This window comes from Rhodococcoides fascians NBRC 12155 = LMG 3623 (genome assembly GCF_001894785.1).
Classification (GTDB): domain Bacteria; phylum Actinomycetota; class Actinomycetes; order Mycobacteriales; family Mycobacteriaceae; genus Rhodococcoides; species Rhodococcoides fascians.
This window is the reverse complement of the sequence record NZ_BCWW01000003.1, coordinates 168725-284067: the sequence shown is the minus strand read 5'-3', so window position 1 is coordinate 284067 and position 115343 is coordinate 168725. Positions and strand designations below refer to the sequence as shown.

106 protein-coding genes (2 of these 106 running past the window's edge) are annotated in these 115343 nt (G+C 65.0%); 54 read left to right on the top strand and 52 right to left on the bottom strand.

Translation table 11 applies throughout. The features are described from left to right. The 5 genes from RFA01S_RS09150 to RFA01S_RS09130 all read right to left on the bottom strand — a co-directional run. Positions 1-689, bottom strand: partial view of a PfkB family carbohydrate kinase gene (locus RFA01S_RS09150; RefSeq protein WP_032407219.1) — the 5' portion only. The gene continues 238 nt to the left of window position 1, outside the view; the window shows 689 of its 927 coding nt (coding positions 1-689); the start codon lies at positions 687-689; its stop codon lies off the left edge, out of view. Then, the gene (locus RFA01S_RS09145; RefSeq protein WP_027495729.1) at positions 667-1449 is read right to left on the bottom strand and encodes an ATP-binding cassette domain-containing protein; all 783 of its coding nucleotides are present in this window, start codon (positions 1447-1449) and stop codon (positions 667-669) included. Before RFA01S_RS09145 ends, RFA01S_RS09150 begins: the two co-directional genes overlap by 23 nt. Further along, positions 1446-2435 (bottom strand): ABC transporter permease, encoded by a 990-nt coding sequence (locus tag RFA01S_RS09140; RefSeq protein ID WP_027495728.1) that lies wholly within the window; start codon positions 2433-2435, stop codon positions 1446-1448. The genes RFA01S_RS09145 and RFA01S_RS09140 overlap by 4 nt, the downstream gene beginning before the upstream one ends. 34 nt (positions 2436-2469) lie before the next feature. Beyond that, complete coding sequence (locus RFA01S_RS09135) at positions 2470-3468, bottom strand: substrate-binding domain-containing protein (RefSeq protein WP_027495727.1); 999 nt, start codon at positions 3466-3468, stop codon at positions 2470-2472. A gap of 552 nt (positions 3469-4020) precedes the next feature. Next, a complete protein-coding gene (locus RFA01S_RS09130; protein WP_027495725.1) occupies positions 4021-5013 on the bottom strand; it encodes a YihY/virulence factor BrkB family protein in 993 nt (330 codons plus the stop codon). 151 nt (positions 5014-5164) lie between these two features. On the opposite strand from RFA01S_RS09130, the gene RFA01S_RS09125 reads away from it, so the two are divergent. Further along, positions 5165-5335: a CsbD family protein gene (locus RFA01S_RS09125; protein ID WP_027495724.1), complete on the top strand. Its 171-nt coding sequence runs from the start codon at positions 5165-5167 to the stop codon at positions 5333-5335. Positions 5336-5555: 220 nt separating this feature from the next. Next, positions 5556-6275, top strand: a complete 720-nt coding sequence (locus RFA01S_RS09120) for a GAF and ANTAR domain-containing protein (protein ID WP_032407220.1) — start codon at positions 5556-5558, stop codon at positions 6273-6275. Between the two features lie 12 nt (positions 6276-6287). Here RFA01S_RS09120 and RFA01S_RS09115 read toward each other — a convergent pair whose 3' ends face one another. From RFA01S_RS09115 to RFA01S_RS09105, 3 genes are all read right to left on the bottom strand, one after another. Next, positions 6288-7091: a DNA-formamidopyrimidine glycosylase family protein gene (locus RFA01S_RS09115; RefSeq protein WP_032407221.1), complete on the bottom strand. Its 804-nt coding sequence runs from the start codon at positions 7089-7091 to the stop codon at positions 6288-6290. A 70-nt stretch (positions 7092-7161) separates the two neighbouring features. Next, positions 7162-8604, bottom strand: a complete 1443-nt coding sequence (locus tag RFA01S_RS09110; RefSeq protein WP_032407222.1) for a PepSY-associated TM helix domain-containing protein — start codon at positions 8602-8604, stop codon at positions 7162-7164. Positions 8605-8750: 146 nt separating this feature from the next. Next, positions 8751-9281, bottom strand: coding sequence for a hypothetical protein (locus RFA01S_RS09105; protein ID WP_072692075.1), 531 nt, complete (start codon positions 9279-9281; stop codon positions 8751-8753). Between the two features lie 144 nt (positions 9282-9425). On the opposite strand from RFA01S_RS09105, the gene RFA01S_RS09100 reads away from it, so the two are divergent. Together RFA01S_RS09100 and RFA01S_RS09095 are read left to right on the top strand one after the other, a co-directional pair. Next, on the top strand, positions 9426-9686 hold the full coding sequence (locus RFA01S_RS09100; RefSeq protein WP_139278424.1) for a hypothetical protein: 261 nt from the start codon (positions 9426-9428) through the stop codon (positions 9684-9686). 48 nt (positions 9687-9734) lie between these two features. Continuing rightward, positions 9735-10889 carry a hypothetical protein gene (locus RFA01S_RS09095; protein WP_080735663.1) on the top strand — a complete coding sequence of 385 codons (1155 nt, stop codon included), beginning with the start codon at positions 9735-9737 and terminating at the stop codon, positions 10887-10889. Here the strand turns inward: RFA01S_RS09095 and RFA01S_RS09090 are convergent. From RFA01S_RS09090 to RFA01S_RS09080, 3 genes are all read right to left on the bottom strand, one after another. Then, positions 10859-11599, bottom strand: a complete 741-nt coding sequence (locus RFA01S_RS09090) for a YoaK family protein (protein WP_238325104.1) — start codon at positions 11597-11599, stop codon at positions 10859-10861. The genes RFA01S_RS09095 and RFA01S_RS09090 overlap by 31 nt on opposite strands. After that, positions 11596-13182 (bottom strand): gamma-glutamyltransferase family protein, encoded by a 1587-nt coding sequence (locus RFA01S_RS09085; protein WP_032407223.1) that lies wholly within the window; start codon positions 13180-13182, stop codon positions 11596-11598. The genes RFA01S_RS09090 and RFA01S_RS09085 overlap by 4 nt, the downstream gene beginning before the upstream one ends. Positions 13183-13291: 109 nt before the next feature. Continuing rightward, positions 13292-14770 (bottom strand): peptide MFS transporter, encoded by a 1479-nt coding sequence (locus RFA01S_RS09080; protein ID WP_052060686.1) that lies wholly within the window; start codon positions 14768-14770, stop codon positions 13292-13294. 205 nt (positions 14771-14975) lie between these two features. Here RFA01S_RS09080 and RFA01S_RS09075 point away from each other — a divergent pair, with 205 nt between their 5' ends. The 3 genes from RFA01S_RS09075 (at position 14976) to RFA01S_RS09065 (ending at position 18366) form a co-directional block, all read left to right on the top strand. Continuing rightward, the gene (locus RFA01S_RS09075; RefSeq protein WP_032407224.1) at positions 14976-15695 is read left to right on the top strand and encodes a FadR/GntR family transcriptional regulator; all 720 of its coding nucleotides are present in this window, start codon (positions 14976-14978) and stop codon (positions 15693-15695) included. A gap of 153 nt (positions 15696-15848) precedes the next feature. Further along, entirely contained in the window at positions 15849-17210 is a 1362-nt protein-coding gene (locus RFA01S_RS09070; RefSeq protein ID WP_032407225.1) for a flavin monoamine oxidase family protein, read from the top strand. A gap of 115 nt (positions 17211-17325) precedes the next feature. Further along, positions 17326-18366, top strand: a complete 1041-nt coding sequence (locus RFA01S_RS09065; RefSeq protein WP_032407226.1) for an agmatine deiminase family protein — start codon at positions 17326-17328, stop codon at positions 18364-18366. Here the strand turns inward: RFA01S_RS09065 and RFA01S_RS09060 are convergent. From RFA01S_RS09060 to couN, 4 genes are read right to left on the bottom strand one after another with little or no spacing between them, the layout of a single operon-like run. Continuing rightward, positions 18354-19877, bottom strand: a complete 1524-nt coding sequence (locus RFA01S_RS09060; RefSeq protein ID WP_032407227.1) for an acyl-CoA synthetase — start codon at positions 19875-19877, stop codon at positions 18354-18356. The genes RFA01S_RS09065 and RFA01S_RS09060 overlap by 13 nt on opposite strands. A 30-nt stretch (positions 19878-19907) precedes the next feature. After that, complete coding sequence (gene couM, locus RFA01S_RS09055; protein WP_032366817.1) at positions 19908-20369, bottom strand: p-hydroxycinnamoyl-CoA hydratase; 462 nt, start codon at positions 20367-20369, stop codon at positions 19908-19910. Beyond that, a complete protein-coding gene (couO, locus tag RFA01S_RS09050) occupies positions 20366-21271 on the bottom strand; it encodes a 4-hydroxyphenyl-beta-ketoacyl-CoA hydrolase (protein ID WP_032407228.1) in 906 nt (301 codons plus the stop codon). Before couO ends, couM begins: the two co-directional genes overlap by 4 nt. Then, positions 21268-22176: a 4-hydroxyphenyl-beta-hydroxyacyl-CoA dehydrogenase gene (gene couN, locus RFA01S_RS09045; protein WP_032407229.1), complete on the bottom strand. Its 909-nt coding sequence runs from the start codon at positions 22174-22176 to the stop codon at positions 21268-21270. Before couN ends, couO begins: the two co-directional genes overlap by 4 nt. A gap of 101 nt (positions 22177-22277) precedes the next feature. Between couN and RFA01S_RS09040 the strand changes: the two genes are divergently transcribed. Continuing rightward, positions 22278-22709 (top strand): MarR family winged helix-turn-helix transcriptional regulator, encoded by a 432-nt coding sequence (locus RFA01S_RS09040; protein WP_032369146.1) that lies wholly within the window; start codon positions 22278-22280, stop codon positions 22707-22709. Positions 22710-22743: 34 nt separating this feature from the next. On the opposite strand, the gene RFA01S_RS09035 is transcribed toward RFA01S_RS09040, so the two are convergent. Both RFA01S_RS09035 and RFA01S_RS09030 read right to left on the bottom strand, forming a co-directional pair. After that, entirely contained in the window at positions 22744-24333 is a 1590-nt protein-coding gene (locus RFA01S_RS09035) for an amidohydrolase (protein WP_032407420.1), read from the bottom strand. Beyond that, positions 24326-25846 (bottom strand): APC family permease, encoded by a 1521-nt coding sequence (locus RFA01S_RS09030; protein WP_052053451.1) that lies wholly within the window; start codon positions 25844-25846, stop codon positions 24326-24328. The genes RFA01S_RS09035 and RFA01S_RS09030 overlap by 8 nt, the downstream gene beginning before the upstream one ends. Before the next feature lie 96 nt (positions 25847-25942). Here RFA01S_RS09030 and RFA01S_RS09025 point away from each other — a divergent pair, with 96 nt between their 5' ends. Beyond that, positions 25943-26554 (top strand): TetR/AcrR family transcriptional regulator, encoded by a 612-nt coding sequence (locus RFA01S_RS09025; RefSeq protein WP_032366821.1) that lies wholly within the window; start codon positions 25943-25945, stop codon positions 26552-26554. A gap of 22 nt (positions 26555-26576) precedes the next feature. Here RFA01S_RS09025 and RFA01S_RS09020 read toward each other — a convergent pair whose 3' ends face one another. Next, positions 26577-27032 (bottom strand): MarR family winged helix-turn-helix transcriptional regulator, encoded by a 456-nt coding sequence (locus tag RFA01S_RS09020; RefSeq protein ID WP_032381570.1) that lies wholly within the window; start codon positions 27030-27032, stop codon positions 26577-26579. A 160-nt stretch (positions 27033-27192) separates the two neighbouring features. On the opposite strand from RFA01S_RS09020, the gene RFA01S_RS09015 reads away from it, so the two are divergent. From RFA01S_RS09015 to RFA01S_RS08985, 7 genes are all read left to right on the top strand, one after another. Beyond that, the gene (locus RFA01S_RS09015) at positions 27193-28689 is read left to right on the top strand and encodes an aldehyde dehydrogenase family protein (protein WP_032407230.1); all 1497 of its coding nucleotides are present in this window, start codon (positions 27193-27195) and stop codon (positions 28687-28689) included. A gap of 52 nt (positions 28690-28741) precedes the next feature. Continuing rightward, positions 28742-29845, top strand: coding sequence for an NAD(P)-dependent alcohol dehydrogenase (locus tag RFA01S_RS09010; protein WP_032407231.1), 1104 nt, complete (start codon positions 28742-28744; stop codon positions 29843-29845). 133 nt (positions 29846-29978) lie between these two features. Beyond that, positions 29979-31049, top strand: a complete 1071-nt coding sequence (locus RFA01S_RS09005; protein ID WP_032369149.1) for a Rieske 2Fe-2S domain-containing protein — start codon at positions 29979-29981, stop codon at positions 31047-31049. Beyond that, a complete protein-coding gene (locus tag RFA01S_RS09000; protein ID WP_032391878.1) occupies positions 31046-31291 on the top strand; it encodes a hypothetical protein in 246 nt (81 codons plus the stop codon). The genes RFA01S_RS09005 and RFA01S_RS09000 overlap by 4 nt, the downstream gene beginning before the upstream one ends. Next, positions 31288-32250 carry a PDR/VanB family oxidoreductase gene (locus tag RFA01S_RS08995; RefSeq protein ID WP_032391877.1) on the top strand — a complete coding sequence of 321 codons (963 nt, stop codon included), beginning with the start codon at positions 31288-31290 and terminating at the stop codon, positions 32248-32250. Before RFA01S_RS09000 ends, RFA01S_RS08995 begins: the two co-directional genes overlap by 4 nt. 58 nt (positions 32251-32308) lie before the next feature. After that, complete coding sequence (locus RFA01S_RS08990; RefSeq protein ID WP_032386433.1) at positions 32309-33088, top strand: IclR family transcriptional regulator; 780 nt, start codon at positions 32309-32311, stop codon at positions 33086-33088. Positions 33089-33137: 49 nt separating this feature from the next. Continuing rightward, positions 33138-34670 (top strand): protein adenylyltransferase SelO, encoded by a 1533-nt coding sequence (locus tag RFA01S_RS08985; RefSeq protein WP_032407232.1) that lies wholly within the window; start codon positions 33138-33140, stop codon positions 34668-34670. A gap of 69 nt (positions 34671-34739) precedes the next feature. Here the strand turns inward: RFA01S_RS08985 and RFA01S_RS08980 are convergent, their stop codons facing one another. After that, entirely contained in the window at positions 34740-35651 is a 912-nt protein-coding gene (locus tag RFA01S_RS08980) for a manganese catalase (RefSeq protein WP_032369153.1), read from the bottom strand. Positions 35652-35880: 229 nt separating this feature from the next. Then, positions 35881-36294: a hypothetical protein gene (locus RFA01S_RS08975; protein ID WP_072692057.1), complete on the bottom strand. Its 414-nt coding sequence runs from the start codon at positions 36292-36294 to the stop codon at positions 35881-35883. A gap of 290 nt (positions 36295-36584) precedes the next feature. Between RFA01S_RS08975 and RFA01S_RS08970 the strand changes: the two genes are divergently transcribed. The 3 genes from RFA01S_RS08970 (at position 36585) to RFA01S_RS08960 (ending at position 38558) form a co-directional block, all read left to right on the top strand. Further along, positions 36585-37415, top strand: a complete 831-nt coding sequence (locus RFA01S_RS08970; protein WP_052060688.1) for a GAF and ANTAR domain-containing protein — start codon at positions 36585-36587, stop codon at positions 37413-37415. Positions 37416-37547: 132 nt separating this feature from the next. Continuing rightward, the gene (locus tag RFA01S_RS08965) at positions 37548-38009 is read left to right on the top strand and encodes an STAS domain-containing protein (RefSeq protein ID WP_052060689.1); all 462 of its coding nucleotides are present in this window, start codon (positions 37548-37550) and stop codon (positions 38007-38009) included. Between the two features lie 51 nt (positions 38010-38060). Further along, positions 38061-38558: a DUF6328 family protein gene (locus RFA01S_RS08960; protein WP_032369156.1), complete on the top strand. Its 498-nt coding sequence runs from the start codon at positions 38061-38063 to the stop codon at positions 38556-38558. A gap of 18 nt (positions 38559-38576) precedes the next feature. Here RFA01S_RS08960 and nadE read toward each other — a convergent pair whose 3' ends face one another. Next, positions 38577-39449, bottom strand: a complete 873-nt coding sequence (gene nadE / locus RFA01S_RS08955) for an NAD(+) synthase (protein WP_032407234.1) — start codon at positions 39447-39449, stop codon at positions 38577-38579. Between the two features lie 52 nt (positions 39450-39501). Next, positions 39502-40011: a CinA family protein gene (locus RFA01S_RS08950; RefSeq protein WP_032407235.1), complete on the bottom strand. Its 510-nt coding sequence runs from the start codon at positions 40009-40011 to the stop codon at positions 39502-39504. Between the two features lie 287 nt (positions 40012-40298). On the opposite strand from RFA01S_RS08950, the gene RFA01S_RS08945 reads away from it, so the two are divergent. Beyond that, positions 40299-40583 carry a DUF3263 domain-containing protein gene (locus RFA01S_RS08945; RefSeq protein ID WP_048317425.1) on the top strand — a complete coding sequence of 95 codons (285 nt, stop codon included), beginning with the start codon at positions 40299-40301 and terminating at the stop codon, positions 40581-40583. A gap of 11 nt (positions 40584-40594) precedes the next feature. Here the strand turns inward: RFA01S_RS08945 and katG are convergent, their stop codons facing one another. From katG to RFA01S_RS08925, 4 genes are all read right to left on the bottom strand, one after another. Then, complete coding sequence (katG, locus tag RFA01S_RS08940; protein ID WP_032407236.1) at positions 40595-42820, bottom strand: catalase/peroxidase HPI; 2226 nt, start codon at positions 42818-42820, stop codon at positions 40595-40597. Beyond that, positions 42817-43290, bottom strand: a complete 474-nt coding sequence (locus RFA01S_RS08935; RefSeq protein ID WP_045842162.1) for a Fur family transcriptional regulator — start codon at positions 43288-43290, stop codon at positions 42817-42819. Before RFA01S_RS08935 ends, katG begins: the two co-directional genes overlap by 4 nt. Positions 43291-43396: 106 nt before the next feature. Continuing rightward, complete coding sequence (locus tag RFA01S_RS08930; RefSeq protein WP_072692056.1) at positions 43397-44536, bottom strand: carboxylate-amine ligase; 1140 nt, start codon at positions 44534-44536, stop codon at positions 43397-43399. Positions 44537-44618: 82 nt separating this feature from the next. Then, positions 44619-45098, bottom strand: coding sequence for an STAS domain-containing protein (locus RFA01S_RS08925; RefSeq protein WP_052060691.1), 480 nt, complete (start codon positions 45096-45098; stop codon positions 44619-44621). 549 nt (positions 45099-45647) lie between these two features. Here RFA01S_RS08925 and RFA01S_RS08920 point away from each other — a divergent pair. Continuing rightward, on the top strand, positions 45648-46883 hold the full coding sequence (locus RFA01S_RS08920; RefSeq protein ID WP_162182885.1) for a glycosyltransferase: 1236 nt from the start codon (positions 45648-45650) through the stop codon (positions 46881-46883). 13 nt (positions 46884-46896) lie between these two features. On the opposite strand, the gene RFA01S_RS08915 is transcribed toward RFA01S_RS08920, so the two are convergent. Next, the gene (locus tag RFA01S_RS08915) at positions 46897-47598 is read right to left on the bottom strand and encodes a GAF and ANTAR domain-containing protein (protein ID WP_255283972.1); all 702 of its coding nucleotides are present in this window, start codon (positions 47596-47598) and stop codon (positions 46897-46899) included. Between the two features lie 123 nt (positions 47599-47721). Between RFA01S_RS08915 and RFA01S_RS27710 the strand changes: the two genes are divergently transcribed. Continuing rightward, positions 47722-47871 carry a hypothetical protein gene (locus RFA01S_RS27710; RefSeq protein ID WP_167328339.1) on the top strand — a complete coding sequence of 50 codons (150 nt, stop codon included), beginning with the start codon at positions 47722-47724 and terminating at the stop codon, positions 47869-47871. Between the two features lies 1 nt (position 47872). Here RFA01S_RS27710 and RFA01S_RS08910 read toward each other — a convergent pair whose 3' ends face one another. Next, positions 47873-48298: a nitroreductase/quinone reductase family protein gene (locus RFA01S_RS08910; protein ID WP_032407238.1), complete on the bottom strand. Its 426-nt coding sequence runs from the start codon at positions 48296-48298 to the stop codon at positions 47873-47875. 60 nt (positions 48299-48358) lie between these two features. After that, on the bottom strand, positions 48359-49033 hold the full coding sequence (locus RFA01S_RS08905) for a GntR family transcriptional regulator (protein ID WP_032369161.1): 675 nt from the start codon (positions 49031-49033) through the stop codon (positions 48359-48361). Positions 49034-49132: 99 nt separating this feature from the next. Between RFA01S_RS08905 and RFA01S_RS08900 the strand changes: the two genes are divergently transcribed. Beyond that, complete coding sequence (locus RFA01S_RS08900; protein ID WP_032407239.1) at positions 49133-50137, top strand: 1-aminocyclopropane-1-carboxylate deaminase; 1005 nt, start codon at positions 49133-49135, stop codon at positions 50135-50137. A gap of 108 nt (positions 50138-50245) precedes the next feature. After that, positions 50246-51235: an Lrp/AsnC family transcriptional regulator gene (locus tag RFA01S_RS08895; RefSeq protein WP_032407240.1), complete on the top strand. Its 990-nt coding sequence runs from the start codon at positions 50246-50248 to the stop codon at positions 51233-51235. Between the two features lie 27 nt (positions 51236-51262). Here RFA01S_RS08895 and RFA01S_RS08890 read toward each other — a convergent pair whose 3' ends face one another. After that, entirely contained in the window at positions 51263-52837 is a 1575-nt protein-coding gene (locus RFA01S_RS08890; protein ID WP_027495699.1) for an AbgT family transporter, read from the bottom strand. A gap of 251 nt (positions 52838-53088) precedes the next feature. Between RFA01S_RS08890 and RFA01S_RS08885 the strand changes: the two genes are divergently transcribed. After that, entirely contained in the window at positions 53089-54513 is a 1425-nt protein-coding gene (locus RFA01S_RS08885) for an amidase (RefSeq protein ID WP_032391866.1), read from the top strand. A gap of 19 nt (positions 54514-54532) precedes the next feature. Here the strand turns inward: RFA01S_RS08885 and RFA01S_RS08880 are convergent, their stop codons facing one another. After that, positions 54533-55108 carry a TetR/AcrR family transcriptional regulator gene (locus RFA01S_RS08880; RefSeq protein ID WP_032381506.1) on the bottom strand — a complete coding sequence of 192 codons (576 nt, stop codon included), beginning with the start codon at positions 55106-55108 and terminating at the stop codon, positions 54533-54535. Positions 55109-55187: 79 nt separating this feature from the next. Here RFA01S_RS08880 and RFA01S_RS08875 point away from each other — a divergent pair, with 79 nt between their 5' ends. Further along, positions 55188-55793, top strand: a complete 606-nt coding sequence (locus RFA01S_RS08875; RefSeq protein ID WP_032407241.1) for an NAD(P)H-dependent oxidoreductase — start codon at positions 55188-55190, stop codon at positions 55791-55793. A gap of 29 nt (positions 55794-55822) precedes the next feature. On the opposite strand, the gene RFA01S_RS08870 is transcribed toward RFA01S_RS08875, so the two are convergent. Then, the gene (locus RFA01S_RS08870) at positions 55823-57001 is read right to left on the bottom strand and encodes an acyl-CoA dehydrogenase family protein (RefSeq protein WP_032386445.1); all 1179 of its coding nucleotides are present in this window, start codon (positions 56999-57001) and stop codon (positions 55823-55825) included. Positions 57002-57138: 137 nt separating this feature from the next. On the opposite strand from RFA01S_RS08870, the gene wrbA reads away from it, so the two are divergent. Continuing rightward, on the top strand, positions 57139-57738 hold the full coding sequence (gene wrbA / locus RFA01S_RS08865) for an NAD(P)H:quinone oxidoreductase (RefSeq protein WP_027495694.1): 600 nt from the start codon (positions 57139-57141) through the stop codon (positions 57736-57738). Between the two features lie 233 nt (positions 57739-57971). Next, positions 57972-60182, top strand: a complete 2211-nt coding sequence (locus tag RFA01S_RS08860) for a sensor domain-containing protein (RefSeq protein WP_032407242.1) — start codon at positions 57972-57974, stop codon at positions 60180-60182. Positions 60183-60206: 24 nt separating this feature from the next. Here RFA01S_RS08860 and RFA01S_RS08855 read toward each other — a convergent pair whose 3' ends face one another. Next, complete coding sequence (locus RFA01S_RS08855) at positions 60207-60830, bottom strand: TetR/AcrR family transcriptional regulator (RefSeq protein ID WP_027495692.1); 624 nt, start codon at positions 60828-60830, stop codon at positions 60207-60209. Positions 60831-60935: 105 nt separating this feature from the next. On the opposite strand from RFA01S_RS08855, the gene RFA01S_RS08850 reads away from it, so the two are divergent. The 5 genes from RFA01S_RS08850 to RFA01S_RS08830 all read left to right on the top strand — a co-directional run bounded on the left by RFA01S_RS08850 (position 60936) and on the right by RFA01S_RS08830 (position 69737). Next, positions 60936-62960: an amidase gene (locus RFA01S_RS08850; protein ID WP_032407243.1), complete on the top strand. Its 2025-nt coding sequence runs from the start codon at positions 60936-60938 to the stop codon at positions 62958-62960. Positions 62961-62962: 2 nt separating this feature from the next. Further along, on the top strand, positions 62963-64204 hold the full coding sequence (locus RFA01S_RS08845) for an MFS transporter (RefSeq protein ID WP_032407244.1): 1242 nt from the start codon (positions 62963-62965) through the stop codon (positions 64202-64204). Continuing rightward, entirely contained in the window at positions 64201-65862 is a 1662-nt protein-coding gene (locus tag RFA01S_RS08840) for an amidohydrolase (protein ID WP_072692055.1), read from the top strand. Before RFA01S_RS08845 ends, RFA01S_RS08840 begins: the two co-directional genes overlap by 4 nt. After that, entirely contained in the window at positions 65855-68740 is a 2886-nt protein-coding gene (locus RFA01S_RS08835) for an aminotransferase (protein ID WP_032407245.1), read from the top strand. The genes RFA01S_RS08840 and RFA01S_RS08835 overlap by 8 nt, the downstream gene beginning before the upstream one ends. A gap of 67 nt (positions 68741-68807) precedes the next feature. Beyond that, positions 68808-69737 carry an aldo/keto reductase gene (locus RFA01S_RS08830; RefSeq protein ID WP_032407246.1) on the top strand — a complete coding sequence of 310 codons (930 nt, stop codon included), beginning with the start codon at positions 68808-68810 and terminating at the stop codon, positions 69735-69737. Positions 69738-69812: 75 nt separating this feature from the next. Here RFA01S_RS08830 and RFA01S_RS08825 read toward each other — a convergent pair whose 3' ends face one another. After that, complete coding sequence (locus RFA01S_RS08825) at positions 69813-70673, bottom strand: methyltransferase domain-containing protein (RefSeq protein WP_032407247.1); 861 nt, start codon at positions 70671-70673, stop codon at positions 69813-69815. Positions 70674-70736: 63 nt separating this feature from the next. Between RFA01S_RS08825 and RFA01S_RS08820 the strand changes: the two genes are divergently transcribed. From RFA01S_RS08820 to RFA01S_RS08810, 3 genes are read left to right on the top strand one after another with little or no spacing between them, the layout of a single operon-like run. Then, positions 70737-71549, top strand: a complete 813-nt coding sequence (locus tag RFA01S_RS08820) for a class I SAM-dependent methyltransferase (protein WP_027495686.1) — start codon at positions 70737-70739, stop codon at positions 71547-71549. Then, positions 71540-72526 (top strand): phytanoyl-CoA dioxygenase family protein, encoded by a 987-nt coding sequence (locus RFA01S_RS08815; protein ID WP_052060693.1) that lies wholly within the window; start codon positions 71540-71542, stop codon positions 72524-72526. Before RFA01S_RS08820 ends, RFA01S_RS08815 begins: the two co-directional genes overlap by 10 nt. A 54-nt stretch (positions 72527-72580) precedes the next feature. Next, entirely contained in the window at positions 72581-73897 is a 1317-nt protein-coding gene (locus RFA01S_RS08810; RefSeq protein WP_072692073.1) for an esterase/lipase family protein, read from the top strand. 34 nt (positions 73898-73931) lie between these two features. Here RFA01S_RS08810 and RFA01S_RS08805 read toward each other — a convergent pair whose 3' ends face one another. Further along, complete coding sequence (locus RFA01S_RS08805) at positions 73932-74708, bottom strand: SGNH/GDSL hydrolase family protein (protein ID WP_032407429.1); 777 nt, start codon at positions 74706-74708, stop codon at positions 73932-73934. A 93-nt stretch (positions 74709-74801) separates the two neighbouring features. Between RFA01S_RS08805 and RFA01S_RS08800 the strand changes: the two genes are divergently transcribed. Together RFA01S_RS08800 and RFA01S_RS08795 are read left to right on the top strand one after the other, a co-directional pair. After that, on the top strand, positions 74802-75362 hold the full coding sequence (locus RFA01S_RS08800; RefSeq protein ID WP_032407248.1) for a PadR family transcriptional regulator: 561 nt from the start codon (positions 74802-74804) through the stop codon (positions 75360-75362). Positions 75363-75455: 93 nt separating this feature from the next. Further along, a complete protein-coding gene (locus RFA01S_RS08795; RefSeq protein ID WP_032407249.1) occupies positions 75456-75866 on the top strand; it encodes a nuclear transport factor 2 family protein in 411 nt (136 codons plus the stop codon). A 523-nt stretch (positions 75867-76389) separates the two neighbouring features. Here the strand turns inward: RFA01S_RS08795 and RFA01S_RS08790 are convergent. After that, entirely contained in the window at positions 76390-77139 is a 750-nt protein-coding gene (locus RFA01S_RS08790; RefSeq protein WP_032369176.1) for a FadR/GntR family transcriptional regulator, read from the bottom strand. 115 nt (positions 77140-77254) lie between these two features. Between RFA01S_RS08790 and RFA01S_RS08785 the strand changes: the two genes are divergently transcribed. Genes RFA01S_RS08785 through RFA01S_RS08770 form a run of 4 tightly spaced genes read left to right on the top strand, consistent with a single transcriptional unit; the run spans position 77255 to position 81941 of the window. Beyond that, positions 77255-78886: an AMP-binding protein gene (locus tag RFA01S_RS08785; RefSeq protein WP_032407250.1), complete on the top strand. Its 1632-nt coding sequence runs from the start codon at positions 77255-77257 to the stop codon at positions 78884-78886. A gap of 8 nt (positions 78887-78894) precedes the next feature. Beyond that, on the top strand, positions 78895-79692 hold the full coding sequence (locus tag RFA01S_RS08780; protein WP_052053443.1) for an enoyl-CoA hydratase-related protein: 798 nt from the start codon (positions 78895-78897) through the stop codon (positions 79690-79692). Then, positions 79689-80879 (top strand): acyl-CoA dehydrogenase family protein, encoded by a 1191-nt coding sequence (locus RFA01S_RS08775; protein ID WP_032391854.1) that lies wholly within the window; start codon positions 79689-79691, stop codon positions 80877-80879. The genes RFA01S_RS08780 and RFA01S_RS08775 overlap by 4 nt, the downstream gene beginning before the upstream one ends. A 9-nt stretch (positions 80880-80888) precedes the next feature. After that, entirely contained in the window at positions 80889-81941 is a 1053-nt protein-coding gene (locus RFA01S_RS08770; protein WP_032391853.1) for an acyl-CoA dehydrogenase family protein, read from the top strand. Between the two features lie 17 nt (positions 81942-81958). Here RFA01S_RS08770 and RFA01S_RS08765 read toward each other — a convergent pair whose 3' ends face one another. Next, positions 81959-85342 (bottom strand): pyruvate carboxylase, encoded by a 3384-nt coding sequence (locus RFA01S_RS08765; RefSeq protein WP_032407251.1) that lies wholly within the window; start codon positions 85340-85342, stop codon positions 81959-81961. Positions 85343-85573: 231 nt separating this feature from the next. Between RFA01S_RS08765 and RFA01S_RS08760 the strand changes: the two genes are divergently transcribed. The 3 genes from RFA01S_RS08760 to RFA01S_RS08750 all read left to right on the top strand — a co-directional run bounded on the left by RFA01S_RS08760 (position 85574) and on the right by RFA01S_RS08750 (position 89101). Continuing rightward, on the top strand, positions 85574-87313 hold the full coding sequence (locus RFA01S_RS08760) for a PEP-utilizing enzyme (protein ID WP_032381492.1): 1740 nt from the start codon (positions 85574-85576) through the stop codon (positions 87311-87313). Beyond that, complete coding sequence (locus RFA01S_RS08755) at positions 87310-88254, top strand: TIGR03619 family F420-dependent LLM class oxidoreductase (RefSeq protein ID WP_032391851.1); 945 nt, start codon at positions 87310-87312, stop codon at positions 88252-88254. The genes RFA01S_RS08760 and RFA01S_RS08755 overlap by 4 nt, the downstream gene beginning before the upstream one ends. Before the next feature lie 79 nt (positions 88255-88333). After that, positions 88334-89101: an SDR family NAD(P)-dependent oxidoreductase gene (locus tag RFA01S_RS08750; protein ID WP_032381561.1), complete on the top strand. Its 768-nt coding sequence runs from the start codon at positions 88334-88336 to the stop codon at positions 89099-89101. On the opposite strand, the gene RFA01S_RS08745 is transcribed toward RFA01S_RS08750, so the two are convergent. The 5 genes from RFA01S_RS08745 to RFA01S_RS08725 are packed head-to-tail and all read right to left on the bottom strand — an operon-like array spanning position 89098 to position 94759. Further along, a complete protein-coding gene (locus RFA01S_RS08745) occupies positions 89098-90186 on the bottom strand; it encodes a zinc-dependent alcohol dehydrogenase (RefSeq protein ID WP_230591691.1) in 1089 nt (362 codons plus the stop codon). The genes RFA01S_RS08750 and RFA01S_RS08745 overlap by 4 nt on opposite strands. Then, the gene (locus RFA01S_RS08740; protein ID WP_032381490.1) at positions 90183-91025 is read right to left on the bottom strand and encodes a sugar phosphate isomerase/epimerase family protein; all 843 of its coding nucleotides are present in this window, start codon (positions 91023-91025) and stop codon (positions 90183-90185) included. Before RFA01S_RS08740 ends, RFA01S_RS08745 begins: the two co-directional genes overlap by 4 nt. Before the next feature lie 6 nt (positions 91026-91031). Continuing rightward, the gene (locus RFA01S_RS08735) at positions 91032-92156 is read right to left on the bottom strand and encodes a sugar ABC transporter substrate-binding protein (protein ID WP_032369185.1); all 1125 of its coding nucleotides are present in this window, start codon (positions 92154-92156) and stop codon (positions 91032-91034) included. Between the two features lie 19 nt (positions 92157-92175). Then, positions 92176-93204, bottom strand: a complete 1029-nt coding sequence (locus RFA01S_RS08730) for an ABC transporter permease (protein WP_052053442.1) — start codon at positions 93202-93204, stop codon at positions 92176-92178. 10 nt (positions 93205-93214) lie between these two features. Further along, entirely contained in the window at positions 93215-94759 is a 1545-nt protein-coding gene (locus tag RFA01S_RS08725) for a sugar ABC transporter ATP-binding protein (RefSeq protein ID WP_032381489.1), read from the bottom strand. 227 nt (positions 94760-94986) lie between these two features. Here RFA01S_RS08725 and RFA01S_RS08715 point away from each other — a divergent pair, with 227 nt between their 5' ends. Beyond that, a complete protein-coding gene (locus RFA01S_RS08715) occupies positions 94987-95475 on the top strand; it encodes a VOC family protein (RefSeq protein ID WP_032407252.1) in 489 nt (162 codons plus the stop codon). Positions 95476-95496: 21 nt separating this feature from the next. On the opposite strand, the gene RFA01S_RS08710 is transcribed toward RFA01S_RS08715, so the two are convergent. Together RFA01S_RS08710 and RFA01S_RS08705 are read right to left on the bottom strand one after the other, a co-directional pair. Beyond that, positions 95497-95970, bottom strand: coding sequence for a nuclear transport factor 2 family protein (locus RFA01S_RS08710; RefSeq protein ID WP_032369188.1), 474 nt, complete (start codon positions 95968-95970; stop codon positions 95497-95499). Between the two features lies 1 nt (position 95971). Next, a complete protein-coding gene (locus tag RFA01S_RS08705; RefSeq protein ID WP_032369189.1) occupies positions 95972-97414 on the bottom strand; it encodes an aldehyde dehydrogenase family protein in 1443 nt (480 codons plus the stop codon). A gap of 242 nt (positions 97415-97656) precedes the next feature. On the opposite strand from RFA01S_RS08705, the gene RFA01S_RS08700 reads away from it, so the two are divergent. From RFA01S_RS08700 to RFA01S_RS08690, 3 genes are read left to right on the top strand one after another with little or no spacing between them, the layout of a single operon-like run. Continuing rightward, positions 97657-98283, top strand: coding sequence for a hypothetical protein (locus RFA01S_RS08700; RefSeq protein ID WP_032407253.1), 627 nt, complete (start codon positions 97657-97659; stop codon positions 98281-98283). A gap of 41 nt (positions 98284-98324) precedes the next feature. Further along, a complete protein-coding gene (locus RFA01S_RS08695) occupies positions 98325-100823 on the top strand; it encodes a putative PEP-binding protein (RefSeq protein ID WP_230598285.1) in 2499 nt (832 codons plus the stop codon). Then, the gene (locus RFA01S_RS08690; RefSeq protein ID WP_238325106.1) at positions 100820-101905 is read left to right on the top strand and encodes an acyl-CoA dehydrogenase family protein; all 1086 of its coding nucleotides are present in this window, start codon (positions 100820-100822) and stop codon (positions 101903-101905) included. The genes RFA01S_RS08695 and RFA01S_RS08690 overlap by 4 nt, the downstream gene beginning before the upstream one ends. 6 nt (positions 101906-101911) lie before the next feature. Here RFA01S_RS08690 and RFA01S_RS08685 read toward each other — a convergent pair whose 3' ends face one another. Genes RFA01S_RS08685 through RFA01S_RS08660 form a run of 6 tightly spaced genes read right to left on the bottom strand, consistent with a single transcriptional unit; the run spans position 101912 to position 108267 of the window. Then, a complete protein-coding gene (locus RFA01S_RS08685; RefSeq protein WP_032407254.1) occupies positions 101912-103162 on the bottom strand; it encodes an acyl-CoA dehydrogenase family protein in 1251 nt (416 codons plus the stop codon). Positions 103163-103175: 13 nt separating this feature from the next. Continuing rightward, positions 103176-104330, bottom strand: coding sequence for a thiolase family protein (locus tag RFA01S_RS08680; RefSeq protein WP_032407255.1), 1155 nt, complete (start codon positions 104328-104330; stop codon positions 103176-103178). After that, positions 104327-104707, bottom strand: coding sequence for a Zn-ribbon domain-containing OB-fold protein (locus tag RFA01S_RS08675; protein ID WP_032407256.1), 381 nt, complete (start codon positions 104705-104707; stop codon positions 104327-104329). The genes RFA01S_RS08680 and RFA01S_RS08675 overlap by 4 nt, the downstream gene beginning before the upstream one ends. Positions 104708-104712: 5 nt before the next feature. Next, a complete protein-coding gene (locus RFA01S_RS08670) occupies positions 104713-106176 on the bottom strand; it encodes a dihydrolipoamide acetyltransferase family protein (protein WP_032369195.1) in 1464 nt (487 codons plus the stop codon). 3 nt (positions 106177-106179) lie between these two features. Then, on the bottom strand, positions 106180-107217 hold the full coding sequence (locus RFA01S_RS08665) for an alpha-ketoacid dehydrogenase subunit beta (RefSeq protein ID WP_032381482.1): 1038 nt from the start codon (positions 107215-107217) through the stop codon (positions 106180-106182). A gap of 21 nt (positions 107218-107238) precedes the next feature. After that, positions 107239-108267: a thiamine pyrophosphate-dependent dehydrogenase E1 component subunit alpha gene (locus tag RFA01S_RS08660; protein WP_230591693.1), complete on the bottom strand. Its 1029-nt coding sequence runs from the start codon at positions 108265-108267 to the stop codon at positions 107239-107241. A 161-nt stretch (positions 108268-108428) separates the two neighbouring features. Between RFA01S_RS08660 and RFA01S_RS08655 the strand changes: the two genes are divergently transcribed. The 3 genes from RFA01S_RS08655 to RFA01S_RS08645 are packed head-to-tail and all read left to right on the top strand — an operon-like array spanning position 108429 to position 111208. Next, positions 108429-109973 (top strand): AMP-binding protein, encoded by a 1545-nt coding sequence (locus RFA01S_RS08655; protein ID WP_052053440.1) that lies wholly within the window; start codon positions 108429-108431, stop codon positions 109971-109973. A gap of 39 nt (positions 109974-110012) precedes the next feature. Continuing rightward, complete coding sequence (locus tag RFA01S_RS08650; protein ID WP_032407257.1) at positions 110013-110612, top strand: histidine phosphatase family protein; 600 nt, start codon at positions 110013-110015, stop codon at positions 110610-110612. Continuing rightward, a complete protein-coding gene (locus tag RFA01S_RS08645) occupies positions 110609-111208 on the top strand; it encodes a histidine phosphatase family protein (protein WP_032369198.1) in 600 nt (199 codons plus the stop codon). The genes RFA01S_RS08650 and RFA01S_RS08645 overlap by 4 nt, the downstream gene beginning before the upstream one ends. Positions 111209-111212: 4 nt before the next feature. Here the strand turns inward: RFA01S_RS08645 and RFA01S_RS08640 are convergent, their stop codons facing one another. Both RFA01S_RS08640 and RFA01S_RS08635 read right to left on the bottom strand, forming a co-directional pair. Next, complete coding sequence (locus tag RFA01S_RS08640) at positions 111213-112226, bottom strand: NADP-dependent oxidoreductase (RefSeq protein ID WP_238325107.1); 1014 nt, start codon at positions 112224-112226, stop codon at positions 111213-111215. Continuing rightward, on the bottom strand, positions 112223-113947 hold the full coding sequence (locus RFA01S_RS08635) for a PEP-utilizing enzyme (RefSeq protein ID WP_032407258.1): 1725 nt from the start codon (positions 113945-113947) through the stop codon (positions 112223-112225). The genes RFA01S_RS08640 and RFA01S_RS08635 overlap by 4 nt, the downstream gene beginning before the upstream one ends. Positions 113948-114107: 160 nt before the next feature. On the opposite strand from RFA01S_RS08635, the gene RFA01S_RS08630 reads away from it, so the two are divergent. Together RFA01S_RS08630 and RFA01S_RS08625 are read left to right on the top strand one after the other, a co-directional pair. Continuing rightward, positions 114108-114884, top strand: coding sequence for an SDR family NAD(P)-dependent oxidoreductase (locus RFA01S_RS08630; protein WP_032407259.1), 777 nt, complete (start codon positions 114108-114110; stop codon positions 114882-114884). Between the two features lie 94 nt (positions 114885-114978). Further along, positions 114979-115343, top strand: the 5' end (the start) of a protein-coding gene (locus RFA01S_RS08625; RefSeq protein WP_032407260.1) for a maleylpyruvate isomerase family mycothiol-dependent enzyme. Its footprint extends 430 nt past the window's final position; only the first 365 of its 795 coding nucleotides appear in the window; the start codon lies at positions 114979-114981; the stop codon falls past the right edge of the window.

Genomic DNA, 115343 nt, shown 5'->3' with positions numbered 1-115343 from the left:
CAGAATTCGACGGGCTCTCCGCCGTGGGTGGTGACGACCGTGCGTACGCCCGAGCGCACCAACGTCGCTGCGGTGGCAGCTGTGTCCGACGCTCCTGGCGTGCGAAAGTCCGCTGAGCACACCATGTCCGTGACGAACGGAATCAGCTCGCCCATCACGGGTTTCCAGCGTCCGGCGTCGACGACCGACGTGGTATCCCGCGCCGCCGCATGTTCCACGGCGGCGCGGGCGATCAGGGGGTGGTGGCCGTCGACGAGTACGACGTCGGCACCGGCGAGCACGGCATCGAGATCGTTCGGCGGCGCGGCGTCGGAGTGCACGGCGTCGGCCGAGACGACCGACCGGTCTCCCGTCGACTCGATCACCGTCACGGCCGAGACGGGTACTGCTCTCACGGTGCCCGCGATCGAGTCGATCACGCGCACATCGCATTCCGCAAGTTCTGCCTTGATCAAGGCAGCCACCGGATCGTCCCCGAGCGCAGTGACGAGAACGGCCGTACCACCCAGTGCGGCGAACGTGACGGCGGCGTTGGCGGCAGGACCGCCGGCCGCAACGAACTGCGCGTTCGAGGTGATCTTCTGGTTCGACGCCGGCGGCGACGACACTCGATGAATCACATCGAGTGTCGCCAGCCCGACGAAAACGCCGACCGGACGAGACGCATCAGAGGCCGGCGCGTTCCTCATCGGTCGGCTCCTCCGCGCCGGTCATGAGCGCGACGACCTCGGACATGGTGCGCTTCTTCGGATCCACGACGCCTGCGCGTTTGCCGAGGCGGTGGATGTGGATGCGGTCGGCGACCTCGAACACGTGCGGCATGTCGTGACTGATGAGCACCACGGGTATCCCACGGTCGCGAATCGTTCGGATCAGGTCGATCACCATGCCCGATTCCCGCACGCCCAGAGCTGCGGTCGGCTCGTCCATGATGATCACCCCGCGGCCGAATGCCGCTGCTCGAGCCACTGCGACGCCCTGACGCTGCCCACCGGACAACGTCTCGACGGCCTGGTTGACCGACTTGATGCCGATCTTGAGGTCCTGCAGATGCTTCGACGACTCGTCGCGCATTCTCGGCATGTCCAATCGCCGAAAGATGCTGCCGCTGATGCCTTTGCGCTTGATCTCGCGTCCGAGGTAGACATTCGAGGCGATGTCGAGCGCAGGAATGACGGCCAGGTCCTGATAGACCGTCTCGATCCCGGCCGCCCGGGCATCGCGGGTGTTCTTGAACGACACCGGCGAGCCGTTCATCAGGATCTCTCCCGAATCCGGAATGACAGCTCCGGCCAAAGCCTTGATGAGACTGGACTTTCCGGCACCGTTGTCGCCGATCACTGCCAGTACCTCACCGGCCCGCAGCTCGAAATCCGCGCCGTTGATGGCCGTCACGCTGCCGTAGGTCTTGACCAGACCACGTGCTTCCAGAGCGAGGGGGGCAGTCACTGTGACCTCCTGCGTGCGAATTGATCGACGGCCACCGCGACGATGACGAGAATGCCGGTCGCGACGTTCTGGTACAGGCTGTCGACGCCGGCCTGGGTGAGCCCGTTGCGCAGCACCCCGACGATCAGAGTTCCGATGAGAGTCCCGATGACGGTGCCGCGGCCACCGAACAGGCTGGTTCCACCGATGACGACCGCGGTGATCGTTTCGAGGTTGGCGTTCTGATAGGCGTTCGGGTCGGCATTGGGGATTCGTCCGAGCGCTGCCCATGCCGCGATCGCGGCGATGACACCGGTGACGATGTAGACCGAGAACAGCACGCGACCGGACTTGATGCCGGAGCGATCCGAGGCCTGCGGGCTACCACCTACCGCGTATATGTGCCTGCCCCAGGATGTTTGGGACAATGCGTACCACATCACGGCGTACACGAGCAGCATCACCACCACGCCGTAGGTGGTGGAAAAACTGCCGATTTTGAACGAGGTACCCAGCAGCGTCAGCGGTCCGCTCGGAACCTGGTAGGTCTCGGAGCCGGCCAGCAACCTGGTGGCTGCCTGGATCGCGGTGAACGTGCCGAGTGTGACGATGAACGGTGGCAGTCGCAGCATCGTCACCAAACCGCCGTTGATCGCGCCGAACGCCACGCACACGGCCAGTGTCGAGCCGAGCGCCACCACCGGGCCGTTGGCACCAGCGGTCTGCGCCATGACGATGGTGCCCATCACGGCCACCGCGCCGATCGACAGATCGATACCGGAGGTGAGGATGATGAGCGTCTGGCCGACGGCCAGAATGCCGACCACCACGGACTGCTGCAGAATCAGAGAAACGTTCTGCGGGTTGAGAAACGAGCTCGAAATCGAGCTGAACACGATGATGGCGATGACGAGCGCGGCCATGGGCCCGAGCAGCGGTTCACGCAGGATGGTTCCCACGTTGAACCGGCTCGGAGCCTTGGGAGGCGCGGCAGTATCGGTGCTCACGAATCAGTTCCTGGTCCTCGACGGATTTCTGCGATCAGCCCCAGCAATTCGCTTCGCCCCATGCGGTGTCCTGGGATTCGATTCCGGCAACAGGCTTGTCGGTGACCAGCTGAGAACCGGTGTCGTTGAAGCCACTGGGCTTGGTGCCATCCTGGGCGAACTTGACCACAGCGTCGACGCCCTGCTCGGCCATCTTCGCCGGGAACTGCAGCACCGTCGCACCGATGATGCCGGACTTGACGTTCGCGATACCGGTGCAGCTACCGTCGATCGAGCCGATGGTGATCTGATCGGCGCGGCCTGCGGACTGAATCGCCTGGTAGGCACCCGCCGCGGCGGGCTCGTTGATCGTGTAGAGCGCATTGACACCCGGAGCGCGCTGCAGCAGGTTCTCCATGGCCGTCTGCGCCTTGGTCTGGTCGCCGTTGGTGTTTTCCTGGCCGACGATCTCGGGAGAGCTGTCGGTCAAGCCCATTCCTTCGAGGAAGCCGTCGTGACGGAACGTGTCGACGGTGCCGCCCGCGGTGCCGTCGAGCATGATGACCTGGGGCGCAGTGGTTCCCAACGTGCCCTTGACCCATTCGCCCTGGCTCACGCCTGCCGCCTTGTTGTCGGTGGCGAACGTCGCGTCCACCGCGTCCTCGGGATCGGTGGCCGTGTCGAGGGCGATGACGACGACGCCTGCGTCGCGTGCCTTCTTGATCGCGTCGAGGACTCCGGTGGAGGAGTTCGGGGTGATCAGAATGCCTTTGACACCCTGGCCGACCAAGTTCTCGATCGCCGCGACCTGACCCTCGTTGTCACCGTCGAATGCACCTGCGAGAGCGACCAATTCGGCTCCACTGGAGTCCGCCTTGGCCTGAGCTGCCTCACGAAGCTTCACGAAGTACGGATTGGAATCCGTCTTGGTGATGAGTCCGACCTTGACGCTGTCCGAATCCGAACCGCTGCATGCAGTCAGTCCGAGTACGAGGGAACCGGCCATCAACGCCGTTCCGATCGTCAGCGTGGTCTTCCGACGGTGATTGAACATCTGGACTCCCTTGTCCTCGCTACGCAGGTCGCGTCGCTCGATTGCAGGAGCGTACGACCAATACAAGCGCTTGCGCATGCGCTTTCGCGAAATAAATCCGAAAAATGTTCCGACCGGCCGGCGTCAGCTCGCCATCACGCCGCTCAGCCCCGGTTCCCGCAAACGCGCGCGCGTTTGCCATCCGCGCGCGGAATAGTGCCCAATCGCCCCGCTATTCCGCGCGCATCCAACGAATGCGCGCGCATTTGCGGAGCCGATCAGTCGCCGCCCCGGTCTCCGCCGCCCCGGTCCTGCGCCGCCCCGGTCCCCCACCGCCCCGGTCCTCGCAAACGCGCGCGCGTTTGCCATCCGCGCGCGAAATAGTGCCCGATCGCCCAGCTATTCCGCGCGCACCCAACGAATGCGCGCGCGTTTGCCCACGCCGATCAGTCCCCGCCCCGGCCCCGCCGCCCCGGTCCTCGCAAACGCGCGCGCGTTTGCGGAGCCGATCAGTCCCCGCCCCAGTTCCCGCCGCTCCCGTTCTCGCAAACGCGCGCGCGTTTGCGGAGCTGATCAGTCGCCTCGCGTGCTCGACGAGTCCTCGTCCACCACCGAATTCGGCTCGTCGTACGTGACGGTGATGTCTTGGAATCCTTTGTTACGCTGCGCTTCTGCCTGGCCGGTGTAGGAGTTCTTGTCACCCTCGGTGAGTTCGACGTTGTCGGTGAACGGCGTCAGCAGAGCCCGGGGATGCAGGTGGTCGACGCGCACGGCGTTGATCTCGATGCACAGCACGATCAGCACCGACGCGACGTACAGGAAACCGAGCAGACCGAGGACGATGGCGAAGATGCCGTTGCTTGCACTCGCGTTGCCCACGACGTAGCGGATGTAGATGCCGCCGAACGATTGCAGCGCCTGCCAGACGACGGCCGCGATCGCCGCGCCGGGGAGCACGTCGCGCACGCTCAGGTCCCGCGCGGTGCCGATTCGGAAGGCCGCGGTGAAGACGGCGGCGTTGACCACCACCGCTCCGACGAGTGCGAGCGCACCACCGGCGAACCCGAACACGCCCGAGGACGCGACGCCGTTCAGCACCGTCAGTCCGATGATCGCGGTGCCGACAGTGCTGAGCAGCAACAATCCGCGCAGCCGACCCTTGATGGGGTCCGGTTGCTCGTTGCGCGGCACCGACCACGCGGTGTTCATCGCGTACTGCACGGCCAGCGACACTCCGAGTCCGCCGTACAGCGACCCGACGACGCCGATGACGATGGCTGTCGTGCCACCACTGAGGCGATCCGGTTGACCGAGCTGGTCACCGATGACCGGGATCTGACTCATCGCCGAGTCGATGATGCGGGTCTGCAGCTCCGGGTCTCCGGCCAGCACGATTCCCAGCAGCGTGGTGAACAGCAGCAGAAGGGGAAACAGCGACAGAAACGAGTAGTAGGCGATCAATGCCGCGAGGTAGCCGCCCCGGTCGTCCATGAATTTGTAGAGCACCGCCAGCGGGAAACCTGCCGAGGGGTGCCTGCGCTGGAAGTTGTCCACCTTCGCGACCATCATCGGTCGAATGTAGCCAGCGACGAGCCTGCGGAAACGTCGAAGCTCCGGCTTTCGGTGTGACCCAGCTCTCACGATCAGGACGTGCGCTTCGTCGGTCGAGCTCCGACCAACCCTTCGAGAACAACCCGAACCGAGAAAGGAACTCGCCATGAGCTTCATCGACAAGGCCAAGAACGCAGCAGAGGACGCCATCGGCAAGGCGAAGGAAGTTGTCGGCGACGCAACCAACAACAAGGACCTCGAGGCAGAGGGCAAGAAGGACCAGGGTTCGGCCGGCGTCAAGAAGGTCGGCGAGAACATCAAGGACACCTTCAAGTAGGACGCAGTGCCCCGGAAGGGTCGTCGATCGAATGATCGGCGGCCCTTCATGCATCCCGCGACGCCGCGCCGCGATACTCACCGGACCACCGCATCGCGAACCGTATAAAATCCATTGATCCGGCCTCGAGGTCGGGACAGGGCGTCCAGAAGCAGGCGCACGATCGAGGATCTCGCCGACGCGACGACGTCGACGGTCCACGCGCGAGAGGATCGTGTGAATGACTGATTCACCGGCCGAGCAAGACACGTCTCGAACGTCCGAAGCACTGTCGCTCGCGCAGTTCGCTCGATCGCTGCGCGACACTCATCGGTCGATGCCGCAGACGTTGAGTGAGATTCTCCGAATGGCGATTCGGCTCATTCCGGGCGCAACCACCGGATGCATCACCACGGTGAACAAGGGTGAGCGCACAGTCGTCGCATCGACGGACCCGATCGCCGAGAAGCTGTGTCGGTTGCAGTACGAACTCGACGAAGGTCCGATTCCCACCGAGGTCCGACACCTCGACGTCGTCGTGTCCTACGATCTGGCAACCGAACCGCGATGGCCGCAGTTCGCTGCGATGGCCATCGCGGCCGGTTTCAAGTCGCTCTCGGCCTTTCAGCTCTACAGCAACGCCGATGACCTCGGGGCCCTGGTGTTGTACAGCGACGTCACCGGAGCGTTCGACGCCGATGCGGTAGCAATCGGCGAGGCCTTGTCTGCGCATGCTGCCATCGCAATGCTCAGTGCCCGCGACACCGAGCAATTCCGGACCGGCTTGGCCAGCCGGGACATCATCGGCCAGGCAAAAGGCATGATCATGGAACGCTACGACCTCGACGCAGTACAGGCGTTCGACCTACTGGCGAAACTGTCGCAGCAACAGAACCTTCCCCTGCACACCGTCGCTCGCGATCTCGTCGACGCCGACCACCCGACGAACTCGACGTTCTGACCCCGCCCGCGGTCAACGCCCTGGCTCCGGTTGGCAGTGCGGACACCACCATGTTCGACGTCGATCGGGGTCGTTCGGCACGTCGGCCTCGACACGAATGACGGTCGCGCACCGCAGACACGGTTTACCGGCCCGACCGGCAACCCAGTGAGTCCGGCCGCGACGGGTGTCGCCGGTGGTGACCTGCATGGCCCCGGGGGTGCTCGCCGAATACCGCATCGCCCGCTCGAGCAGAGTCACCAATTTCTCCGCGTCGACGCCTGCCGACGGAGCCCAGGGCCACAGCCCACGCAGAAAACACAGTTCGTTCGCCCATAGATTCCCGGGTCCCGCGATGACCCGCTGGTCCAGGAGGGTCGAGACGATCGGCCGAGACCCCTGCGCGAGGATGTTCGATGCCGCACGATCGGTGTCGAACTCGGCGTGTAATGGGTCCGGTCCCAGATGCGCGACCAGCGCATTCATCGAGGCCGTGTACCCGTAGTCGACGACCGGCAACAGGATTCCGTACGCGGTCGGCCCGTCCACCGCGGCCAGCCGCACGCGGACGTCGGGCTGCACCCGCCGCGGTATCGAGCGGCCGGCTCGCACCACCGTCCACGATCCCGTCATGCGGAGGTGGGTGTGCAGCGTGGTGTCGTCGTCGAAATCGGTGAACAGATGCTTGCCGTGCGTCCGGTGCGCGACGACGGTTCGCCCGGCGAGATTCTCGACGGCGTGTGCGGGCACGTTCAGTCGCCCTGCCCGTAGCGTGACGCCGTCCAGCGCTCGCCGCAATCGCGCGGCGAGCGCATGGACGGTGTCACCTTCGGGCATGGTCTCCGAGTATCCCGAGGGCGGCAGAAACAATCGGACCGACCGGCGAGAGCGCGTCGTCCTCCTCGCGTCAGTGCGCGGGCCGCCTGACGTATCCGACCATGAAGTCGACCGCCAGGAAGGCGACCAGGCTGAGCCCCAACAAGGGCAGGAACCAGCCGACGGCCACGGCAGCCGTGGCGAGGAGCACCGCAAAGATCGGCGAGATGCGGCGCAGTCCCCCACGCAGAGGCGGCCGGCCTGCGGTGAGTCCAGCGCTCTTCGTGGGGCGACGCTTCCACCACATCATGTAGCCGCGCACGATGACCGATGCCAAGGCGAGCGAAAGCCCAACCAGGGCAATCTGATTGGCCACGCCGAACAGGGTCCCCATGTGCAACTGAATTCCCCAGGCCGCCAGCTTGGCTGCCACCGGCCAATCGGCGAAGTATTGGGTGTCGATCACCGCGCCGGTGCTGCCGTCGATCGAGATCGAGTTGTTCGACATCACCCAGGGCTGACGGGTTTCGGCGACGACGAACGCCACGTCGTCCGACGCCGGGATCGATGCCTCCACCGCACCGTCGATGCCGTTCGCTGCGGCAGTATCGATCACCGAATCGATGCGGCCGATATTGCTGTCTGTCGCCGACGCATCGGCCGACATGTCCATCGAATGCCCACCGTGGCCCGAGTGATCCCCCGAGTGATCCCCCATGGTCGCCGTGTCGGAGGAACCGATGGTCGTGGCGACGGCAGGGGTCGTCCAGCTCAATGCCGCACGGAGGTCGGTGACGTTCGCGCCCGCGTAGGTGGACCACGTGAGTCCGGTGGCGGAGAGGAAGACCAGACCTACAGCGATCCAGATACCGGCTACGCCATGCCAGTTCAAGGATCGGTTGCGGCCCTTCGATTCACGATCGAAGGTGAGCAGTGTCGCCCGGTCTCGGTTGCGTCGGTAGCGATCGATCCACAGGTACAGGCCGCCGAGCGCGATCACCCACAACCACGATGCGGCCAGTTCGCTGTAGATCCGGCCCGGTTCACCGAGGTGCAGGTGTCGGTGCAATTCCGAGATCCACGTTCTGACCGGCAAGGCGCTCGAGGAGCCGTAGACGGCAAGTTCACCCACCGGCGACGCCGTGGCGGGATCGACGAAGACGGCCAGTCGTCGCGATTCGCCGAGGGTCGGATCGGTGAACAGCACTCGGGTGGTGTCGCCGATTTCGGCGGCGGGTCGCACGGCCGACACGGTCAGATCCGGCCTCTCGGCCTGAGCGGCTCGAATCTGTTGGGCGACCGGGACAGCCGGTCCGGTGGAGTCGACGTGCAGATAGTCGCGGTAGACGAGTTGTTCGATGGTCGGGGCGACGGCGTAGAGGCCGCCGCTGACGGTGGCGATCAGGATGAACGGTGCGATGAGTATGCCCGCGTAGAAGTGCAGACGAAGAATCAGCGGACGCCAGCTGCGCGGGCCGGACGGACGGGTGGGCGGGGAAGGATCGGCGACGCGTTCCTTTTCCGGTGTAGACATGAGAGCTCGTTTCGTGAAAGCAGGGGTGGGCGCGCGCCGTGGGCACGGGTCGACTCGATGTCGAGCGAATCGTGCTGTGCGCGTGAAAAAATTGCCGCAGCTCTGCTCGCCCCCGCGGTGCAGGAGCGGTAGGTGGGAGGCTGCGGTCAGTACGACGCGGCAGGCGGTCCGCGGTTCCCGGAGCCCGAGAGATCGAGGAGCCGGTGGACGCCGGGTGTGCGATACAGCGGAAGCGGGGCGGCACTCTGCGAGTCGTCGACGACGAGAATTGCCAGTATCGGGAGTATTCGACGAACAACGGTGGCTGCGTGCGAGATCCCACGCTCGGCCCCGTGCACGATCACCGCGCCGACGACGATCGCGATCGCGTGGGCCGCAAGCATCTGCTGCGTCAGCACCGAACCGTGGTGATCGCCGTCGACGATCGTCAGCAGCACGTGTCCGATCGTCTGCGCAGCGGCCAGCGTCGCCATCAGCTGCAGGCGAGGCGCGATGACGATCGGCACTGAGCCTGCGGCGTAACCGAGTCCCGCGCACACCAGTGCCAACAGGACGATCGCGGCGTCGGAGGGGAACATACCTCCGCCGAATGCGTGCGCGGTGGCGGTGATCGTTGCCGTCAGAGCGCCGACGGCAGACCCGCGCAGGGCTGCGGATCCGTCCGGGGTCGCGGGCACGAACAGCAGACTACTACCCGTTTCGGCAGAGGCACTGGCGTCTCGCCTATGTCGCATGGTTTGTGCGCGAAAACCGATCCAGCGGTCTTTTTCGAGTCCGTTATGGTGATCGCGAGTATCACGCCACGTTCAGAGAGGATTGCCGTGCCGGACAGTTCGGATGTGGCTCAGGCCCGTGTGTTCGCCAACATGCTCGCGGCCGAAATTGCGTCGACATCGAGCCGAATCGAGGTCTCCGAGAACTACGCCCACAAGGCCTTCCGGGTGGGCGACCCCCGCAGCGCGAAGTGGCACACCGACGAGGCCCGCGCTCAGAAGCAGGCGCTCTACGAATTGCACCGCCAACTGGACGCACTGCACAGCCGCTTCCAGATCTCGAAGGGTGAACCCGAACCCGTGTGCTGACGTCCGGCTCGGTGTGTGAGGGCGCCTGGTCCGGGGTACCGCGACAAGATGGTTTTCGACAAGACAGACAACGGCTCGGGGGCCGAAAGCGAAGGACAACGAACGATCACGATCGGGTTGGTGGCCGACGAGGGATTCGCGTCGACGATAGCGGCCGCCATCGAACAGGAACTTCCGCCCACCATCACGATCGACGGAACCGATGCCCGACTGGACACGGCCCGGCCCGCAGTCACGCTGCCTCCCACCGAGGCAGGTTCTGCGCCGTTGGGTCAGTGGCTGGAGGCCATTCAGGCCACCAACACATTCGACCTGGCGCTCTGCATCTCCGAGGTTCCGCGACGCGTCGGGGCCAGCCCGGTCGTCGCCGAATTGCGTGACGGTTCGACCGGTGCTTTGTACGTACCCTCGTTCGGCACCATAGGAGTACGGCGTCGCGCTGTGGCGGTGGCCATCGCCATCGTGCACGATCTCCTCCGCAGCGATACTGCCTCGCGGCCACACCTGCGACGGTCGATGTCCAAGTGGGCTCCGGGCCCCGACCCCGACGGTGGCGGAGAGCGAATCCTGCTCACTCCCGGCATGTTCGGCCGAACACGCATGATCATGGGCATGATTCGCTGCAATCGGCCGTGGCGTCTCGTCCCCGCACTGTCGAGCGTGCTCGCGGCCGCGAGCGCCGCGTCGGCGTTCGGTGTGTTCTACGCGAGCATCTGGCAGATGGCGGCCTCGATGACTCCTGCCCGGCTCACACTGATCGGCGTCGCCGCCATCGTGGCCATCACGGTGTGGCTGATCTTTCCGCACGGCCTCTGGGAGCACCGACGGTTCCGCTCCTCGACCACCGATCGCTGGATCTACAACTCTGCCACCCTCGGCACCGTCGTGGCCGGCGTGCTGTGTATGTACGCAGTCCTGTTCGCGGTCGTGTTGCTCTCTGCTGCCGTGGTGATCTCGCCCGAGTTTCTCACCGCTCAGATCGGGCGAGAAGCAAACACGGCGGACTACCTGTCACTGGCCTGGTTGGCGGCGTCGTTGGGCACGGTCGCCGGAGCAGTGGGGTCGTCGGTGTCCGATCGCAGCGACATCCTCAACGCTACGTACGGCCACCGAGAGATGCTCCGGCGTCAGCACAGTGCAGAACGGTCCCGCACCGACGACGCCGGTGCGGCTCAGCCCGAAGCTCGGTCCCAGGCCCAATGACCCAGGGCCGCGACGGCGGCGGTCAGCGCGGCACCGAGCAACACCGGTATCGCGATATCCACCCGGAGTAGCAGCGCACCGATGACGGCACCGACGAACAGCACGAGGATCGCCCAGAGCCGCCGGTTGAACAGCCGACCGGGGCCCTGGCCGACGAACGACTCGCCGGCGAGCGAGGTGATGGTCGACGTGACGACGACGGTCGTCATGTCCTTGACCGCGAGGAAGCGCGCAGCGAGCGCCTGAGCCCCCATGTCGACTGCGATGACACTGGCGATCGCGATACCGAGCGGCGAGTTGCCCTGCACGTCGACCACCAGCAGCGTGACGCCTGCTGCGAGAAGTGCCAGCGTTCCCACTGCGAAGATCGCGGTGACCCGAATGTTCCATCCCGGCGCAGCCGAGCGAAGCGTCACCCCAGCCAGCGCGGCACCGAGCACGAAGGCGAACAGCGCTACCAGCGGGCCGACGATCGGGAGTCCGTCCTCACCTGCCACCCCCATACCGAGGATGACGATGTTGCCGGTCATGTTTCCGGTGAAGATGCGGTCGAGCCCGAGGTAGCCGACGGCGTCCAGCATGCCGGTCACCATCGTCAGCACCATCATCGACCACAATCGGAGATGACCGTTCACGGCCTTGTCGATGCGTTGCCCCACGCTGGGGCTTTCGGAATGTTCTTCGGCCGATACCGACTCGTCGAGACTCATGCGGTCACCCACACGCCGCCGTCACTGCGCGGGTCCGCGCCGGCACCGAGCGTTCCGTCGGATGAAACCCTGGCCACCATGGAATGACCTGCGTTACTGTCCAATTCGGTGCCATGCTTGACGGTGAACACCGTCTGCGAGATCTGTTCGACGGCGGAGTCCTCCAATGTCGGCTCGACCAGTACCGAACCGTTGGGTGTGCCGGCTTCCAATCCGCCGACGATGAATCGGGGCGCGGAGACGGTCTGCTGCGGATCGAATCCACGCAGCGCCCGCAGGATCAACTGGGTGTGAATCTGCGACTGCGCTTTGCCTCCCATGGTCGAGTGGGCGGACACCGCTCCGTCCGCCCAGTCCACGATTACCGGAACGAGCGTGTGCGCGGGCCGCTTTCCGGACTCGACGCGATTGGGCGACGCGGCATCGAGAGTGAAGAACGCAGCTCGGTTGTGCAGCACGAGTCCGGTGTCGGGCTCGAGGATCTGCGCTCCGAACGAGTGAAAGACGGACTGTATCAACGACACTGCTGTGCCGTCCTTCGCTACGACGGCGATTCCGACGGTGTCACCGCCCGGACGCGGAGACGCGGTCGATGTCTGACGTTCGGCTCCTGCCACCCGGGCTGCCGCCGCCTCGTGAAGTGCCGCGAAGCCGGCCGGGGTCAGCTGATCGTGGATATCCACAGTGGCACAGCGTGGGTCGGCGAGGTAGGTATCACGATGCTCGTCGGAATCGTAGAAGATCTCGGCCAATACCCCGGCGTCGACATCCCCCGCAGACGCACTCCCGGACAAGGCGGCACCGAGAGATCGAATCAGAGTGTAGCCCTGCGAGTTCGGTGGTGCCGTGGCCACCGAGAATCCGTCGAATTCGCGCACCAGAGGTTCTTCGACGATCGGACGATGACGTTCGAGATCCTCTCTCGATACCGGCACGTCGAGTTTCTTCAGTCCGGCGGCGAATCGGTCGGCCGTGTGACCGCGATAGAACGAACCGAGGCCGTCGGTCGCCAGGTCCGTCAGGGTCCGGGCCAACTCGGGCTGCACGACGAGGTGCCCGACGGGGATCGGCTGACCATCGACGAAGAATTTCGCGCGCAAGCCTGGATCGGTGATCAGTGCGTCACGGTCGAGCTCGATCATCTCGACGAGTCCGGGGCTGGCCGGAAACCCCTCTGTGGCAAGCGAAATTGCTGGTGCCAGTACGTTGCGTAACGGCAGCGAGCCACCGGCGTCGAGCAGAGCCGCCCACCCGGACACTGCACCCGGAACGGACACCGTCAGCGGACCGTTGATCGGCATGGTCTCGATCGTCTCGAACAGTTGGTCCACGGATGCGGCCGAACCGTATGCTCCCGATGCGTTGACACAGGTGGTGCTGCCGTCGCTCGTTCGCAGCAACGCGATGACGTCACCGCCCACACTGCACATGTGCGGGTAGACCACGGTGAGGGCCGCAGCTGCAGCGACCGCTGCATCGACGGCGTTGCCACCGGCTTCGACGATCGTGCGGGCAGCGTCGACGGCCGCGGTGTGCGGCGCGGCGATTGCCACGCCGGGTGCCGGTTGCGACTGTTCGGGCATGAATATCTCCTCGAGTGCGGCCGATCCGAGAGCAGGATCGGTCGGGGCATGTTCTGGGTTCGTCCGAAAGTGTTGCGTTGGAGCAGTGTCACGTCATGGAAGTGTCACGTCAGAGCGCTCGTGCGATGAGCGTGCGATAGGCACCGTACAGCACCGCCGCGGCGACGATCGACGCCGCCGCCGTCGCACCGAAGAACGTCAGTTCGGTTGTTGCAGAGTATTTCTGAGCGAGCAAGCCGGCCAGCGTCGATCCTCCTGCCATCGTGAGGAAGTACAGCGAGGTCATGCCGGCCTTGTGCGATGCGGGTGCGAGCTGCGCCGTGGCCGACAGGACGGACGGTACGACGGCTATCTCGCCGGCACCGAACAGCAACATCGCAACGAGAACCAGCACAACGGAATTCGTCGCCCCTGATGTGCCCGCCATTGCCGCGAACATGGCCATCGCCACCGCCAGCAGGCCGATTCCCACGACGATTTTCGTTCCGGGACTGGGCTGCCGGCTGCCCATCCGCGTCCAGACGACGGCATAGATCGGAGCGATGACAGTGGCGAAGAGACCTTCCAACGTGATCACGGTTGCCGCAGGGATCGTCAACGAGCCGACCGTCAGATCGACGCGGGTGTCCATGTACACCGCCAGGGTGGTGAACAACTGGAACAGCAACGTCCAGAACAGCAAGCTACTGAGGAACACCGGAATGTAGGCGAGCACTCGTCGATGCTCGGTGGCGTCGACTTTCCTCGAGAACAACAGCATTGCGAAGTAGGCGATGCTGGCGATCACGATGATCGCGGTCAGCACGGTTCCCAGATTGTCGAGATTCAGGAGGCCGCTGACGGCCGCGGCAACGATGACCAGGGTGACCGATCCGGCGAGAGCTGCGGCCGCGGCCCGACGCGAGCGCGGAAGCGGATTGGGTACCGTTCGGGTGGCCTCGGGCAGATGCTTGTACCCGACCACGTACTGGGCCAGGCCGATCAGCATGCCCACTGCCGCCGCGCCGAAGGCGATGTGGAAACCGGCCGAGCTCTGCAGGGCACCGGTGAGCAGCGGGCCGAGGAATGCACCGAGCGATATACCCATGTAGTACAGCGAGTATCCCGAGTCGCGTTTGGGATCATCGTTCGCATAGAGCATCCCGACCATCGCGGTGACGTTGACCTTGAGTCCGCCGGTGCCGATGACGATCAACAACAGTCCTGCGCCCATACCCACAGTCGTCGTGACCAGAGCGAGCACCACGTGGCCGAGGATGATGGAGATGGCGGAGTAGAGAACCACTGTTCGCGGCGCGACGAGCCGGTCCGCGACCCACGCTCCGACCATCTGCGCGATATAGACTGCGCCGCCGTAGGATCCGGCGATACCGACTGCCACTCCGACGTCGAGTCCGAGCCCGCCGTCGACGAGCGAGTAGTACAGGTAATACGCGAGGATCACCTGTAGGCCGTAGAAGCTGAATCGCTCCCACAACTCCGTGCCGGCCAGCGTCACGAGCCCACGCGGCTGATCACGGAACGTCGAGCCGATCGAGCCGTGATCTCCGCTCGCGTTCGGCTTGTGGAGTGTTCCGTCCGTTGTCATGCTGGTCCACCTCTGGGGTCCATGAGAATCAGTGGTTCAGGAGAATGAGTGACCGTTGTCACGATGTCTTGATTAAAACTGGTAGGACCAGACCGTCAAGGTGAAGAGTGGGATATTTACACGTCAACGGATCTTTACTGGGGAAACAGAGTGAGTCTGGTATTTTGGTAGGACCAGTTCGTAACCTGCGGGGACGGGGCTTTCCATGACAGCGTGGTCCGAGATAGACGTCGAAGCGGCGTCGGTCCCCGAGCTGCTCAGCGCCAGGATCGCGCAGCTGATCGACAGCGGTCGCGTCGAGGCGGGATCGAAGCTGCCCAGCGAACGCGCCCTGGTGACGATGCTCGGAGCGTCGCGAATCTCGATCCGCCATGCACTTCAGGATCTCGAATTGCGGGGTTATCTGACGCGCAGGCCCCGCGCCGGCCGCATCGTCGCACCACTGGAGATGCGCGCTCTGGCCGAAGGAAGCATCTTCGGAAGCATGAGCAGTGACCAACGCACCGTTCGCGAGGTGATGGATCTACGCACGGTCGTCGAACCACCCATTGCCGAGCGTGCCGCCGTCCGCCACCGCACGTCCGAGTTACATGCCTTACGCACTCCACTCGAAACGTCCGAGCGAGAGCTCGTAAATCGGCCGCCGTCTCTGCAGGTGATGCAACTCTGCGACGTGCAGTTCCATCTCGCGATCGCCGGCCTTGCCCACAACTCCATGCTCACCAGGCTCGTGACCGAGACCAACGAGTGGATGGCACCGTCGAGGCAGGCGAGTTTTCAGACCGAGCAGCGGATGCAACGCTCCGTCGATGCCCACCGCAGCATTTATCACGCTATTGCAGAACGTGATCCGGTTCGCGCCCGGAAGGCGATGCACGATCACCTCGCCGACGTGCTCGAGGCGATCACACCGCTCGCAAACTGATTTTTACCGCCGATCACACCAGCCTATTGTCCGAAACGGTGCGCGAGAATGCGCTCGATTGGCCACTTCGTCGTGTGCGGATCGGGTGGATTCCGGACAGAATCGAAGTGCTATCGGCCCGGGCCGATCGACCGCGAACAAAGGAGCTCGACAGTGCCCACCCTCGACCGTGACGTCGCTATCGTCGGGGCCGGCCCTTCCGGCCTGGCCGCAGCAACCGAGCTCCGCAAAGCAGGATTGTCCGTCGCCGTGCTGGAAGCGCGCGACCGCGTCGGAGGACGTACCTGGACGAACACCATCGACGGTGCGAGCCTCGAAATCGGCGGTCAGTGGGTCTCACCCGATCAGGAATCTCTCATCGCGCTGATCGGTGAGCTCGGCCTCGACACGTTCGACCGATACCGCGAGGGCGAGTCCGTCTACATCTCCGCCGCGGGCGAGCGGACCCGTTACTCGGGTGACTCGTTCCCCGTCGACGAGACCACCGAGAAAGAGATGGACCGACTCGTCGCACTGCTCGACGACTTGGCCGCCCAGGTCGGCCCCGAGGAGCCGTGGGCGCACCCGATGGCGCGTGAACTGGACACGATCTCGTTCGAGCAGTGGCTGATTCGTGAGTCCGACGATGCCGAGGCACGAGGAAACATCGGCATGTTCATCGCCGGTGGCATGCTCACCAAACCTGCGCACGCGTTCTCGGCACTGCAAGCAGTCTTGATGGCCGCCTCGGCGGGATCGTTCTCGCACTTGGTGGACGAGAACTTCATCCTCGACAAGCGCGTCGTCGGTGGCATGCAGCAGGTGTCGATCCGCATGGCGGCCGCCCTCGGCGACGACGTCATCCTCAACGCGCCGGTGCGAACGGTGCGGTGGAACTCCGACGGCGCAACAGCATTCGCCGACGGCGACATCGAGGTACACGCCAAGCGGGTCGTTCTCGCCGTTCCGCCGAACCTGTACTCGCGCATCTCCTACGACCCGCCGCTCCCGCGTCGCCAGCATCAGATGCACCAGCATCAGTCCCTCGGACTTGTGATCAAGGTCCATGCCGTCTACGACACCCCGTTCTGGCGCGAGGACGGATTGTCGGGAACCGGCTTCGGTGCCTCAGAGATCGTGCAGGAGGTGTACGACAACACCAACTATCAGGACAGCCGCGGAACACTGGTCGGCTTCGTGTCCGACGCCAAGGCAGACGCGATGTTCGAGCTCGACGAGCAGGAGCGCCGCGCGACGATCCTCGAATCGATCGCACATTACCTGGGGCCCAAGGCAACCGAGCCGGTCGTCTACTACGAGTCGGACTGGGGTTCGGAAGAATGGACCCGTGGTGCGTACGCGGCCAGCTTCGATCTGGGGGGTCTGCACCGCTACGGCAAGGACAGCCGCACCCCCGTCGGCCCGATTCACTTCTCCTGCTCCGACATCGCCGCGGAGGGCTACCAACACGTCGACGGCGCAATCCGCATGGGTCACCGCACCGCCGCGGACATAGTCTCGAGAATCGTTTCCTGACACCCGATCTTCGATCGCACACCGCAGACCCACACCTAGCACCGAGGACACACATGCGCACTGTCACAGAACACAACTCGCCCGCTGCTGCGGCCTCGACGCTCGGGAGGCAGTGATGACGTGGACGATGCCGGCCGAAGGTGTTCGGCACGAACGGACCTGGATGGCCTATCCGTGCGAGGGGTATTCGCTCGGTGACACGCCCGAGGAGCACCACGAGGCTCGCACCACGTGGCCCGAGGTCGCGCAGGCGGTCGCTCGATTCGAGCCGGTCACCGTCGTCGTCGACCCCGCCGAAAGCGCCGTCGCACGCACCTACCTCTCGTCCGAGAGCACATTCCCCATCGACATCCTCCAGGCACCGTTGAACGACGCCTGGATGCGCGACATCGGGCCCACGTTCGTGCTGTCCGAGGACGGCCGTGTCGGCGGCGTCGACTGGGTGTTCAACGGCTGGGGCGCGCAGGACTGGGCGCGCTGGGACAAGGACTCGAAGATCGGCGCGCTCGTCGTCGAGAAGTCCGGTGCCGAGATGATCGATTCACCGATCGTCAACGAGGGCGGCGGTATTCAGGTGGATGGACTGGGAACGGTTCTCGTCACCGAGACGGTACAACTCGATCCCGGTCGCAATCCCACGCTGTCGAAGGCCGATGTCGAGGCCGAACTTGCCCGCACGATCGGCGCCACCACGGTGATCTGGCTTCCTCGTGGACTCACCCGTGATGCGGACGAGTTCGGAACCCGAGGCCACGTCGACATCGTCGCTGCCATCCCCTCGCCCGGCGTCGTTCTGGTGCACGACCAACGCAATCCCGAACATCCCGATCACGACATCAGCAAGGCCGTGTTCGAAATCTTCGAGAACAGCACAGACGCACGCGGTGAGAAGTGGACCATCGTGAAAGTCCCGGCACCGGAGATTCTCCGCGACGAGGAGGGCTTCGTCGATTACAGCTACATCAACCACTACGTCGTCAACGACGGTGTGATCGCCTGCAGCTACAGCGATCCCGCGGACGAAGAGGCTGCTGCCATTCTGTCGGCGGCATACCCGGGCCGCACCGTCGTCACCGTCGACGCTCGGCCACTCTTCGCCCGCGGGGGCGGAATTCACTGCATCACACAGAACCAGCCACAGGCTCAGACGGACTGAGTGGACGCGGGAGCAGGTATCGAATACTGCTCCCGCAACTCGTTCTTGCGGATCTTGCCCGTCGGATTGCGTGGGATCTCGTCGACGAGGATGTAACGCTTGGGGATCTTGTACCGCGCGAGCCGGCCGCCGAGCGCGTCCGCGATGGCATCGAGGTCGACGTCTGCTCCCTCGACGACAGTGATTGCGGCAACGGCGGATTCGCCCCATTTTTCGTCCGGTACACCGAACACTGCGCAACTGTCGATGCCGGGCAGTTCGAGAAGTGCCGCTTCGACCTCGGCCGGATAGATGTTCTCTCCGCCCGAGATGATCATGTCCTTGAGCCGATCGACGATCGTGACGAATCCCTCCGCGTCGGCAATTCCGACGTCGCCGGTACGAAGCCAGCCATCGTCGAACACGTCGGCGGTCGCGTCGGGACGACCCCAGTATTCCTTCATCACGTTGGGGCCCTGGATCTGAATTTCACCGCGCTCCCCCGGTTCCACCGGCTGTGACATCGCGTCGACGATCCTGACGTCGGAGAAGGTATGGGGAACACCCGCGGTACCCATTTTTAGTTCGGCATCGACGGCAGCGAGCATCGTTGCGCCAGGACCACTTTCGGTGAGCCCGTATCCCTGACACATCTTGATCCCGCGTTCGGAATACGTACGGAGCGTGCGCGGCGGCACCGGCGCCGCGGCCACCACCACCCGGCGTAGCGACGTCAGATCCGTGTCGTCCCACGCGGGATGCGACACGAGCGAGTCCAAGATCGTCGGCACTCCGAACGTGTACGTGACCGAGCGCGATTCGACCAGATGGAGCACGCGTCCGGCATCGAACCCTTCCTCGATGACGACCGAGCCGCCCTTGAACAGGACAGGTAACGCAACCATGTCGAGCGCGGCGGTGTGAAACAGCGGAGCGCAGACCAGGGCTACCTCGTCGCTGCACAGGTCCAGATCGAGGACTGCGTTGAGAACGGCGAACAGCACGTTGTCGTGAGTCATCACGACGCCTTTGGGTTTACCGGTCGTACCGGAGGTGTACATGACGAAGCACAGATCCGCACCCTCCACCGATTCGTCGATGCGCGTCGAGGGGGCCGCCGCGATCAGCGATTCGTACTCCTCGCCGAGCGTGAGGCGACGCGTGGGGCCCTCACCGACCGCCGAGGTCGCGACGTCGTGCAAGGCCTCGGAATGCACCAACAACGACAGCCCCGAGTCCTGCACTGCGAAAGCAACTTCCGGTGCGGTCAACCGTGCGTTGAGTGGCACGAAGATCGCTCCGAGCACGCCACAGGCGAACAGTACTTCGAGGTAGGCGGGATGATTGGTGGACAACAGCCCGACCCGGTCCCCGGGGCCCACCCCCAGCTCACGTAGACCGTGCGCGAGCCGGGTGGTGCGCTCGTCCAATTGCTCGTAGGTCGAGACCTGGCCGCGGAACTCGAGTGCCGTTGCTCGCGGGCACTGCCTGGTACGTCGACGGATCCACGAACCGACGCCTTGATTACGCATCTGAAATCTGTTCCTCTCGGGTCCGTGATCTCAGTCGAACATGCGGTAGACGGCCTCGACGACGACCGCGGGGCGCTCGCTGCCTTCGAGTTCGATCGTCGCGGCGACGGTCAGCTGAGCTCCGCCCTTGGGCAGCTCCTCGTACCCCTTCAGCGTGGCGGCCAGACGAACTCGGCCACCGGCCGGGACCGGGTTGGTGAAGCGAACCTTGTTCAATCCGTAGTTGATCTTCGTGGTGACGCTGTCGACGACCAGTAGCTCGTCCCACATCGGAATGATGAGCGACAGAGTCAGATAGCCGTGCGCGATCGGACCACCGAAGGGGCTTTCGGCCTTCGCCCGTTCGGGATCGACGTGAATCCACTGATGGTCGTCGGTGGCGTCGGCGAAGGTGTCGATGCGCTGTTGCGGCACTTCGATCCACGAGCTGGTGCCCAGTTCGGTGCCTTCGAGGTTCTTCAACTCGGCGAGAGTGGCAACGCGGGTGGTCATGATGTCTCCTTGGCGGGCAGGCCGAGTGCGGCCAGTGCATTGGTCTTGAACACGAGTGGACGAATCTCGTCCTTGATGTCGAGCTCGGCGAAGTCCTTCATCCAACGATCCGGCGTCAGAACCGGAAAGTCCGAGCCGAACAACACCTTTCGCTTCAGCATGAAATTCGCCGCCCGCACCAGTTGGGGCGGAAAGTATTTCGGTGACCAACCCGACAGGTCGATGTACACGTTCGATTTGTGCGTGGCGATCGAGATCTGCGCATCCGCCCACGGCACCGCGGGGTGCGCCATGATCATCGTCAGTTGCGGGAAGTCCGCGGCGACGTCGTCGAGCAACATCGGATCCGAATAGCGCAACTTGATGCCGTGCCCGCCGGGAAGTCCGGCACCGATACCGGTTTGGCCGGTGTGAAAGAGCGCGGGTACTCCGGCTTCGGTGATGGCCTCGTAGATCGGATAGAAGCGGCGGTCGTTCGGCTCGAAGCCCTGCATGCTCGGATGGAACTTGAACCCGCGCACCCCGAACTCCTCGACGAGCCGGTGCACCCGCCGCACGGCGGCCTTACCCTGCCACGGGTCGACCGAGCCGAAGGGGATCAACACGTCGTTGTGGCGTGCCGCCCCCTCGGCGATCTCCTCCACCGAGTTCGGTGAATGTCCGGACGCCGCACCGGCATCGACGGTGAACACCACGGCGGCCATGTTGCGGGCACGGTAGTACTCGGCGATGGTGTCGATCCCTGGAGTACGGTCCTCGCCCGACTTGAAGTACTTCTCCGACGCGGTCATCAATTCGTCGTCCAGTGCGCGGTGTCCGCACCCGTCGATCTCCACATGAGTGTGCACATCGAGTGCGACGATCGAGTCGAAGTCGATGGCGCACTGGTATTTCGAGCTCATCGCGCCGGCTCGACGGGGAGATTCTCGCCGACCGACTCGAGGCTGTCCGCGAACGTCGACGGCCACGCAGCGGCGATGTTCTCGGCCGACCAGCCACCGTCGTGGTAGCTCGTGGCGATCATGTCCGGGTGCGTCCACAGCGCCAGACGATCGCCGCCGACGGCGAATGCCTGACCGGTCACGTCTGCACTCGCGTCGCTTGCCAGGAAAGAGACGATTCCTGCGGCGTCCGCGGGGGTCCCGAACCCGAGTTCACGACGGGCGAACGGCGGCAACGGATCCCCGTTACGCATGGCCTCGATGTACGGCTGCAGGAACGGAATGGTCTCGGTCATCGCCGTGGCCGCCACCGGGCACACCGCGTTCACGGTGACACCTGCACGCTGGAGTTCCATCGCCCAGGTCCGCACCATCCCGACGATCCCGGCCTTGGAACCGGAGTAGTTGGTCTGTCCGAAATTTCCGCGCTGACCGGCAGGAGAGCCGATGCACACGATCCGGCCGCCCTCACCCTGAGCGCGGAAGTGAACGGCTGCTTCGCGTGCGCAGGTGAACGTGCCGCGGAGATGAACGTTCACGACGGCATCGAAGTCGTCGTCGGTCATCTTCCACAACACCTTGTCGCGCAGGATCCCCGCGTTGGTGACCATGACGTCGAGGCGACCGAACGCCTCGACCGCGCCTGCCACCAACTTCTGTGCGGTCTCGGTGCTGCCCACCGGAGCCACGACGGCCACTGCCCGTCCACCCGCGTCGACGATCGAGGAGACAGCCGCGTCGGCTGTCGCCTGGTTCACGTCGTTGATCACGACTGCTGCACCGTGGCGCGCGAGGTCCTGGGCATACGCAAGTCCGAGCCCCTGGCCGCTTCCGGTGACGACAGCGACCTTGTTGTCGAGATTCATAGCTCTCTCCTTTTCGTGGATACCAGACTGACAAAACCATCAATAATTGAGAAAGTCAATGATTTACGTTTGCTAGAATTACCGCCGATACGAGGAGTCTCATGACCGACATCGCACCCCTGTCCGACGACATCGGATTCCTGCTGACGCGCGCGGGAACGTCGCTGACGGCCGCCGCCAAAACGGCACTGGCACCCTTCGAGCTGCGCGTACGTTCGTACTCCGTGCTGGCCCTGGCCTGCGAACATTCGGACGGACTCGGCCAGCGGCAGCTCGCGGAGGAACTGGGCTTGGACCCCAGTCAGATCGTGGCGTTGGTGGACGATCTGGAGGTCCGCGAGCTGATCACCCGACGGGTCGACCCCGGCGATCGACGAAACAAGCGCATCTACGCGACCGACGCCGGCCGCGCGCTGTGCGTGGACGCACAGCGCGCGCTCGCGGCGACCCAATCCGCCACGCTCTCAGCCCTCGGCGACCGCGGTGTCCGAGAGCTGCGGCAGTCACTGCAGTCCATCGTCCGCGCACAGTAGACCGTGCACAGTAGATCGTGCACACGTAGGCCGATCACCGTTCGTAGACAACCCTGCCACCGACGACCGTCGCGATGATCGGTAGTTCGGGAATTCGATCCGCCGGGCCCATCAGGTCGCCGCCGACTGCGGTGAAATCTGCGGGACCACCGACGACGATGGTTCCGGTTCCGTCGGTCAGACCGGCCGCCGCCGCGGCGTGGGTGGTGTACCCGTCGAGGGCTTGTCGAGCCGAAATCGCCTGCCGGGGTTGACGAGGAGGGTCGGCCGGCAGGCCTGCGGGGCGGCGTAGCCGGGCATCGGCCATCACGACTCGGGGATCGAAATGTGCTACCGGCCAATCGGATCCGAGCGCAACGGTCACACCGAGATCGAGAAGCTCGGCCACCGGCCAACCACGGTCGATACGATCGCGGCCCATGCGCCGAGACCAGTCGTCGGCCTCGTCCGCTCGGGTGTACCTGGTGCAATGGGTCGGCTGCATCGATGCGGCAATACCGGCGTCCGCGATCGTTGTCAGATCCTCGGGACAGACGGTCTCGAGGTGTTCGAGGCGATGCCGAACCCCCTTCCCGAGGGCTGCCAGCGTCCGTACGCAGTGGTGCACAGCGGCATCACCGATCGCATGAGTAGTGGTCGACACTGCACGGCGGTCGAGCTCGCGCACCACGGCCGCATACCGTTCCGGGTCGGTCCACGACGGCCGGGTACCGTCGCCGTACAGGTCCGGGTGACACAACCACGCCGTCCCACCTTCGACGGTTCCGTCCATGAACAGTTTTGCGCCCGCGTATCGCCACCGCGCCCCGGCGGTACCGTGCACCAGCGCAGCCAGTTCTGCGACCCGATCGGCAGGATGATCCGGCTGGACCCAGCCGTACACCCAGAACCGCAGTCCGGCGTCGTCCTCGTCGAGCGCCCGGATCATCTCGACGGTCCCGGGGAGGTCGTCCATGACGTGCACCCCGGTCAGCCCGACCGACGCCATCTCCTCGGTCACGGTGCGTAACAAAGACTTCGCCGCGACGACGTTCTGGGCAGGCATGACCGCCTCCACCAGATGGATGGCCGGCTCCTCGATCAGGTGACCGGTGGTCTTCCCGCCACTGTCCACCGCCACTCGGGCACCGCCGTGGTCGAAGGTCTCTCGGCCGGTCACGCCGGCAATATCGAGTGCAGCCCGATTGGCCAGCGACGAATGCGCGTCGTAGAACCGAATGAGAACAGGGGTCGTGACCGAGTCGGAGATGGCTTCGAAGCTCGGAGCTCGGCCGCCGAATACGTTGTGGTTCAGGCCCCAGCCGCGAATCCAACCGTCCGTCGGGTGCGCATCGTGCAGTACCCGACGCACGTCGTCCAGATTCTCGCACCGACTGAAATCCACGCCGAGTGACATCAACGCGCCTTGCACCACGTGCGTGTGGGCGTCGACCCATCCGGGTGTCAGAGTGCTCCCGGCCAGGTCGATGATCTTCGTTCCGGGACCACTGCACCCCAGGACGTTGTCGGTACTCCCGAGTGCGATCACTCGGTCGTCTCGAACGGCGACGGCCTGCTGCGGCTCGGCACCATCGACCTGGGTGAGCACCGTGGCGTTCATCAGAATCAGTGTCGCATCAGTCATGTCGCACTCCTCGTGCATCATCGGTAGGTAGTGCGGTCGACGGTCCGGCCTGGGTATCGGGCAGTATCTCGGAATCGATGTCGGTCGTCCCCAGCCGTGCGTACACCTGGGGGCGGCGTGCCCGGATCCACAGGGCCACTGCCGAACCCAACGCGAACACCACGACGGATCCGATGGAGGCGACGGTGTTCACCACCGGGTCGGTCGTCAGGGTGGCGATTTCGATCTTGTCGACGACGAGGTACAGAGCGATTCCGATCAGGACGAACGCGGCGATTCCAGCGAGTGCCGCGCCCCGATCCCGTGCCACTTCTCTACCGCGCAGGAAGAACACGGCAACCGAGAGAGAGGTGAGCCATTGCAGCGCAAGGATTCCCACGGTTCCCGTACTCGCCGTCCACGCAGCCAACTGCAGGACCGGATCGACGTCGGCCGCGGCGAAACACGCGATGGCCACTACGGCCGTCGCCGTCTGCGCGATGCTGGCGATGTGCGGAGACAAGTGCTTGCTGTGCACGTGGCTGAGCCGCACCGGGAAGATTCCTTCACGACCGAGCGCATAGCCGTACCGGGTGATCGCGTTGTGGAAGGCCAGCAGAGCCGCGAGTCCACTCGAGACGATCAGCACGCGCATCACATCCGTTGCCGCACTACCGACGTAGGTCTGCATGGCGGTGAAGAAGAAACCGGCAGGATCCGATGCAGCCGCGGCGACCGCGTTCTCGGCGCCGAACGCCATGACCGCAACCCAGACGATGAAGCAGTAGAAGACCGCGAGGAAAATGACCGCGGCATAGGTTGCGCGGGGGACCGTCCGGTCCGGTCGTACCGCCTCGTTGCGGAACAGGGCGGTTGCCTCGAAGCCCACGAACGCGGCGAACGACACGGCCAGTACCGCCCCCATCGATCCGGTGAAGACGTTCTCGGGATAGAACGGCTGCAGGTTCAGACCACTCGCACCGCCCTTGGCGATCACTGCGATCGCCAATACGAGCAGCACCAGCACTTCGAGAACGAGCAGCACGCCGAGGACCTTGGCCCCCACCCGAATCGATCGATATCCCAGCACGGACACGATCGCCGCAGCGACCAACGCCCACAGCCACCAGGGTAGGTCGACTCCGACGAAGTCGTTCATCGTCGCCTTGGTGACCGCTCCGAACAACCCGTAGGTGCTGATCTGCAGGAGGGTGTACCCCGCCACGGCCACCAGAGCGCTACCGAGACCGGCAACTTTGCCCAGACCCATCCGGATGTAGGAGTAGAACGCGCCGTTGTTGTGCACGTGCCGCGCCATCTTGGTGAAGCCGATGGCGAACACCGTGCTGATCAGACCGGCGCACAGGTATCCGGCGGGAGCGCCGATCCCACCGATCAGCAACGCGATCGGAGCAACGGCCACCATGACGGTGAGCGGTGCCGCTGCCGCGACGACGAAGAAGACGATGTCGCGTGAGTTGAGGCTGGAACTATCGAGGGCATTCGGCTGCCCGGAATGTTGGGGGATGGTCATGGCCGGCTCCGTGTGATTAATCCAACGATGTTTGGTTTTGACGTAACGTAGACCACAGAAGACAGTTTGGAAAGACCCCGGCGAAATGGAGTACACGTGGCAAGGCCGAAGACAGCACTACTCGATGTCGATCGCATCGTCGATGCCGCACTTCAGATCACCGACGCCACAGGCGATTTCACAGTTGCACAGCTCGCCTCCAAACTCGCCGTGCATCCATCCTCGCTGTACCACCACGTGTCCGGAAAAGACGAAGTGATCGATCGAATGCGGGCTCGAATCGGTCGCAAGATCGACAACACGGGCTTCGGAACGGGCCCGTGGGACGAGGCATTGAAGAGGTTGGCGTGGTCGTATCGAGCGGCGTTCGCCCGTCACCCCGGGTCCATTCGCTTGTTCGCGACCTCACGCATCCGCGACCGCGAATCGCTGTCCGAGTACGAGCGAATCGCCGACGGTCTGCACGATGCGGGCTTCGCTTGGCCCGAGGTACTTCCGATCATCATCGCGTTCGACAACTTCATTCTCGGCTCGGCCCTCGACATGGGCAGCGGCGGTAACCTCTACACACCCGACCCGCAGATGCACCCGGCCCTCACTGCTGCGGTGGGCGATCCCGAGGAACAGCCGAACCCCACCGACGTCGCCTTCGAGCTGGGACTGTCGGCACTGCTGACGGGCCTGCAACACCGCCTGGGCAATCGCTAACGCACCCTCCGCTCCTCGGGGCTCAGTGCGCCCCGGTGTGTCCGAGAGCCAGGCGACAACTACGGAGGAAGCCGCGGAATTCGTCTCGTTGACGCGGCGACAGATCGGCGACCATGCGGTCCTCCAGGTCACCGATCTGCGCGTCGTACTCTGCGAGCAAGCGTCGTGCTTCCTCGGTCAAGCTCGTGAGCATCCGCCGTTTGTTGGCCGGATCCGTTCGGCGAGTGACCAATCCACGCTTCTCGAGTGCGGCGATCATCTCGCCCATCGTCTGAGCCGTCACGAAGGAATTGCGTGCCAACTCCGCGGACGACAGCCCGTCGCGTCGACGTAGCACCGTCAGCGCGGTGTACTGCACGGCAGTGATGTTCATCGGCCGCAACAGCGCATCCATCTGGGCCCGCACCGCCAGCTCGACCTGCTTGATGGCGTAGAGCAGCGTCGGCTGCTCGCCTGCCGACGACGGCCTCGATGGCACGTTCACCACCTCGCTTTCCGAACTCGCGTGTGGCTGCAGCCTAATTACCGAATGCCGCCGACCGGCACCTGGATCGCCTATTGCTTTCCGCGCATGCGCGAGGTTGTATATAAGGAACCCTGTTAATCAGGTCACAGCCGGCCATCGAAGCGAGGCGTTCATGACGATCACCGACGACAGCGTCACTCTCACCCGACCCGACGTCACTCCCGGACGGCTCTTCGTCGACGGTCACTGGCGTGACGCTGCCGCAGGTGGCCGATCCGACGTACTCGATCCGTCGACGGGAGCGGTGCTCACCTCCGTGTCCGAGGCGTCCGCTGTAGACGTCGACGCAGCAGTGTCCGCAGCTCGCACCGCCTTCGACGACGGCCGCTGGTCGTCGCTGCCCGGACGCGAACGGGCACGCATTCTGCACCGAGCCGGTCAGCTCATCCGCGAACGCGCCGACGAGATCGTTGCCGTCGAAAGCGCCGATGTGGGTAAGCCGGTGTCGTTGTGCCGCCCGGTGGACGTACTGACCTCCGCGGAGCAGTACGAGTACTGCTCCGCACTGGCTCAGACGCTCGGTGGATCGCATCGCGACACTCCGCTGTCTGCGCACGCGTACACGCGCAGAGAACCGCTCGGTGTGGTCGCCGCGATCACCCCGTTCAACTTTCCGCTGATTTTGTCGAGTTCGAAGATCGCGCCTGCACTCGCCGCGGGTAACACCGTGGTCCACAAACCCAGCGAGGACACCCCGCTCAGCGCATTGCTGATGGCTGACATATTGACCGAGGCGGGCGTACCGCCAGGCGTGATCAACGTGGTCACCGGAACAGGTTCCGTTGCGGGAGAGGCACTTCTGCAGCATCCGGGAGTCGACAAGATCGCATTCACCGGGTCAACGGCTGTGGGCAGGCACGCTGCCGAGGTCGCAGGCCGCAATCTGGTACCGGTGACGATGGAACTGGGTGGCAACGCCGCGCACATCGTGTTCGAGGACGCCGACATCGACAAGGCGATCGGAGCGATCATCAAAGGGTTCGTCTTCAACTCCGGGCAGTTCTGCATGGGCGGCCCGCGCCTGCTCGTCCAGCGCTCTCGATACGAAACGGTGTTGGACATTCTGGCCCAGGCGGTTCCCGGTGTTCCCGTCGGCGACCCGTTCGATCCGGCCACGGTGGTCGGACCCATGGCCGGAGAGCGGCACGTGCACAAGGTCGAGGAGTACGTGGACATCGCCCGCCGCGACGGCGGCCGTATCGTCATCGGCGGGCACCGTCCAGACCTGTCCGGGACGCCCCTCGCCGGTGGCTCGTTCTACTCCCCCACCGTCATCGCAGACCTGCCCGCCACGTCCCGGGTCGTTCGAGAAGAGATCTTCGGACCCGTTCTGACGGTACAACCGTTCGACACCGAAGACGACGCGGTCCACCTGGCGAACAGCACCGAATACGGCCTCGCTGCCGGTCTGCAGACGACGAATGTGGCTCGCGCACATCGTGTTGCAGCACGACTGCACGCCGGCATCGTGTGGGTCAACGACTGGGCGATGCTCGACCCGGCCGTTGCCTTCGGCGGAGTCAAGAACTCGGGCTTCGGCCGTGAGTACGGCCCCGAGGGCCTCGACTCGTACACCAAGGTCAAATCCGTCGTCATCTCGCTCGACTGAATCGAAGGCTCGACCGAATCGAAGGCCTCGACCAAATCGAAAGGGCAGTGCCATGACCACAACCACAGCGGCAGTAGTCGAATCGGGCGGAGCCGCGTTCACATTGTCCCCGGTCGAACTGGGCGAACCCCGCAGCGGAGAAGTGCGCGTGCGCATCGTCGCAGCCGGCTTGTGCCACACCGATCTGGGCGTCGCCGCGGGCGGGCTGCCGTTTCCGCTTCCCGGCGTCCTCGGCCACGAGGGTGCGGGGGTCGTCGAAGCCATCGGTCCCGGAGTCACCGGCGTGCAGGAAGGTGACCACGTTCTGCTGTCGTTCACCTCGTGCGGTACCTGCGGAAACTGCCGATCCGGTCATCCCGCCTATTGCGCAACGTGGTTGCCGCTCAACCTCATCGGTGGGGCTCGCGCCGACGGCTCCAGCCCGATCACGCGCAACGGCACTGCGCTCGGTGGCCATTTCTTCGGCCAGTCGTCGTTCGCGAATCACGCGATCGTGGACGAGCGGAGCCTGGTTCGGGTCGATTCCTCCGCACCGCTGGAGATCCTGGCACCGCTGGGCTGCGGGGTGCAGACCGGAGTCGGTGCCGTGTGGAATGTGCTGCGTCCACGCCCGGGAGATACCGTCGTGGTGACCGGCGCAGGCGCAGTGGGGCTTTCGGCCATCATGGCTGCCGCTCTCACTCCCGCGGCCAAGATCATCGCGGTCGATCGGGTTGCCGAACGTCTGGAACTGGCCACCGAGTTGGGAGCGACCCACGTCGTCGACGCCACCCGCGAGGACACCGCGGCTGCGTTGGCAGAACTGACCGAGGGCTCCGGCGTCGACGGAGCCATCGAAACCACCGGGAACGTAGGGGTGCTGCGTACCGCGATCGATGCCCTGGCCCCTCGTGGAACCGCCGTCGTCGTCGGCGCTCCGCCCTTCGGCACCGAGGTCCCGGTCGACGTCAACGCCATGCTGCCGGGCCGACGCATCGTGGGGCTGACCCTCGGCGACAGCGAAACGCAGACCCTGATTCCGGTGCTGGTGGATCTTGTCGTGTCGGGTCGATTACCCCTGCAGCGCTTGATCACTCACTACCGATTCGACGACATCAACTCCGCGGTGGCGGACATGATCAGCGGTGCGTCGATCAAACCGGTCCTCCTCTTCTGACCGGGATTCCGACCGGGCTTCCGGCATCCGGAAGTCCGCTCGCACCGGCGGGGTCGCGTGCCACACACTCGATGTGACGAGCGCTGACGAGACGTCAAGCGACCGAACGACTTCTACGTGTTCAGGAGAATCGATGACGACAATTGTCCGTAACCAGTGGTATGTCGCCGCGTACAGCAGAGAAGTGGGCCGAGAGCTGTTCTCGCGCACCATTTGCAGCGAGCCCATTCTGTTGTGGCGCACCGAGTCCGGGGCTGTGACCGCAATGAGCGATCGTTGTGTGCACCGGCGGTACCCACTCTCCGCGGCCCCCAGCCACCTCGATGGCGACACCGTGGTCTGCGGGTACCACGGATTCACGTACGGCAGTGACGGCGGCTGCGTCTCCGTTCCCGGACAGAAGCGGGTGCCGAGGACGGCCAGGCTCACCACCTATCAGGTGCACGAGCAGGATTCGTTCGTCTGGGTGTGGATTGCCGACCCGGACGATCCGATCGACGGCGACATCACTCGTATTCCCCGCGCCCCGTGGATGGACTCCCCGGACTACACCGTGGTGAGCGGAATGGAGCCGATCTCGTGCAACTATCGGTTGCTCGTCGACAACCTCATGGACCTTTCGCACGAGACCTACCTGCACGGCGGTTACATCGGCACTCCCGAAGTCGCCGACACACCGATCACCACCGAGATCGACGATGATCGCAACGTCATCTACGTCTCGCGGCACATGGACGACGCCGAATGCCCGCCGTTCTACTCGACGTCCACCGGCATCGACACGCGCATCTCGCGTTGGCAGGACATCGAATACACGCCCCCGTGCCTGTACCTACTGCACAGCCGCATCGCTCCGCTCGGATCACCGCTGCCCGCGGACGACGGCTCCGACACCCACGCGTTCCACAGCGAGATCGTGTACGCGATCACTCCGGAAACCGAGACCTCGACACACGACTTCTGGGCTGTTGCTCGCGATTTCGCGATCGACGACAACGAAGTGTCCCAGTTTCTGGCCGAGAACAATCGCACAGTGGTCATGCAGGACGTGGTGGCGCTGAACATTCTTCAGCAAGCATTGGACACCGAAAAGGCCGGCTACCAGGAACTGTCGATCAACATCGATGCTGGCGGCCTCGGTGCGCGTCGGCTTCTGAGCAAGCTCCTCGAGGGCTCGCGAGCAGGTGCCGAGGTGGTGTCGTGACACCGGAACCGAATCGAATGCTGCAGGGTCCCAACGTGCTGCGCGTGGTGTGGGTTCCGGGTACCGACCGGCTGCGCGGCGTCTGCCATTGTGGCTCGTCCCGGCTCGAGGAGGATCCGGCACTGCTGTGGGAGTGGTTGCTCGCGCACCCCATCGGGCACTTCTCGACGGTCGACCCCGTCCATACCGAGTTGCCCTCGGTGCGAGGCGAACTCGTGAGTCACGTGGGGAGAGCCGAGTGACGCGAAACCTCCCCGAGTGCAACCTGGATCTGATCGTCTCGGACAAGTGCAGCGGCGCGGATGGCGTTGCCCTGCTGCAGTTGCGCAAGCCGGACGGCACAGACCTACCGAGCTGGACGCCGGGAGCTCATATCGATCTGGAGTTGACTTCCGACATCACGCGCCAGTACTCGCTGTGCGGAAGCCCGGCCGACCGCGGCACCTGGCGCATCGGTGTCCTGAAAGAACCGGCATCCCGCGGTGGTTCGCTCCATGTCCACGACACCCTTGCCGTCGGCGACACCGTCCGTGTCCGTGGACCGCGCAATCACTTCGAGTTGACCGAATCCGAGAACTATCTGTTCATCGCCGGCGGTATCGGAATCACACCCATCATCACGATGGTGGCCGAGGCCGAGCGGCGTGGGGCCGGGTGGTCGCTGGCGTACGGCGGCCGGTCCCGCGACAGTATGGCGTTCGTCGACGAGCTCGTTTCCCGCTACCCCGGCAACACGACCGTGGTCCCGCAGGACGAAAAAGGACTGCTCGATCTCGACGATCTGCTCGGGACTGCGCGCGTCGGCACGGCCGTCTACTGCTGCGGACCGGGGCCTTTGTTGGACGCCGTGACCGAACGGGCGGGGCACTGGCCCGAAGGAAGCGTGCACCTCGAGCGGTTCCGTTCCGACACACTCGATCGGCCGACACCCGATGCGTCGTTCGAAGTCGAACTCTCCGTGAGCGGACGAACCGTCACCGTGCATCCGGACGAATCGGTGCTCGACGCCGTGACGAACTCGGGAGTGCAGGTGCTCTCGTCGTGTAGAGAGGGAACGTGCGGAACCTGCGAAACAGCCGTTCTCGCCGGCACCGTCGACCATCGGGACACACTGTTGACCGAGGAGGAACGCGGTGCCAACGACACCATGATGATCTGTGTGTCCCGGTCGACGGGCTCCCGGCTCGTTCTCGAACTGTAGAGCTCGTTGTACGACATTCCACACGAATCGAAGCCCGACGAATCGAAGAAAGCACTCCATGACGGCCGAGGGCCCCGCTCGCACCGGTCCGGTGGCCGTACGCGCGCTGACACTGCTGGAGGCGTTCACGCCAGAGCATCCGACGTTGACGTTGAGCGAGCTCGCTCGACGATCGGGGTTCCCGCTCTCCACCACGCACCGGCTCGCGCTCGATCTCGTCGGGTGGGGAGCGATCGAGCGCGATGACCGGTCGGGCAGATTCCACATCGGTCTGCGACTGTGGGAGATCGCGTCACTCGCACCGCGGGGCCTGGTCCTCAGGGAAAGCGCGTTACCGGTCATGGAAGATCTCGCCCACGTCACCCAGGAGAACGTGCAGCTAGGAGTACGCGATGGTCACGAGGTCGTGTTCGTCGAGAGAATTCGCAGCCGCGACTCGGTGGCCCTGCGCACGCGCGTCGGCGGCCGTTTCGCGTTGCCGCCCACCGGAGTCGGTCTGGCGCTGCTGGCCCACGCGCCCGCCCACGTTCAGGAGGAGGTGTGCTCGGCACCGTTGACCAGATTCACCGAGCACACCATCTGCGATCCGGACATCCTGCGGCGCACGCTGGCCGATATTCGGAGAACCGGTGTCGCCGTCAGCGACAGACAGATCACCTCGGACGCCGTATCGGTCGCCGCACCGATCTTCGACCGCACTCGCACGATCCGCGCGGCCGTCTCGGTCGTCGTCGACGCCGATACCGCAGCCCCGTACATGCTCGCCCCGTTGCTGCGGGCCGCCGCCCTGAGTATCGAACGCGCACTGTCCCCGCCCGACATATCCGCGCGCTCGTAATGCGCGGAGCACGGTCGGTGATTACCCGATCTCGTGGTACCCCTGGAGTATGAGTGAATTCGCGACGGGACCGGTAGCTGCGTCCGACAACCCGCCTTCATCGGTCCCATCGTCATGGGGACTGGAGTCGACGTTGGTGGACGACGTTCCCGGCTTCACGGTGCCGTGGCAGGGCGCACCTGCACCGGATCCGCGGGTGCTGATCCTCAACGAGAACCTCGCCAGGTCACTGGGGCTCGACCCGTCGATGCTGCGCTCCGAGCAGGGCGCAGGCGTGTTGTCCGGGGCTCTCGCACCGGCCGATTCGACCCCCTCGGCGATGGCGTACGCCGGTCATCAGTTCGGCGGATTCGTGCCGTTGCTGGGCGACGGTCGAGCACTACTTGTGGGCGAGCTGCACGACGAACACGGCCGACGAGTCGATCTGCATCTCAAGGGCTCCGGTGCCACGCCGTTCTCCCGCGGCGGAGACGGGCGCGCGGTGGTGAGTGCGATGCTGCGCGAGTACCTGATCAGCGAGGCCATGCACGCTCTGCACATCCCGACCACTCGGTCGTTGGCCGTCGTCACGACGGGTGAGCAGGTGGTTCGAGAGGCAGGTCCGCAGCCCGGCGCAGTGCTGGCTCGGGTTGCCTCGAGCCACCTGCGCGTAGGTACCTTCGAGTTCGCGGCCCGCCGCGAGGGCCTCGCACACAGCCTGGCCGACTACGCCATCGCGCGTCATTATCCCGAGCTTGCCGAACTCCCGGCAGAGGGCGCGGAGAGTCGATACCTCGCATTCTTCGAGGCCGTCGTCGACAAGCAAGCGCAGTTGGTGGCGCAGTGGATGTCCGTCGGCTTCGTGCACGGCGTCATGAACACCGACAACACGACGATCTCCGGTGAGACGATCGACTACGGGCCGTGCGCGTTCATCGACGCCTACGATCCTGCAACGGTCTTCAGCTCGATCGATCACGGCGGCCGCTACGCGTACGGCAACCAACCCGCCGTCCTGGGTTGGAACCTGGCACGATTCGGCGAAACACTACTGCCGCTGGTCGATTCGGTTCCGGACCGCGCCATCAGCGCGCTGACGACGGTGTTGGACTCCTACGGTGATCGCTACCGACAGCACTACAAGAACCTGATGGCCGCCAAGCTCGGCCTCGATGCGATCGAACCGGACGGCAGTCTCCTCGACGAACTGCACGTGCTTCTGCGGGATCATCGTGCCGACTGGACCCTGACCTTCCGCGCGTTGGCGGAAAATCTGCGGGGCAACGACGTAGATTTTGCGTCACTCGTACCGCACGAGGCAGCTGCACCGTGGCTCGAACGATGGCGCGCAGCGGTGCTCGAGCGGGGCCACGACCTCCGGTCCGTCTCGGACGCCATGGACCGAGTGAACCCCGCGTACATTCCTCGAAACCACATGGTCGACGCGGCGCTGGCAGCAGCGACCGAGGGCGACCTCGCGCCCTTCGACCGCTTGTTGTCGGTCGTGACGAATCCGTTCGACGGTCGGGACGAGCTGTCGCAGTACGCCGGACCCGCGCCCGTCGACTTCAGCGCAGGGTTCCGAACGTTCTGCGGGACGTAGTCAGCTGACCGCAGCAGTTGCGACGCGATATTCGCGTCGCAACTGCTGTGCGGCACAGGGAGTTCGGGCCTACTTCTCGTCGGGATCCAGGGCGTCCTTGATCTTCCCCATGACGCCCTTCTCGGTACCCAGTGCGGCCGACGCGGGATCTCCCTTGGCCCCGTCGTACGTCGCGTACAACTTCGGATCGGGTGCAGGCGCGGATGCCTTCCCGCCCAGAGGCTGCGGATCGGCGAGGAACCCCATCTGCCGTTTGCCGTCGGGCGCAAGCCGATTCGCCCAGCCACCGGTCGAGGAGAACTCACCGTCCGAGAGGTGCCACAGATCGGTTGCGTGCTCGGATGCCTCCTCGTCGAGAAGTGCACTCGGTGCTACGACGTCCTCGAGTCCGTCGGCTTGCAGCTCTTCGATGGCAGCGAGCCACAGGTTCTGATGGTGCGTATCGCGAGCGAGATTGAACTGCAGCATGGCCTTGACGCCCGGGTCGTCGGTCATGTTGTACAGACGCGCGGTCTGCAGCCGCCCCTGCGCCTCGGCGGCAACGTTCGCACGAAAATCTGCGAGCAGGTTGCCACTGGCGATGATGTACCGACCGTTCCACGGATAGCCGTTGGAATCCGCCGGGAGCGCACCGCCGCCGGACACGATCGCCTGCTGCGGGTCCATGCCGCCCATCACTGCCGCTACCACGGGATCGGTAGCAGCGGCTTTGGTCGACTCGGTGGCCGGTGCACCTTCGAGCAGACGAGCGACCATGGTGGCCAGCATCTCCACGTGACCCATTTCTTCGGTCGCGATGTCCATGATCAGGTCCTTGTACTTGCCCTCCATGCGACAGTTCCAGCCTTGGAACAGATACTGCATGGTCACGGTCATCTCGCCGAATGCACCACCGATGAGCTCCTGAAGCTTGTGTGCGTACACAGGATCCGGCTTCTCGGGCTTGGCATCGAATTGTAGGTAGTCGGTGTGTCGGAACATAGGGATTCCAGTTCGGGTCGAAGTTCGAGCAGGTGACTCGATCCGGCTACCCGCCGAAATTCCCAGCAAACACTCTGCACTGCAAGGGTTTAGAACTCGATACACAGGTCGGGACCGCGACTTCTCCGCGCCTCGACGACGGACACCGGCGGAACATCCGGGTACACACGGCTTTCCGCAGCACCGTCCGCACGAGGGCCGCGGTGCTATCGACCTACAGGTAAGTCCCCTACAGGTAAGTCCCCTGCAGTGCGTCCACTGCAGCGACTCGAGGTCGCGAAGGCGTCGTCGCCGCGCCGACGACCCGACCGAGCGAGCCGGCACGCTCGACGTGCACACGTTCGCTGAGCCGTCGCACATTACGGTCGGCAGCGGAGGTGGCCAGGACGACGGTGAGGCGATACCCACGGCACAACAGCCGATGGGCCGCGTCGACGATGTACTTGGTTGCGGCATCACCGATCTCGGTGACACCGACCAGGTCGACCACCACCGGTCGGTCGGCGAGCACGGACCCCGCCAGGCAGTCTGCCAACAGGCGGGTATTGCCGGGGATCTCGAGTGCGCCCTGCACCGAGACGACGATGGGGCCGTCGTCTCCGCGGTCGACGGACATCGAAAACGACGAGGATTCGGGAATCATGGGCATTGACCTCCACAGATCGAAGACTGTGGCAGGGGAAGATCGTGGTTCGTACCGCAGTCGATTCTGCGGGCGTGGTCTCCACCCAATCACTTTGTAGGATACCCCGACTCGGGCCTGGATGCGACCACCCCTGCGTTCAGCGGGCCCGTTGGCGTGCGCTCGGGACAGGTGCGAATGCACCCGCGAGGCTCTGTATATTATGACCCCGTTCGGTCGAGTCGGGGCCGGGAGTTGACGAGTGGCTGCCTGCTGTCCATGCGGGGGCCCGACCGAAACGAGCCCACCAGATGAGTGACTTTTCAATCGAAGACGACCGTCTTCACGACGCACCGGACGCCTCGGGTTCGGCGTTCGCCCGGATCGGGCAATACATCCAAGCGTTGCGCCGAATCAAGGGGAAGATACTGACCGGTGCCGACGTCGATGCCGTTCTTCAAGCCGTGTGCTCCGAGGTCGCAGCCGTGGTTCCCGACGCGGATCTCGTCGGCATCACCATGCTCGACGACACCGGCCGACCGCGAACCGTGGCGTCCACCGACCCCGCTGTGCACGACATCGATTCCGACCAGTATCGCGCTGGTCAAGGCCCCTGCCTGCACGCCATCCGCAGCGGACGTATGGTTCGCGCACAGGCGCACGAGGCAGTAGCTCGCTGGCCTCGCTTCGCTGCCGCAGTGGCCGATCTGGGCGTCCACAGCTATTTGTCGGCCCCGCTGACGCCCGACGAGAACCGCCACGGGTCGCTGAACATCTACGGGACGAGTGCCGACGGCTTCGACCCACTCGACGAGGTCTCGTTGGCCCTGCTCGCCACCTCGATCGAGACCGTCATCGCGATCACCGAGCGCGCCCGGTCGGCCGAACGAGAAATCACCGGCCTGCGGACAGCGATGAAAACGAGAGCTGACATCGACCAGGCGAAAGGAATCATCATGGCGATGCGCGGAATCTCCGCCGACGACGCGTTCGCCCTGCTGTCCGAGCAGTCGCAGAACAGAAACATCAAGGTCAGCGAGATTGCGTCGGCGATGATCGAGTCGGTTGCCGAACATTCGAACTCTCGAACCGGCCTGCACGAAGAAACGAACAGTGGGTATGATTCGGACAGCGTGGTGTAGCCCCTGCCCGCAGTCGACAGCGCCGCTCGCACCGGGTTCGCCTCAATTCTGCAATCCTTGCCGGTCTCGGTTATGCCGCAGTGCGCTGTTCGACGAACATGCCACTGCACAGGGTAAGGACGGTGACCCCCTATGAAACACAACGAGTTGCTCGGGCTCGGCATCGCCGGCGAACACCATGACAACGCAATTGTTCTGCGGGTCAACGGAGAAGTGGATCTCGCGACCGCGTCCGATCTCGCCCACCACATCGAACAAGCGGTCACGGCAGCGCCTGCAGCCGTGATCGTCGATCTGTCGGGGGTGTCCTTCTTGGCCTCCGTCGGCATGAGCGTGCTCATCGCAGCTCGCCGAAAGGCATGCTGCTCAACCTCGTTGGTGGTGGTCGCATCCGGGCCGACCACGGGGCGGCCGATGCATCTGGTCGGACTCGATGCTGCGATTCCGATTTTCACCGATATCGATTCGGCCCTCGAGTCCGTCGGTTCGTCGCTGAGGAAGTCCGTAACCGGGGCATCGGGCTCGTCCGAGTCCGGTGCCGGGTGTCCAGAGTGTGCGACCGGCACGTCGACCGCGGATGTACACACTGCGTGAACCGGTCCGATTTCCACCGCCTACCCGTCGAGATCGCACTAGTCTTGGTCGATGACGACGGGTGACGAGGACGAGGACCACCGTGCGTGGAACGACAAAGCGCGCAACGAAACTCCCACTCAGCAGTTGGATCGCAATTGGTCGTCGTTGCTACAGGAACTCCGTGTCGTACAGACCGGTGTACAACTTCTGACCGGGTTCTTGTTGACCCTGCCGTTCCAGGCCCGCTTCGACGGGCTGTCCACGGCCGGCCACGTGGTCTATCTGATGACGGTGTCGGCGTCGATGCTTGCGACGATCCTGTTGGTAGCTCCCGTCAGCATGCACCGACTCCTGTTCCGGCAGCGTGCAATAGGGGTCATAGTGCGCGTCGGCAACATACTCGCCATCAGCGGTCTCGCCATGTTGGGAGTGACACTGGTGGGTGCTGCCGCCCTGACGTTCGAGATAGTGCTCGGTGTGCGCGCCGCAGCCCCCGCGGCCGCTGTCGTGGCGTCGACGGCCGTCGCGTTCTGGTTCCTACTGCCCCGGATCCACCGCCGTCGATAAAGTCTCGTCGACGGTGCCTCAGGGCCGGCAGTCGACGGCCGTGCGCCACCACCGATCGTCCGGCCCCACCGGCATGGCGCGCTTGTGCCGGGTCTTGTCGAACCAGCGCTCGATGGTGTCCACCGCATCGTCGTCGACGGGTCCGCCCTGCAGGTATGCGTCGATCTGTGCGTAGGTGACGCCGAGTGCTTGTTCGTCCGGGAGCGCGGGACGGTCGTCCTCGAGGTCGGCTGTCGGCACTTTGCGCCACGTCGATTCCGGTGCGTTCAGGTGCCGCAAGAGCTGCGCACCTTGGCTTTTGGTGAGACCGCTCAGCGGAGTGACGTCCGCGCCTCCGTCACCGTATTTGGTGAAGAAGCCCGTCACCGCCTCGGCCGCGTGATCGGTACCCACCACCAGAAGATTCTCCTGGCCGGCGATCGTGTACTGCGCGATCATGCGTTCGCGCGCCTTGATGTTGCCCCGTACGAAGTCCGCGATACGCGGAGTATCCAGCGCCGAGGCGGCCGAGCGCGCCGAGGCTGCCGAGCGCGCCGAGGCGTCGACGGCGTCGCGGATATCGACAGTGACCGTCCGGTCCGGCTCGATGAAGTCGAGTGCGACGACGGCGTCGGCTTCGTCCGCCTGAGTTCCGTACGGCAGACGCACCGCGACGAATGTGGCCTGGTTACCGAGTTCCGCGGCCTCGCGAACGGCCAGCCGAGCGAGCTTTCCGGCCAGGGTGCTGTCCTGTCCCCCGCTGATGCCGAGCACGAAACCCGCTGTGCCACTGACCCTCAGATAATCGGCGAGGAAACCGACCCGGCGGCGGATTTCCGCGTCGGGGTCGATCGACGGCCGAACGCCCAGCTCGTGCTGAATACGGCTTCGGACACTGGAATCGGTACTCATACTGCGCTCCGATCTCGTTGACGAACAGTTGTCTGCACTCCCCCGGCGTCAGCTACCCGTGGGCTCGTTTCCGCGCGTGGCGCAGCAGGGTATCGAGGGAAAACGCCATGGTCCGGGCCAGAACTTCTTCCGGTTCACCGTCGAAGTGCTTGCATTCGGTGCTCACGTCGCCACGGTCGTACACCGCTGCCCACACCGTCCCCGGTGGTTGGTCTTCCTGGCTCTGCGGCCCGGCTTCGCCGGTGACGGCGATCGTCAGATGTGCGCCGACCAGCGACGCCGTCGATCGAGCCATCGCCGTCGCGGCCTGTTCGCTGACGACCGGGCCGTCGGGGACCTCGAGCAGAGTGTGCTTCACGCTCTCGTGGTACGCGACGATTCCGCCGCGGTACCACTGCCCCGAGGACGGTGCCTTGCCGAGCATGGCCGCGAGATTTCCGGCGGTCAGCGATTCGGCGGTGCCAATCGCGATGTCGTACGTCTGTGCCAGGTCGGCAATCTTCCTACATACCGAGGAGGCGTCGGCCTCGGTCGGTAGACGCTGTTCTGCATCGGTGTCCATCACACACTCTCCGTACCTGATTCGTCGAAGGTGTTCGCCGGATTGTTTCAGCGACTGGTTCTGTGGGCGCGGGGCCGGAGGCTGCAGGGGTTGAACCTCCGGCCCCTGGCTCGACCGCACGGCCCGGGCGCGTACGCCGAGCCGTGTATCGAATTCCACGCACGACGGCAGTCCAAACACGGGGCTTACGACCGATATTCGGGTCCTTATCGCAGATACCGGACCCTTGGCACGTGTTCGCGAGCAGTGCTAATTTCGGATCGACAGTCAGTTCCAGGAGGTGTGTTATGCCGAATCGACGTACTTCTGCGGGGGCAGAGCGACCGGTAGCGTTCTACTCCGACACAGACCGCGCCATGATCGACTTCGCCCTGAGATGGGTCAATCACGGAGGCGGACCGGACGACGAAATCCGGTCCGCCTTCGCGATGTCGACTCAGGACTACTACCGCACCGTGTTGGAGATCCTCGACCGCGACCCCGGCAGCGTGTTCGGCGAGTTCGGCCTCAGCCCTGTCATGGTGACGCGAATCAAAGCCATTGCCAGAAGGCGCATCTGGCTCACCCGGTGATCGGCTCCGCGCTACCGGATGTCGAATCGATCGTTGTCTGTCAGCTTCGCCCACGCGGCCACGAAGTCGTCGACGAACTTGCCACCGTTGTCGGCCTGGGCGTACACCTCGGACAGCGCTCGCAGTTGTGAATGGGACCCGAACACCAGGTCGATCGATGTCGCTGTCCACTTCTGGCTGCCGGAGCCACGATCCGTGCCGACGTAGGTGCCGTCCTCACTCGTCGTCCACTCGGTGTCGGAGTCGAGAAGATTGACGAAGAAATCGTTGCTCAGAACTCCGGGGCGATCGGTGAACACTCCATGGCTCGAACCACCGTGGTTGGCCCCCAAGGCTCGAAGACCGCCGAGAAGAACCGTCATCTCGGGCGCAGTCAGATTCAGCATGTAGGCGCGATCGAGGAACAACACCTGCTCGGGAGTGCTCTCCCCTGCAGCCATGTAGTTGCGGAACCCGTCGGCTCGTGGCTCGAGTACCGAGAACGATTCGACGTCGGTCTGCTCCTGCGTCGCGTCGGTGCGACCCGGCCGGAACGGGACGGTCACCTCGTAACCGGCGTCGCGTGCGGCCTTCTCGACGGCCGCATTGCCGGCCAGCACGATGACGTCGGCGAGCGAGACCTTCTTGTCACCGGCCGCCGAGCCCTCGAACTTTTCGCGTATACCGTCCAAGATTGCGAGCACCTCGCGGAGGACCTCGGGTTCGTTTGCCTCCCAACTCTTCTGTGGCTCGAGCCGAACCCGAGCGCCGTTGGCACCGCCGCGGTAATCGGTGACTCGGAAGCTGCTGACCGACGACCACGCGACACCGATGAGCTGAGCGATCGTCAAGCCCGAGTCGAGGATCGCCGACTTCAACGCAGATGCGTCCGCCTCGTCGATCAGGTCACCGTGCGGCGATGGAACCGGGTCCTGCCACAGCTGAGGTTCGGGAACCCACGGCCCGAGGTACCGGGACACCGGTCCCATATCGCGGTGCAGCAACTTGTACCACGCCTTGGCGAACGCGAGCGAGAGCTCCCCGGGGTGATCCAACCACCTCCGAGTGATCCTCTCGTACGCCGGATCTGCCCGCATTGAGATGTCGGTGACGAGCATCGTGGGGGCACGGCCCGGACCGCCGAACGGATCGGGAATCGTGCCCGCACCGGCACCGTCCTTGGCAGTGAACTGCCACGCGCCGGCGGGGCTCTTCGTGAGCTCCCACTCGTATCCGTAGAGATTCTTCAGGTAGCCGTTACCCCACTGCGTCGGAGTCTCCGTCCAGACCACCTCGAGCCCGCTGGTGATCTGGTCCTCGGCCTTGCCCTTGCCGTAACCGCTCTTCCAGCCGAGGCCCTGCTGTTCGATGGGGGCACCCTCGGGTTCCGGCCCGATCTTGTCGGCCGGTCCGGCTCCGTGTGTCTTACCGAAGCTGTGTCCACCGACGATGAGTGCCGCCGTCTCCTCGTCGTTCATCGCCATCCGCGCGAAGGTTTCCCGGATGTCGTGGGCCGCGGCCACCGGATCCGGCTCTCCCTCGGGGCCTTCGGGATTGACGTAGATCAAGCCCATGGTGGTGGCACCGAGGGGCTTGGAGAGCTCCCGTTCGCCGGAGTATCGCTTGTCGGTGCCCAGCCACTGATCCTCGGGACCCCAGAAGACCTCTTCCGGTTCCCAGATGTCCTCCCGACCGAAGCCGAATCCGAACGTCTCGAACCCCATGGACTCGAGCGCCGCGTTACCGGCGAACACCAGCAGATCAGCCCACGAAATCTTGTTGCCGTACTTCTGCTTGACCGGCCACAGCAACCGACGCGCCTTGTCCAGGTTGGCGTTGTCCGGCCAACTGTTCAGTGGCGCAAAGCGTTGCGCGCCCTGACCCCCACCGCCTCGTCCGTCGAACGTGCGGTAGGTGCCGGCGGCGTGCCAGCTCATACGAATGAAGAGTCCGCCGTAGTGGCCGTAGTCGGCCGGCCACCAATCTTTCGAAGTGGTCATCACCGAGATGACGTCGGCTTTGAGCTCGTCCACGTCGAGCTTCTCGAATTCCGCTTTGTAGTCGAGCTTTTCGCCGAACGGGTTCGATTTGGAGGTATGCGCATGCAGGATGGACAGGTCCATCTGCTCCGGCCACCAGTCCTTGTTCGTCAGCGGTGCGTGCGCCTTGGGCTTCGGCGACTCGATGACCGGATTCTCGCTCTCGCTGGTGCTGGCGGTCTCGGTGGCGGAGTGGGGTGGGCGTGCGTCGGAGGTCACGAATTGTCCTTTCCGATGGGCATTGTGGATGGACGATCGCGGGCTGCGATCGATCGGTCGGATGCACAACTGGGGCACGTTCCCCAGTAGGTCACCTCGGCCTCGTCGAGGACGAAACCGTGATCTCGGGCGGGTCGTGCACACGGTGGCTCACCGGTGGCGCAGTCGGCGTCGACGATGAAACCACAGGAACGGCAGACGATGTGGTGATGATTGTCTGCCACCCTGGTTTCGTAACGTGCGGAGTGACCCGCGAGGCGGATACGACGAACCAAACCCGATGCAGTCAACGCATCGAGCACGTCGTACACGGCCTGCTTCGAGACCGTGGGCAGGGTGGCGCGCGCCAGTCGCAAGATGGTGTCGGTATCGGAATGCGGTTGTGCATCAACGATATCGAGAACCAACTCTCGGGGACGCGTCACCCTCAGTCCGGCGTCACGAAGCATGCTGGCGGAAGTGCTTGCCATGGCTTTCACGATAACCACCTTCGGTCGCATCGTCGATCGTTTCCTGGAATCGGTCGATTGTCGCGGCGCGGGCACGGCCGCCTACAGACGAGGCCGGCCACCGCGATCAACCCGCGTCCTGTGCCACCGGCGAGTTCCACTCAGCAGTAGTGAAACGGGCTGCGTGAGCAGCGACGGCGGCAGCGTCTGCATTGCGCGAGAAGATCCGGCGTTGGCGTTGCGCGCCGTTCCCGAGGTGCGTCAAACGTTCGAGAGAAGTCTGCACGCAGCGGAGGTCGCCTGTGCTGGTCAGCGCCGGTTCCACGTAGCGGACGAGCGATCGGAGCAGACTCGATGCCGACACCGGTCTCCCGGTGCTCGGATCCACTGCGACGCCGGTCAATCCATCCATGCGGGCACGGTGGTATGCCGCTGCGAGGTGATTGCCGGCCACGACGAGTGCCGGCTCGCCGCGGTCGATGGACCGAAGGGCCGTGACGACGAGACCGCGGACCAGTGCAGCGGACAACACCACCTCCTCGGCGACGGCAGGTACGTCGCCGACCCGCACCTCGACCGTCGGCTGGTGGGAGCTGGGCCGTACATCCCAGTAGAGCGATGCTTCGTCGAGAATCATCCCGGTCTCGATCATCGAGCCGACCAGGTCGTCGTACTCCGCCGTCGAACTCAGGTGAGGGGGCGGACCAGCCGTCGGCCACCTGCCCCACACCGTCGAACGCCAACTCGAGTGCCGAGTGTCGACGCCGTCGTGTATAGCGCTGTTGCACGTCAACGCCAGAAGTGTCGGGAGCCAGGGCCGCACGACATTGCATACCCCGATCGCCGTCTCCTTGTCCGGCACCTCGACATGAATGTGACCCCCACACGTGGCAACGCTCTCTGCCAGTGCGCCGTAGGTCTCGGCAAGACGCCGATAGCGGGAGCCGTCCGAGATGGGCAGGCGGCCACGATCAGCAGGCGCAACCGGCGAGACACCCGCCGCCAGTAAGTGGGCACCCTGCGCCAGGGCCACCGCCGACAGCGTGGCGCGGGTGGAGATCACGTTCTCCCGCAATTCGCGAAGACACTGCAGCGGAGGCGAATTGGCCTCCACCTGCACCTCGGTCAGCTCCGAGACGGCATCGATTCCCGCAGCTCGGGCATGCGCAACGACACCGGGGCCGACCGCCACCGGACGCAGCATGTCGATGTCGGCGAGAAAGAACTCCTCCTCCACTCCAACGGTGGGGACTGCCTCTGCACTCATCGGGCGCTGTCGCCCGGGTGATCGCCGACCCCCACCGCGAGATACACCGCGGCGACGATCGTGCACGGTGCGGAACTGCCGGTCACGCCGACCGCGCATGCGTCTCGCCTGTGCAGGAATTCGAAACCTGTTCGGATCTCGCCGGTTTCACCGCACTTCGAACGGCGTCCGCGACGCTGCGGACGCACTCCGTACCGAGGTGAGCGCCACTCGGATCGAGTTGTCGCTGCAGCTCGGGTGTACAGGCGACGATCGCGCGACACCGGTGCGCAGCGAGCCGAGAGGCAGCTGCCGAGAGGACGGGAACCACTGCGGGGTCGACGAATTCGACATCGAGCAGATCCACGACCAGCGACCGCCCGCACACGATGGCCTCCGACACGCATTCGCCTATGACCGGAATTGCCGATCTGTCGATCGACCCGATGATGCGGATGACGACCGGTCCGCCGACGAGTTCGTCCACGGACAGCGCGAATGCGCCGTCCTCGGGATTGTCCGGCCCACAGAACGACAATCGAATCGATTCCGGATCACTGTGCACCGACCGTAGAAACACCATTGCCCACCTCCACCGGCTCGCGACCGGAGACTGTCGGCTGCCTCTGACACCAGTTCTCGAGAAAACGAATCTCGGACCATCAGGTGTCGAAGAGCGCGGTCGGGCACATCTCGCAGTCGCTACTTCCTGACTACGGGGCTTCTCCTCAACCGCGTGGAAACAGTGTATACACAAATGCGCCTGGCGAAACACGCTACGCTGCTGCGATTGTCGGCGGTTGACGGTTGAACCGACCGCAATCCAGTGCCCGGAAGCCGTACCGAACACGCTCCCCGCTTCGGCCGCAAGGGACGTCGGTTCGGCCCGTTGTGAGCGTTCCAGCGATGGCAACTCCCTCGTGTGAGGTTTCGCAACGCGGCTGCACGTAATAGGGTGGTGTTCGACGCCCAGTTGCGATGACCGTTCTGGCCGCGTCTCGAGCACGCTGACTCCAAAATCGGGTCGGCATATCCCACACCCTTCACCGGTGCCGGGCTATGCGCCCGAAAGGGGCCGTGCGAACCCATCAGGGATCGAATCGATATGCACGTTGCGCTTGTCTCCGAACACGTGAGTCCGATAAATGATGCGGCCGGCATCGAGGCAGAACAATCGGCTGCCCAGCTCGATCGGCTGGCCTCGTCGCTGGCCCGCGCCGGCACCCGAGTCGATGTGTACACCAGGAAGCAGAACCCGGATCACGAGGACGAGCTGCTCACCCCCGACGGTTACCGGGTGGTCAACCTGTCTGCGGGGCCTGCTGTCCCGATGACCGAAGAGGAATCGATTCCTCACACGAGCGCGTTCGCCTCCGCGCTCCGCGATCACTTGCTCCGAACGAAACCCGATGTAGCACATGCACATTCATGGGTGTCGGGGCTGGCAACCATACTGGCCGCCGGCGCGACGGGCGTCCCCACGGTGATGTCGTTCCACGGTCTCGCCGCGACCGACCGATCCGGGCCCCCGACGGCCGGCACCGATTCGGTGGTTCCCCGGGCGGCTATGGAGAAGAAGATCGCTCGATCGGCGAGCCGCATCATCGCGTCATGTCCCGACGAGGCCGACATGTTGACGCGGATGGGCGTCGCCAGAGCCAAGGTGTCCATCGTCCCGACCGGGGTGGATCTGAGTGACTTCGATCCATCCGGACCGACCGCACCACGCAGCGGTGCCGCGTGTCGGGTGGCGACCGTCGGGTCGGATGCCGAGGTATCGACGATCATCGAACTGCTCGGAAAACTCGACGACACCGAATTGGTCGTTGTCGGCGGCGAGCCACGCGAATCCAGCGGCGTGGCGCAGCTACGCACGGTCGCCGCAGCACACGGCATGGCCGGGCGCACGGTGTTCACCGGCCCGGTCCGCCATCGCCACATGTCGTCGCTGTTGAGGTCGGCCGACGTGTTCGTCTGCCTGTCCCCGACCGAATCGGCAGGGATCGCCACCCTCGAAGCCATGGCGTGCGGACTTCCCGTCGTCGCATACGGAGTGGGCTACGCCGGAGAGTTGGTGATCGACGGGGTCACCGGCCGCTCGATCAGGCCGGGCGACCGTCGTCGCTTGGCACGAGAGCTGGCCCTGCTGCTACGCAACGAGTCCAGGCGTTTCGAGCTGGGAGTGTCCGGCTCCGACCGTGCGCAATCTCGCTTCTCGTGGGACCGCATCGCCGAGGACACTTCACGCGTCTACGAGGCAACCGCACAGACCGGGTCGACAGTGAACGCCGGGTCGACCCAGCAAGCCGGCTCGACTCACGACCATCCGGTGCCGCCGACTGCACCCTCTCGTCGGCACACGGTGTGAACAGCCGGCGAGCCTATCTGGACGAGCGTTCCTTGTTCGATTCGGAACCGAGGTCGACGAGTTCTGCGGCCAAGGTGGCCACCGGGACGTTCTGGGTTTGCGACAGCCGTGAAATCAAGTCGAACGCCTGTACCGCATCGATTCCGTACCGCTCCATCAACATGCCCTTGGCTTGGCCGATGATGTCCCGTGAAGCCAAGCCGGACTTGAATTGCTCGGTCTTGTTCGCTGCATACAACGCCACCGCAGCGTGGGTTGCGAGCACGCGACCGAGTTCCTCGTCCTCGTCGCTGAGCGCATCACTGGTCAGTGCGAACAGATTGAGCGCCCCGATGGTGTCCTCGTTGGTGTAAAGGCGGAAGGACAGGCTGCTGAGAACCCCTGCTCCCACCGCCTCCGGACCGAAACGTGGCCAGCGGGAATCGGAGCGGAAGTCGTTGCACCGCACGAACAGCTCGCTTCGTGCGGCATCGATGCACGGCCCCTCGTCGAGGCGTTCCTGCATTGCGTCCAGGCGCACCGGCAGCTCACTGGTCGCGGCGTGCGACTGGTACTTCTTCGGCCCCGCCACCACGAGAATGTCGGCGCAATCGACCGCGGGTATCAGAGATCGGGCGCTCTCCGTCACGCCCCGCAGAGTCTCGTCGAGACTGGACGGTGCGAAAAATGACCTCGTCGCTTCGGCAATCGCCTGTGTGAGGTCGCGAGCTGTCATCGATCGATCGGGTCCCATACCTGACGATGCTAGTCAACAGGAATCGACCGCTCGACGGTTGAGTCCACCGGAAGCGGGGCATGCAGAGCGCAGCAACCAACCGACCGACGATCAGGAGTGCTCATGACCATGCCGACCGATGCAGGTGCAGAGATCCCATCCGAAGGCAGCAACGACGGTCCGCGCGAAGAATCTCCCGACGAGGCTGCAGTCGGTGCTCACGTCGACGAAGAGAACGTCCCACACCCGCCCGAGGACGACACGCAGAACTGATTCACTGGGCGGTCGGGGTCAGACGGAAGATCGGAAACCGCCTGCCCTCGGCCGTTTCCGTGTATTTCGCGAATCCGTCCGATGCGTCGAGGAATTTCTGCCACTGCCGGTCCCACTCGGATTCCGGAATCTCGTCGGCGTCGACGGCAACGGTGCGAATGCCTCCGTCCCCGGGTGTCTCGATGTCGATGGCCGGATGGGCTCGCAGATTGTGCACCCACGCTGGATCTTTCGGTGACCCGGCAGCCGAGCCGACCACCAACCAGCTCTCTCCCTCCGGAATCGCCATGAGCGGGTTGAGCCGCACCGCACCGCTCTTGGCACCGATCGTGTGTAGAACGACGAGCGAATCACCGAAGCCGGCCGTGGACACGTGGCCATTGTTGCTTCGGAACTCGTCGATGATGATCTCGTTGAAGTCGGCCATGGGCCGATTATGCCGCCGATGCGGCGCGGCCACTCCGCTTTTCGCCGGCGTTCGACGGTGTCAGTTTCCCGGTATTCCGTCCTCGTGATCGACGAGCAGCGACAACGACTCCCAATTCTCCTGCACGGCAGCGGCCGCACCGTCCGCGTCACCCTCACTGCACAGCGTGATGATTCGTTCGTGTTGGGCTATCGAATCGCGGCCCACCAGCGAGGCGAATCGTAGTCGTTCGAGTCGGCGCAGGGTCGGCGTCACCTGCTCGAGAACCGTGACCACGACCTGATTCTGACTCGCTTCGACGGCCACTGCGTGGAATGCGTCGTCGCCGGCCAGCGCGAGGTCCACATCGCCTCGGGTGAATGCGGCGGCGAAATCCTTGTTGGCGCGACGCATCGCGGCGATGTCGCGCTTGTTCATCAGCGGTACAGCCGTCCGGACCGCGAGTGCATGCATCGATGCCGCGACCGCCTGCGCGTCCAACACCGCCTTGCGTTCGATGGTCGACACGATGGTCGAACGCCCGGGCTGGGTGTGTACGAGGCCCGCCAGTTCCAGCCTGGCCATGGCGTCGCGAATAGGTGTCCGCGACACCCCGAGCCACTGCTCGAGTTCGGCATCCCGCAGCCGCTCGCCGGGCGCGAAGGTGCCGTCGACGATGGCGTCGCGAATCGAGACGTAGGCGTTGTCGCGCAGCAGGGAGCGCTTGTGTTTTCCGAGCTCGACGGGGACCGGCATGCAAAATATCGTAGCCCACCGCTTTCGCTGGCGAGGTGTCCCACGTACAGTATGCGATATATTGCATCCTGCATGACACACCGATCAAAGGAGAACCACGTGGCGATCGCGGACTTCGAGCGTTATCCCCTCACCTTCGGCCCGAGCCCGATTCACCCGATGAAACGACTGAGCGCGCACCTCGGCGGGGCCAAGATCTGGGCCAAGCGAGAAGACGTCAACGCAGGATTGGCCTACGGCGGCAACAAGACCCGCAAGCTCGAATACATCGTTCCCGACGCACTCGCGCAGGGTGCCGACACATTGGTCTCGATCGGTGGCGTGCAGTCCAACCACACGCGACAGGTGGCTGCGGTCGCGGCAAAGCTCGGACTCAAAGCCGTTCTGGTGCAGGAGAAGTGGGTCGATTGGCCGGATTCGGTCAACGACAAGGTGGGCAATATCCTGCTCTCCCGCATCATGGGTGCAGATGTCCGCCTCGATCCGTCGGGCTTCGGAATCGAATTCAAGGACAGCTGGCAGAAGGCCATCGAGGACGTCGAGCGAGCGGGCGGCAAGCCCTACGCCATTCCCGCGGGCGGCTCCGACCACAAGCTCGGCGGACTCGGCTTCGCCAACTGGGCGTACGAAGTACAGAAGCAAGAAGAGGAGCTCGGCATCTTCTTCGACACGATCGTGGTGTGCAGCGTGACCGGGTCGACGCATGCCGGCATGATCGCCGGGTTCGCCGGGCAGGATCGGCCGCGTCGAGTGATCGGCATCGATGCATCCGCCAAAATCGCTCAGACCCGCGACCAGGTGGCCCGAATCGCCCGTAACACAGCAGAACTCATCGAACTGGGTCGCGATCTTCGCGACGACGAGATCACCGTCCTCGAAGGCTGGGCCGGCGACTACTACGGAATACCCGTCGACTCCACGATCGAGGCAATCAAGCTCACCGGCCGTCTCGAAGGCGTGATCATCGACCCGGTGTACGAGGGCAAGTCCATGGCCGGACTGATCGATCTGGTTCAGCAGGGCGATATCGGCAAGGACTCCACCGTTCTCTACGCGCACCTGGGTGGTCAGCCCGCCCTCAACGCGTACAGCGGAATCTTCTGAGCTGGACTTCGCGGTACCGGTGCCCGAGGATCGACAGGTGATCCTCGGGCACCGAACCTGTTTCTGCACCGGCCGACCCGATTCGGCACGACGAGCGAAGGTGTACGCATGAGGCAGCGCTCCGACGAATTGGACTCGCTGAGTTGCCGAATCACGGCGGCGCTGCAGTTCAATCCCCGGGCGTCCTGGGTCAGCATCGCCGAGGCGCTCGGTGAACCCGAACGCACCGTCACCCGACGCGGCAAGGAACTACTCGATTCCGGGGACGTGCGCGTGGTCGGCGTCATCGGCGCGACGGGCGCGGTCGTTCTGCGAGCTCGATGTCACGTCGGTATGGCACGTGCCGTGGCAGTCGGGTTGGCGCGCCGCGACGACACGATGTTCGTGTACGCCACGTCGGGGCACGAGGAATGCGTCGCCGAAGTCCTGGTCGACGATGCCCATCTGGCGGATCTGATGCTCGACGACCTACCCGGCATCACCGGGATCAGACGCATTCGGGTCGATCCCATCACGCGGGTCTATCGCTCGGTCCGCGAGTGGCGGCCGGCGATTCTCAATTCGCACCAGATCGCGGCCCTGACGCCTCCCGTACACGAGGGCTTCCAACCGGACGGCCGTGTGGGACCGGAGATCTCGACCCTGCACCGCAGCATTCTGCGCGTCCTGGCCGAGGATGCCCGGACGCCCACCTCGGACATCGCGCGCGTCGTCGGCGCTACCGAGAACACTGTCCGACGCCACATGGACACTCTGGAACAGACCAACAAATCCCGACTGCGGGTGGTCGTCGAGCCGGCGTTGCTGGGGTATTCGGCGGAAGCCCTTGCCTGGGTCAAGGTTTCGCCTCGACACCACGAAGCACTGGTCGAGCTACTGCTCGCACATTCCGAGGTTCGGTACGCGGTGGCCCTCGCGGGCTCGGACAGTCTGCTCGTCAACCTCGCGTGCCCGGACCGAATGGCGTTGCATCGCATGACAACTGCCTCGGACTGGGCCACCCTGGCCGACGCGATCTCGGTGGTGTCGATTCTGCGGGCCACCAAGCGCAGCGGCAACCGTCTGCTGGCCGCGGACTCCGCGTCGTACCTGTATTGATCCGGTACGACGCGGCAGTCACTGCGGTCAACGGATCGGTGCGCCGGGGCCGAGCGGGATGCCGAGCATGTACCAGACTGCGAACAACGCCGCCCACACGATCAGCATGCCCAGCGCGACAGGGATGGTGAACGAGGCGAGGGTACCGATGCCTGCATTCTTCTTGTAGCGCTGGATGAGTCCGAGGGTGAGCACGAAGTAGGCCGACATCGGGGTCATCGCGTTGGTGCAGGAATCGGCGATTCGGTAGACGGCCTGGGTGGTTTCGGGGTTGACGTCGATGTACATGAGCATCGGCACGAGAACCGGGGCCAGCATCGACCACATGGCCGAACCACTGGTGACGAGCAGGTTCATCACCGAGATCAGCACCAGCATCATGGCGAACACCACGAGGGGGTGTAATCCCCCGGCTTTCAGCAGTTCCGCGCCCTCGACCGCAACGACGTTGCCGATGCCGGTCCACTTGAAGTAGGCGAGGAACTGCGAAATCGCGAAGAACAGCACCAGGATCGGAGCAAGGGTCTTGATGCCGACGGCCATCGATTCCGGAATCTCACGGAGCTGCCGAAGACTGCCGGTGGTGCGTCCGTACACCCATCCGACCAGGACGAAGGCGATCGCGATGAAGAACGCGATGTTCTGCAGCACGATCGACTGCACGAACCCGCCGTCCTCACCACGCAGCGGCGACGAGGGAGGAAGCAGGGCGGCGACGACGACGGCCACGTACACCGCCAAAGCTGCTCCGGCGCGGCGCATTCCCTTCTTCTCGATCGGCTCGAGATCGAGTGCCAGCTTTTCTGCGCCGTCCTCGACGCCCTCGTCGGCATCGAGATTCATGTGCTTGGCCATCACCAACTCCACCACCAGGGTGATGAAGATCGAAATCACCAGTGACGACGCGAGACTGAAGAAGTAGTTGTCCACCGGGGTCACGCTGTAATCGGCATCGACGATCTGAGCGGCGGAGGTCGTCAACGACGACATGATGGCATCGCTGGGTGTGATCAACGGTGACGCGTTGTAGCCACCGGCGATGGCGACGAACGCCACCATCATGCCCAGTACAGGACTTCGGCCCGCTGCCTTGAACGCCATTGCCGCCAGCGGAAGGACGACGATGAATGCCGCGTCGAACATGACGTGAGACATGGTCCCGGCGAAGGCAACCGAGAACGTCACCCACTTGGCGGGCAGCTTCACGATGGTGGCGCGCAGCAGCGTGGTGAGCACACCGGAATGCTCGGCGACGGACACACCGAGGATGACGGTCACGATGATGGGGAGCGGCGCGAACCCCGCGAAGTTGTCCAGTGCCGTTCCGAAGATCATGGCTACGCCGTCACTGCTGAGCAGGCTGCGAACCATCGACACCTCACCGGTGCTGGGTAGCACCACCCCGGTGCCCAGTGCGGCGAGGATCGCGCTGACCACTGCCAGCACTGCGGCCAGAAGCCAGAACAACAGGAAGGGGTGCGGCAGTTTGTTGCCGACGCGTTCGATGCTGGACACAAGACGGAACAGTGTCTTCAGTCCCCAGGGCATTCGTGCTTCGGGCGCATCCGCAGTTGCCGGTGGACCGTCGATCTGACTGGACATGATTGACTCTCTTTCGCATACCGTCGGATTGCGACCGAGCCCCGGGCTCGGATGTCCTGCTCACTCAAGTCGGTTCACGTTGCCGATATGTTGCATGTGTGAAATTTTCGGCCGTCTGAGCGAAACCGCCAATCCAACGGCGAAAACGCTCAATGGACGACGATAGCCCGGTGGGCTCCGCGCGGTGGTGCAGTCTTGAAACAGGCTTCCGACAACAACTCCGGCCGATCCGGATCGAAGCGAGGAGTTTCATGACCGGCGACATTCAGTCACTGTCCCTGCGCGCGCTCGCGGCACACATCCGCGATCGCGAGATCTCGGCCCGCGAGGCGCTCGAGTCGCATCTGGCTCGCATCGACGACTTCAACCCTGTCGTCAACGCGATCGTGACCTTCGACATCGATGGGGCGACCGAACGTGCGAGTGCAGCAGACCGCGCAACGGTGTCCGGCGAGGCACTGCCCGTTCTGCACGGCGTCCCGATGACGCACAAGGACAATCACCTGACCGCCGGTCTGCGCACGACTTTCGGCTCGCCCATTCTGGCCGACAACATCCCCACCGAGGACTCGGGCATCATCGCCCGCCTCAAGCGCGCAGGTGTCAACACCACGGGCAAATCCAACGTTCCCGAATTCGCGGCAGGCTCACACACTTTCAATCCGCTGTTCGGTACCACCACCAATCCGTACGATCCGACTCGCAGTGCCGGCGGCAGCAGTGGCGGTGCCGCCGCCGCCATCGCCGCCGGGATACAACCGGCGGGCGACGGGTCGGACATGGGCGGGTCGCTGCGCACTCCGGGATCGTTCTGCAACCTCGTCGGATACCGGCCGTCGTTGGGCCGAATTCCGATGCTGCCCGCCAAGAACCCGTGGGCCTGGATCGCTCGGCAGGGCGTGCTCGCGCACGACATCGAGGACGTGCGCTTTCTGATGCGCGCACTCGCCGGTCCGGATTCGTCCAGCCCTCGTGGTCTCCCGCTCGACGACTCGTACCGCTCGGAGGAGGCCGGCTCGCTGCGTGGGCTGAAAGTAGCGTGGACAACGGATTTCGGTCTCGGCGTACCCGTCGACCGTGAGGTGATCGACGTCCTGAGCCGCCAACTGCACGTGTTCGAGCAACTCGGTGCCAGTGTGGACGTCGATTGCCCGGACCTGTCCGACGCGGACGAGGTGTTCCAGACGACGCGTGCCTTCGACTTCGCCACCGCCTACGGGCACCTGTTGGACGAACACCGGCATCGCATGAAGAGCGCCGTGCAGTGGAACGTCGACAAGGGAATGGCGCTCACGACACGAGACATGATCTCCGCCAACACCGCTCGCAAGAACCTCGATACCGCAGTGCGACAGTTCTTCTCGCGATACGACGTGTTGATCGCGCCTGCCGTTCAGGTACTTCCGTTCCCCGCGGACGAGGAGTACCCCGCCGTCGTCGACGGCACGCCGATGAACAATTACCTCGACTGGATGCGGGCCGCTTCGCTGATCTCGGCGACAGGCCTACCGTCGCTGTCGATGCCCGGCGGCTTCAGCTCATCCGGCCTTCCGGTTGGATTGCAGATTGTCACCGCCGATCGCGCCGATCACCTGCTGCTCCGGGTAGCGCATGCATTCGAAGCCGAGACGGCATTCCACCGTCGTGCGCCCGAATCGGCGGCCGCCACCGTCTGACAGATCCGGCGGGCCGAGTTCAGGACCTGGCGACCGCGGCGACGATCAGATCGGTCAACTCCCCGATCGCTTCGGCCGGTGTGAGTGACCCGGATACGGCACCGTGGGACAACGCGTCTGCGGCACCGAAGACGGCGGTCAGAGATGGCGTGGACATGCCGTCGGCATCGGTGAACGGACGCAGAATCTCCCGACACCGCTCGAAGTAGGCGCGCTCGGCGGTGCGCTTGACCTGTTCGAGTTCGGGCGAACCTTCGAGTGCCGCAAGCACACCCGTCAATTCCCTCCCCTGGGCCAATGTGCACCCCACGTAGGAGTCGGCAATGGCCTTCGCCCGACCGCGGACCGTCATGGGTGCCGAGTCGAGAGATTCCTCCAGCATCGCCGCCTGCCTGGCATCGAATTCGGTGAACAGAGCGGCAAGAAGTTCGGCGCGGGAGGCAAAGTGGCTGTACACCACCGGTTTCGCGACACCGGCATGCTCTGCGAGCCGTCCGAGAGTCAACGCGTCGGCCCCCTCGGCGCGTACGAGAGCCCAGGACACCTCGATCAACTGGGCGTTTCGATCGGAGCGCGACAGCCTCGTCCGTGCCATTCCGCCACCTCCTTGATTATGTACTAATAGTAACCTACTGTTGGTACATAGCCGATCTTCCCCAGCCGAAGGAACAGCCATGAACACGCTCGTCGTAGTCTCCCATCCCGACCCGCACTCTCTGACCCATCAGGTCGCTCACTCCGTAGTCGAGGCCATCCGATCCACCGGCACCACCGTGGAGACCGCAGATCTCGCCGCAGAGAGCTTCGATCCACGATTTTCGGCTGCAGATCTGAGCCTGTTTCGTGGAAACGGGAGCACACCGTCCGATGTAGCCGAGGAGCAGACACGGATCGACCGCGCCGAACACCTGGTTCTCGTCTTCCCGATGTACTGGTGGTCGATGCCGGCGCTACTGAAAGGCTGGATCGACCGCGTGTTCGTCGAGGGCTGGGCCTACGAATACGGGGACAGAGTATTCGTGAAGAAGCTGGACGGACTCACCATCCATCTGGTCGTCGTCGCCGGAGACGATGCAGACAGCTTCGAGCGCCATGGCGTCCATCAGGCCATTCGAACGCAGATCGAACGCGGCATCATCGAATACTGCGGTGCCACAGTGGGATCCACGAACTTCGTATACGGGTCGGACACCAGGAGTCGCGCGGAACTCGCTGCCGAGATCTCCTCCGTCGGTAGCGCGGTCGCAGACCGGGTCGCCGCGCAGCGCGCGCTCACCTGACCAGCAACAGCCACGCGGGACGAGGGTGGTCAGCGATTCCGCTTCTGCTCGGCACGGATCAAACCGCCGCCGACGATCAGCCGCTGAATTTCGCTGGTTCCCTCGTACAGGCGGAGAAGACGGACATCTCGATAGATTCGCTCGACGGGAACGCCGCGCATATATCCTGCGCCGCCGTGGATCTGGACCGCGAGGTCGGCAACTGTGCCGACCATCTCGGTGCAGAACAGCTTCACCGCCGACGGCGCGATCCGTCGATCGGTGTTTTCCACCCAGGCTCGGGCAGCCTCACGCACCATGGCCCGGCCTGCCATGACTCCCGTCTGCTGGTCGGCGATCATCGCCTGGACGAGTTGATGATTGCCGATGGGCTCGCCACCCTGCGTGGAAGACGCAGCGTAGGAGACGGATTCGTCCAGGGCACGCTGCGCTTGACCGACGGCGAGCGCTGCGATGTGGACGCGGCCACGCGCCAACGACGTCATCGCCGCCCGGTATCCGATGTCACCGTTGCCGCCCACCAGAGCGTCGGCGTCGACCTCGACGTCGGTGAACGTCACATCCGCGGTTCCTGCTCCCTGCTGACCCATCTTCGCGTCCTTGTCACCGACCTCGACACCCGCAGCGTCGGCGGGGACCAGAAACACCGCGATCCCGTTGCCGCTGTTCGGCTTCGGGTCCACTCGCGCGAACACGACGAACAGGTCCGCGATGGGCGCATTGGTGATGTAGCGCTTGCTTCCGCTGATGATCCAGCCAGTACCGTCCACTACTGCCGTCGTTCTCAGCCCTGCCGGGTTCGAGCCGGCACCGTCCTCGGTCAACGCGAACGACGCGACGACGTCGCCGGCCGCCATGCCGGGCAACCACGTTGCCTTCTGCTCGTCGGTGCCGAACCCGACGAGCACCTGGCCCGCGATTCCGTTGTTGGTGCCGAACATCGACCGCAACGACAGTGTGGTGTAGCCGAGCTCCATGGCAATCTCGACATCCTGAACCAAGTCCAGGCCGAGACCACCGAACTCTTGCGGAATCGCGTATCCGAACAACCCCATCTCGGCGGACTGTCTCCGGAGATCGTCGGGAATCGAATCGGCGTTCATGATCTCGAGTTCACGCGGAACCACCCGCGATCGGACGAACTGGGAGACCTGCTTCTTCACGTCCGCGAAGACGTCGTCGGGTACCTCGGCATTGCGCACGGTCATGGCACCACTATCGACGCTGCCCACGGATCGGACAACCGACAACCGCGAGTAGTTGACACAACAATCATATTGAGTACCATCGAATACAGTTGACATCGCAACTACTTCGGATGTCCACCCGACGAAAGGTCTCATCGATGACGAAGATCGCAATCATCTACTACTCCGCAACCGGCCACGGATCCACGATGGCGAACAAGCTCGCCGACGCAGCGACGGCGGCTGGAGCCGAAGTACGCGTGCGGCACATCGCGGAGACGCGCGACCCCAGCACCTTCGCCGAGAACCCCGCCTGGTCCGCCAACTACGAGGCAACCAAGGATCTTCCCGCTGCCAGCGGCGACGACATCGTCTGGGCCGATGGCGTCATCCTCGGATCTCCGACGCGTTTCGGTAGCACCGCAGCACCGTTCCAGAACTTCATGGACTCGCTCGGCGGCTACTGGGCCAAGGGTGAACTTGCGAACAAGGCATACGCCGCCTTCACCTCGAGCCAGACCGCGCACGGCGGCCAGGAGACCACGCTCATCGGTCTCTACACCTCGCTGATGCACTTCGGCGGCGTCCTGGTTCCGCCCGGATACACCGACGGACTGAAGTTCGCCGACGGCAACCCCTACGGCGTCAGCCACGTCACCGGACCCGAGAACAAGAACGAGCTGGACGACGCGACCACCGCAGCGCTGACCCACATGGCCACGCGCGTCGTCACCATCGCCGAGGCTCTGGCGAAGTAGAGGCCGGCTCTCGTCACCTCGAGAAGACCGCCCGATTCGCGTTCGCGTCCGGGTCCGCACATCGCCAGTGCGGACCCGGACGTAGTACATGCGTGATGACAAACGGCGTGTTTGTCATCTCGGGCGTGCACCGCCATGCTGTGTGCAGGGAACAGCAACTCCGCTGACTTCTGCGATCGGTCGGTGGCGTCGCCCACCGACTCGTCGCTGCGACGAGTGCGAAACGGACATCGATGAACGATCCCGGCTTCGATCCGCTCGTTCTCCGCGCCCTGTTCGACGAATCCCCCGACATGGTGGCCCTATCCGCGTTCTCCGGCAGCGTGATCGACGTCAATCCGGTCGGCCTCCACCTGGTCGGCCTGGAAGAACTACCGTCGTCAGGCCTGTTCACAGCAGATTTCTTCACCACCCGCGGGCTCGAAGTCTCCGGTGACGTCGAACATGCATTGCAGACGACCGGTCACTGGCAGGGCCGTACCGAATTACGCCACTTCGTCTCCGGCGCGGGCATTCCCGTTGCCCTGTCCACGTTCGTCGTCCGACGTTCCGGGCGAGAACCCGACCTGATTGCCACGATCGTCCGCGACCGCACCCGTGGACACCAGCGCGATCTGGACCTGCTGGCCGCGGCTGTATCGGCGGAGAGAATCGCAGTCGAGCAACGGGCACTGGCCGAATTGAGCGCACTTGCCGTCACGGCGGACTTCGATACTGTGCTGGCTGCGGCCACGAGCACGGCGGCCAAGTTGGTGGGCGTCGAGTCTGCGGCCCTGGCCCGACGTTCGGAGGACTCGACCGACCCGCTTCTGTCCGTCGACGCGATCACCCGCGCGCTCCCACACGATTTCGTGCTTTCCACCGGCGACGGGTCGTTGACCGGTTACGCCCTGGCGCGAAGGGCGATCACCGTGTGTTCCGACGTCGAATCCGAAACACGATTCGACACCTCGGCCATGGCTGCCCTGGGCTTTCGCAGCGGTGCCGCCGTTCCGATCACCATCGGTGCCGGGCTGTGGGGCGTACTGATCCTCTTCGGCCGAGAACCACATGTTTTCGGCGACGGAGACATCGCATTCGTCTCCGCAGTCGCCGGAGTGCTCTCCGCTGCACTCGAACGAGTGGAACTCGACCGCGAGCTGCGCTGGCGCAGCGCGCACGATCCCTTGACCGAACTGCCGAATCGGGCGGTGGCGTACGACGCGATCGACACTGCGCTCGCACAGGTCGCGGACACCGGCGGCCGAGTGGCCCTGCTGTTGCTCGACGTCGACGATTTCAAGATCATCAACGACAGCCTCGGCCACGACGTCGGAGACCGCGCACTCGTGCACTTCTCACGCCGCCTGGCCGCGACCGCGAGACCTGGCGATACCGTGGCCAGGCTCGGCGGCGACGAATTCCTGATGATCTGCAATCACATCGACGACGTCGCACATGCCGAACGCGTCGCCGAGTGCATCCGTTCCGCTCTCGCGGCCCCTACCGCGGAAGACGAGGGCGACGACCCGATTCCGGTGAGCGCCAGCATCGGAGTTGCGGTGTCCACTGCGGGCTCGACCCGACGCGAGCTCCTTCGATCGGCCGACCTGGCGATGTACCGCGCCAAGGACACCAGGGCCGGGCACGCCGTCTTCGACTCGAGCGACCTCTACGACGCCGACCGTGTGCGCTCCATGTCGGTGGACCTGCGCCGCGCCGTGGCCTCCGGCGACCTCACACTGGACTACCAACCCGTGATCGACGTCGAGACCGGACACATCGTTTCCGTCGAAGCTCTGGCGCGTTGGCAGCACCCGAATCTCGGTCCCATCGAACCGTCCGAATTCGTTGCCGTGGCCGAACGCACGGGTGTGGCAACGCTTCTCGACGATTGGGCCCTCACCACCGCCTGTCGACAACTCGTCGACTGGCGCGGGCTGGGCTGCGTCGGCATGCGCGTCAACATCAGCGCGCTGCAACTGCGCGACCCGGCCTTTCCCGATCGAGTGGCTGCCGCCCTGCTCACCACAGGTGCGCACGCTGACGGCGTCGTTCTCGAACTCACCGAGACGGAATGGCTCGCCGACACCGGCACGGTTGCGTCCAATTTGGCGAGACTCCACGAGATGGGAGTTGCGTTGTCACTCGACGATGTCGGGAAGGGCTACAGCAGCCTGGCCTACCTCGAACGATTTCCGGTGATCGGCAGCTTCAAGATCGACCGAACGTACATCGACGCTCTCGACACCGAGCGAGGACGAGAAGTGTTGACCGCCATCGTGTCACTGGCGAAAGCCTACGGCGTGACAGTCGTGGGCGAAGGCGTCGAAACGCAGGCGCAGCTCGACGCTCTCACCGCAGCGGGATGCAATCTGGTGCAAGGATTTCTGCTGGGTCGGCCCGCCGACGCCGAGCACACGGCACTGCTGCTGTCCCGTGACAGCGCAGCGCGACAACGCTGAGCGCGTCGAACACGGGTCTCGATCTCACCGCCGGGGGCGCGCCGATGCGACGAGCATCGCCAGACCCATCTCGAAGGCGCGGGTGGCAATGGGATCGTCGGCATCCTCGTGTTGGACGGTCTCGTAGGCCGCGGCCAACCGCGGGAAAGCCTCCTCCTGGCCGGCAGGATCGAATACGACACTCGGGCCGGACATGTCGAGGACGCTTCCGAGGATGAACGATTCGAACGCGGTCAGCAGAGGCAACACGTCCCTGCTCTCCCAGCCCACCGCCTCTGCGGCAACAGAGAAATCCTCGTACTCCGCCAACAGCACCGGGGTCGATGCGCGTGTGGTCATGAGGAGGGGAACGGCGCGGTGATGCTCCGCGAACGCCAATCGATAGGACCTCGCCCATTCGACGAGGCCCTCCTCCCAGGGCAATTCGCGTAGCGGTGCCGAGTCTATTCGGGCCGAGACCAGCGCTCGGACGTCTTCGATCATCGCCGCGCGGTCGGCGACGTGGTTGTAGAGGGAAGTAGGGTTCACGCCCAATTTCAGCGCCACGCCCCGCATGCTCGCACCGTCGGCTCCGTGGCGATCGACCAGGGCCAATGCGGTGCGGGCGATCAGGTCACGGCTGAGAATGGCGCGAGGTGGTCGTGCCATGGTCGCCTCCTCTCGGGCGGTCGTCGAGTACGGACAGCCTTGCATGTCGGGATTTTTTTCGATTCACCCGTTCCCAAAACCGACAGTGTGTGTTTTAGTTCTGTCATGACTTCTTCTTCCTTCACCGTGGTCGAGGCCGATGTCGCCGGCGTTTCCGCCGCGCTCGCCGAGGGCACTGTGACGAGCGTCGAACTGGTAGCGCGTTACCTCAATCGAATCGGGCACTACGACCGCACCGGCATCAGCCTCAACGCCGTTCCGGTACTGAACCCCGACGCGTTCGAGGAAGCCCGCGCAGCCGACCGGCGCCGGAGCGCTGGGCAGACCCTCGGCCCGATGGACGGAATCCCCTACACCGCCAAGTCCAGCTACAAGGTGCGCGGCCTCCCTGTGACGGCCGGCTCGCCCGCATTCGAGACCCTCGTCGCGACCGACGACGCCTTCGCCGTGGCCCAGCTGCGAGCGGCAGGCGCCATCTGCCTGGGCCTGACCAACATGCCGCCGATGGCAGCGGGTGGAATGCAACGCGGACTCTACGGACGCGCCGAAAGCCCCTACTTTGCAGAGTTTCTCACCTCGGCGTTCGGCTCGGGATCCTCCAACGGCTCGGGTACGGCGACAGCTGCGAGTTTCGCCGCCTTCGGGCTCGCCGAGGAAACCTGGTCCTCGGGCCGCGCACCCGCGTCGAACAATGCACTCGTCGCCTACACACCCTCTCGCGGAGTGATCTCGGTGCGGGGCAACTGGCCGTTGGTGCCCACGATGGATGTCGTTGTGCCGCATGCTCGTACGGTCGACGACCTACTACACCTACTGGACGTGGTCGTGGCCGACGACGCAGTCACCGAGGGCGACCTGTGGCGCATGCAGGAGTGGGTGACCATTCCGCCTGCCTCGGATGTTCGGCCCGCGTCCTTCGCCGAATTGCCGCCGCTGCCGCTGCAGGGACTCCGACTCGCCGTACCGCGCCTGTACGTCAACGGCGATCCCGACAGTGCGTATCCGATCCACACCCGCGATTCGGTGATGACCCTGTGGCAGACCATGCATGACGACCTGGTCGCTGCAGGCGCAGAGGTGATCGAAACCGACTTCCCCGTCGTGGAGAACTACGAAGGCCTGCACCCGAACTCGCAGACCATGGTCGACCGCGGTCTCGTTCCCGCCGAATTCCTCGAACGCGAGCTGGAAGAACTCTCGGTGTGGGCGTTCGACCGCTTCCTGGCCTCGAACGGTCAGCCCGGCCTGCGCGGCCTGGCCGAGACCGACGGGGCGCGCATCTTCCCGCATCCCAAGGGCGCGCTCCCCGATCGCTACGGCATCCTGCCGTTCGACACGGCCTACGACCTGGCGGACTACGTTCCCATGGCGAAGGCAGGGGTGACGCCGTTCGATCGCATTCCGTCGGTGGAGGCCGGCATGCGTGGATTGGAAGAGGTCCGCCGCGTCGACTTCGAGAAGTGGTTGCAGGACAACCGCTTCGACGCAGTCGTCTTTCCTGCCGTTGCCGATGTCGGCCCCGCCGACGCCGATGTCGACGTCGCGTCCGCCGATATCGCCTGGCGCAACGGAGTCTGGGTGGCCAACGGCAATCTCGTTCCCCGCCACCTCGGCATACCCACCGTCACCGTTCCCATGGGGTCGATGAGCGACACGTCGATGCCGGTCGGGTTGACCCTGGCCGGTGCTGCCTACTCCGATTCGACCCTGCTGCGTCTCGCGCGTTCCGTCGATGCCCTCGGGGCACGACGAGTGGCTCCCGCACGCACCCCGGCACTGACCGACGAGCACGTGTTCGACGGCATCGTCGGTGCCGGTGACTCGGATGCCTCCATCGCAGTGACCGACGTGCAGATTCGGCCGGGCTCCGCGGGCGACGAACTCACCTTCGCCGTCCGGATCGACGGCGGTTCCATCGACGACGTACAGGCTTTCGTCGACGGAGTGAGAGTGCCGCTCCACACGACGGGCAGCGCCGTCACCGGGACAGTGTCGATTCCGCCGGGTTCGTACGACACCCTGCACAGTGAGTGGCGGGCACCGTACGGTCCCCTCGTCGTCGCCGTCGCCCGCTGCGCAGATGGTGGTGTCGCCGGTGCCATGGCGACCACCGACGGATCGCCTCTCTGATCATGACCATTCCACTGACGCCCGACGCCACCCGGCTTCCACTGAACACTCGACGAGCGACGTCGACATTCGGTATGTCCGTACTCGGCCTGCTGACCGCAAACTTGTTGCCGTTCATGGTGATCGCACTCCAGGACTCCCTCGGCGTCAGCGTCGCCGAGGCGGGGACCATCATGACGGGCTCGCTGCTCGCCACCGCGCTGGCCTGTATCGCCGTCACCCGACTGGCCGAGGGGTCGCGGCGGATCGCGGTAGCCCGAGTCGGTCTCGTGGTGACCGCACTCGGATTCGGTGTCGCTGCGTTCCCGCTCGGTGCCACCGTCACTGTCGTCGGCGTCATCGTCGGAGGTGCGGGAGCCGGCGGCGCACTGGCCGCGAGCGGTGCAGCTCTGGCGGCACTGCGCAATCCCAACCGGATGTCGGCGGCCAACGGACTCGTCAACCGAGCCGTCGTGACCCTCGTCCTCGCGGTGATCCCGCTGGTCGGGGTCGGCCTGGGCAGTGTCTACGGATTCGTCGCGGCTCTGGCGATCGTTCTCCTGGTGACGTCGGGTTGGTTGCCCGCCGCACCCGTACTCGACTCACCCGACCCGGTGCGACGGGCTGTGGAGCCGCCGGCCTCGGTCGGCACGCGGCGCATCACAGTTGCCGGAGTGTCCCTGCTGGTGATGTACGCGGTGTGGGCGATCAGCGAGGATTCCCTCTGGGCGATCGCAGGCACCATGGGCGCAGACAATGCGCAGCTGAGCGACGCAGCACTCGGTGTGGTTCTCAGCGCATCCAGCGCAGGGGGATTCTTCGCCGCCCTCGTGCTCATCCTCCTCGGCGACCGGGTGGGCCGCGCACTTCCGATGGCGGTCCTACTGATCGTCGGTGGTGCCCTGAAACTCGGTACGTCCCTCGCCACCGATCCCACGGTGTACGGCGTGCTCCTCGTCGCGTGGAACTCGGTGTACCTGGCGGCCTTCCTGTTCTTCATCGCCACCGCGGCCGCACTGGATGCCAACGGCAGATTCTCGGGTCCCTCGCTCGGCGTGTATCTCGTGGGTACCAGTTTCGCTCCAGCGTTCGGTGGTTGGCTCGTGGAGTCGTTCGGCTACAGCACATTCGGCTGGGTCGTAGGCGTGGCCAGTTGGTTGTTGGTCGTACCGGTCGTTCTCGTCGCACGATTGTCCACCCGCGTCGAACAGGCAGAAAAACAAGCACGGCAATCGGATTCGCTACCGCAGGAGACATCTCGATGACAACCCCGACCACCCGGACCGCACTGGTGAACGGCAGGATCCTCAGTTCCTCCGGCACCCTGGAGGCCGTCGCCGACGGTACCTTGGCCGAGGCCGATCGTGTGGTGATCGACGGCGACCACATCGCCGAGGTGCACCTGCCCGGCACCACACACGCGGCGTCAGCCGACGTCACGGAGGACCTCGAAGGCCGCTTCGTCCTCCCCGGATTCGTCGACTCGCACGTACACCTGTTGTGGCTCGGCGCCGGGCTCAGCAGCGTAGCCCTCACCGACGCAGGCGATCTCGCGGAGATTCGACGCCGGCTGGTCGACGCACGAGAATCCCTCGGCTCCGAGGCGACCATGCTGCGCGGCCGCGGATGGCTCTTCGATGCCATCGACGGTGAACCCACCGCAGCCATGCTCGACGAGGTCGTCTCGGACATTCCGGTGTTCCTCGACTCCAACGACATGCACTCGATCTGGGTCAACACCGCCGCACTCGAAGCGATGGGAATCGACGCGACGACAACGGATCCGGCCGGTGGTCGAATCTCGCGTCTCCCCGACGGCTCACCCGCCGGAATGCTGTACGAGCGCGCCGCGCACGAATTGGGTTGGGCCTACCTGTCTTCGATGACCTCGAACCAGGATCGAGAGCGACACATAGGGCGTGCGCTCGACGCGTTCGCGGCCGCCGGTGTCACCTCGGTCGTCGACATGGGGATGGACGAAGACGGCTGGCGCGCGCTGTGCGGTGTCGCGCAGCGCTCGGGAGGCCGGCTACCGGTCCGTGTCTCGGCACATTGGCTCGTCGTCGATACCGGTGACGCGCAGCGCAATCTGGACCAGGTGAACCGTGTTCTCGAGCTGCGGAACGACCCGACACCGTGGCTCGAGCTCGTCGGTATCAAGCTAGTACTCGACGGTGTGATCGACGCGTGTACCGCAGCGTTGAACTACCCGTACGCCAACGGCACCAACGGAGACCTGCTGTGGAGCGCCGAGGCCCTTCTACCCGTCGTCGTCGCCGCGGATGCTGCACACCTGCGTCTGGCCATCCATGCCATCGGCGATCTGGCCAGCGACATGGCCCTCGATGTTCTCGAGGAGATGATCGACGTCAATCCGCCGTGGGATCGGCGACCGCGGCTCGAGCACCTCGAAATCGTCAGCGATCGGACACCCGACCGAATGGCTCGGCTTGGCATCACGGCATCGGTACAGCCGGTGCACTCCGACCCTGCGATCCAACCGAACTGGCGCGCCCAGTTGGGCGACGACCGCGTCGAACGCGGCTACCCGTGGACGTTGTTCACCGCTGCGGGGGCCCGCCTGGCGTTCGGCACCGATGCCCCGACCGCGCCCCACGAAGCGCTGGCGAATTTGTACATCGCCACCACGAGACGCTCGGCCACCGACCACTCGCTGCCACCGAACGAGCCACAGTTCGCGGTGCCGCTCGACGCCGCCCTACGCCACGCGACATTCGACTCCGCCGCGTCCTTCGATGCCGATTCGCGGGTCGGTCGAGTGCAACCCGGCATGTACGCCGACCTCGTCGTACTGGACGGTGACGTACTCGACGGAGGCAATCTGTTGGCTGTGTCGGTCGTGCGCACCATCGTCGGCGGCAAGACCGTGTTCGAGAAAGAGACCGAGGAAACCCATGTCTGACACCGTGTTCGACTTTTTCGCCCAGCCCGAGCTACCGACGCCGACCCTCGAGTCCGACGAGGTCCGTAGGCTGATGGACGAAAACTTCGGATTGGCATGCACCCTCACCGAACTCGGCAGCCAGCAGGACCAGAACTTCGTGGTTCGCGACATCGACAGCGGCGCCCCGGTCGGCGTCCTCAAGCTGAGCAACCCGGTGTTCAGCGAGTCCGAGATCGAGTTGCAGGACCTCGCCGCAAGCATCGTTGCCGAGCGAGAGCCGACGCTGCGTACCCCGAAGGTGGTCGTCGGCCCGCGCGGACCTATGTCCGCATGGTGGAACTCGTCGCAGGGGCGCATCCACGGCCGGGTCATCGAATTCATCTCGGGCACAACGCTGATGGGCTCGAACTATCTCTCCCCCGCCACGACCGCGCGGATGGGTGAACTCGCAGGAAAGGTGAGCGTTGCACTCTCCGATGTCGACCACCCGGCGTCGGGCCGGGTGCTGCAATGGGATCTGCGCCATGCCGATCGCGTCATCGCGACGCTGTTGCCCGACGAGCCGGACCAGGATGTCAGCGATTTCATCACCGACGTCACCGCCTCGGCCTTGCGCCAGTTGCATTCGGTGTCGGCCGACCTGCCACTTCAACTCGGTCACTTCGACATCACCGACGACAACGTTCTCGCGCCGACGGCACCCGGGTCGCTCCCCGACGCCGTCATCGACTTCGGCGATGTCAGTCGATCGTGGGCGGTCAACGAAATTGCGGTGACCTTGTCCTCGCTGCTGCACCACGACGGCTTCGCGCCGGTCGACGCACTGCCCGCCATCCGCGCCTTCCATGCCGCACGTCCGCTGAGCGAGAACGAGATCGAGGCACTGTGGCCATTGGCCACCCTGCGCGGAGTGGTCCTCGTACTCAGCGGCCGTCAGCAGGTACGCCTCGACGCCGGGAACTCGTACGCCGACTCCGCGCTGGATCGCGAGTTCCGCATCCTCACCCAAGCAGCATCGGTGCCCTGCGCCGTGATGACCGAAACCATCCGTCGGGCACTGGGTTTGGACGCCCGGCCGCGACCGACATGGCAGGGCGAACCGTTGGTCGCCGGTATGTCCGACGCCGTGACCATCGACGCGGGCACCACGTCGACCGTCAACGACGAAGGGCGCTGGCTCGACCGACACACCCTGACGGCCGCCGCGCTTGCCGCACTCGATGCAGGCGCTCCCGCCGCAGTGGTACCTGCGTGGTCTGCTCGACTCACCGGTGGACCCAGCCGCACTCCCACAGAGCCGGCCACGATCTCCACTGCGCTGACCATCTGGCTCGCCCAGGACACCACGCTCGACGTACCTGCAGACTGCTACACCACGCACACCGACGACGGCATCACCGTCACGTCCGGTGACGACGCCGTCCACTTCGTGGGCGTACCGAACTCACCGAATACCCTTGTGCTGCCGGCGCGTACACCGATCGACGTCCAGCTCACCCGATCGAACTCGGGGCCGATACCACTGCGCGTCGAGCCCTCGTACTCCCACGGTTGGTCGGTACTCGCCGGTGACCCAGCGCCGGCACTCGGGCTGCCCCCTACCGTCGTCGCCCCCGAGGACGACACCCTCGAGCGCCGCGAACGGCTGCTCGCCGAGGTCCAGGAGCACTACTACGCGGAGCCGCCCCGCATCGAGCGGGGGTGGCGTGAGTACCTGGCCGATGTCGACGGCCGGGTCTACCTCGACATGGTCAACAACGTCGCGTCCGTCGGCCATGCCCACCCGAAGGTGGTGGCGGCCGCCCATCGGCAGATGCAACTGCTGAACACCAACTCGCGCTTCAACTATCGTGCGATCACGGAATTCGCAGAACGCATCACCGCGACCCTCCCCGACGAACTCGACACCGTGTTCTTCGTCAACTCCGGTTCGGAGGCAACCGATCTCGCCATCCGGATCGCGATGGCCGCGACCGGACGTACCGATATCGTGGCCATGAAGGAGGCCTACCACGGGTGGACCTTCGCCAGCGACGCCGTCTCGACCTCGATAGCCGACAATCCCAATGCCCTTGCCACCCGGCCGGACTGGGTACACACCGTCGATGCCGCGAACTCCTACCGAGGAAAGCACCGCGGTGACGACGCCTCGAGGTACGCACCCGAGGCCGTACAGTTCATCGACGACCTGGCTGCGGCAGGCACTCTCCCCGCCGGGTTCATCTGCGAGTCCTACTACGGCAACGCCGGAGGAGTCGCACTTCCCGACGGCTACCTCCAGCAGGTCTACGCCGCCGTCCGCAAGCACGGTGGCGTCGCGATCTCCGACGAAGTGCAGGTCGGTTACGGCCGACTCGGCGAATGGTTCTGGGGCTTTCAGCAGCAGCAGGCGATTCCCGACGTCATCGCGGTCGCGAAATCCATCGGTACCGGCCAACCCGTCGGCGTCGTTGTCACGACCCGAAAGATCGCCGACCGCTATCGCACCGGTGGCTACTTCTTCTCCTCCACGGGCGGATCGCCGGTGTCGTCGATGATCGGTCTCGCCGTGCTCGACGTCATCCAACAAGAGGGGTTGCAGCAGAACGCGCGCGTCGTCGGTGGCCACCTGAAGTCTCGACTGCAGGCCCTCGCGACCGAGCACCCCATCGTGGGCACGGTGCACGGCTCGGGGTTGTATCTCGGGCTCGAATTCATCCGCGACCACACCACCCTCGAGCCCGCCACCGAGGAAACCGAGGCCATTTGCAATCGGCTCCTCGAACTGGGAGTCGTCATGCAACCCACCGGCGACCACCAGAACGTGCTCAAGATCAAACCGCCCCTGTGTGTCTCGAAGGAATCGGTCGACTACTTCGTCGACTCGTTGAACAGAGTCCTGACCACCGGCTGGTAGGCGGCAAATCGGCTCCTCGGTTTCGCGGCGAGGCTCCGAGGGCGGCAGTGATGAGAGTATTCAGGGCATGACGCAACTCGGTCTCGGACTTGCCGCACTCGGACGCCCGGAGTACCTGACCATCGGGCATTCGCGTGCGGTGGACGGGCGGTTCGACCCGGCTGCGCTCGAGCAACATTGCCACGCAGTACTGGACGCCGCCTGGGACAGTGGCATTCGGCACTTCGACGTCGCCCGCTCCTACGGTCTGGCCGAGCAGTTCCTCGGCAGCTGGTTGTCTGCCCGTCCGAACCGGCGCGAGGAACTCGTGATCGGGTCGAAGTGGGGCTACGCCTATGTCGCCGACTTCCAGCGGGGCGCGGAGGTACACGAGGTCAAGGAACACTCGGTCGCACGCCTGGCCGAACAGTGGCCGCAGACCGTGCGCGACCTCGGCGGAACGCCCGACCACTACCTGATTCACAGCGTCACCCCGGACAGCCCTGCCCTTCGCGACGCAGCCCTGCTCGACGATCTACGCGCGCTGGCAGCCGGTGGCACCCGCATCGGCATCAGCACCAGCGGGCCGCACCAGGCCGATGTCGTGCGTGCCGCGCTCGCTACCGGGGTGTTCGGCTCGGTGCAGTCGACGTGGAACCCCCTCGAACCGTCCGTCGCCCCCGCCCTGGCGGAAGCGCACCAGGCCGGCTGGTTCGTCGTCGTCAAAGAGGCGATGGCGAACGGTCGACTCGTTGCCGAGAACTCCGAACTCGCCGCGCGCGCCGACTCGGCCGGAGTCGGCCGCGACGCGCTCGCACTGGCCGTCGCCCTCGCGCAACCGTGGGCCGATGTGGTGCTGTCCGGTGCCGCCACGGTGGCGCAACTCGAACAGAACATCGCTGCGCTCTCCATCGACCGCGCCGTGATCGCGCCCGGCGACCTGAGCATTGCCGACCTGGGCATCGCCGAGTCGCCGCGGAGTTACTGGGACAACCGCTCCCGCATGGCCTGGACCTGACCTCTGTCCACCTTCCCGAATCGGCGAGGTCAACGCATCCAGGGGCGTCGAGGCGTTCAGTGGCCGTCTAGGCGTTCAGCGACGGGTCGCTCTGAATACATCGACCGGGTGTGGCACCCGAAATCCGCCAACGGCATCGGGAACCGATACCGCCGCGAGGTAGGCCCGCACCGGCTCGTGCAGCTCGGGCGTCAACCGGGCTTGCACCGCGAAGTCCAGCACGTCGTCGCTCGCGGCGGAAAGATCGACCAGCGCATCGAGAGTCACTGTGTCGTCGAGGACGATCGCGGCGTCGAGGAACGCTTTCTCGATATCTGCGCTGAACCATTGCCGATGGCCCTCCAGCGGAGGAGCGAGTACTTCGACGAGTGCGTTGAGCGCCGCCGTCGGCGCAATCGCCACCCACAGTTCGCCGCCGGGTCGCAGCAGGGCGAGCGCGGCATGCAGCGTTGCTCGTAAGTCTGCGACGTAGTACATCGAGTGCACGAACATCACGACGTCGAAAGTCTCGTCGACGGGTGCGTCGTCGAACGATGCGACGTACGCGTGGGCGTCGAGTTCGGCGGCCTCGAGCGCCGCCATCTTGGCGGCGAAGAGCTCGGTACTGCCGATCCAGGGGTCGATGCCGACGTACCGGACCGTACGGCCGGGTGCCCGCAGCACCAGGCCCGCTGCAAGCCTGGCATCGAGCGAACCGTCCCCGCAGCCCACCGACAGCACCGAAAGCGGTCCGTTCCCCATCCCGGCCAGCCGATCTGCGAAGTGCTGGACGATCAGACCGCGCTGATCGGAGAGCATCTCGAAGGCGGCATGGTGCTCGGCGTAGGACTCGGGCGGCAGGCCCGCCAGCGCCTCGGCCCCGCGCCGCATCGCCCGCAATCCGTCGATGAGCACGACGGCAGTGTCGGTCGGCGAATTCGGAGCTATGTTGGACATTGGACCGAGTCAACCATGACGCCCCGTCCGGTGCGTCGTAGTTGGCTTCCTAGGAGGAATCTCGTGAGCAGCGGAGACACAGCCGAACGCAGTCTCGAGCACTGGAGCGAGGCGGGCCGCACGGGTATGGAGGCGTTCTACGCGCTGGCCACCGAGGACTATCACCAGCTGGCGTTGGCAGCCGATTGGCCGACGCTGCTCGCCGGCCGGGCTCACGAGGGCTGGTCGCTACTCGACGTGGCTTGCGGCAGCGGTAAATTCCCCACTGCGCTCCGCCGGTACACCGACCTGTCCGCGGTACCCGAGGTCGCCTACGACCTGCTCGACCCATCCGAATTCTCGGTGGCCGAGGCACGCGGAGCTCTGGCCGCGCCTTTCGTCGCCCGGCACGATCTGGTGATGACGCTGCAGGATCTGCCCGCAGATCACGTCGGCTACGACGTCGTGTGGGCCACCCACGCGCTCTACGCCCTTCCGCCCGCGGAGTTGGATGCCGCAGCCGAAAGATTCGTGGCCGCACTGGCTCCCGGTGGTCTCGGTCTGGTCGCGCAGGCTACGGAAGCCTCCCACTACATCGCGTTCTACGATGCCTTCCGCGCCGGCGTACGCGAAGCAACGCCGTACACGACGGCCGAGCAGGTGCGCGACGCGCTGATCCGCGCGGGCGCGGACGTGCGCGATCAGCGCGTCTCGTACACCACCGGAACGTCCGATCGCGCTGTCGCCGAAGGCTTTCTGCAGCGGTGCGCCTTCGACGACTCCGTGTCCCTCGACGAGATGGAGGCGGCCCCCGTGCTAGGCGACTACCTCGCTTCGTGCCGCGACGCGTCCGGTTCCTACACCTTCTCGCACGAGGCGGCCCTGCTGTGGCTCTGAACAACCCTGCCACCAACGAGCTTCTGCCCGAACGCAATCGCGAGGGCGGTATCGACCAGGACTGGGCGGGCAACGATCAGGACTGGTGGGACTGGTACGTCACGCTGGCCGCCAACGACGCCGCACCCGCCGAACTCGTCGATGGCCCTGGACTGCCGGATGTCGAGGCCGCCACGGACGAACAAGTCGAGCACGAACTCGCCGAGCCCTACGATCTGGACCCGGCTGCCGTCGACGCATTCACGCGACACGCCTTCGTGCGGCTGCCCGCGGTGTTCTCGCCTGCCGTCGTACGTCGACTCGCCGAGCGCCTCGAGGAGTTACTGCGAGCCGAGCACGGCGACGACGTTGCGGGCCGGTTCACTGCGCTCGAGCAGATGTGGCTCCACGACGACCTGATGCGTGCCGTGGCGCTGTCACCGCGGATCGGCGGCCTCGCCGCGGCACTGCTCGACGTGCCCGGCGTTCGGCTGTACCACGACAATGCGCTGTCCAAGGAACCTGGCTGCGGACGCACACCCTGGCACCACGACGCCGAGCACTTCCCGTTGCAGACCACCGACGCCGTCACCGCCTGGATGCCGATGTCGGCCATTCCGGGCCCGATGGGTCCACTGTCGTTCGCGCGCGGACGCGACGTTCTCGGCGAAGTCGCAGACCTCAAATTCGACAAGGTCGGCACCTCCTACGACGAGGCCGTCACCCAGCGCTTCCGCACGCGCAACGTTGCGGTGGAGTCCGAGCCGTTCGCCGTCGGAGACGTATCGTTCCACTCCGCGCTGTGCTTCCACACCGCAGGCCCGAACCGGACGACACAGCCGCGTCGCGCACTGGCCACCACCTACTTCGCCGACGGCACCCGCGTCGTCGAGTCGCCGACCCTGATCAGCGGCACCTGGCGCGAATTCCTCCCCGGCATCGAGCCCGGTGGCCTCGCGAACTCCGAGCTCAACCCGGTGGTCGGCCGCCGGGACTGAGACGCCGATTCTGCGGGGCCAGCAGTTTCAGTGGACGTGCGTACACTGAATCCGGTGGGGACGAAACCTGGACCGGGGAAGAAATCTCGGCGCACACAGGAGTGGGGTGAGCTCGGCGAGCTCACACTTCGCGAGTTGGCGTCGGCTGCGGGTGGCGTTCGCGCGGTCCACTCGGCAATTGCACGACGCACGTTTGCTGCCGTGAAGCTCGGTATCGGTCCCGCCGCCCTGCCGACACAACTGATGCACGACGCGATCGCCGCCGGCACGTACGCGAGCATCGCGGCCGCCTGCACCGGCGCAGCCAAGATCGTCGGCTCCTTGACCGACGGCTCCCTGGCTGACGGCTCCCTGACCGACGGCGACGACGTGGCCGAGGACGACTCGCGGCCGTCACCGTCGCACACCAGCCGTGGCGCGCAAACCATCGCCGTTCTGAACGGTCTCATCGGCGACGACATGGAGAGAACAGCCCGGGTACTGGCCCATCCGATGTCGATTCGAGTCGACGGACGCCCTGTACCCCCGGAGTACCGAGCCTTGGCCGCCGGGTTTCCCACTGCGGGAGCGCACCTCGTGGTGTTCGTCCATGGGCTGGTCGAAACGGAATACGCATGGCGGCTCGGTGGGCGGCCCACATACGGAGAGCGGCTGGACGCCGAAGCCGGGACGACCTCGATCTTTTTGCGCTACAACACCGGACGGCGAATTGCGTCGAATGGCGTCGACCTGTCGGACTTGTTGGAGCAGCTCGTACCGGCATGGCCCGTCCGGGTACACCGGATCACGTTGGTCGGACATTCCATGGGCGGGCTGGTCTCACGCAGCGCCGCTCATCACGCCGCCGAAAGCGGTCGCCGATGGGTTGATCTGCTGACGGACGTATTCACTCTGGGGACACCACATCTGGGCGCGCCACTTGCTCACGGCGTCCACGTCGCCGCGGCCGCAATGGCACTCGTACCCGAGACCCGGCCATTCGCGAACCTACTGGCGCGTCGAAGTGCCGGTATCCGTGATCTGATCCACGGAGCGATCACCGACGAGGACGGTCATGCTCGGTACACCGACAGCTTCGATGTCGGTGCCGCCATGGACATCTCGGTTCCGGAACGGGTGCGTCATCATCACGCGTCCGCGGTCCTCACCGGAAGTCCGCGCAACCCGGTCGGAGTCTTCGTGGGTGACGGCCTGGTCCGTACCGACAGTGCCGGGGGTCGAAACAAGTTCCGCAACATCGGACTTCGCCCGGACGACGGTCTGGCGATCTACAGTGCGCACCATTTCACCCTGCTCAACGACGAGAGGGTGTACAGCTGGATGCGGCGCAGCTTGGTCGATAACACTGCAAATCTCGGCCCGGGATTCTGATTCACCAGGTCTGCTCGCTTCGGTTCGCCCGGCTCTACCCGAGTACCGAGGTCAGCTCCGGCCGCTTGGCCGTACGACTGTCCCCCGAGGAGCGTTTACGAATCCGACGAGTCAACCACGGCGCGAGGAACATTCCGGCCCAGGTGAGGTCGGCGCGAACGCGGGAGTGCAGGCGCGGTCTGGCAAGCGGTGCCAACGGAGAATTCCATGCGTCGGTGGCGCCCGGTAGACCGAGGGCGTAGGCGGCGGCCGCAGCGAGCCGCGCATGGCCCGTCTCGTTCAGATGCAGTCGGTCCCAACTCCACAGCCGTGGATCAGAGGCCACGTCGTGCTTCTCGAGGTCGATCACCACGACATCGGATTCGGCTGCGACTCTGCGAATCTCGGCGTTGAGCTCGGTCATACGCCTGGCGATGACGGTCCTTCCGGGGACCGGGTGAGCGAGGCGGGGAAACGTCATGGTGATCACTGTGCAGTCGGTCGCCCGGAGCGCGGCGAACATTGCGCCCACTTCACCTGCCACGGTCCGCGCATCGAACTGCCGACGCAAGATGTCGTTGACACCGGCAGCGACGGACGCGACCGTCGGCTTCAACGCCAAAGCGGCCGGCAACTGCTCGGCCTTGACCTGCACGGCCTTACGACCACGTACCGCGAGGTTGGCATAGACGACCCCGTCTGCGCTCTCGGCCATGTGCTCGGCGAGCCGATCGGCCCAACCACGAAATCCCGTGTCGTCGTTGCCGTCGTTCAGCCCTTCCGTCTGGCTGTCGCCCAGGGCTACGTATCGCAATTGTTTCGACTGATCCACCACGTCCACCGTTCTTTCACTCGACGTCAATATACAACAAGTTGTCTAACACCCGGACGTCCGGCCGCCGTGCGACGGGTACTGTGCTGGATCATGTCGCTACGTGATGCCGTGCTCGCCGCACTGGTCGACGGGGAGATGTCGGGTTACGACCTGTCCAAAGCGTTCGACGCAACCGTCGCCAACTTCTGGACTGCCACTCCCCAACAGCTCTACCGCGAACTCGACCGAATGGATCGAGACGAGGTGATCTCGGCGCGATTGGTCGAACAGGACGGTCGACCCAACAAACGCCTGTTCAGCCTCACCGACAAGGGACGCGCAGCGCTGCGCCAGGTGAGCCATCGGCAACCGAAGCTTCCGGCCATTCGCGACGAGCACCTGGTGGCTATCCACGCTCTCGAAGCCGGGGACCTCGAGCCGATGACCGATGCGATCCGAGAACGAATGCAGCTCTCACGAGACAAGCTGGCTCGGTACGACCGGATGGCGCACCGCCTGCTCGACGGACGTACCGAGACCGAGTTCCTGGCCACCGCCGATCGCATCGGCCCGTACCTCACCCTGATGCGGGGACGGATGTTCGAGGAGGAATCGCTTCGCTGGGGTGCCCGTGTCCTCGAAGTTCTCGACACCCGCGCTGAACGCGGATGATCCCGCCGAACACCTTTCATATTCGCAAAATTGTGTATGGTTCGGTCACCAGCCGAGGGTGTCTCAGGCCCTGGCCCCACCAGGAGATGACGCGTGCAACAGTTCCGACAGGCCGTCGAGGCCAACGATCACGACGCCATGGCCGCCACCCTGGCCGAGGACGTCGTCTTCAGCTCCCCCGTCGCATTCAAGCCGTACCACGGCAAGGAGCTGACCGCGGCGATACTGCGCGCCGTCACCCGCGTCTTCGAGGACCTTCGCTACGTGAAAACCGTCGAAGACATCGGCGGCCGTGATCACGTCCTGTTCTTCGAGACCCGTATCGACGACGTGACCGTCCACGGCTGCGACATCCTCCACCTGAATTCCGACGGCCTGATCGACAATTTCACCGTGATGGTGCGTCCGCTGTCGGCTGCGCAGGCACTCTCCAAAGCCATGGCGACAGAATTTGCCGCCGAAATGGGTTTGATGGCTTCCGCGGAGAAGCAAGACAAGCGGTGATATCGGGCTTGTGGAACGAACAGAGCCGCGCACCTCTTAGTGCGCGGCTCTGATCGGTATTGGGTGACGGTGTTCGCCAGTGCGCCTCTCGGCAGGTGGCCGCTCGTAGCGGCTGATGGTTGGTACCCGGGGCATTGGGATCGAACACCGTCGATGGAGTCAACGACGACTCAGCTCTTCGTATTCCGACCTGTGGCGATGTGGTGGGCCTGCGGTTGCGCAGCGAAGACTTGAATCCACGCCCCCAATCGGAATCGACACCTCCTCCGCGGGGTGTAAATCCCGACGAAGGGCGTAGATGCGGGCCGTCCGCTCGATCAGCTCCAAAGTTTTGGACACCTGCAGCACTTTGCCCCCAAACCTGATACGTCTGCACATCTGGGACGAGCGCACGGCGAAGATCCGTATCAGCGGTCGCATCGCGGGGAGCGTGCGCCATCGCCGCACTGAATAGCCGTCACGACGGTCTCGAAACAATGAGTGCAGATTCCGAAGGTTCGTTCTCCGGTACTGACTCCTTTGATCACATCTGCCACCGAACCGGCCTGGAAATGATCTTGGACAGCCGGCGACGGTAGTATTTCGCGGTTTCCTGGACGAACGCGCTCATGGTGTCGGCTGCCGCATCCTCGTCGCGGGCCCGCATCGCGTCGAGGACGTCCTGCTGCATCTCGATTGCGGCGAGCCGTGTGGCAATGGGGTGCTCGTTCGGCTCGGCGTCCCGCACCAGCAGCCAGAGAGTCTCCATCACGATGTTCAGGACCGGGTTTCCTGCGGCGTCGTACACGCTGCGCTGAAAGGCCGCGTTGTTGTCCTGAAAGTTGCCGTAGTCGCCTGGGTCCTCGCGCATTCGGTCCAACGCGGTCTGCATGACCCCGACCTGTTCGTCGGTGATGTTCGCCGCGGCTTCGCGCGCCACGATCGGTTCGAGCATCAGCCGAACGTCGATGACGTCGCTGATGTTGGCTCCGTCGATCTGTAGGAACAACTTCATCGTGTTGCCCAGCGATTCCAGCTTAGGGCGTTTCGCCACCGGCCCACCACCGATGCCCGATTTGATGGTGACCAGGTCACGGCTCTCCAGGAGCCGAAGCGCCTCGCGGACGGTGGTCCGTGCGACGCCGTGCTCTGCGACCATGTCCTTCTCGGTCGGCAGCCGCTGCCCCTCGATGATGCCGCCGGTCAGGATCTGGTCGGCGATGAGGTTCGCTATCTTGGCGGACATCTTGGGTGCCCGCGCGCGCGGGACGATCTCACCGTCTGTGGTCACCATGGGACAACCATAGCGTCGAGCGTGTGTGATCTAGCTTAAACCTATACATAGTTTGTGTGGTTAGTTACTGTAGTTGTTGTCAGAAAAGTATCGAACCTCGAGGTAGGGAGTAGCGATGTTGCCGACCAGGCCGCCGAGCGCCGACCTCGCGCACTCGTACCGGACCGGCGGGCAGTGGAACGACCGGCCGATCGGGTACTACCTGACGCGTGCCGCTCGCATGTACCCGGACGCCGTGGCCGTGGTCGACGGCGCGCGCCGCGTCACGTTTGCCGAGATCGATCGAGATGCGACGCGATTGGCCGCCGCCCTGCACGCCCGCGGCGTCACGTCCGACGACGTCGTGTCGTTTCAGCTCCCGAATTGCGTCGAGACAGTAGTCGTCTTTCAGGCCGTCATGAAGCTGGGTGCGGTCGCCAACCCCATCGTGCCCATCTATCGGTCCCGAGAGCTCCGTTTCATTCTCGGACAGTCACGAGCGAAGGTCGCATTCGTCCCCGCCGAGTTGCGCGGAGTCGACGTGGACGCCATGTATCGCGATCTGGCCGACGATCTGCCGGGCCTCGAATTCGTCGTGTCCTTGGCGGGGTGGGACGATCTGCTCGACCGAGTCACGGACGAGATGATCTCGGAATTGCGTTCGCGCACAGCACCTTCCGCCGACGAGGTCTGCCTGTTGCTCTACACATCCGGTACTACCGCCGACCCCAAGGGTGCCCTGCACAGCCACAACACCCTGGTCTACGAGAACTCGTCGATGATCGACTGGTTCGGACTCAACGAGACCGACGTGATCTTCAACCCGTCGCCGGTCACCCACGTCACCGGCGTCAATTGCGCCCTCGTTCTGCCGTTTCTTCTCGGTACATCCGTTGTCCTACAACAAACGTGGGATCCTGCTGTCGCGCTCGGCCACATCGTCGACGAACAGTGCAGCTTCATGATCTTTTCGACGCCGTTCCTCCGCGGACTGCTCGACGAAGCCGAGTCGGCGCAGGTTCGGACACCGTCGATCAGGTACATCGTGTGCGGCGGAGCCGACGTACCCGACACACTCACCGCGGCGGCCACGACTCGCCTTGGCACCGTCGTTCGCATGTACGGGGCCACCGAAGGTCCGTCGGTCACCACTGCCGATCGGTGGGATTCCTCGGCCGTGCGCCAGAAATCCGACGGACGCCCCATCGCACCCACCGAGGTCATCGTGTCGAACGGAGCGGGCGGCGTCGGCGAGATACTCTGGCGCGGACCGGATACGTTTCTGGGCTATCTCGACCCCACCCTCAACGATGACGCCTTCACCGACGACGGCTTCTTCAGGACCGGTGACCTCGGCCGCTTCGACAGCGACGGTGCCATTCACGTGGTGGGGAGAATCAAGGACATCATCAACCGTTCCGGGGAGAAGATCAGCGCCCACGATGTCGAGAACCAGCTCGGTGCGCACCCGTCCGTGATCGAGGTCGCCGTCGTCGTAGGACCCGATTCCCTTACGGGAGAACGGGGTTGCGCGTTCGTCGTCACTCGCGATCGCCGAGACCTCACCCTCGATGAAGTCCACCGATTCCTCGTCGACCGCGACATAGCCGTACAGAAGATTCCCGAAAGCATCTTCGTGGTGGACTCGCTACCCAAGACCGCCAGTGGCAAGGTGCAGAAATTCGCACTGCGCAACTGGACCCGCGATCGCGCCGCCGTACCGGCGCAGATGGCGGCGATGACCTTCGCCGCGTCACACGAGAGATAGAGGCTCCCATGTCTTCACAGACCGAGTCATTACAGCCTGCCGGAGTCGACCACGTTGTGGTCACCGAGCCCGAGCCCGGCATCGCAGTGGTCGAATTGGCCCGGGGCAAGGTCAACGCGATCGACACGCAGATGTATCGGGAGATCGCCACCGTCTTCGAGGCACTGTCGGACAACCAGGACGTCCGCGTGGTGGTACTGACCGGGCGCGGCCGCATATTCTGCGCCGGAAACGATCTCGGTAGTTTCCGCGTCATGGATGCGACGAGCGGCGTGGTGGACATGCGCGAGGCCAAGCGCGCGATCTTCGGAGTGCTGGACTGCGCCCTGCCCGTGATCGGCGCGATCAACGGCCCCTGCCTCGGTAGTGGATTCGGTCTCACATCGGTGTGCGATCTGGTGGTCGCCTCGGAACGGGCCACCTTCGGTCTCCCCGAAATGGGCGTCGGTGTCCTCGGCGGTGGACGCTTCACCGCTCGGATGCTGCCGCAACAAGCAATGCGTCGGATGTTCTTCACCGCCGAGGCAGTGGACGCGGCAACGTTGAAGAACTGGGGTGCTCCGATCGAAGTCGTTGCGCACGAGACGTTCATGGCCACCGCGATGTCCCGCGCACGGTCGATCGCAGCCAAGAGCCGCTATGCGCTGACCTTGGCCAAACAGTCCCTGAACGGTTGCGAGGACGTCGACATCAAACGCGGGTACGAGCTCGAGCAGTCGTACACCCTTCGCCTGTCCGAACACCCGGATTCCAAGATCGCGGTCGAGGCGCGGATCGCGGAGATGTCGGGAGGAACGAAGTCATGACGATCGACGTACAGGCATTCGCCGAGAAGTCCGAGGCGTGGCTCGCAGAGAACCTCGAACCCCGGACGAACACCACGATGTCCGACCCCAACTATGCGATCTTTCACAACCGCAGTCACGACGAGGAACGCGAGCTGATCGAGGCTGCGGCACAGTGGCAGAGCCGCCGTGTCGATGCCGGATTCGGTGCGATCACCTGGGCACCCGAATGGGGTGGCCCGGGTCTCACCGCGAGCCACGAGCGCGCGTACGTCGGGCTCGAACGGCGGTACGAAGCACCGGAGCGACACGAGACCATTCTGGTGACAGTCGAATTGGTGGCACCGACCATCCACGCTGTGGGTTCCCCCGAACAGAAGAAGACATTCGTCGAGCCCTTCCTGCGGGCCGACGAGCTCTGCTGCCAACTGTTCTCCGAACCCGGAGCAGGCTCCGACCTTGCCGGATTGTCGACCAAGGCAGTCAAGTCCGGCGGCGGCTGGCGCGTGAACGGCCAGAAGGTCTGGAGTTCGGGGGCGCAGTTCTCCAAGTGGGGTCTGCTCATCGCCCGCACAGACACAACCGTCCCGAAACACCGCGGCATGACTGCGTTCATGATGCCCATGGACGCACCCGGGGTCGACATCAGACCCATTCGGCAAATGTCCGGCGGGTCGACGTTCAACGAGGTGTTTCTCGCCGACGTCGAGTTGCCCGACTCGTCGAGGCTCGGTGACGAGGGCGACGGCTGGACCGTCGCGCTGACGACACTCGGGTTCGAGCGGAGTTCGAGCGCCGGGATCGTGAGCGCCGGCGGAAACGGCGCCGATCTTGTCCGGCTCGCCAAGAGCCTCGGTATCTCGGACGATCCGCTCGTCCGGCAACAACTGGCCGAAGTTGCTGTCTACGAACGAGCGTCGGCACTCATGGTCGCCAGGTACGCCGAGCGCGAATTGGCCGGAGCTGTTCCCGGAGTGGAGGGTTCGATCGGCAAACTGGTGTGGACTCAGAATCTCAAACGCATCGGCGACGCGGCCGCGGCATTCCTCGGGCCCCGGATCCTGGCGGACACCGGTGCACCCGACACCTTCGCGTGGACCGAACATCTTCTCGGAGCTCCCGGGTATCGAATCGCCGGCGGTTCGGACGAGATCCAGCGCAACATCATCGGCGAGCGCGGGCTCGGCTTGCCTCGCGAACCACGATAGGAGCTTGTCATGACACTCGAATTGACCGTCGAGCAACGGGATCTGCAGGCCGGCCTTCGTTCGTCCTTGGCCAGAACGACAGTCGGCGAGGACGTTCGACCGGCATTGGTGGAAATGGGCCTCACCGAAATCCCGTTCCCGGAACGGTTCGGCGGTGCCGGCTTCACTCTGAAGGACACAGCAGTGGTGATGACCGAGCTGGGTCGCTCGCTCGGCAGCGCCCCTTACCTGTCGTCGATCGTCCTGGCAGGCTTCTGTCTCCTGCATGCAGGGTCCGAACGTGCTTGCTCGCAGAGTCTTCCGGCGATCGCCGACGGTACCGAGACGGCCGCGCTGGTGGCCTCGTTCCCCTTCGCCGCGTCCTCCATCCAGGCTTCGGCGGGCAGCGGCGGCACCCTCGTGCTCGACGGCCTCCAAGACGCCGTGGTGGACGGGGCCGATGCGGATCTGCTGATCGTGGTGGCCGTGGGTCCGGACGGCACCGAGCTGGCAGTGATCGAGGGTACCGCTGAGGGAGTGGTCCGAACACCACGTGAGGCGTTGGACTTCACCAGAGGGCTGGCACGAGTCGAGTTTTCTGGAGCGGTCGCTCACCGGGCGACGGGCGACGACATCGGTGCCGGCCTCGACCGGGCACAAGCGGCCGCTATCACAGCTCTTGCGGCCGAACAGGTGGGATCGGCTCGCGCATGCCTGGACATGTCGGTGGAGTATGCAAAAACCCGTCGGCAATTCGGACGGGCGATCGGGTCGTTCCAGGCGATCAAGCATCGTCTCACGGACATGCTCATCGCGACCGAACTGGCCGAGGCGGCGGTGCTCGATGCAGCCGGGGCCGACGCGCGCAGCACTGGCGAGTTCGTCGCCGCCGCCGCGACTGCCCGAGTGCTCGCGTCCCGTGCGGCCACCTTCGCCGCCGAAGAATCGATTCAGGTCCACGGGGGAATCGGCTTCACCTGGGAACACCCCCTGCACCACTACTTTCGGCGGGCAAAGACCAGTGAGTTGCTGTTCGGCACCACCAGCGTGCACGCCGAGACGATCGCCGCCGCCCTGATCTGAGTCAGGGCGGCGGGCTGTTACGCCACCACCAACAGAAGATCTCCACCGTCGACCTGGGAGGCACGGCCGATCGGAACGCGGGTGACCGTACCGGCCTTGGTCGCGGTGATCGTCGCTTCCATCTTCATGGCCTCGATCGAGCCGACAGATTCACCTTGCGCGACCACCTCGCCCTCCTTGACCGACAGCGTCACGACACCACTGAACGGTGCGGGTATGTGACCGGGGTCGGTGCGATCGGCCTTCTCGGCAGACCGGGTGGTGGTTTCGATGCTCCGGTCACGGATCGGCACCGGACGCAGCTGTCCGTTCAGGATGCACAGAACGTTGCGGATTCCCTCGGCGTCCGGGTCGGATATGGCCTCGAGCCCGATCAGCAGTTCGACGCCCTGCTCGAGCCGAACACGGTGTTCCTCCCCCTGCCGCAAACCGTAGAAGTACTGGTTGGTCGACAGCTGTGAGGTGTCGCCGTAATCCTCGCGATGCTTCTCGAACTCCCGCGCAGGGGCCGGAAAGAGTAAGCGGTTCAGCGTGGTTCGTCGTGCACGACCGGGCACGGACAGCGTGAGCTCGTCCGCGTCGGTCAACGGAGTTGAGGGGTGCGGCTCGGCCCGGCCGGTCAGCGCCCGGCTTCGCAGCGGTTCCGGCCAACCACCCGCGGGTTCGCCGAGATCGCCGCGGAGGAAGTCGATCACCGACCCCGGAATGTCGTAACTCGATGGGTCCTCGGCAAATTCGGCGGCCGTCGCGTCGGCGCCGACCAGGGCCAGCGCGAGGTCGCCCACCACCTTCGACGACGGCGTGACCTTGACGAGTCGGCCCAGCACCCGATCCGCCCCGGCGTAGGCAGCCTCGATGTCCTCGAAACGGTGCGCGAGCCCCAGCGCGGACGCCTGTTGGCGCAGATTGGAGAGCTGACCGCCCGGGATCTCGTGGGTGTAGACGCGCCCGGTCGGCGACGGGAGGCCGGACTCGAACGGCGCGTACGTCGAACGCACTGCTGCCCAATACGGTTCGAGGTCGCAGACCGCCGCGAGATCGAGTCCTGTGGCGCGGTCGGTGTTGTCTGTTGCCGCGACGATCGCCGACAACGCGGGCTGACTCGTCGTGCCGGCCAAGGCCGCACTCGCCCCGTCGACGGCATCGACGCCGGCTTGCCACGCCGCGTAATACGTCGCCAGTTGGCCGCCGGGGGTGTCATGGGTGTGGAGGTGCACGGGTAGATCGAAGCGCGACCGCAGCGCGGAGACCAGAATCGCTGCGGCGGGCGGGCGCAGCAGGCCGGCCATGTCCTTGATGGCCAGGACATGGGCACCCGCGTCGACGATCCGTTCGGCCAGGCGCAGATAGTAGTCGAGGTCGTACAGGGTTTCGTTCGGATCGGCCAGATCGCCGGTGTAGGACATCGCTACCTCCGCGACAGCGGTCCCGGTGTCCCGGACTGCATCGATGGCCGGTTTCATCTGATCGACGTTGTTCAGAGCGTCGAAGATTCGGAAGATGTCGATTCCGGTGTCGGCGGCTTCCTGGACGAAGGCGTGCGTGACGCGGTCGGGGTATGCCGTGTACCCGACCGTGTTCCGCCCGCGGAGCAGCATCTGCAGACAGATGTTGGGCATCTCCGAGCGTAGGGCGGCGAGTCGTTCCCACGGGTCCTCGTGCAGAAACCGGAGCGCAACATCGTACGTCGCGCCGCCCCAGGCCTCCACCGAGAGCAACTGCGGGGTGAGGCGCGCAACGTGGGGTGCCACCGCGACGAGATCGCGGGTGCGCACCCTGGTCGCCAGCAGGGACTGGTGTGCGTCGCGGAAAGTGGTGTCGGTAACGGCAAGTGCGGTAGCGGATCGCAGCTCGGCTGCGAAACCGGTCGGTCCGAGAGTGATCAGCCGGTCCCTGGAACCGGCCGGAGGCGGGAACCGGGTGTCGACAGACGGAAGCTTGTCGATCGGATAGATCTGCGACGGTCGCTCGCCGTGCGGGCGGTTGACGGTGGTGTCGGCCAGGTACTGCAGAATGCGTGAGCCACGGTCGGCAGAGATGTTCTGCGTCAACAGTTCCGGATGCTCCTCGATGAAGGTCGTGGTGACCTTCCACGAGAGGAAGTCATGGTTGTCCAGCACCGCCTGCAGGAACGGAATGTTCGTCGCAACGCCGCGTACCCGGAATTCGGCGATCGCCCGTCGTGATCTCGCGGAAGCGGTCGCGAAATCACGCCCGCGGCAGGTCAACTTGACGAGCATCGAATCGAAATGTGACCCGATCTCCGACCCCACGCCGACATTGCCGTCGAGGCGCACACCCGATCCTCCTGGGGTGCGGTAGGCGGTGACGCGCCCGGTATCAGGACGGAAACCGTCGGTCGGATCCTCGGTGGTGATGCGGCACTGCATGGCGAAACCGCGGATCACGATGGACTCTTGGCTCAATCCCAGATCGGCCAGGCTTTCCCCGGACGCGATGCGCAGTTGCGAGCCCACCAGATCCACGTCGGTGATCTCCTCGGTCACCGTATGTTCGACCTGAATTCTCGGATTCATCTCTATGAACACGTAGTTCCCGCGCGGGTCGAGCAGGAATTCGACGGTGCCCGCGCACGTGTATCCGATGTGGCGGGCGAACCTGACCGCGTCTGCGCAGATACGTTCTCGCAGTTCGGGATCGAGCCCGGGTGCCGGGGCGACCTCGACTACCTTCTGATGCCGCCTCTGCAGAGAACAGTCACGCTCGAACAGATGGATGACCTCACCCGTCGCGTCGCCGAGAATCTGTACCTCGATGTGCCGGGGGTCGACCACCGCCTGTTCGAGAAACACGGTGCCGTCGCCGAACGCGGTCCTCGCCTCACGGGATGCGGCTTCGATGGCGTCGCGTAGATCTTCCGGCGCGGCCACCCGACGCATTCCGCGACCGCCACCGCCGGCGATCGCCTTGACGAAGATCGGAAACGACATCGTGACGGACGCCGCGAGCAACACGTCGGGATCCTCCGACGGAGCCGATGATGCGAGGACCGGAAGCCCTGCCGCGGCGGCTGCGGCAACAGCTCGCGACTTGTCTCCGGTGAGCTCGAGGATCTCGGCGGACGGGCCGACGAACGTGATACCTGCCGCCTTGCAGGCTGCTGCCAAGGTGGCGTTCTCCGACAGGAAGCCGTACCCCGGGTAGACCGCATCGGCACCGGCTTTGCTTGCCGCCGAGATGATCTCGTCGACCGAGAGGTAGGCGCGGACCGGGTGACCCGGCTCGCCGATCTGATACGACTCGAACGCCTTGGCGCGGTGCGCAGAGTTGCGGTCCTCGTAGGGATAGACGGCGACGGTCGAGGCACCGAGTTCGACCGCCGCACGGAATGCGCGGACGGCGATTTCTCCGCGGTTTGCGACGAGGACTTTTGCGAACACGATGTTCCTCCTGGGTAGGGGCCGACTAAAGGGCGACAGGCGGGGTGTGAGCTGAGTCTCCCACAAAACCGGGCTCGTTACTAGATTGCAAGTAAAGTTAGTACAGCGGATCCACCTCGGGAATCAGCTTCTCAAACTGCTGCGCAATATCTCTGTGCATGTTTCTATTGACCCGTTGTTTCTATAGTGTGACTTGAAATACAGTCCACGACCACGGATGAGGAGGACCCGATGAGCAGCGACCAGAATCCCGACAGCTGGATCACCGATTGGGAGTTCAGCGAGCGGTACCCGGTCTACACACGGGCGAACGCCGGTGAGGTTCTGCCCGACCCGTCGAGTCCGCTCAACGTGACCCTCGTGTGGAACAAGGGTTTGAACATCGGTTGGCGTGAGGGCTACGTCGAGCACCTCGGGACTCACCTCGCGTCCGAGATCGACGAGGAGATGCCGGAGATCATCGGCAACTTCGGCGGGTACCACTACACGAACTTCTCGATGACAGAACTCAACGGTGCCCGACTTCCCGGACTGACCGTCCCGGTCTGGAACAGCCTGTGGGTCGGCGACCATCCGGACATCCCCGAGTACGTCGAGAAGCCCGGCCACCAGAACGCCGAACTGACCGCGGGCCTGGCGGAGAAGACCGCGTGGTCGCTGACCACCGATACGTTCCCCGAGGCCGAAGAAGCCAAGCACCGTGCCGATCTCGCGCGCGCGAATCGTCCCGACGTCACGGCCATGAGTGACCAGGCGCTCGTCGATCACGCCCGCTCCTTCGTTCCGGACTTGATCTTCTGCTACGCCTATCACCCCGTCACCACCACCCTGTCGACGATGGGGCCGGCCGTGGCGGGCGCGCTGCTCGAATCCATCGGCGAGGCAGACAAGCTCGGCGATCTTCTCAGCGGCCTCGGCGGAGTCGACTCCGCGGAGCCCTCCTACGCGCTGTGGAGCATGGGCCGCCTCGTCGCCGGGTCTGCAGAACTGACCGCTCTGTTCGACGACGGCCTCGCCACGTTGCTCGAGGCCATAGACGCGAGCGGCACCCCCGACGCGAAACAGTTCCGAACGGACTTCGACGACTTCCTTTACAAGTACGGATCGCGCGCACCGAACGAATGGGACATCCGCTCGGACAGTTGGGAATCCAAGCCGGTCCTGGCGCTGCTTGCCGTCAACGGCATGCGGATGAGCCCCACCGAGAACGACCCGGAGCTCATCCGAGAGCGTAACCAGGCCAAGCGCATCGCGCTCACCGCCGAACTCGCAGCCAAGATGCCCGACGACGCCACTCGGCAGAGCTTTCTCGACGCAGCCAAGTCCATCACCAAGTTCATGCCGTGGCGTGAACGAACCAAGACCGCATGCGTGAAGGTCATGGGCGAAATGCGGACAGCTCTGTACGAGTTGGGCCATCGCATGGTGGATCGAGGAGTCATGGGCGATCACCACGACGTCACCATGTTGCTCGACGACGAGCTCGACGCGTTCGTGGCGGACCCCGAGTCGTTCGTGGACACCATTGCGGACCGGCGTGAGCAATACCTGGCACTGTTCGACCTCGAACCACCGTTCTTCCTGTTCGAGAAAATCCCGTTGTCGCAGTGGCCCAGGCGGACCGAGCACAAGGCACAGATCGCGGCGCCGGGCGACGCGCTGTCCGGTGTGGGTGGCGCACCGGGCGTGAGCCGTGGCCGTGCCCGAATCCTGCACGATCCGTACGAGGTCGGCGATCTCGCCGAAGGCGACATCATCGTTGCGCCGCAGACCGATCCGGCCTGGACGCCACTGTTCGTCTTCGCCGGCGGTGTGGTGGTCAACGTCGGTGCCACCATCACCCACTCGTCGATCGTCTGCCGCGAGCTCGGCATCCCCTGTGCCGTGTCGGTGCAGGACGCCACGTCCAGGATTCCCGACGGCGCGATGATCGAGGTCGACGGCAACACCGGAACGGTGACCGTCCTGTGAGTCTCCGTATCGGATTGAGCCTCCCCCAGCTCGGCGAACACGTCGATGTCGGTGCGGTGCGCGAGTTCGCCATCTCGGCCGAGGAACTCGGGTTCGCGAGCCTGTGGGTTCAGGAACACCTGTTCTATCCGGAAGAGAACGAATCGATCTACGGTGGTCGCCACACCACCAGCGTCCACCCGGCCTACCGCTCGGTGCTCGGTGCCACAGAACTCATGGCGTACGTGGCGGCCTGCACTCGGACGGTCACGATCGGCAGCAGCATCCTGGTCGCCGGCTACCACCGTCCCATCGAACTTGCACAGCGACTGTCCACTCTGGACATCCTTTCCGGCGGGCGTCTCGTCGCGGGCCTCGGTGCCGGCTGGTCCGACGAGGAACACGCCCAGATGGATGTCGATCCGCGTACCCGTGGTCGACGGATGAGTGAACTCGTGCACGCCGTTCAGGCGTGCTGGGGTCCTGATCCCGTGCAGTTCGACGGCGAATTCTTCACCATCCCCCGCTCCGTCGTTCGACCCAAACCCGTGCAGCAACCACATCCACCACTGTTGTCCGGTCTCCGGTCGGCAACCGGATTGGCACGCACCGCAGCACTGTTCGACATCTGGAACCCGAGCAGCGGCAGTCCCGACGCACTGCTGGACCAACTCGACACCATGGCCGGAATGCGGCCGGCCGGTCTGGATCCCGTCCGGCTGTTCCTGCGGTCCTATCTGCAGCGACCGACGGATGCCGTCGGCTCGGCCGGTCAGGGCATCGAGGGTGTCGAGAAGGACATCCGGACCGCGATCGCCGCCGGCGCGGAGCAGTTGATCGTCGAGGTCAACTTCTGGGACGACATGCGTTCACCCGCCGATTGGGCTGCGGTGCCGGCACGACTGGCCACCCTGCTCGACACCGCCGCAGAATTGACCCCGCCGAAAGCGAGTGCACTATGAAACCCGCAGTGTCCGAGAGCACCTGCCCGTCGTCGACCATCGAGGGGGCTCCCCGTCCGGTGCAGCTGGAGCAACCGTCGTGACCGCCGGTTCGGTGGCGGTCGTGACCGGCGCAGCGTCCGGAATCGGCCGTGCCGCAGTCGAAATCATCCTCGAACGTGGCGGGTCGGTGGTTGCCTTCGACACCACCCCGGAGTCGCTGGACTGGTTGGCGGGCAACGACAATGCGGTGGCCTTCGTCGGTGACGTCACCCGCTCCGCCGACAACCGCGCCGCGGTCGAACAGGCCGAGTCGTCGTTCGGACGACTCGATATCCTGGTACTCAACGCCGGAGTTGCGGCATCGGGCTCGATCGAGACACTAGACATGAACGTGTTCGACCGGTCTGTCGACGTGAACCTCCGCGCTGTCGCTCTCGGTGTGCGCGAAGCAATTCCGGCGTTCCGTCGCTCCGGAGGTGGCTCGGTCGTCATCACCGCGTCCGCAACCGCGCTGGGCGGGGAACCGAACCGGTGGCCGTACGCCGCAGCGAAAGCGGGTGCGGTCAACATGGCGCGGTCGTTCGCCCTCGACCTCGCCAACGACGGCATTCGTGTCAACGCGGTCTGCCCCGGTCCGATCAGTACCGGAATGACCAAGCGCATCGAAGAGAACACGCCCGATCGCTACGAGTCGCTCAAAAGTATGGTGCCCCTGCACCGTTGGGGCACCGCCCGCGAGGTGGGCGAGGTCATCGCCTTCCTCGCCTCTCCGCTCGCATCGTTCGTCACCGGGGCGGCGATCCCCGTCGACGGCGGCGCAACCTGCGGCAGCGGCCAAACCGTCCCGGTCCCCGCAGGCCTCTAGAGTTTCGGGTCGACCAGCACCTTGGCATGGGTGCTGGTGCCGCTGTCGAGCTCGTCGAACATGTTCACGAGCTCACCCAGACCGATCGTCCCGGTATGCAACGACTTCACGTCGATTCGGCCCTCGGCGATCAGCGTCATCGCGCCCTTGAAGTCTTCGTGCGAGTACGCCAGCGAACCGATGACCGTCAGTTCTCGGGACTGCCAATCCCCGTAGCTCACCGACGAGTCCGTTCCGGGGTAGCCGAGCAGCGCCAGCGTTCCACCTCGCCTGACCAACTCCGCCGAGGGCTGGAACAGCGCGGCCACGCCGGTGCATTCGAACAGCACGTCGGCACCGAGACCGTCGGTGACGTCATCGATCAGAGTAGCGAGGTCCCCGGGCTCCACCACGTCGGTGAAGCCCAGATCGGTTGCCGCCGAACGACGCGCGGGCGACGGTTCGCTCACCAGCACTCGACCGGCGCCGGCGGTGCGCGCGTGCTGCGCGGTCAACAAGCCGATCGGTCCTGCGCCCTGGACCACGACGATCGACCCGAGCGTGATGGCCGCGCGCTTGACGGCATGGAACGTCACGGTAGCCGGCTCCATCAACGCGGCCTCTTCGTCGGTCAGCGCGTCCAGCACCGGAATCGCTCGCCGTGCGGACACTTTCAACCTGGTGGCAAAGCCACCGTGGGCCGGTGCATCGTCGGTGATTCCGTTGGCCTCCGCAAACGCGAGATCGCAGTTGGCCGCGTGCCCGGCGCGACACTGAGCGCACACCCCGCACGCCGGCCCGACGCCCGCAACCACACGCTGCCCGACACGCACCGTCGTCACCTCGGCACCGACCGCGCTGATCGTCCCCGTCCATTCATGTCCGAACACCGCAGGCGGCAACGCTGCCGACGCGTATCCGTGCGTGTCGGTCGCGCAGATGCCGCAGTACCGAATGTCGACGACCACCCCGTCCGGGGCCGGTGTCACCGTATCCTCGACCACGGTCTCCGCTTCCTTGGGTGCGACGACGTGGACGAACTTGTTCTCGACGGCAGATGTCATGTCAGCGTTCGCTTTCCGGTCGGCATCAACTTTGTTGCTCATGAGTACAGTTTCTCATTCGTGTCCGCAAGCCTGTCGAGCACCGTCCGCGTCGCCCGGCCGAGTTCGACGATCCACCCGCCCGGATCGGTGACGCTCCGGGCCGAGGGTGCTTCCACGCTCACGGCAGCCGACGCCGGGAGTGCGCGCAGAAATTCGACGAGCGGAAGGGCACCCGTGCCCGGTGCCAGACGGTGGGTTCGGGCCTCGGTGATGGCCGCGTTCGGATCCGTCGACGGGGCTGCCGACACCGCGTCGCACAGCTGGCAGTACGGCAGCAGATCCTCCGCGACGGCGCTGATGTCGGCGACCTCGGAACCCGCACGCGCCCAGTGCAACGCATCGACGAGCACGCCCGCCCGGCCGGCCACACCCTCGACGAATGCTGCGGCCGCCGTCACGTCCCGCACCGACGAGAAGATCATCGGTTCCAGGCAGGTGCGAAGTCCGTAGTCGCCGGACAGTTCTGCGAGTTCCGCGAAGTTGCTCTCGGCGCGAACCCGATCGTCGTCGAGCACTGTGACGAGAAGATGGTCAGCGCCGAGTTCCGCGCCGGCATCGAGCACCGCCGACCAATCACCGCGTGAGCTCCCGGGATGCAGTTTCACCACTTCGACGTCGAGCACGCGCATCCCGTTGTCCGCCAGAGCGGACTTGGTATCTCGGAGCAGCGCGGACCCGGCAGGGAGCTGAAATCCCCTGTCCCGCCCGGTCTGCGCCGCTCGGACACCCACCGCGTCGAACCCGCCCGCGGCGGCGAATTCGACGAACTGTGGAGGCGGTACCTCGATCGCGGACAGGGACGACAACGACACGATGCGCTCGGCTGCCGCGTGGATCATGCGAATCTACTTCTTCCAGAGCGTCTTGAACTGATCCTGGTAGTCGGCGACACCCACGTAGTAACCGGTCTCCTCGTCGAGCACCGCCGCCTCGATGTTGTCTTTGTTCAGCAACTGAGTCGGCATGAACGCCGCGTCCGCTTCGGCGACATCGTCACCGTTGAACTGGCGGGCCAACGTGTCGAGCACACGCCAGCCGAGAATCTGGACCGGGAAACCTACCCACACACTGTTGTCGCCGTCCTTCAGCGACTGCAGGTTGTCCGGCGTCGGCGTCTGACCGGCGAACGTGACCTGATCCTGCAGGCTCGCTCCGCGCAGTGCCGCATCGACACCGAGGACGAGGTCCCCGAAGGAGAAGACCGCGTAGTTGATGGTCGGGTCACGCTGGAGCGTGCTGACGACGCTCTGCGGGGTCTTGGTTCCGAGATCGGTGACCTGCTGGTTGACGAGCTGAACCTTGCAGTCCGGGCACTGACTTTCCAGCTGCGCGGTGAAGGCATCGGTGAAGACGTTGAGGATCGAGTAGTCGGTGATCGAGAAGATCGCGACATTGGCCTCACCGTTGCTGTCCGCTACCACCTGACTGGCCACCATCCTGCCCCACTCCTGCACCTGCGCATCGCCGTCGAGAGCGGTGGAGATGACACCCGGAACCGGCTCTCCCGCAATGCTGTCCGCAACCACCGGAATGCCGGCGGCCTCGGCCGAGGCGATCTGCTTCGACAGCATCGTCAACGGTGTGCCGGAGATGTGGATGGCGTCCGGCTTCAGGGCAATGGCCTGATCCATGGCCTTCGGTGCCGCTTCGGCGTCGGTACCCATCAGAACACGCTGGTATCGCCACCCGAGTACGTCGGCGGCCTGTTGAATGGCGTCGTTCTTGGCGCTGGAGATGGGCTGGGGCGTCTCGATACTGATGACGTACTTGCCCTCCTCCGGTGCCTTGCTCAACGGCGTGGTCAGCACGAGATCGGTAGGTGCGGCCTCGTACTGGTCGGCGACCGCCTGCGCACCGGCGACGTCTGCCGCCTCGCCGGTGGTCGTGTCCTCCGAGCTGCTGCAGCCGGTCAGGACCAGGCTCGCGGCGGCAATGCCGGCCAACGCCTTCGTCCAAGTAGTGGTTTTCACGTGAGTTCCTTTCGAAGAACTAATTGCGGCGAGCGGTCCGCGCGGCGAGCGCGACGGCGACGATGAGGGCGAGTCCGTTGAAGAGGTCGTTGACGAAGCTGGGTGCGCCGGCCAGTTGCAGGCCCTTCACGCCGGTGGCGAGAAGGTAGATGGCGATCAGCGTGCCGAGTACGTTGACGCGGCCGGCGCGGATCTGGGTGGAGCCGAGGAATACGGCGGAGAAGGCGGGAAGCAGGTACGACGGCCCGATATCGGGCGCGGCGGTGCCCAGCTTGGCAGCCAGCACCACCCCGGTGAGCGCAGCGATCGTTGCCGAAGTCATCAAGGCACCGAACATGATTCGTTCGACACGCAATCCGGCGAGTCGTGCTGCCTGACGATTGCCGCCGGTGGCGTACAGGTAGCGGCCCAACGGTGTCTTCTCGAGCAGGACGTACATCACCGCAGCGACGGCGATCATGTAGAAGAACGGCAGCGGCAGGCCGAGAAAGGGCTTGCTGCCCATGTCGAGGAAGCCGTCGGTGAAGCCCTCGGTGATCTGCTTTCCGTCGGTCACCCAGTACGTTCCGGCCAGCAGGATGCTCGACATACCGAGGGTCGCGATGAACGAGTCGACGTGCAGTTTGACCACGACGAAGCCGTTGACGGCACCGATCAGCGCGCCGCACAGCAGGGTGGTGACGATGGCGACAGGCGTACTGATGCCCTGAGAGAGTTGGTAGGACACCATCGCGACCGAGAACCCCATGACGCCGGCGATGGACAGGTCGAACACACCCGCGGCCAACGGCACGATGAGGCCGATGGCCAAGATGGCGGTGATCGCTTGATCACCGGCGACGATGCGAAAGTTGCCCTGGGTCATGAAGGTGTCGGGAATCCAGATCGCGAACAGCACGATGATGGCGACCCACACGTACAGACCGCTGAAGCGATCGAGTCCGAGTGAGAACGTGCGCCCCTTGGTTCGGGCACCCGCGCCGTCGCTTCCGCCCGATGGTGGGCTCGCGGGCGCGGCCGCCGCTTCTTCGTGGGATTGTGTTGTCATGGTGATCCTTTCACCGAGTCCGAGTGCCGGCGAGGGACGCGGCGGGAGCAGGTTTCTTCAACGTGGAGGCGGTCAGCCGATCGGGGTCGATCCGGGGCCGCGAGAATTCGTCGACAACACGGCCGACGGACAGCACGATCACCCGGTCGCAGAGTCGGGTGAGCTCGCCGTGGTCCGTGGACACCACCAGTACCGCTGCGCCGGCCTGAGCGGCGGCGTCCACAAGAGCGTGAATGTCGGCCTTCGCGCCGATGTCGACGCCCTGTGTGGGCTCGTCGAGGAGAAGCACTCGGGGATTGCGACGCAGCCACCGCGCGAGCACGACCTTCTGTTGGTTGCCGCCGCTGAGGGTGCTCAGATGTCGTTCGGTATCACCCGTGGGCCGCACTCCGAGACGTTCGAGCCAGTGCGCCACATCGGATTTCTCACGCTTGACGCGCACCAGACCGCCCTTGGCGAAACCCCACGGATCGGCAACCGACACGTTCTCTCGCAACGACGCTGTTGCGAACGCTGCGTTGGACAGGCGTTCGGCCGGCACACAGCCGATACCCGCCGACATCGCCAGGTCCGGGCGACCTTGTTCGACGGTCTTCCCGTCCACGGTAATCGTGCCGCCGCGGGTCTCCGCACCGAAGAGCGCGGGCACTATCTGCTCTCGACCGGAGCCGGTGATGCCGGCGATGCCGAGTACTTCACCGGAACGAATCGAGAAACTGAATTCTTCCATTGCGCCACAGGACAAGTCGACGATCTGCAGAACGGGGTCACCGAGGGAGTCGGTGGTCTCCTCCGGCTCGGCGAGGAACTCCTCGACGCGGCGGCCGATCATCAGTTCGACGAGACCGGATTCGTCGAGACCGTCGAGGGCCCTCGTGGTCACGATCTTGCCGTCTCGCATGACCGTCACACTGTCGCAGAGCGAGAAGATCTCGTTCAGGTGATGCGAGACGAACAGCACGGCCACCCCGCGGTCGCGGATTCGACGGACCAGATCGAACAACCGGACCGCCTCTGCAGCAGGGAGATTGGCGGTGGGTTCGTCGAGTACCAGCACACGGGCCTCACCCGAGCGATCCTGGACCGCACGGGCGATGGCCAGCATGGTGCGTTCGCTCATGGTCAACGCCCCGGCGAGCTTGTCGAGGGCGAGGTCGACACCCAGCTCGGCCAGAGCCGCCTTGGCCCGAGCACGCTCCGCCTTGAAGTCGATGGTGCCGATGGCGGTGGTCTTGTATCCGTGTCCGAGCGCGAGGTTGTCGACCACGTCGAGGCTCTCGACCAGTCCGAGTTCCTGGTGAACGAAGCGAAGACCGGCCGCCTCGCCGCTGCCCGGAATGCCGAGATGCAGCTCGTCACCGCAGACCGCAATCGATGCGCCGTCGTCTGGATCGTGATAGCCGGCAAGCACTTTGATGAGAGTGGACTTGCCGCACCCGTTCTGTCCGACCAGTCCGCGGATCTCGCCGGGTGCGAGGAGAAGTTCGACGTCGTCGAGTGCCCGATGACCGCCGAAGGTCTTGGAGAGACCGCTGATGCTCAGCGCATCTGTCATGGAATCCTACCTACGTGAGGTGAGTAACTTGAATGCTGCTGTTGTTATCTACGTCATACTCAACTATGTACATGAATAAGTCCAGCATTCCGAGGAAGTTCGTTTTGTGCACTGACGTGCCAAAACAGAACGCATTCGAGTGGCGTTGGCACGGAAACCGGCCTTCCGCGCCGGCGGAGTATTTATAGTCGATGCCAAGTTGGCCGAGGTCTCCGAAGGAGAAGCCCATGAGCGAGTATCAGCTGGGCAGCGTCGTACAGATCGCCTACATGGTCGATGACGCACGGGAGGCGGCCGCGGACTTCTCGTCCCGCACCGGAGCAGGGCCGTTCTTCGTCCGGCACAACCCCGGAGCGTTCGATCACACCTCGGCCTACGGCCAGTGGGGGCGCACCCAGATCGAATTGGTGCAGACCCATGCGGCAACTCCACCGGAGTTCGCGGAGACCACGACGGCACGACATTGCGTTCACCACGTCGCGATCATGGTGAACTCGTTCGCCGAGCAGCAACGCATCTTCACCGAAAGCGGCTGGCCCGCACTGTTTTCTTCGACCACGCCGAACGGAAACAACTTTGCGTTCCACGATGCCCGCGGCGAACTGGGACATCTCGTCGAGATCTACGAACCGCGGCCGAGCATTCTGGCGTTGTACCGTCGCGTCGCCGACGCCGCCACGAACTGGGACGGCACCGACCCGGTTCGTGACCTGTGACGGCGGTCGGTGCCGAACCGGTCAGACGTCTGCGAGCAAGGCGGCCGCACGTTCTCGGGCCATGGCCAGAATCTGCGGGTTCCCCGAGTTCCACAGCACCGTCAGTTGCTTCTTGCAGATCTTCCACTCACCGTCGACCCGCCGAAGCGAATCGGTGTAGTAGCCGCCGATGGTGAACATCGCGTCCCCGTCCGTGTTGGGGAGCACGTGCTCCGCGCGCACGTACGAGATGACCGTTCCGCTGTCGCCGTCGACGGTGATGTCGAGATTGGACAGAAAGTGCTGCGACGCTGCGAGTCCCGGAAAGAGCATCCGCCCTCGCTGCACCCAGTCGTCCGCCGTGAACGGACCACCGTTGCCCGCGCGGTAGCTCGTGTAGTCGATCTCGATGTCGTCGGTGAACACCGACCGGTACATAGCCCAGTCCCGCAGATCGATTCCGCGCGCGAAGCGGGCCATGAGCTTCGTGATCTCCCGATGATCGTCGGCACTCATGTCACGTCGCCTTCGCGGGCAGCTGCAGCGAAACCGTCTCGAAGTACTCGTCGAGGCCGTCCGGCCCGAGCTCACGGCCGATTCCCGATTTCTTGAAGCCACCGAACGGTGCGGCCGCGTTGAACCGGCCACCGTTGACGGAGACCTGGCCCGTGCGCAACCGGCGAGCGATGGCGATCGCGGCGTCGTCGTCGCCGGCGAACACCGCTCCCGAGAGTCCGTAGTCGGAGTCGTTCGCGATCTCGACCGCGTCGTCGATGCCGTCGTAGGTGATCACGGTGAGGACGGGACCGAACACCTCTTCGCGCGCGATCGCGGACGTGTTGTCCACGCGGGAGACCACAGTCGGGCGCACGAAGAATCCCGATCGCAGATCCGCGTCGAGTCCCTGGACGTCGCCGGGTCCACCGACCAGGAAGACCGCGCCCTGCGGCACCTCTGCCAGATGTTTCAGCACGGACTGCTGCTGTTCCTGCGACGCCATCGGTCCGATGTCCACCGACTCGTCGAGAGGGTCGCCGACCGTCTGCGACCCCACGAGTTCCACCAGCTTCTTCTCCACCTCGTCGATGCGCTCGGCGGGAACCAGCAATCGTGTGGTGGCAGTACATGTCTGACCGTTGTTGACGTAGCAGCCCCGAACTGCTGCGGTGATCGCGGCGTCCAGGTCGGCGTCGGGAGCGACGATGAATGCGGACTTGCCGCCGAGCTCCAAGGTCACTTTCTTGATTCCGGCTGCAGCTACCTGTCCGACGCGGGCACCGGCCGAAGTCGAACCGGTGAGGCTCACCAGGTCGACGTCCGGATGGCCGGCCAATCGCTCCCCGACCCGGCCGCCCGCACCGGTCACGATGTTCAGCACGCCCGGCGGCAGCCCGGCCGAGTGGGCGATCTCGGCGACGACGAACGCCGCCAGCGGCGCGACGCTGCTGGGTTTGACCACGGTGGTGCAACCAGCCGCGATCGCAGGTGCCACCTTGGCTGCCAGCTGATAGAGCGGGTAGTTCCACGGGGTGATCGCTCCGACGACGCCGATACCCACCTTGATGATCAGCGACGTACCTCGGCGCTCCTCGAGCGAGATGCCCTCGAGGGTGTCGGCCATCGATCGGAAGATCGTGACGCCCAGTCCGACCTGCACGGTCCGCGACCGCGCAATGGGCGTACCGACTTCGCGCGCCATCATCTCGGCGAGCTCGGTCTCACGCTCGACGAGCCCGTCGGCGATCTGCCGCAGCACTCTCACGCGTTCGGCGATCGTCGACTGGGACCATTCGCCGAAGGCGGAACGCGCTGCGGCGACGGCGTCGTCGACATCGGATTCGGTGCCGGCCGGTACCCGGGCCAGCAGCTGTCCCGTTGCCGCTTCCAGCACGTCGATCGTTCCACCGCCTGACGACGGAACCCATTTACCGCCGATGTAGAGCTCGTGCCGGTCGTTCATTCGAAGCCTCACTTCGTCTGCTGTTCGGCCGAGTGGCGGCCATCACAATCACCCTATCGATGTTAGACGACTTGTTGTCAAGTAACTACGTCGAACCAAGTCTGTACATAGTTAGCTGTTGTTTCTTGACATCCACTACTAATTGGGTAGGTTATGAGCACCGTCACAGTCCCCTGACAGCGAGTGCCAGATCACTCGCCGATGACCGTCCCGACAGGGACCGGAGAAGAACGAGGAACACCATGAACGACCTCGCGATCAACACGTCCGCACCGACCGTCGTCACGAGCGAGTTGGTCGATCTGGTGGTCAAGGGCATGGTCCGCGGCCCGATCACGCCCGAACTGCAGGCAGTGGTCGACGCCGGAGATGCCGTCGCGAAGGGACCCGTCGTCATGCCGACACAGGCCGGTATCGCCCACGCGGGAGCGCAGGTTCGCCTCCCCGAGGGCAGCGACGAGGCCAGGGCCGTCACCGACCTGCTCCATGTCTTCCTTCCGGTCAACCGTCGCCTGCGCGAACTGTGCACCGCATGGCAATGCCGCCCCGACGGCTCCGCAAACGACCATTCGGACGCGCAGTACGACGCGAAGATCCGCGATCAGCTCGAAGACATTCACACCGACGTGGCCAAGATGCTCCGCCGGTCGGCCAAGCAGTGTCCCCCGCTCCTGGACTACCGCGAGCGACTCGTCGTGGCGCTCGAGCGCTTCGACAACGGCGACACCGCGTCTCTTACGTCGCCTCTGACCGACGGTTACCACACCGTGTGGATGTGGCTGCATCAGCACGTTCTCATGATGCTGGGCATGACCCGGGCCGAGGACGAGGCCCTCGAAGTGAAGCTTGTATCCGGTAGCCCAGAATGACCGTGTCCGACAACGTCATTCATGCTTCGACACGAGCGGCTGTGCCATACGGTCAGGGCCGGGCCCGGGGACTCGGTGCCGACGTACTGGGTGTTCACGGTGTGGAGATGGACAATCTCGTGGCGCTCGGGTTGCCGGTGGTGCCGGGGCTGACCGTGCCGATCGGGTCCGGTACCGGACTCGAGAACCGCGAGACCGCCTCCACTGCAATCGATCTGCTCGAAAAGCTGGCAGTCCGCGGAATCTGGCCCGAGGTTCGTACCGAACGCAGGCCCATGTTGATGCATCTGCGCTGCAGTGCTCCGGTGGCAGTGTCCGCGCTGCCGCCCGCCATCTCGGTCATCGGCCTGTCGAGCCGCAACATCGACGCACTCGTCGAGGTGATCGGACGAGAGCGCGACATCTACGACTCCTGGGCTGCCAACCTTCGGTTCGTCGCCGAGGGCGCGTTGGAGATCGACACCGACGATCTCGATGACCTCGACGACGACCACCCCGACAGCCGCGCTCGCGTACCGGCTCTTCTCGAGTTGATCGAGAAGTCCACCGGTGCAGCGTTTCCCACGGATCCTGCCGAACAGCTCGGCCTCGCCGCGAAAGCCATGCTCGCCCGCTGGGCCTCTCCACGCGGACAGCGGGCGCGCAAAGCCCTGTCTTTGCCGGGCGACCTGGGAATCGCTCTCCACGTTCGCGCCCTACGGCTCGGTTCCTGGGACGAGTCCGGATACGGGTCGGCGATCAGTCGCGACCTGGAGAGCGGAAAATACGCGCCTCACGGCGTCTTTCATCTCGGAGTTCGCCGGGCCGACCCCAACCCCGGTCCGGGCGCACCGCTCACCCACACTCCCGGTGGCGTGCAGATTCTCGACCAGATCTTCGCCACGCTCGAGCCGCATCTCCGAGCGGTCGCCGAAGTGGAGTTCGAGGTCCGCGACCGCCAACTCGCACTGCTCAGCGCCGGCGCGCTGGAACACCCGGGCCCACGTGCGGTCACCAATCTTGCCGTCGATCTCGCCACCGGTCAGTCGATCGGACGCAGCGAGGCCGTCCGCATGCTCGAACCCGATCTGATGCAGGACCTCCTCCACGCCCAGCTCACGCTCAGCGGCCGGGAACAACTACTCGCCCATGGTCTTCCCGCGTCGCCGGGCGCAGCGATCGGCGAGATCGCCCTGTCGAGCGAGCGGGCCCTCCGGCTCGCCGCCGAAGGCAAGAACGTCATCCTGGTCGCGTCGGAGACCAGCCCGGCAGATGTCCCCGCCCTGCTCGCCGCGACCGCGGTGATCACGTCCAACGGTGGATTGGCGTCGCATGCGGCTGTCGTCGCGCGCGGCGCAGGCCGTCCGGCCGTGTGCGGGGCGACGACACTACGCATCGACCTCGGTGCCGCCACCGTGACGTCCGACGGCATCACCCTGTCCGAGGGTGACACAGTGTCCGTCAACGGCCGAACCGGCGACGTCTACGCAGGTGCCGTGCCGATCCGGCCCGCGGAACCATCGCCGGAGCTCGAGGTGTTACTCGGGTGGGCGGACGAGATCCGTGAACTGGGTGTGCGCACCAACGCCGACAACGCCGAAGACGCCGCGACCGCGTTCCGTCTCGGTGCCGAGGGAATCGGGCTGTGCCGCACCGAACATCAATTCCTGGGTGATCAACTGCCGCTGGTGCAGCGGCTCGTTCTCGCCGAGAGCGAAGCCGAGGAGATCGAGGCGATCGCTGCTCTGACGGCGGCTCAGCAATCGGACTTCACCGAACTGCTGCGCGTCGTGGGCGACAGGCCCATCACCGTCCGGCTCCTCGATGCACCGCTGCACGAATTTCTGCCGTCGGACGGGCACTACCGAGACGATGCCCAGGCCGAACGAGCTGCTGCCACACACGAATCCAACCCGATGCTCGGTTTACGCGGGGTGCGCTTCGCCATGGTGCAGACCCGCCTCTACCCCGCACAGGCGGAAGCATTGTTCCGCGCATGGGTCACGGTGAATGCCGAGGGACTCACGCCTGCACTCGAAGTCATGATCCCGCTGGTGTCTCTGCCAGGGGAGCTGACCGAGGCCATCGCACAGGTGCACCGCGCCGCCGAGACGGTAGCCGCGGACACCGGGGTCACGGTTCCCTATCTCGTCGGCAGCATGATCGAGACTCCGCGGGCTGCGCTGCTCGCGGCACCATTGGCCGCCGAGGCGCAATTTCTCTCGTTCGGCACCAACGATCTGACCCAGCTGACGTACGGATTCTCGCGAGACGACGTCGAGAAGACGATGCTCGCGCACTACCTCGAGCACGGACTGCTGACCGACAGTCCGTTCGCGGTACTCGACCGTGACGGGGTCGGTGCCCTGGTCTCCCTGGCCGCAGACAATGCGCGCTCCGTGCGCCCCGACGTCAAGTTGGGCGTCTGCGGTGAGCACGGAGGCGACCCGGAGTCCATCGCGTTCCTCGATTCGGTCGGGCTGCATTACGTCTCGTGTTCCCCCAGGCGTGTTCCCGTGGCCCGATTGGCGGCTGCGCACGCAGCTCTCGACGGTAAGTGAGCAGAACCGACGTGACGACGGAACTCGACGACCTGCGCGCCGCTGTGCGTGGTGCGGCGGCCGATCTCGGTGGACCCGATCTGTGCCGCTCGCTCGATTCCGCGGGCCCGGGTTGGGATGCCGACGCATGGTCGGTCATGGCGGGTCAGATCGGGGTCGCCGGCTTGGGACTGCCCGAATCCTGCGGCGGCCTCGGCGGTCTGGCCGAACTCGCCGTGGCCGCCGAAGAAATCGGTGCCGGACTGCTTCCGATCCCGTTACTGTCGACGATCCTCGCCGGACAGGTGCTCGTCCACGCCGCCGGTGCCGACGACGTGATCACGGACATCGCCGAGGGCCGACCGGCGGCGTTCGCGGGACTCGACAGGCGTGGCTGGTGGTCGCCCGGCCACGAGACTTTCACCGCCACCGAGACTGGTGCCGGGTGGTCTCTGTCCGGCCACGCACCGGCTGTCCTCGGTGCCGCCGGAGCTCGGTGGCTCGTGGCCGTAGCCCACACGTCGGACGGTCCCGACGTCTTCGTCGCGGACACTGCCGCAACGAAACCCGCGGTCATACCGCTGCGAACTCTCGACCTGTCGCGAGCGCAGGCCGCACTGACCCTGTCGAGTACACCGGCCCGGCGGCTGACAATCGGGGGAAGCGCCTCGGCTGCCGTCGGCCCCGCGCTGGACGTGGCCTGCATCGTGCTGGCCGCCGAGCAACTCGGTGGCGCTCAGGTGAGCCTCGATCGCACCGCCGCTTACGCACAGGAACGACGCCAGTTCGGGCGGGCCATCGGCAGCTTCCAAGCCGTCAAGCACACGCTCGCCGACATGCTGATTCTCGTGGAGTCCTGCCGATCGGCAGTGGTTCGCGCGGTCGAGGCCACCAACCTCACCGAGGCAGGCGCGGTGGCGCAGGCGTGGTGTTCGGACGCCTACCGGACCGTGACCGCCGAAGCCGTACAACTGCACGGAGGTGTCGGCTTCACGTGGGAACACCACTGCCATCTGTATTTTCGGCGAGCCCGCGCCGACGCTCAGCTCTTCGGCGGGGCCGCGTTCCACCGGGAACGGCTCGCCACTTCTCTCGCCTGGTGACAGCGTTCAGCGCTTGTCGCGCTGGGACCACGGCTGGTCGCGGTTCTCCCGCGGCTCCGGGGGCAACCCGAGAACCCGCTCGCCGATGACGTTGCGCTGGATCTGATCGGTACCACCTGCGAGCCGGTAACCCGGGCTTCCCAGTAAGTGTTCGGTCCACGCGAAGCGGTCGTCGTCGACTGCAGCGGTGATCTCGGTACCCAGCAGGTCCGCCGCGATCTCGCCGATCTTGCCCAGAACGTCCGACGCCATCAGTTTGCCGACCGATGCTGCCGGCCCGGGAGAAACACCCGCCGCAGCGGCGCGGGCAACCCGATCTGCGGTGGCCGCCCGCAGTTCCGATCGGATGTACACGTCCGCGAGGTTCTGCCGTACCAACGGATCGTTCGCGGCCCCGAGAGATTGTGCCAGCGAGATCAATTCGGCCACCGAGCCACCCTTCTTGCGCGTCACCGATCCGGAGGCAGTGCGTTCGAAGGCCAGCGTGGCATTGGCTACCTTCCACCCTTGACCCACCTCACCGAGACGCATGCTGTCCGGCACCCGAACCTCGTGGAGGAACACCTCGTTGAACGAGGATCCTCCACTCATCTGTCGAATCGGGCGAATATCGACGCCCGCGAGGTCGAGGGGAACCAGAAACGCCGTGATGCCTTTGTGTTTCGGTGCATCCGGATCGGTGCGGGCCAGGAGCATCCCGAGATCGGCGAAGCGCGCTCCGGAAGACCACACCTTCTGCCCGTCGAACACCCAGTCGTCGCCGCGGCGGACGCCGCGACACCCCAGTGCCGCCAAGTCCGATCCGGCACCAGGCTCGCTGAACAACTGGCACGCGAGGAGGTCGGTGCGGAGCAACGGGTTTGCGTAGGCACGCCGCTGATCGTCACTTCCGAACATCGCCACCGCAGGTCCGACGAGACCCGTTGTGACGCTGATCAGTTCAGTGGACGGCGGTACGTCGAATTCACGCTCTGCCTGCGCTATGGCCGAGGCGTAGGACGCGGGCAGTCCGCGACCGCCGTGCTCGACGGACAGGGTAACCGCGCCGTAGCCGGCGTCGAACCGTTGTCTGCGGTACTGCCGGGCGGCGTCGAGCAACGAAATTTCGTCCTCGTCGGACAAGTTGCGGAAGACGGCGAGGTCGGGCCGGTCCTGCGGTGACGGCGCCGGTCGAGGCGGAAGGATCGAGCCCAGCCACGAGCGCACGTCCGCCTGAAAGTCGGTCAGTTCGAAGTTGTCACCGAAACCCGTCGTCACAATGGACCTTTCGTCATTCCGCAGTCAGGACGGTGCACGCCGACAACCCGGGTGCGCCGTAGACGTGGGTGAAAGCGACCGTCGGCCGGCCCGGCACCTGATTGCCCTCTGCCCGGCCCTGCAATTGCCGCACGACCTCGTGTACCTGACGCAGCCCCGACGCGCCTATCGGCTCGCCGCCCGCCAAGCACCCGCCGTCGGTATTGATCGGTATGGAGCCGTCGTGGTGTGTGGCACCGGAGTCGAGCAACTTCGCCTGCTCCCCGTGCTCGCACAGACCTGTCTCCGCCATGTGAATGATCTCGGAGCCGGAGTCCGTGTCCTGCAACTGCGCCACGTGGACGTCGCCGGGTTCAAGGCTGGCAGCGGCGAACGCCGCCGCGGCCGCATCGATGCTCGGGCTGTGTATCGGACGGGGAGAGAGCCATGGCGAGAACACCTCGAACGATCCGGACCGCCGGGTGCGCACCTCCACCGCAGCAAGCCGAATCGGTCTGTCGCACAGGTCGTGTGCTCGGTCGCCGCGTGCGAGAACGAGTGCCACACCGCCCTCACCCGGCGAACAGAACATGTATCGCGTGAGCGGGTCGTTGACCATGGCGGATGCGCGGACCTGCTCGGCGGTGAGTTCTTGTCGCCGCCACGCCATGGGATGTGCCGCCCCGTTGGCGAAGGCGCGCTCGGACACTGCAGCCAGCGCGGACTCGTCCAGCCCGTGCTCGTAGAAATACCGACGAGTCTTCATCGCGAAGTACTGAGTGGTGACCATCATGCCCGTCCGGGCGTACCAGGCGTCGAGACCGTAGGCGGCCGGGTCCGACGCGAACGCACCGCGCGGGTGTTTGTCGAAGCCGACCACCGCCACCACGTTCGCGCGGCGTGCGGTCAGCATGTCGGTGGCAGTTGCCAGCGCCACTCCCCCTGTGGCACAACCGTTCTTGACAGTGGTGAACGGGATTCCGGTCAGCCCGAGACGGGAGACCAGCGAGTCCGGCTTTCCAGAGACGTTGCTGCCCCCGACGGCGGCGTCGACGTCGGACCACTCGAGTCCGGCGTCGGCCAGGCCGGCGCGCAGCGCGTACTCACCCATGTCCAGGCCCGAGACCCCGTCGTGCCGACCGAAGGCGTGCATGCCGGCCCCGATGATGTAGATACCGTCGTCGCTCATCGCTCGACCTTCTCGAAGGCGAACGTGACCTCGGTGTCGCTTACCGAAAGCAACCGCAATTCGACCTGGTCACCTATCGCGACAGCGCCGATGATGCGGGACTCCACCAGCACGTCGCCGAGATCCACGTAACCGACGACGAACCGTTCGAACCCCGACGGGGGCTCCTCGAACGGGGGCTTCGGCGCGAATGCCTGGGTGGTCCAGGTCCAGACCGTCCCTCGTGTCGGAAGCGCGCGCCGCGACACCGCGGTACCGGCGCACCCCGGGCACCGTGCCGCCGACGGAAACGCGACGACCTCGCAGTCGTCGCACGCACTTCCGGCCAGCACAGGTGGATCCAGTTGCACGAAGAGCGCTTCGTCGACCGCGAGCATGCGCGCTATCCGGCCAGCAAACTCAGCGGCCGGGCCAGAATCGTGCCGAGAGTGCGCAGGTACTCCGCCGCGGGAGCGCCATCCACCGCTCTGTGATCGAAGGTCAGGCTCAGGGTCATGACCTGCGTCCGCACCGGAGTCTCCCCCTCCCAACGGAACCCGTCCTTGACCCGGCCGACACCGAGAATGGCCACGTTGCCCGGATTGACCACCGGGGTGAAGAAGTCGACACCGTAGGCACCGAGTGTGCTGACCGAGAACGTCGCACCCTCCATATCCGTCAACCCCAGTTTGCCCGTCCGAGCCGCGGTGGCCACCGCGGCGGTGCGGCCGGCGATCACGGCGAGCGACAGAGCGTCGGCATTGCGCACAACGGGAACCACGAGTCCGCCGTCTACTGCGACCGCGATTCCGATGTTGATCTCCTCGAACAGTGTCACCTTGTCGTCGGCGATCCCGGCGTTCAGCACCGGATGCTGTTGCAACGCAAGAGCGGCAGCCTTGACGACGAAGTCGTTCAGACTCGGCGGCCTCGAATCGGTCTGCGCGCTTTCGGTCTTGAGTTGTGCGCGAACGGCGACGAGCGCGGTGACGTCCACCTCGTAACCGTGGGTGAGCTGAGCCATGGTGTGGAGGCTGTCGACCATGTTGCGGGCGATCGCGCCGCGCATACCCGAGAGCGGAATGACGTCACCGGGCTGCGGACCGGAGACACGTGCGGGCTTGGGCGCTGAGGCAGTCGAAACTTGCTGTGGCGCAACCGCGTTCTCCACGTCGGCTGTGGTGACGCGGCCACCGATTCCGGTGCCGACGAGCTGGGTCAGGTCGACACCGAGCTCGGCGGCCCGGCGACGTACCAGCGGGCCGACGAACTGTTCGGCCGCACTGTTCGGCTCGGAGACGCTGGACTCGGACATGATCGTCGGCTCGGATGCCACGCTCAGGGGTGCCGGAGATGCGGGTGCCGGAGATGCGGGTAGCTCAGATGCGGGAGCCGGGGATGCGGCGAGGAACTCCTCGACGTCTTCGGAAACGATGCGCCCACCGGGGCCGGTGCCCCGTACGGCAGCGAGGTCGACGTTCGACGCCGCAGCGACGCGACGGGCGTTCGGCGACGACTTGAGTCGAGTGCCGTCGGCCGGAACCGGTGCTGCCGCGGGAGCCACGGCCGATGTGGTGTCGTCGACGGCGGCGGCGTCCGTCGCGGGGGCGGCCCCGTTCGGTGCCTGCTCTCCTTCACCGAGGAGCCAGCCGATCACCGCGCCGACCGGAAGGACGTCGCCGGCCTTCGCGGTGGTGGCGAGAATACCTTCGGCTTCGGCTTCCACGTCGACATCGACCTTGTCGGTCTCGAGACGCAGGAGCACGTCACCGAGGCCGATGCGCTGGCCCGCCTCGGCCACCCATTCCCCGATGACGCCTTCCTGCATGGTGAGACCCAGCTTCGGAAGCACAATCTGCTGAGCCACTTCTCAGTTCCTTTCGAGCAGGCGGCGGGCTCCGGCGACTATGCGGTCGGCGTCGGGCACGTAGGCCTTTTCGAGCGGGGTGCTGAACGGCACGGGGGTGAACGGCGCGCCGACACGCAGGACCGGTGCGTCGAGGTAGTCGAACGCTTCTTCCTGGATCTGCGCGGCCACTTCGGCACCGATGCCACCGAACGTGACGGCCTCGTGTACCACGAGGATGCGGTTGGTCTTCGAGGCCGATTTCACGATAGTGGCGGTGTCGAGAGGCTGCACCGATCGCGGGTCCACGACCTCGACCGAGACTCCGGATTCGGCGAGAATGTCAGCGGCCTTCAGTGCCTCGGTGACCATGCGACCGAAGGCGACGACGGTGATGTCGTCACCCTCACGCGGAATCGCGGCCTGACCGATGGGGATCGAGTAGATCTCCTCCGGCACCTCGGCGCGCGCTCCGAGGAGCACCTTGTTCAGCATGAACACGACAGGATTGTCGTCGCGTACGGCGGAGACCATCAGGCCCTTGGCGTCGTACGCGTTGGACGGCATCAACACCTTCAGTCCCGGGGTGTGGGCCAGCCAGGCTTCGAGCGACTGCGAATGCTGCGCACCCGCGCTCACGCCTGCGCCGTAGGCGACCGCGATGACCATCGGGACCTTGACCTCGCCGCCGTACATGAACTTCATCTTGGCGGCCTGGTTCACCACCTGGTCGAGGGCGACGGCCAGGAAGTCCATGAACATGATATCGACGACGGGACGCAGCCCTCGCGCCGCCGCACCGACGCCGAGACCGATGAGACCCATCTCGGCGATCGGCGTGTCGACCATGCGCCGCGGCCCGAACTCGTCGAGAAGCCCGTCGTACATGTGGAAGACGCCGCCGTACCCGGCCACGTCCTCGCCGATGACGAAGACGTCCTCGTTCTCACGCATGGTTTGCGCGACAGCCTCGTTGTACGCCTTGACATAAGTGGTGACGCGAGCCGTCGAGGACTCGGCCGGAGTGGTCGTGTTCGGAGATGTTTCTGTTGCAGTGGACATCGTTTCAGCCTTTTCGGTTCTTCAGTCGCTGTAGACGTTGAGGGCGAAGTCGGCCACGTCCGGGAATGGACTGGCCTCGGCGAAGCTCACGGATTCTGCGATGTCCGCGTCCACTTCGGCCCAGACGGTGGCGAACTCGGATTCGGTCACCAGGCCTTCCGAGACGGCCCGGGCTTCGAGGAGTTTGATGGCGTCGCGTTCCTTCCACGCCTCGACCTCTTCCTGAGTGCGGTAGGTCTTGCGAAGTCCCTTCACGCCCTGGTGGTCGTAGTAGCGGTAGGTCTTGGCCTCCACCAGAGTGGGTCCACCGCCGTTGCGGGCCCGTTCGACCGCACGCCCGACGGCGGCACGCACCGCGATCGCATCCATGCCGTCGCAGATTTCGCTGGGAAATCCGTAGGCCGGTGCGCGATCGGCGACGTTCTCGAGCTTCATGTGATCCCGCAGTGCGGTGAATTCCGCGTATCCGTTGTTCTCGCAGACGAATACGACCGGGAGTTCGAGGATGCCGGCCATGTTCGCGGCCTCGTGGAACGCGCCGATGTTGCTGGCCCCGTCACCGAAGAACGGGATGGCGACGGAGTCCTCGCCGCGGTACTTGGCGGCGAACGCGGCCCCGACGGCGATCGGGATACCGCCGCCGACGATGCCGTTCGCGCCGAGCATTCCGATGGACAGGTCGTTGATGTGCATCGAGCCACCACGACCCTTGCAATATCCGTCGACGCGGCCGAAGAGTTCGGCGAACATCTCGCGGAACTGTGCACCCTTCGCGACGGCGTGACCGTGTCCGCGGTGTGTCGAGGAGATTTGATCGGTGTCCCGAAGGTTGCTCATCGCACCGGCTGCGACGGCTTCCTGGCCGACGTAGAGGTGCAGGAACCCGGGCAGCTTGCCGCCTTCCATCAGTCGGCCGGCCTCGGTCTCGAATTGCCTGATCCGAACCATGCGCCGGTGCAAATCCAGCAGGATCTCCCGGCTCGGTGTCGGATCGTTGGATCCGATGGGCTCGACGGCCTCACGGGTTGGGTCGGTCGCGGTCGAAGTCACCACGTACACCTCTTCTCTGGTCCGAACGATGCAACGAGCATTACGGCGGGGACTTTGTTTACGTCTTCTACAGTATGGCTGCAACAGTAGCCGAATGTAAGTAGAATCACTATAAAGTTACTATTGCACATCCGAGGACCGGACCGTTGAAGGAGTGAGCCATGCTCGACCTGATCAGGGACCGAGCGACGGCCGACCCGCACGGCCTGGCTCTGGTGGACGACCGTAGAGCGATGACCTGGATAGACGTCGCCACCACCGTCGATGCCCTGGGCGAGAGACTGATCGCCATCGCACCGAACTCGGACGAACGCGTCGCGGTGATCGGAGAGAACACCGTCGAGACTCTGCTGGCGCACGTAGCCGGGATCCGGCGCGGTGTCGGTACGGTAGCCGTCTCCCGACAGCTCAAGCCCGATGAAATGGCCGACCAGCTGCTGGACTCCGGGTCCGTGGCGGTGGTGACGGGGCCACTCGGTCTGATGTCGTCCCTCGAAGCGGGCCTCGAGGTAGGCCTTCGGGCAGTGATCATCCACAATGCCGACGCCTTCGGCGGCGTCGACTGGTCCGAGTTCGTCGCGCCGAGTGTAGACGTGCCCGCGTCGGCACCTGCACCCGAACGCCCGGCCCGACCACCGCTGGTCTACACCTCCGGCACCACCGGCCGCGCCCGGGGTACGCAGGTGCGCTGGTTGCCAGCTCCCGCCGAGACCGCCGCGGACTTCGTCGACGCGGTGTCCGCCCGGTCCGGCTATCCCGCCGGCGTCCACCTCGTCGTCGGACCGCTGCAGCACAACGGCCCGTTGACCGCGATACGCCATCTGCTCTCCGGCCGGCCCGTGGTGGTGATGGGCCGCTTCGACGCCGAACGCACGTTGGAGCTGATCGACCGTCACCGGGTCACGTCGACACTGATGGTTCCCACGCACTTCCAGCGTCTGCTGGGACTCGACGATCGCGTCCGCTCGCGCCACGACGTCTCCTCACTGGAGTACGTCGCGCACACGGGTTCGGCGTGCCCTCAGGACGTGAAGCGTTCGATGATCGACTGGTTCGGTCCGGTACTCGTCGAGTCGTACGGCGGTAGCGAAATCGGGTCGGTGTGCAAGATCGACTCGATGGAGTGGCTCGAGCACCCACGGTCGGTGGGCCGAGCGGTCCCGCCGTTCGAAGCCGTCGTCGTCGGATCCGACGGAGTCGAGCTGGGCCGCGGAGAGGTGGGGGTGCTCGGGTTCCGAACCCCGCCCGAGCGCGGCGTCGTCTTCCACGCCGATCCCGAAAAGACAGCAGCTGCTTACATTTTGCCGGGCGTCGCAACCCTCGGCGACGTCGGTTACGTGGACGACGACGGGTACGTGTTCATCACCGATCGAGTGGCCGACATGGTGGTCTCCGGTGGCGTGAACCTATATCCCGCAGAAAGCGAGCGAGTTCTGTCGACGTACCCCGCCGTCGAGGAAGTCGCAGTGATCGGCGTGCCGAACGACGACCTGGGCGAAGCCTTGCTGGCCCTTGTGGTGGCGCGGCCCGGCACCTCGCTGGACGTGGACGAACTCGCCCGCTTCGCGAGAAACTCGATGGCCTCCTACAAATGCCCGAAGAACTACGTCGTGGTCGACGAACTGAGCCGCAACGCCATGGGCAAGCTCGACAAGAAAGCCATGCGAGCTCCGTATTGGAGCACCGAACGCACGATCGCCGGCTGACGCCGGTACTCCCGAAGTCCGCTCCGCTGAAAGGTAGTCATGATCGAGGTTCTTCTGGTCCGACACGGCCGACCCGTATCGCGGGTGCGCAATCCCGAGTTGTCCCCCGAAGGCATCGCGGATGCCCGCAAGCTCGCGACGTGGCTGCGACACGAGAAGATCGACGCGATCGTTTCCAGTCCCCTGGTTCGGGCCCGGCAGACGGCGGAAGAGCTTGCGGCAGGCCTGGATCGGGAGCTCGATCTGGTGATCGAGGACCTACGCGAGTGGGACGACGACATCAGCCCCGAGGACTACATGGCCGTCGAGGACATGGCGCCCGACGATGCTCGACTGCGCGCGGTAGCCGACGGCCGGTTCGAGGAGTACGTTCCTGCCCTCGATCTGCCGAAATTTCGCGCCCGCGCTCGGTCGGCTCTCGATCAGGTCTTCGACCGGTATCCCTCCGGGCGGGTCGTGGTGGTGGCGCACGGCGGCATCATCAATGCCGTCGTCGCCGACATCCTCGAGATGCCGAAGACGTTCTGGCACAACCCCGCATACACCTCGATCGCGCGCGTGCAGAAGTTGGACTCCGGCGTGATCGTTGTCGATTCCCTCAACGACACCGCACATCTGCGCGGCACGGTGACCGCATGACGCAGGACACGCTCGCCACGGCGAGCCGGGTGATTCTGGTGCGGCACGGTCTTCCTGGAGAGGAGGGCGCGGCCGATCCCGGACTCGGGGACGCCGGAAACGGCCAGGCCCAGCGCCTCGGTGCCTGGCTGCGCGGGGAACCGGTGGCGCAGGTGGTGTCGAGTCACTACAAGCGCGCCCACCAGACGGCGTTATTGGCGGCGGAACCACACGGACTCGACGTTCTCGTCGACGAGCGGTTCCGGGAATGGGACAGCGACCGCACCAGTTACGCCACCCCGGAGGCCATCGCCGACACACCTCAGGGTCGAGCATTCGCCGAAGGCCGGTTCGAGGATTTCGTTCCGAAGTACGACAAAGCCGAAGTCGCGCAGCGAATGCGCGCTGCGGTCCTCGACGCGACGCGGCGGGCACCGGGTCAGCTGACCGTGGTGGCCTCGCACGGCGGTGCCATCAACACGCTGTTGTCCGACATCCTGCAGGCGCCGTCACCGTTCTTCTTCAACCCCGGATACACGTCGATGAGCCGCATCGCGGTGCTGCGCTCGGAGCGCTTCGTCATCGAATCGGTCAACGATACGGGTCATCTCCGCTGAGCCGTCAGGACAATCGGACCAGCATCTTGCCGACGTTCCCGCCGCCGAGCATGGACAGGAACGCGTCGACCGCGTTGTCGAGCCCGTCGTGGATGGTGGACTCGGCGATCAACCGTCCGGATGCCAGCCACTCCGCGACCTGATCCTCGAACTCCGGCCGTAGGTCCTCGTGGTCGCGGACGATGAAGCCCTGCAGAGTAATTCGTTTCAGGATGGCGTTCATCAGGTGATCCATGGGCGGGCTGTCCGGACCCCCGTTGGATATCATGCCGCACAGCGCTGCCCGACCACGCTGGTTCATGGACGCCAATGCCGCAACCAGATGGTCGCCACCGACGTTGTCGAAGTAGAGGTCGATGCCGTCCGGTGCGACTGCGCGCAGCGCGTCACCGATCGGCCGCTCGCGGTAGTCGATACCTTCGTCGAAACCGAATCGGTCCGTGAGCAGTGCCGCCTTGACCGGCCCGCCTGCGCTACCGAGGACTCTCGACGCACCGAGAAGTTTCGCGAACTGGCCAGCTGCACTGCCGACTGCCCCGGCTGCCGCGGAGACGAACACGGTGTCACCGGTGCGCAATGCGCCCGCACGCACGAGTCCGACGTAGGCGGTGAAGCCCGTCTGGCCGAGCACTCCGAGCCAGTGGTGCAGGTCGATCCCCCGCGGTTCGATCACCGTGGCCGCAGCGATGTCGACCACCGCGTGCTCGCGCCAGCCCAGGCGATGCCGCACGTAGGAACCTGCGGGCACGTCTTCGGTACCGTCGACCACCACACCGAGTGCGGACCCGTCGAGCGGCGCGCCCACCTGAAAGTTGGTGGTGTAGTGCATCTCCGACGTCGCCAGCCGTCCCCGCATCGATGGGTCGACACTCATGAACAGGTTGCGCACGAGCACCTGGTCGGCGGTGCGTTCGGCGAGAGGGAGGTCACGGATCTCGAAATTCTGCGGTCCGGGGTCACCACTCGGACGCTCCGACAGGAAGACGGCCCGCGTGCTGGTCACGACCCCGGTGGTCACGGCAGTTCCAGGATCGTGACCGTGCCTTTGGCACCGTCGATCTCGACGAGCGTCCGGTTGGGTATGCGACGGGTCGCGGCCTGAACACCGGCTGCGCAGGCGATTCCGAGTTCTCGACTGACGATCATCGCGTGCGACCCCATGGCACCGACGTCGGTGATGGCACCGCCGGAGACCATGAACAACGGTGTCCAGGACGGATCGGTCTGCGGTGCGACGAGAATGTCGCCGACCTCGAACGTGTCCAGTTCGGCCATCGACGTGATCACGCGGGTGCGGCCCTGCGTGATCCCAGGCGAGGCTCCGGAACCCTGGAGAACGTCGCCGACCTTCACAGGGGCGACGGCCGACTGACCCGTGCGGCCCAGTGTCGACAGGGCGGGGATCGGTTCACGGGTGTCGAGGAAGGTGGGCAACTCCAGGCCGAACAGCTCCCGCCAGTCGCGGTGTCGCTGCGCCAGAGTAGTTCTCATCGATTCGGGGGCACTTGCCAGCGCGTCGAGTTCGTCGTCGACCGCCATGAACACGTGGTCGGCCGAGTCGAGGTGACCGTCGGCATACAGCCGGCGACCGAGTTCCACGAGCGGCACGCGGGCCTCGTGCAGCACCTTGATGCAGTTGGTCTTGGCGCGCTCACGCCATGCAGCGAATCTGCGGGCGGACGCCAACGCCGCCGCGAGCGTCGCTTGTCCCGCCTCGTCGTCACCGACGATCTCTCTCGCTCGGGTCCACGCGTCGGCTCCGGCCGACGCGTGGTCGGACAGACGTGCGTCCGGCGCGGCCGAGTCGTCTTGGAGCCGCAGCCGGTCGATGAGGCCGAGAACGAGCTCGGGCCGGGTCTCCCACGACACGGACCCCAGATCCCATTCGTTGGGCCCGCGGTATCCGTAATCGAGAAGGAATTGGTCGAGGGTGGCGTCGAACTTCGGGTCGATTCCGACAATACGATCACCGACACCGGCAACGCCGGAATCGAATGCCGCCATCAGTCTGTCGTCGGCTCGCACCAGGCGGCCGAGTTCCCACAACGCGTACGACGGCATCGCCGAGTCCACGTCACCGGCCGCACCGACCAGGGTGACGATGAGGTCTTGGTTCTCCGCGCCCAGCAGCTGGCCCAGCACAGCTGGACCCACCGCGGCGCAGTTGGTGGCGATCACTTCCCCGCGCCACGCGACGCGCTCGAGCGGCATCACCGACCGGGCTCGCGCGACGAGCGCCGCCGGTGTCAGTACGGACAGGTCGGGACGTTCGGCCCGCAAGCGGTCGGCGAGAGTCCGGTCTTCTTCGAGTTCCGGGAATGTCTCGGTCGACAGCGCCCACGCGTTGCGGGCCTCCAGCCGGCGGCCGGCTTCGGCGTCTTCGTCGTCGGGATGGCCGACGTACGCCGGGATGTTCGGGTCTCCGCCGTAGAAGAGCTGATCGACGAGTTCCACCGGGAGACCGCCGCGGATGCCGACGAGGCGAGACATCGAGAGGTTGATGTAGAGGTGCCCGTAGAAGATGCCGGACGAAGCTGCCACGTCGGGTTTTTCCGCGAGCGAATAGCTACCGAGGCTGGCATACCCGAAGTTCCACCCGGGCAGGATGTTCTGAATCCAGCCCAAATCTGCGCCGAGGGGTGTGATCGGGTCCGACAGCACGTCGCTCGCGTTGAGCCGCGTGTACACGGGCAGACGGGGGCTCGGGTCGGTGTCGACCAACCACCGCTGATCGGACATTTCACTTCTCGTCTCTGACATCGGCGACTGCACCTCGCGGGTAGTTTTTTGATTCCGTCTGCAGAAATACTGTGACGTGAGCCACTCTACATGCCAGACTGTAGACGATCACAAGTTACTTGTCTCTGAATCTTGCTCGAACAGGCATGGGAGAAAATCGATGAAACTGCAAGACAGGGTTGTTGCCGTCACGGGCGGAACACAGGGAATCGGTCGTGGTATCGCTGCAGCGGCGCTGGCCGAAGGGGCGAAGGTGTCTCTCAACGGACGCTCGAAGGACAAGGGCGAGAAAGCTCTTGCACAGTTCGGGGCCGGCGACAGCGCTGCCTTCTTCCCCGGAGACGTCACCGTGCAGTCCGATGTGGAGGACTTCATCGAGCAGACGGTCGCCACGTTCGGACGCATCGACGTTCTGGTCAACAACGCCGGCGGGGCCAAGGACCTCCAACCCACGGCCAACCTCAGCGACGAGGAATGGACTCTGGTGATGAACTGGAATCTGAACTCGAACTTCTGGGCCACCCGCCGAGCCCTCCAACACATGCTGCCCAACAAGTCCGGCCGCATCATCAACATTTCCTCGGTGGAAGGCAAGCACGGCAAGCCCGTGTTCACCGCCTACGTGGCCGCGAAGCACGCCATCAACGGCATGACCAAGTCCATCGCCCGTGAGGTCGGCACCGAAGGCATCACAGTCAACTCCATCTGCCCCGGCCTGGTGATCACCGACATCATCAAGGACAACGGCCCTGCCACCGCCAAGGCCATGGGAATGTGCTTCGACGAGATGGTCGCGCTGTTCGCCGAGGAGTCGGCGCTCAAGCGTCCCAACACGATCGAGGAGGTCGCCGCCATGGCGATGCTCCTCGCCTCCGACGCCGGGGCCGGCATCACCGGTGCCATTCTCAGCGTTGACGGCGGCACCGCGAACTACTGACTCAAAGCTCCACGGTCGACCACTACAAGGAGAGTATCTCGATGGACGTCACCGCTTCCGAATACTTCATCGACGCCGGTACGGTGAGCAGATCATGAGCCAGGCAGGACTATCGGCCAGTCGAGTACTTGCCGACCGATACGGGTCCGTGGTCCGCAGCCTCACCGCCGACGAGTGGTCGGCTCCCAGCCGATGCGCGGGTTGGTCGGTCAAAGATCTTGTGGCGCATACCGGTTCGAATTTTGCGGTCATGGTCGATCCTCCGCCGGCCGATCCGGACGCGCCTACGCCCAACACCGCCGAAGAACTGCAGAACCAGTTGGTCGACGCACGCCGGGAGTGGTCCAACTCGCAGGTCGCCGACGAGTTCCTGGACAACATCGACGGCGCGATGGCGGTTCTCGAAGCAATGCAGCAGACCGAGACGGCGTCCGCCCCGATGACACTGACCGATCTGGG

Bases quoted from the DNA above. Each gene is read 5' to 3' on its own strand.
- RFA01S_RS08800 (WP_032407248.1), top strand. From the start codon at position 74,802: ATGTCGCTACGTGATGCCGTGCTCGCCGCACTGGTCGACGGGGAGATG.
- RFA01S_RS08775 (WP_032391854.1), top strand. From the start codon at position 79,689: ATGACGATCGACGTACAGGCATTCGCCGAGAAGTCCGAGGCGTGGCTC.
- RFA01S_RS08985 (WP_032407232.1), top strand. From the start codon at position 33,138: ATGAGTGAATTCGCGACGGGACCGGTAGCTGCGTCCGACAACCCGCCT.
- RFA01S_RS08965 (WP_052060689.1), top strand. From the start codon at position 37,548: ATGAAACACAACGAGTTGCTCGGGCTCGGCATCGCCGGCGAACACCAT.
- RFA01S_RS08970 (WP_052060688.1), top strand. From the start codon at position 36,585: ATGAGTGACTTTTCAATCGAAGACGACCGTCTTCACGACGCACCGGAC.
- RFA01S_RS08930 (WP_072692056.1), bottom strand. From the start codon at position 44,536: ATGAGTGCAGAGGCAGTCCCCACCGTTGGAGTGGAGGAGGAGTTCTTT.
- RFA01S_RS08980 (WP_032369153.1), bottom strand. From the start codon at position 35,651: ATGTTCCGACACACCGACTACCTACAATTCGATGCCAAGCCCGAGAAG.
- nadE (WP_032407234.1), bottom strand. From the start codon at position 39,449: ATGAGTACCGATTCCAGTGTCCGAAGCCGTATTCAGCACGAGCTGGGC.
- RFA01S_RS09075 (WP_032407224.1), top strand. From the start codon at position 14,976: ATGACAGCGTGGTCCGAGATAGACGTCGAAGCGGCGTCGGTCCCCGAG.
- RFA01S_RS08875 (WP_032407241.1), top strand. From the start codon at position 55,188: ATGAACACGCTCGTCGTAGTCTCCCATCCCGACCCGCACTCTCTGACC.
- RFA01S_RS08890 (WP_027495699.1), bottom strand. From the start codon at position 52,837: ATGTCCAGTCAGATCGACGGTCCACCGGCAACTGCGGATGCGCCCGAA.
- RFA01S_RS08650 (WP_032407257.1), top strand. From the start codon at position 110,013: ATGATCGAGGTTCTTCTGGTCCGACACGGCCGACCCGTATCGCGGGTG.
- RFA01S_RS08725 (WP_032381489.1), bottom strand. From the start codon at position 94,759: ATGACAGATGCGCTGAGCATCAGCGGTCTCTCCAAGACCTTCGGCGGT.
- RFA01S_RS09040 (WP_032369146.1), top strand. From the start codon at position 22,278: ATGACCGACATCGCACCCCTGTCCGACGACATCGGATTCCTGCTGACG.
- RFA01S_RS08790 (WP_032369176.1), bottom strand. From the start codon at position 77,139: ATGGTGACCACAGACGGTGAGATCGTCCCGCGCGCGCGGGCACCCAAG.
- RFA01S_RS08945 (WP_048317425.1), top strand. From the start codon at position 40,299: ATGCCGAATCGACGTACTTCTGCGGGGGCAGAGCGACCGGTAGCGTTC.
- RFA01S_RS08630 (WP_032407259.1), top strand. From the start codon at position 114,108: ATGAAACTGCAAGACAGGGTTGTTGCCGTCACGGGCGGAACACAGGGA.
- RFA01S_RS09065 (WP_032407226.1), top strand. From the start codon at position 17,326: ATGACGTGGACGATGCCGGCCGAAGGTGTTCGGCACGAACGGACCTGG.
- RFA01S_RS08915 (WP_255283972.1), bottom strand. From the start codon at position 47,598: ATGACAGCTCGCGACCTCACACAGGCGATTGCCGAAGCGACGAGGTCA.
- RFA01S_RS08880 (WP_032381506.1), bottom strand. From the start codon at position 55,108: ATGGCACGGACGAGGCTGTCGCGCTCCGATCGAAACGCCCAGTTGATC.
- RFA01S_RS08925 (WP_052060691.1), bottom strand. From the start codon at position 45,098: ATGGTGTTTCTACGGTCGGTGCACAGTGATCCGGAATCGATTCGATTG.
- couM (WP_032366817.1), bottom strand. From the start codon at position 20,369: ATGACCACCCGCGTTGCCACTCTCGCCGAGTTGAAGAACCTCGAAGGC.
- RFA01S_RS08680 (WP_032407255.1), bottom strand. From the start codon at position 104,330: ATGAGCGACGACGGTATCTACATCATCGGGGCCGGCATGCACGCCTTC.
- RFA01S_RS09010 (WP_032407231.1), top strand. From the start codon at position 28,742: ATGACCACAACCACAGCGGCAGTAGTCGAATCGGGCGGAGCCGCGTTC.
- RFA01S_RS08850 (WP_032407243.1), top strand. From the start codon at position 60,936: ATGACTTCTTCTTCCTTCACCGTGGTCGAGGCCGATGTCGCCGGCGTT.
- RFA01S_RS08770 (WP_032391853.1), top strand. From the start codon at position 80,889: ATGACACTCGAATTGACCGTCGAGCAACGGGATCTGCAGGCCGGCCTT.
- RFA01S_RS09060 (WP_032407227.1), bottom strand. From the start codon at position 19,877: ATGCGTAATCAAGGCGTCGGTTCGTGGATCCGTCGACGTACCAGGCAG.
- RFA01S_RS08665 (WP_032381482.1), bottom strand. From the start codon at position 107,217: ATGTCCACTGCAACAGAAACATCTCCGAACACGACCACTCCGGCCGAG.
- RFA01S_RS08760 (WP_032381492.1), top strand. From the start codon at position 85,574: ATGAGCAGCGACCAGAATCCCGACAGCTGGATCACCGATTGGGAGTTC.
- RFA01S_RS08860 (WP_032407242.1), top strand. From the start codon at position 57,972: ATGAACGATCCCGGCTTCGATCCGCTCGTTCTCCGCGCCCTGTTCGAC.
- RFA01S_RS09125 (WP_027495724.1), top strand. From the start codon at position 5,165: ATGAGCTTCATCGACAAGGCCAAGAACGCAGCAGAGGACGCCATCGGC.
- RFA01S_RS08745 (WP_230591691.1), bottom strand. From the start codon at position 90,186: ATGAGCAACAAAGTTGATGCCGACCGGAAAGCGAACGCTGACATGACA.
- RFA01S_RS08825 (WP_032407247.1), bottom strand. From the start codon at position 70,673: ATGTCCAACATAGCTCCGAATTCGCCGACCGACACTGCCGTCGTGCTC.
- RFA01S_RS08740 (WP_032381490.1), bottom strand. From the start codon at position 91,025: ATGATCCACGCGGCAGCCGAGCGCATCGTGTCGTTGTCGTCCCTGTCC.
- RFA01S_RS09135 (WP_027495727.1), bottom strand. From the start codon at position 3,468: ATGTTCAATCACCGTCGGAAGACCACGCTGACGATCGGAACGGCGTTG.
- RFA01S_RS08895 (WP_032407240.1), top strand. From the start codon at position 50,246: ATGAGGCAGCGCTCCGACGAATTGGACTCGCTGAGTTGCCGAATCACG.
- RFA01S_RS09080 (WP_052060686.1), bottom strand. From the start codon at position 14,770: ATGACAACGGACGGAACACTCCACAAGCCGAACGCGAGCGGAGATCAC.
- RFA01S_RS08675 (WP_032407256.1), bottom strand. From the start codon at position 104,707: ATGCTCGCGGTCGACGAAGCGCTCTTCGTGCAACTGGATCCACCTGTG.
- wrbA (WP_027495694.1), top strand. From the start codon at position 57,139: ATGACGAAGATCGCAATCATCTACTACTCCGCAACCGGCCACGGATCC.
- RFA01S_RS27710 (WP_167328339.1), top strand. From the start codon at position 47,722: ATGACCATGCCGACCGATGCAGGTGCAGAGATCCCATCCGAAGGCAGC.
- RFA01S_RS09090 (WP_238325104.1), bottom strand. From the start codon at position 11,599: ATGAGTCTCGACGAGTCGGTATCGGCCGAAGAACATTCCGAAAGCCCC.
- RFA01S_RS08835 (WP_032407245.1), top strand. From the start codon at position 65,855: ATGTCTGACACCGTGTTCGACTTTTTCGCCCAGCCCGAGCTACCGACG.
- RFA01S_RS08960 (WP_032369156.1), top strand. From the start codon at position 38,061: ATGACGACGGGTGACGAGGACGAGGACCACCGTGCGTGGAACGACAAA.
- RFA01S_RS08840 (WP_072692055.1), top strand. From the start codon at position 64,201: ATGACAACCCCGACCACCCGGACCGCACTGGTGAACGGCAGGATCCTC.
- RFA01S_RS08990 (WP_032386433.1), top strand. From the start codon at position 32,309: ATGACGGCCGAGGGCCCCGCTCGCACCGGTCCGGTGGCCGTACGCGCG.
- RFA01S_RS08855 (WP_027495692.1), bottom strand. From the start codon at position 60,830: ATGGCACGACCACCTCGCGCCATTCTCAGCCGTGACCTGATCGCCCGC.
- couO (WP_032407228.1), bottom strand. From the start codon at position 21,271: ATGAGCTCGAAATACCAGTGCGCCATCGACTTCGACTCGATCGTCGCA.
- RFA01S_RS09120 (WP_032407220.1), top strand. From the start codon at position 5,556: ATGACTGATTCACCGGCCGAGCAAGACACGTCTCGAACGTCCGAAGCA.
- couN (WP_032407229.1), bottom strand. From the start codon at position 22,176: ATGAATCTCGACAACAAGGTCGCTGTCGTCACCGGAAGCGGCCAGGGG.
- RFA01S_RS08710 (WP_032369188.1), bottom strand. From the start codon at position 95,970: ATGAGTGCCGACGATCATCGGGAGATCACGAAGCTCATGGCCCGCTTC.
- RFA01S_RS08705 (WP_032369189.1), bottom strand. From the start codon at position 97,414: ATGAACGACCGGCACGAGCTCTACATCGGCGGTAAATGGGTTCCGTCG.
- RFA01S_RS08700 (WP_032407253.1), top strand. From the start codon at position 97,657: ATGAACGACCTCGCGATCAACACGTCCGCACCGACCGTCGTCACGAGC.
- RFA01S_RS08785 (WP_032407250.1), top strand. From the start codon at position 77,255: ATGTTGCCGACCAGGCCGCCGAGCGCCGACCTCGCGCACTCGTACCGG.
- RFA01S_RS08885 (WP_032391866.1), top strand. From the start codon at position 53,089: ATGACCGGCGACATTCAGTCACTGTCCCTGCGCGCGCTCGCGGCACAC.
- RFA01S_RS09035 (WP_032407420.1), bottom strand. From the start codon at position 24,333: ATGACTGATGCGACACTGATTCTGATGAACGCCACGGTGCTCACCCAG.
- RFA01S_RS08780 (WP_052053443.1), top strand. From the start codon at position 78,895: ATGTCTTCACAGACCGAGTCATTACAGCCTGCCGGAGTCGACCACGTT.
- RFA01S_RS09095 (WP_080735663.1), top strand. From the start codon at position 9,735: ATGGTTTTCGACAAGACAGACAACGGCTCGGGGGCCGAAAGCGAAGGA.
- RFA01S_RS08905 (WP_032369161.1), bottom strand. From the start codon at position 49,033: ATGCCGGTCCCCGTCGAGCTCGGAAAACACAAGCGCTCCCTGCTGCGC.
- RFA01S_RS09005 (WP_032369149.1), top strand. From the start codon at position 29,979: ATGACGACAATTGTCCGTAACCAGTGGTATGTCGCCGCGTACAGCAGA.
- RFA01S_RS08845 (WP_032407244.1), top strand. From the start codon at position 62,963: ATGACCATTCCACTGACGCCCGACGCCACCCGGCTTCCACTGAACACT.
- RFA01S_RS09130 (WP_027495725.1), bottom strand. From the start codon at position 5,013: ATGGTCGCGAAGGTGGACAACTTCCAGCGCAGGCACCCCTCGGCAGGT.
- RFA01S_RS08645 (WP_032369198.1), top strand. From the start codon at position 110,609: ATGACGCAGGACACGCTCGCCACGGCGAGCCGGGTGATTCTGGTGCGG.
- RFA01S_RS09115 (WP_032407221.1), bottom strand. From the start codon at position 7,091: ATGCCCGAAGGTGACACCGTCCATGCGCTCGCCGCGCGATTGCGGCGA.
- RFA01S_RS09030 (WP_052053451.1), bottom strand. From the start codon at position 25,846: ATGACCATCCCCCAACATTCCGGGCAGCCGAATGCCCTCGATAGTTCC.
- RFA01S_RS08935 (WP_045842162.1), bottom strand. From the start codon at position 43,290: ATGGCAAGCACTTCCGCCAGCATGCTTCGTGACGCCGGACTGAGGGTG.
- RFA01S_RS08730 (WP_052053442.1), bottom strand. From the start codon at position 93,204: ATGACAACACAATCCCACGAAGAAGCGGCGGCCGCGCCCGCGAGCCCA.
- RFA01S_RS08715 (WP_032407252.1), top strand. From the start codon at position 94,987: ATGAGCGAGTATCAGCTGGGCAGCGTCGTACAGATCGCCTACATGGTC.
- RFA01S_RS08655 (WP_052053440.1), top strand. From the start codon at position 108,429: ATGCTCGACCTGATCAGGGACCGAGCGACGGCCGACCCGCACGGCCTG.
- RFA01S_RS08975 (WP_072692057.1), bottom strand. From the start codon at position 36,294: ATGATTCCCGAATCCTCGTCGTTTTCGATGTCCGTCGACCGCGGAGAC.
- RFA01S_RS08830 (WP_032407246.1), top strand. From the start codon at position 68,808: ATGACGCAACTCGGTCTCGGACTTGCCGCACTCGGACGCCCGGAGTAC.
- RFA01S_RS09110 (WP_032407222.1), bottom strand. From the start codon at position 8,604: ATGTCTACACCGGAAAAGGAACGCGTCGCCGATCCTTCCCCGCCCACC.
- RFA01S_RS09085 (WP_032407223.1), bottom strand. From the start codon at position 13,182: ATGCCCGAACAGTCGCAACCGGCACCCGGCGTGGCAATCGCCGCGCCG.
- RFA01S_RS08635 (WP_032407258.1), bottom strand. From the start codon at position 113,947: ATGTCCGATCAGCGGTGGTTGGTCGACACCGACCCGAGCCCCCGTCTG.
- RFA01S_RS08870 (WP_032386445.1), bottom strand. From the start codon at position 57,001: ATGACCGTGCGCAATGCCGAGGTACCCGACGACGTCTTCGCGGACGTG.
- RFA01S_RS08910 (WP_032407238.1), bottom strand. From the start codon at position 48,298: ATGGCCGACTTCAACGAGATCATCATCGACGAGTTCCGAAGCAACAAT.
- RFA01S_RS09015 (WP_032407230.1), top strand. From the start codon at position 27,193: ATGACGATCACCGACGACAGCGTCACTCTCACCCGACCCGACGTCACT.
- RFA01S_RS08950 (WP_032407235.1), bottom strand. From the start codon at position 40,011: ATGGACACCGATGCAGAACAGCGTCTACCGACCGAGGCCGACGCCTCC.